Annotated in this window: 113 protein-coding genes (2 of these 113 only partly in view); 71 read left to right on the top strand and 42 right to left on the bottom strand. The window is 57.3% G+C overall.

The features are described 5' to 3' along the window. The 6 genes from J1W56_RS16750 to J1W56_RS16725 all read right to left on the bottom strand — a co-directional run. Positions 1-2,894, bottom strand: partial view of an adenylate/guanylate cyclase domain-containing protein gene (locus tag J1W56_RS16750; RefSeq protein ID WP_223614418.1) — the 5' portion only. Its footprint begins 376 nt before the window's first position; the window shows 2,894 of its 3,270 coding nt (coding positions 1-2,894); its start codon is at positions 2,892-2,894; the stop codon falls past the left edge of the window. A 315-nt stretch (positions 2,895-3,209) separates the two neighbouring features. Next, positions 3,210-3,971 carry an SDR family NAD(P)-dependent oxidoreductase gene (locus J1W56_RS16745; RefSeq protein WP_223614417.1) on the bottom strand — a complete coding sequence of 254 codons (762 nt, stop codon included), beginning with the start codon at positions 3,969-3,971 and terminating at the stop codon, positions 3,210-3,212. 15 nt (positions 3,972-3,986) lie between these two features. Continuing rightward, positions 3,987-4,799 carry an ABC transporter permease gene (locus J1W56_RS16740; RefSeq protein WP_223614416.1) on the bottom strand — a complete coding sequence of 271 codons (813 nt, stop codon included), beginning with the start codon at positions 4,797-4,799 and terminating at the stop codon, positions 3,987-3,989. Then, positions 4,799-5,665, bottom strand: coding sequence for an ABC transporter permease (locus tag J1W56_RS16735; RefSeq protein WP_223614415.1), 867 nt, complete (start codon positions 5,663-5,665; stop codon positions 4,799-4,801). The genes J1W56_RS16740 and J1W56_RS16735 overlap by 1 nt, the downstream gene beginning before the upstream one ends. A gap of 76 nt (positions 5,666-5,741) precedes the next feature. Beyond that, positions 5,742-6,902: a polyamine ABC transporter substrate-binding protein gene (locus tag J1W56_RS16730; RefSeq protein WP_223614414.1), complete on the bottom strand. Its 1,161-nt coding sequence runs from the start codon at positions 6,900-6,902 to the stop codon at positions 5,742-5,744. Between the two features lie 26 nt (positions 6,903-6,928). After that, positions 6,929-8,017 carry an ABC transporter ATP-binding protein gene (locus J1W56_RS16725; protein ID WP_223614413.1) on the bottom strand — a complete coding sequence of 363 codons (1,089 nt, stop codon included), beginning with the start codon at positions 8,015-8,017 and terminating at the stop codon, positions 6,929-6,931. Between the two features lie 183 nt (positions 8,018-8,200). Between J1W56_RS16725 and J1W56_RS16720 the strand changes: the two genes are divergently transcribed. The 5 genes from J1W56_RS16720 to J1W56_RS16700 all read left to right on the top strand — a co-directional run bounded on the left by J1W56_RS16720 (position 8,201) and on the right by J1W56_RS16700 (position 14,066). Further along, on the top strand, positions 8,201-9,007 hold the full coding sequence (locus J1W56_RS16720) for a helix-turn-helix transcriptional regulator (RefSeq protein ID WP_223614412.1): 807 nt from the start codon (positions 8,201-8,203) through the stop codon (positions 9,005-9,007). A gap of 176 nt (positions 9,008-9,183) precedes the next feature. Continuing rightward, a complete protein-coding gene (locus J1W56_RS16715; RefSeq protein WP_223614410.1) occupies positions 9,184-10,101 on the top strand; it encodes a cation diffusion facilitator family transporter in 918 nt (305 codons plus the stop codon). Between the two features lie 87 nt (positions 10,102-10,188). After that, on the top strand, positions 10,189-10,542 hold the full coding sequence (locus tag J1W56_RS16710; protein ID WP_223614409.1) for an ArsR/SmtB family transcription factor: 354 nt from the start codon (positions 10,189-10,191) through the stop codon (positions 10,540-10,542). Next, entirely contained in the window at positions 10,539-11,003 is a 465-nt protein-coding gene (locus tag J1W56_RS16705; RefSeq protein WP_223614408.1) for an SRPBCC domain-containing protein, read from the top strand. Before J1W56_RS16710 ends, J1W56_RS16705 begins: the two co-directional genes overlap by 4 nt. 201 nt (positions 11,004-11,204) lie before the next feature. Continuing rightward, positions 11,205-14,066 (top strand): S10 family serine carboxypeptidase-like protein, encoded by a 2,862-nt coding sequence (locus J1W56_RS16700; RefSeq protein ID WP_223614407.1) that lies wholly within the window; start codon positions 11,205-11,207, stop codon positions 14,064-14,066. Positions 14,067-14,099: 33 nt separating this feature from the next. On the opposite strand, the gene J1W56_RS16695 is transcribed toward J1W56_RS16700, so the two are convergent. From J1W56_RS16695 to J1W56_RS16685, 3 genes are all read right to left on the bottom strand, one after another. Then, entirely contained in the window at positions 14,100-15,998 is a 1,899-nt protein-coding gene (locus J1W56_RS16695; protein WP_223614406.1) for an ABC transporter ATP-binding protein, read from the bottom strand. Continuing rightward, a complete protein-coding gene (locus J1W56_RS16690; protein ID WP_223614405.1) occupies positions 15,995-17,869 on the bottom strand; it encodes an ABC transporter ATP-binding protein in 1,875 nt (624 codons plus the stop codon). Before J1W56_RS16690 ends, J1W56_RS16695 begins: the two co-directional genes overlap by 4 nt. Before the next feature lie 232 nt (positions 17,870-18,101). Next, the gene (locus J1W56_RS16685; RefSeq protein ID WP_223614404.1) at positions 18,102-19,184 is read right to left on the bottom strand and encodes an ABC transporter ATP-binding protein; all 1,083 of its coding nucleotides are present in this window, start codon (positions 19,182-19,184) and stop codon (positions 18,102-18,104) included. A 101-nt stretch (positions 19,185-19,285) separates the two neighbouring features. Here J1W56_RS16685 and J1W56_RS16680 point away from each other — a divergent pair, with 101 nt between their 5' ends. From J1W56_RS16680 to J1W56_RS16650, 7 genes are read left to right on the top strand one after another with little or no spacing between them, the layout of a single operon-like run. Then, entirely contained in the window at positions 19,286-19,978 is a 693-nt protein-coding gene (locus J1W56_RS16680) for a GntR family transcriptional regulator (RefSeq protein WP_223614403.1), read from the top strand. Then, the gene (locus J1W56_RS16675; protein ID WP_223614402.1) at positions 19,975-20,961 is read left to right on the top strand and encodes an alpha/beta hydrolase; all 987 of its coding nucleotides are present in this window, start codon (positions 19,975-19,977) and stop codon (positions 20,959-20,961) included. The genes J1W56_RS16680 and J1W56_RS16675 overlap by 4 nt, the downstream gene beginning before the upstream one ends. Before the next feature lie 25 nt (positions 20,962-20,986). After that, on the top strand, positions 20,987-22,189 hold the full coding sequence (locus J1W56_RS16670) for an ABC transporter substrate-binding protein (RefSeq protein WP_223614401.1): 1,203 nt from the start codon (positions 20,987-20,989) through the stop codon (positions 22,187-22,189). A gap of 43 nt (positions 22,190-22,232) precedes the next feature. Beyond that, positions 22,233-23,156: a carbohydrate ABC transporter permease gene (locus J1W56_RS16665; protein ID WP_223614399.1), complete on the top strand. Its 924-nt coding sequence runs from the start codon at positions 22,233-22,235 to the stop codon at positions 23,154-23,156. Continuing rightward, a complete protein-coding gene (locus J1W56_RS16660) occupies positions 23,153-23,986 on the top strand; it encodes a carbohydrate ABC transporter permease (RefSeq protein WP_223614397.1) in 834 nt (277 codons plus the stop codon). Before J1W56_RS16665 ends, J1W56_RS16660 begins: the two co-directional genes overlap by 4 nt. Positions 23,987-24,012: 26 nt before the next feature. Beyond that, positions 24,013-24,894 (top strand): sugar phosphate isomerase/epimerase family protein, encoded by an 882-nt coding sequence (locus J1W56_RS16655; protein ID WP_319025566.1) that lies wholly within the window; start codon positions 24,013-24,015, stop codon positions 24,892-24,894. Next, positions 24,891-25,886 carry a Gfo/Idh/MocA family protein gene (locus J1W56_RS16650; RefSeq protein ID WP_223614395.1) on the top strand — a complete coding sequence of 332 codons (996 nt, stop codon included), beginning with the start codon at positions 24,891-24,893 and terminating at the stop codon, positions 25,884-25,886. Before J1W56_RS16655 ends, J1W56_RS16650 begins: the two co-directional genes overlap by 4 nt. Before the next feature lie 107 nt (positions 25,887-25,993). On the opposite strand, the gene J1W56_RS16645 is transcribed toward J1W56_RS16650, so the two are convergent. Next, a complete protein-coding gene (locus J1W56_RS16645) occupies positions 25,994-26,437 on the bottom strand; it encodes a MarR family winged helix-turn-helix transcriptional regulator (RefSeq protein ID WP_223614393.1) in 444 nt (147 codons plus the stop codon). A 149-nt stretch (positions 26,438-26,586) separates the two neighbouring features. On the opposite strand from J1W56_RS16645, the gene J1W56_RS16640 reads away from it, so the two are divergent. Next, a complete protein-coding gene (locus J1W56_RS16640) occupies positions 26,587-27,345 on the top strand; it encodes an alpha/beta fold hydrolase (RefSeq protein ID WP_374042632.1) in 759 nt (252 codons plus the stop codon). A 215-nt stretch (positions 27,346-27,560) separates the two neighbouring features. After that, positions 27,561-28,397 carry a DUF2189 domain-containing protein gene (locus J1W56_RS16635; protein WP_223614392.1) on the top strand — a complete coding sequence of 279 codons (837 nt, stop codon included), beginning with the start codon at positions 27,561-27,563 and terminating at the stop codon, positions 28,395-28,397. A 48-nt stretch (positions 28,398-28,445) separates the two neighbouring features. On the opposite strand, the gene J1W56_RS16630 is transcribed toward J1W56_RS16635, so the two are convergent. The 9 genes from J1W56_RS16630 to J1W56_RS16590 all read right to left on the bottom strand — a co-directional run bounded on the left by J1W56_RS16630 (position 28,446) and on the right by J1W56_RS16590 (position 35,954). Then, positions 28,446-28,805 carry a cytochrome C oxidase subunit IV family protein gene (locus tag J1W56_RS16630; protein WP_223614391.1) on the bottom strand — a complete coding sequence of 120 codons (360 nt, stop codon included), beginning with the start codon at positions 28,803-28,805 and terminating at the stop codon, positions 28,446-28,448. 5 nt (positions 28,806-28,810) lie between these two features. After that, complete coding sequence (locus tag J1W56_RS16625) at positions 28,811-29,536, bottom strand: heme-copper oxidase subunit III family protein (protein ID WP_223614390.1); 726 nt, start codon at positions 29,534-29,536, stop codon at positions 28,811-28,813. 12 nt (positions 29,537-29,548) lie between these two features. Next, positions 29,549-30,253 carry a cytochrome c oxidase subunit 3 gene (locus J1W56_RS16620; protein WP_223614388.1) on the bottom strand — a complete coding sequence of 235 codons (705 nt, stop codon included), beginning with the start codon at positions 30,251-30,253 and terminating at the stop codon, positions 29,549-29,551. After that, on the bottom strand, positions 30,250-32,028 hold the full coding sequence (gene ctaD, locus J1W56_RS16615) for a cytochrome c oxidase subunit I (protein WP_223614387.1): 1,779 nt from the start codon (positions 32,026-32,028) through the stop codon (positions 30,250-30,252). Before ctaD ends, J1W56_RS16620 begins: the two co-directional genes overlap by 4 nt. Before the next feature lie 50 nt (positions 32,029-32,078). Continuing rightward, positions 32,079-32,897: a cytochrome c oxidase subunit II gene (locus J1W56_RS16610; RefSeq protein WP_223614386.1), complete on the bottom strand. Its 819-nt coding sequence runs from the start codon at positions 32,895-32,897 to the stop codon at positions 32,079-32,081. A gap of 191 nt (positions 32,898-33,088) precedes the next feature. Beyond that, the gene (locus J1W56_RS16605; protein WP_223614385.1) at positions 33,089-33,475 is read right to left on the bottom strand and encodes a c-type cytochrome; all 387 of its coding nucleotides are present in this window, start codon (positions 33,473-33,475) and stop codon (positions 33,089-33,091) included. A gap of 152 nt (positions 33,476-33,627) precedes the next feature. After that, entirely contained in the window at positions 33,628-34,506 is an 879-nt protein-coding gene (locus J1W56_RS16600) for a hypothetical protein (protein ID WP_223614384.1), read from the bottom strand. 106 nt (positions 34,507-34,612) lie between these two features. Then, positions 34,613-34,981, bottom strand: a complete 369-nt coding sequence (locus J1W56_RS16595; protein ID WP_223614383.1) for a hypothetical protein — start codon at positions 34,979-34,981, stop codon at positions 34,613-34,615. 25 nt (positions 34,982-35,006) lie between these two features. Further along, complete coding sequence (locus J1W56_RS16590; RefSeq protein WP_223614382.1) at positions 35,007-35,954, bottom strand: LysR family transcriptional regulator; 948 nt, start codon at positions 35,952-35,954, stop codon at positions 35,007-35,009. A gap of 122 nt (positions 35,955-36,076) precedes the next feature. Here J1W56_RS16590 and J1W56_RS16585 point away from each other — a divergent pair, with 122 nt between their 5' ends. The 9 genes from J1W56_RS16585 to J1W56_RS16545 are packed head-to-tail and all read left to right on the top strand — an operon-like array spanning position 36,077 to position 45,243. Beyond that, on the top strand, positions 36,077-37,126 hold the full coding sequence (locus tag J1W56_RS16585) for a class 1 fructose-bisphosphatase (protein WP_223614381.1): 1,050 nt from the start codon (positions 36,077-36,079) through the stop codon (positions 37,124-37,126). 17 nt (positions 37,127-37,143) lie between these two features. After that, entirely contained in the window at positions 37,144-38,016 is an 873-nt protein-coding gene (locus J1W56_RS16580) for a phosphoribulokinase (protein ID WP_223614380.1), read from the top strand. A 10-nt stretch (positions 38,017-38,026) separates the two neighbouring features. After that, positions 38,027-40,051, top strand: a complete 2,025-nt coding sequence (gene tkt / locus J1W56_RS16575) for a transketolase (protein ID WP_223614379.1) — start codon at positions 38,027-38,029, stop codon at positions 40,049-40,051. A 2-nt stretch (positions 40,052-40,053) separates the two neighbouring features. Then, complete coding sequence (gene fba / locus J1W56_RS16570; protein ID WP_223614377.1) at positions 40,054-41,133, top strand: class II fructose-bisphosphate aldolase; 1,080 nt, start codon at positions 40,054-40,056, stop codon at positions 41,131-41,133. 29 nt (positions 41,134-41,162) lie between these two features. Further along, the gene (locus J1W56_RS16565) at positions 41,163-42,623 is read left to right on the top strand and encodes a form I ribulose bisphosphate carboxylase large subunit (RefSeq protein ID WP_223614375.1); all 1,461 of its coding nucleotides are present in this window, start codon (positions 41,163-41,165) and stop codon (positions 42,621-42,623) included. 10 nt (positions 42,624-42,633) lie between these two features. Further along, positions 42,634-43,053: a ribulose bisphosphate carboxylase small subunit gene (locus tag J1W56_RS16560; RefSeq protein WP_223614374.1), complete on the top strand. Its 420-nt coding sequence runs from the start codon at positions 42,634-42,636 to the stop codon at positions 43,051-43,053. After that, positions 43,046-43,984: a CbbX protein gene (gene cbbX, locus J1W56_RS16555; RefSeq protein WP_223614373.1), complete on the top strand. Its 939-nt coding sequence runs from the start codon at positions 43,046-43,048 to the stop codon at positions 43,982-43,984. Before J1W56_RS16560 ends, cbbX begins: the two co-directional genes overlap by 8 nt. Continuing rightward, positions 43,981-44,670: a ribulose-phosphate 3-epimerase gene (gene rpe, locus J1W56_RS16550; protein WP_223614372.1), complete on the top strand. Its 690-nt coding sequence runs from the start codon at positions 43,981-43,983 to the stop codon at positions 44,668-44,670. Before cbbX ends, rpe begins: the two co-directional genes overlap by 4 nt. A gap of 15 nt (positions 44,671-44,685) precedes the next feature. Beyond that, entirely contained in the window at positions 44,686-45,243 is a 558-nt protein-coding gene (locus J1W56_RS16545; protein ID WP_223614371.1) for a thioredoxin family protein, read from the top strand. A gap of 39 nt (positions 45,244-45,282) precedes the next feature. On the opposite strand, the gene J1W56_RS16540 is transcribed toward J1W56_RS16545, so the two are convergent. Next, positions 45,283-45,672, bottom strand: a complete 390-nt coding sequence (locus J1W56_RS16540) for a c-type cytochrome (protein ID WP_105734829.1) — start codon at positions 45,670-45,672, stop codon at positions 45,283-45,285. A gap of 635 nt (positions 45,673-46,307) precedes the next feature. Here J1W56_RS16540 and J1W56_RS16535 point away from each other — a divergent pair. The 5 genes from J1W56_RS16535 to J1W56_RS16515 all read left to right on the top strand — a co-directional run bounded on the left by J1W56_RS16535 (position 46,308) and on the right by J1W56_RS16515 (position 50,699). Continuing rightward, on the top strand, positions 46,308-47,261 hold the full coding sequence (locus J1W56_RS16535) for an ABC transporter substrate-binding protein (protein WP_223614370.1): 954 nt from the start codon (positions 46,308-46,310) through the stop codon (positions 47,259-47,261). Positions 47,262-47,342: 81 nt separating this feature from the next. Beyond that, positions 47,343-48,077 (top strand): ABC transporter permease, encoded by a 735-nt coding sequence (locus J1W56_RS16530; RefSeq protein ID WP_223614369.1) that lies wholly within the window; start codon positions 47,343-47,345, stop codon positions 48,075-48,077. Further along, complete coding sequence (locus J1W56_RS16525; RefSeq protein ID WP_223614368.1) at positions 48,037-48,795, top strand: ABC transporter ATP-binding protein; 759 nt, start codon at positions 48,037-48,039, stop codon at positions 48,793-48,795. The genes J1W56_RS16530 and J1W56_RS16525 overlap by 41 nt, the downstream gene beginning before the upstream one ends. After that, positions 48,792-49,751 carry a quinoprotein relay system zinc metallohydrolase 2 gene (locus J1W56_RS16520; RefSeq protein WP_223614367.1) on the top strand — a complete coding sequence of 320 codons (960 nt, stop codon included), beginning with the start codon at positions 48,792-48,794 and terminating at the stop codon, positions 49,749-49,751. Before J1W56_RS16525 ends, J1W56_RS16520 begins: the two co-directional genes overlap by 4 nt. Positions 49,752-49,784: 33 nt before the next feature. Then, entirely contained in the window at positions 49,785-50,699 is a 915-nt protein-coding gene (locus J1W56_RS16515; RefSeq protein ID WP_223614366.1) for a quinoprotein dehydrogenase-associated SoxYZ-like carrier, read from the top strand. A 17-nt stretch (positions 50,700-50,716) separates the two neighbouring features. Here the strand turns inward: J1W56_RS16515 and J1W56_RS16510 are convergent, their stop codons facing one another. After that, entirely contained in the window at positions 50,717-51,067 is a 351-nt protein-coding gene (locus tag J1W56_RS16510; protein WP_223614365.1) for a hypothetical protein, read from the bottom strand. Between the two features lie 473 nt (positions 51,068-51,540). Here J1W56_RS16510 and xoxF5 point away from each other — a divergent pair, with 473 nt between their 5' ends. From xoxF5 to pqqE, 9 genes are all read left to right on the top strand, one after another. Continuing rightward, positions 51,541-53,346: a lanthanide-dependent methanol dehydrogenase XoxF5 gene (xoxF5, locus tag J1W56_RS16505; protein WP_223614586.1), complete on the top strand. Its 1,806-nt coding sequence runs from the start codon at positions 51,541-51,543 to the stop codon at positions 53,344-53,346. 146 nt (positions 53,347-53,492) lie between these two features. Then, entirely contained in the window at positions 53,493-54,017 is a 525-nt protein-coding gene (locus J1W56_RS16500; protein WP_223614364.1) for a c-type cytochrome, methanol metabolism-related, read from the top strand. Position 54,018: 1 nt separating this feature from the next. Next, entirely contained in the window at positions 54,019-54,879 is an 861-nt protein-coding gene (locus tag J1W56_RS16495) for a substrate-binding domain-containing protein (protein WP_404928235.1), read from the top strand. 49 nt (positions 54,880-54,928) lie between these two features. Continuing rightward, on the top strand, positions 54,929-55,438 hold the full coding sequence (locus J1W56_RS16490) for a PQQ-dependent catabolism-associated CXXCW motif protein (RefSeq protein WP_223614362.1): 510 nt from the start codon (positions 54,929-54,931) through the stop codon (positions 55,436-55,438). A gap of 77 nt (positions 55,439-55,515) precedes the next feature. After that, entirely contained in the window at positions 55,516-55,611 is a 96-nt protein-coding gene (locus tag J1W56_RS16485; RefSeq protein ID WP_223614361.1) for a pyrroloquinoline quinone precursor peptide PqqA, read from the top strand. A 69-nt stretch (positions 55,612-55,680) separates the two neighbouring features. Continuing rightward, the gene (gene pqqB / locus J1W56_RS16480; RefSeq protein ID WP_223614359.1) at positions 55,681-56,619 is read left to right on the top strand and encodes a pyrroloquinoline quinone biosynthesis protein PqqB; all 939 of its coding nucleotides are present in this window, start codon (positions 55,681-55,683) and stop codon (positions 56,617-56,619) included. Then, complete coding sequence (pqqC, locus tag J1W56_RS16475) at positions 56,616-57,371, top strand: pyrroloquinoline-quinone synthase PqqC (protein WP_223614358.1); 756 nt, start codon at positions 56,616-56,618, stop codon at positions 57,369-57,371. Before pqqB ends, pqqC begins: the two co-directional genes overlap by 4 nt. After that, positions 57,368-57,670, top strand: a complete 303-nt coding sequence (gene pqqD, locus J1W56_RS16470) for a pyrroloquinoline quinone biosynthesis peptide chaperone PqqD (protein WP_223614356.1) — start codon at positions 57,368-57,370, stop codon at positions 57,668-57,670. Before pqqC ends, pqqD begins: the two co-directional genes overlap by 4 nt. Further along, a complete protein-coding gene (gene pqqE, locus J1W56_RS16465; protein WP_223614355.1) occupies positions 57,664-58,788 on the top strand; it encodes a pyrroloquinoline quinone biosynthesis protein PqqE in 1,125 nt (374 codons plus the stop codon). The genes pqqD and pqqE overlap by 7 nt, the downstream gene beginning before the upstream one ends. Before the next feature lie 3 nt (positions 58,789-58,791). Here pqqE and J1W56_RS16460 read toward each other — a convergent pair whose 3' ends face one another. Genes J1W56_RS16460 through J1W56_RS16435 form a run of 6 tightly spaced genes read right to left on the bottom strand, consistent with a single transcriptional unit; the run spans position 58,792 to position 63,893 of the window. Further along, entirely contained in the window at positions 58,792-59,418 is a 627-nt protein-coding gene (locus J1W56_RS16460) for a hypothetical protein (protein WP_223614354.1), read from the bottom strand. Next, positions 59,415-60,218 (bottom strand): ABC transporter permease, encoded by an 804-nt coding sequence (locus tag J1W56_RS16455; protein WP_223614585.1) that lies wholly within the window; start codon positions 60,216-60,218, stop codon positions 59,415-59,417. The genes J1W56_RS16460 and J1W56_RS16455 overlap by 4 nt, the downstream gene beginning before the upstream one ends. 56 nt (positions 60,219-60,274) lie before the next feature. Next, entirely contained in the window at positions 60,275-61,081 is an 807-nt protein-coding gene (locus J1W56_RS16450; RefSeq protein ID WP_223614353.1) for an ATP-binding cassette domain-containing protein, read from the bottom strand. Positions 61,082-61,136: 55 nt separating this feature from the next. Next, positions 61,137-61,631 (bottom strand): cupredoxin domain-containing protein, encoded by a 495-nt coding sequence (locus J1W56_RS16445; protein WP_223614352.1) that lies wholly within the window; start codon positions 61,629-61,631, stop codon positions 61,137-61,139. A gap of 30 nt (positions 61,632-61,661) precedes the next feature. After that, on the bottom strand, positions 61,662-62,624 hold the full coding sequence (locus J1W56_RS16440) for a YVTN family beta-propeller repeat protein (protein WP_223614350.1): 963 nt from the start codon (positions 62,622-62,624) through the stop codon (positions 61,662-61,664). A 36-nt stretch (positions 62,625-62,660) separates the two neighbouring features. Then, the gene (locus tag J1W56_RS16435) at positions 62,661-63,893 is read right to left on the bottom strand and encodes an ABC transporter substrate-binding protein (protein ID WP_404928309.1); all 1,233 of its coding nucleotides are present in this window, start codon (positions 63,891-63,893) and stop codon (positions 62,661-62,663) included. Between the two features lie 169 nt (positions 63,894-64,062). Here J1W56_RS16435 and J1W56_RS16430 point away from each other — a divergent pair, with 169 nt between their 5' ends. The 5 genes from J1W56_RS16430 to J1W56_RS16410 are packed head-to-tail and all read left to right on the top strand — an operon-like array spanning position 64,063 to position 68,398. Continuing rightward, a complete protein-coding gene (locus tag J1W56_RS16430; protein ID WP_264319157.1) occupies positions 64,063-65,223 on the top strand; it encodes a (5-formylfuran-3-yl)methyl phosphate synthase in 1,161 nt (386 codons plus the stop codon). Then, complete coding sequence (locus J1W56_RS16425) at positions 65,220-65,855, top strand: amino acid kinase family protein (protein WP_223614347.1); 636 nt, start codon at positions 65,220-65,222, stop codon at positions 65,853-65,855. Before J1W56_RS16430 ends, J1W56_RS16425 begins: the two co-directional genes overlap by 4 nt. After that, entirely contained in the window at positions 65,852-66,394 is a 543-nt protein-coding gene (locus tag J1W56_RS16420; RefSeq protein ID WP_223614345.1) for a flavoprotein, read from the top strand. Before J1W56_RS16425 ends, J1W56_RS16420 begins: the two co-directional genes overlap by 4 nt. Position 66,395: 1 nt before the next feature. Further along, the gene (locus J1W56_RS16415) at positions 66,396-67,796 is read left to right on the top strand and encodes a DUF6513 domain-containing protein (protein WP_223614344.1); all 1,401 of its coding nucleotides are present in this window, start codon (positions 66,396-66,398) and stop codon (positions 67,794-67,796) included. After that, on the top strand, positions 67,793-68,398 hold the full coding sequence (locus J1W56_RS16410) for a DUF447 domain-containing protein (protein ID WP_223614343.1): 606 nt from the start codon (positions 67,793-67,795) through the stop codon (positions 68,396-68,398). The genes J1W56_RS16415 and J1W56_RS16410 overlap by 4 nt, the downstream gene beginning before the upstream one ends. Before the next feature lies 1 nt (position 68,399). On the opposite strand, the gene J1W56_RS16405 is transcribed toward J1W56_RS16410, so the two are convergent. Further along, positions 68,400-69,464 (bottom strand): hydantoinase/oxoprolinase family protein, encoded by a 1,065-nt coding sequence (locus J1W56_RS16405; RefSeq protein ID WP_223614342.1) that lies wholly within the window; start codon positions 69,462-69,464, stop codon positions 68,400-68,402. Between the two features lie 27 nt (positions 69,465-69,491). Between J1W56_RS16405 and J1W56_RS16400 the strand changes: the two genes are divergently transcribed. Further along, positions 69,492-70,208 (top strand): HisA/HisF-related TIM barrel protein, encoded by a 717-nt coding sequence (locus tag J1W56_RS16400; protein ID WP_223614341.1) that lies wholly within the window; start codon positions 69,492-69,494, stop codon positions 70,206-70,208. A 118-nt stretch (positions 70,209-70,326) separates the two neighbouring features. Here J1W56_RS16400 and fae read toward each other — a convergent pair whose 3' ends face one another. The 7 genes from fae to J1W56_RS16365 form a co-directional block, all read right to left on the bottom strand. Beyond that, positions 70,327-70,833, bottom strand: coding sequence for a formaldehyde-activating enzyme (gene fae / locus J1W56_RS16395; protein ID WP_105734854.1), 507 nt, complete (start codon positions 70,831-70,833; stop codon positions 70,327-70,329). A 153-nt stretch (positions 70,834-70,986) separates the two neighbouring features. Continuing rightward, positions 70,987-71,850 (bottom strand): triphosphoribosyl-dephospho-CoA synthase, encoded by an 864-nt coding sequence (locus J1W56_RS16390; RefSeq protein ID WP_223614340.1) that lies wholly within the window; start codon positions 71,848-71,850, stop codon positions 70,987-70,989. Beyond that, positions 71,847-72,761: an ATP-grasp domain-containing protein gene (locus J1W56_RS16385; protein WP_223614339.1), complete on the bottom strand. Its 915-nt coding sequence runs from the start codon at positions 72,759-72,761 to the stop codon at positions 71,847-71,849. Before J1W56_RS16385 ends, J1W56_RS16390 begins: the two co-directional genes overlap by 4 nt. A gap of 8 nt (positions 72,762-72,769) precedes the next feature. Further along, on the bottom strand, positions 72,770-73,723 hold the full coding sequence (gene mch, locus J1W56_RS16380) for a methenyltetrahydromethanopterin cyclohydrolase (RefSeq protein WP_223614338.1): 954 nt from the start codon (positions 73,721-73,723) through the stop codon (positions 72,770-72,772). After that, positions 73,720-74,844: an ATP-grasp domain-containing protein gene (locus J1W56_RS16375; RefSeq protein WP_223614337.1), complete on the bottom strand. Its 1,125-nt coding sequence runs from the start codon at positions 74,842-74,844 to the stop codon at positions 73,720-73,722. Before J1W56_RS16375 ends, mch begins: the two co-directional genes overlap by 4 nt. Beyond that, positions 74,822-75,718: an NAD(P)-dependent methylenetetrahydromethanopterin dehydrogenase gene (locus tag J1W56_RS16370; RefSeq protein WP_319025557.1), complete on the bottom strand. Its 897-nt coding sequence runs from the start codon at positions 75,716-75,718 to the stop codon at positions 74,822-74,824. Before J1W56_RS16370 ends, J1W56_RS16375 begins: the two co-directional genes overlap by 23 nt. Then, on the bottom strand, positions 75,715-76,731 hold the full coding sequence (locus J1W56_RS16365) for a beta-ribofuranosylaminobenzene 5'-phosphate synthase family protein (RefSeq protein ID WP_223614336.1): 1,017 nt from the start codon (positions 76,729-76,731) through the stop codon (positions 75,715-75,717). The genes J1W56_RS16370 and J1W56_RS16365 overlap by 4 nt, the downstream gene beginning before the upstream one ends. 101 nt (positions 76,732-76,832) lie before the next feature. Between J1W56_RS16365 and J1W56_RS16360 the strand changes: the two genes are divergently transcribed. The 13 genes from J1W56_RS16360 to J1W56_RS16300 all read left to right on the top strand — a co-directional run bounded on the left by J1W56_RS16360 (position 76,833) and on the right by J1W56_RS16300 (position 91,813). Continuing rightward, positions 76,833-77,231, top strand: a complete 399-nt coding sequence (locus J1W56_RS16360) for a 4a-hydroxytetrahydrobiopterin dehydratase (protein ID WP_223614335.1) — start codon at positions 76,833-76,835, stop codon at positions 77,229-77,231. Positions 77,232-77,314: 83 nt separating this feature from the next. Then, positions 77,315-78,412 (top strand): molybdopterin-binding domain-containing protein, encoded by a 1,098-nt coding sequence (locus tag J1W56_RS16355; RefSeq protein ID WP_223614334.1) that lies wholly within the window; start codon positions 77,315-77,317, stop codon positions 78,410-78,412. Further along, a complete protein-coding gene (locus J1W56_RS16350) occupies positions 78,406-80,040 on the top strand; it encodes a formylmethanofuran dehydrogenase subunit A (protein WP_223614333.1) in 1,635 nt (544 codons plus the stop codon). The genes J1W56_RS16355 and J1W56_RS16350 overlap by 7 nt, the downstream gene beginning before the upstream one ends. Then, the gene (gene fhcD / locus J1W56_RS16345; RefSeq protein WP_223614332.1) at positions 80,028-80,936 is read left to right on the top strand and encodes a formylmethanofuran--tetrahydromethanopterin N-formyltransferase; all 909 of its coding nucleotides are present in this window, start codon (positions 80,028-80,030) and stop codon (positions 80,934-80,936) included. Before J1W56_RS16350 ends, fhcD begins: the two co-directional genes overlap by 13 nt. Then, positions 80,933-81,751, top strand: coding sequence for a formylmethanofuran dehydrogenase subunit C (locus J1W56_RS16340; RefSeq protein ID WP_223614331.1), 819 nt, complete (start codon positions 80,933-80,935; stop codon positions 81,749-81,751). The genes fhcD and J1W56_RS16340 overlap by 4 nt, the downstream gene beginning before the upstream one ends. 174 nt (positions 81,752-81,925) lie before the next feature. Then, positions 81,926-83,494, top strand: coding sequence for an ABC transporter substrate-binding protein (locus J1W56_RS16335; RefSeq protein ID WP_223614330.1), 1,569 nt, complete (start codon positions 81,926-81,928; stop codon positions 83,492-83,494). Between the two features lie 87 nt (positions 83,495-83,581). Continuing rightward, entirely contained in the window at positions 83,582-85,141 is a 1,560-nt protein-coding gene (locus J1W56_RS16330) for an ABC transporter substrate-binding protein (protein WP_223614329.1), read from the top strand. Positions 85,142-85,196: 55 nt separating this feature from the next. Beyond that, positions 85,197-86,165, top strand: coding sequence for an ABC transporter permease (locus J1W56_RS16325; RefSeq protein WP_223614328.1), 969 nt, complete (start codon positions 85,197-85,199; stop codon positions 86,163-86,165). A gap of 23 nt (positions 86,166-86,188) precedes the next feature. Next, positions 86,189-87,148 carry an ABC transporter permease gene (locus tag J1W56_RS16320; protein WP_223614327.1) on the top strand — a complete coding sequence of 320 codons (960 nt, stop codon included), beginning with the start codon at positions 86,189-86,191 and terminating at the stop codon, positions 87,146-87,148. 7 nt (positions 87,149-87,155) lie between these two features. Continuing rightward, a complete protein-coding gene (locus J1W56_RS16315) occupies positions 87,156-88,349 on the top strand; it encodes an amidohydrolase family protein (protein WP_223614326.1) in 1,194 nt (397 codons plus the stop codon). Continuing rightward, the gene (locus J1W56_RS16310) at positions 88,346-89,842 is read left to right on the top strand and encodes an amidohydrolase family protein (protein WP_223614325.1); all 1,497 of its coding nucleotides are present in this window, start codon (positions 88,346-88,348) and stop codon (positions 89,840-89,842) included. Before J1W56_RS16315 ends, J1W56_RS16310 begins: the two co-directional genes overlap by 4 nt. Before the next feature lie 4 nt (positions 89,843-89,846). Then, complete coding sequence (locus tag J1W56_RS16305) at positions 89,847-90,821, top strand: ABC transporter ATP-binding protein (protein WP_404928222.1); 975 nt, start codon at positions 89,847-89,849, stop codon at positions 90,819-90,821. After that, a complete protein-coding gene (locus J1W56_RS16300) occupies positions 90,818-91,813 on the top strand; it encodes an ABC transporter ATP-binding protein (protein ID WP_223614322.1) in 996 nt (331 codons plus the stop codon). Before J1W56_RS16305 ends, J1W56_RS16300 begins: the two co-directional genes overlap by 4 nt. Before the next feature lie 11 nt (positions 91,814-91,824). Here J1W56_RS16300 and J1W56_RS16295 read toward each other — a convergent pair whose 3' ends face one another. Next, entirely contained in the window at positions 91,825-92,502 is a 678-nt protein-coding gene (locus J1W56_RS16295; protein ID WP_223614320.1) for a GntR family transcriptional regulator, read from the bottom strand. 126 nt (positions 92,503-92,628) lie between these two features. On the opposite strand from J1W56_RS16295, the gene J1W56_RS16290 reads away from it, so the two are divergent. Beyond that, the gene (locus J1W56_RS16290; protein WP_223614319.1) at positions 92,629-93,258 is read left to right on the top strand and encodes a flavin reductase family protein; all 630 of its coding nucleotides are present in this window, start codon (positions 92,629-92,631) and stop codon (positions 93,256-93,258) included. A gap of 22 nt (positions 93,259-93,280) precedes the next feature. Continuing rightward, positions 93,281-94,024 carry an aspartate/glutamate racemase family protein gene (locus J1W56_RS16285; RefSeq protein WP_223614318.1) on the top strand — a complete coding sequence of 248 codons (744 nt, stop codon included), beginning with the start codon at positions 93,281-93,283 and terminating at the stop codon, positions 94,022-94,024. Between the two features lie 7 nt (positions 94,025-94,031). Here the strand turns inward: J1W56_RS16285 and J1W56_RS16280 are convergent, their stop codons facing one another. Beyond that, positions 94,032-94,661, bottom strand: a complete 630-nt coding sequence (locus tag J1W56_RS16280; protein WP_223614317.1) for a glutathione S-transferase family protein — start codon at positions 94,659-94,661, stop codon at positions 94,032-94,034. 7 nt (positions 94,662-94,668) lie between these two features. Continuing rightward, entirely contained in the window at positions 94,669-95,043 is a 375-nt protein-coding gene (locus J1W56_RS16275) for an ArsR/SmtB family transcription factor (protein WP_223614316.1), read from the bottom strand. 224 nt (positions 95,044-95,267) lie between these two features. On the opposite strand from J1W56_RS16275, the gene J1W56_RS16270 reads away from it, so the two are divergent. From J1W56_RS16270 to J1W56_RS16255, 4 genes are read left to right on the top strand one after another with little or no spacing between them, the layout of a single operon-like run. After that, on the top strand, positions 95,268-96,110 hold the full coding sequence (locus J1W56_RS16270; RefSeq protein WP_223614315.1) for an ABC transporter substrate-binding protein: 843 nt from the start codon (positions 95,268-95,270) through the stop codon (positions 96,108-96,110). Between the two features lie 15 nt (positions 96,111-96,125). After that, positions 96,126-97,256 (top strand): LLM class flavin-dependent oxidoreductase, encoded by a 1,131-nt coding sequence (locus J1W56_RS16265; protein ID WP_223614314.1) that lies wholly within the window; start codon positions 96,126-96,128, stop codon positions 97,254-97,256. Positions 97,257-97,297: 41 nt separating this feature from the next. Continuing rightward, positions 97,298-99,118, top strand: coding sequence for a TRAP transporter large permease (locus J1W56_RS16260; protein ID WP_223614582.1), 1,821 nt, complete (start codon positions 97,298-97,300; stop codon positions 99,116-99,118). Positions 99,119-99,136: 18 nt separating this feature from the next. Further along, positions 99,137-100,138, top strand: a complete 1,002-nt coding sequence (locus J1W56_RS16255; protein WP_223614313.1) for a TRAP transporter substrate-binding protein — start codon at positions 99,137-99,139, stop codon at positions 100,136-100,138. Between the two features lie 38 nt (positions 100,139-100,176). Here J1W56_RS16255 and J1W56_RS16250 read toward each other — a convergent pair whose 3' ends face one another. Next, positions 100,177-101,034, bottom strand: a complete 858-nt coding sequence (locus J1W56_RS16250; RefSeq protein WP_223614312.1) for a MurR/RpiR family transcriptional regulator — start codon at positions 101,032-101,034, stop codon at positions 100,177-100,179. Positions 101,035-101,380: 346 nt separating this feature from the next. On the opposite strand from J1W56_RS16250, the gene murA reads away from it, so the two are divergent. From murA to J1W56_RS16205, 9 genes are all read left to right on the top strand, one after another. Beyond that, positions 101,381-102,637 (top strand): UDP-N-acetylglucosamine 1-carboxyvinyltransferase, encoded by a 1,257-nt coding sequence (murA, locus tag J1W56_RS16245; protein ID WP_223614311.1) that lies wholly within the window; start codon positions 101,381-101,383, stop codon positions 102,635-102,637. Next, positions 102,634-103,515, top strand: a complete 882-nt coding sequence (locus J1W56_RS16240) for an N-acetylglucosamine kinase (RefSeq protein ID WP_223614310.1) — start codon at positions 102,634-102,636, stop codon at positions 103,513-103,515. Before murA ends, J1W56_RS16240 begins: the two co-directional genes overlap by 4 nt. A 339-nt stretch (positions 103,516-103,854) precedes the next feature. Further along, entirely contained in the window at positions 103,855-104,778 is a 924-nt protein-coding gene (gene murQ / locus J1W56_RS16235; protein ID WP_223614309.1) for an N-acetylmuramic acid 6-phosphate etherase, read from the top strand. Between the two features lie 81 nt (positions 104,779-104,859). Continuing rightward, positions 104,860-106,383: an ABC transporter substrate-binding protein gene (locus tag J1W56_RS16230; protein WP_223614308.1), complete on the top strand. Its 1,524-nt coding sequence runs from the start codon at positions 104,860-104,862 to the stop codon at positions 106,381-106,383. 45 nt (positions 106,384-106,428) lie between these two features. Then, a complete protein-coding gene (locus J1W56_RS16225) occupies positions 106,429-107,388 on the top strand; it encodes an ABC transporter permease (RefSeq protein ID WP_223614306.1) in 960 nt (319 codons plus the stop codon). Then, positions 107,388-108,227, top strand: a complete 840-nt coding sequence (locus J1W56_RS16220; protein WP_223614305.1) for an ABC transporter permease — start codon at positions 107,388-107,390, stop codon at positions 108,225-108,227. The genes J1W56_RS16225 and J1W56_RS16220 overlap by 1 nt, the downstream gene beginning before the upstream one ends. Beyond that, a complete protein-coding gene (locus tag J1W56_RS16215; RefSeq protein WP_223614304.1) occupies positions 108,224-109,996 on the top strand; it encodes an ABC transporter ATP-binding protein in 1,773 nt (590 codons plus the stop codon). Before J1W56_RS16220 ends, J1W56_RS16215 begins: the two co-directional genes overlap by 4 nt. A gap of 3 nt (positions 109,997-109,999) precedes the next feature. Then, complete coding sequence (locus tag J1W56_RS16210) at positions 110,000-111,037, top strand: serine hydrolase domain-containing protein (RefSeq protein ID WP_223614303.1); 1,038 nt, start codon at positions 110,000-110,002, stop codon at positions 111,035-111,037. Positions 111,038-111,047: 10 nt separating this feature from the next. Then, on the top strand, positions 111,048-112,163 hold the full coding sequence (locus J1W56_RS16205; protein WP_223614302.1) for an anhydro-N-acetylmuramic acid kinase: 1,116 nt from the start codon (positions 111,048-111,050) through the stop codon (positions 112,161-112,163). 165 nt (positions 112,164-112,328) lie between these two features. Here the strand turns inward: J1W56_RS16205 and J1W56_RS16200 are convergent, their stop codons facing one another. The 3 genes from J1W56_RS16200 to J1W56_RS16190 form a co-directional block, all read right to left on the bottom strand. After that, positions 112,329-112,748 carry a GNAT family N-acetyltransferase gene (locus J1W56_RS16200; protein ID WP_223614301.1) on the bottom strand — a complete coding sequence of 140 codons (420 nt, stop codon included), beginning with the start codon at positions 112,746-112,748 and terminating at the stop codon, positions 112,329-112,331. Positions 112,749-112,864: 116 nt separating this feature from the next. Further along, positions 112,865-114,292 carry a gamma-aminobutyraldehyde dehydrogenase gene (locus tag J1W56_RS16195; protein ID WP_223614300.1) on the bottom strand — a complete coding sequence of 476 codons (1,428 nt, stop codon included), beginning with the start codon at positions 114,290-114,292 and terminating at the stop codon, positions 112,865-112,867. Between the two features lie 25 nt (positions 114,293-114,317). Beyond that, on the bottom strand, positions 114,318-114,788 hold the 3' portion of the coding sequence (locus J1W56_RS16190) for an ABC transporter permease (protein WP_223614299.1). The gene runs 345 nt beyond the window's last position; only the last 471 of its 816 coding nucleotides appear in the window; the start codon falls outside the window, past its right edge; the stop codon is at positions 114,318-114,320.

The raw sequence follows: 114,788 nt of genomic DNA, 5'->3' as shown, positions 1-114,788 counted from the left end.
TTGGCAAGGAGACGCGCCTGAAAGCCCAGATCGCCGATGCGGCGCGCCACCTCGAGCCCGCGCCGGCACACCCGGATCGCGCGTTCCGGATTGACCATGGTATAGAGCACCGACAGATTGGTGTAGCCGCGACAGGCGGCACTTAGAAGGCCTGCATCTTCAGCGACCTTGACACTGCGCTCCACCTCGCTCACCGCTTCCTGGCTCCGGCCAAGTCGTGCAAGCGCCACCCCTTTGGTGTTCAGCGCTTCGGCCGTGACCCGAGCAGTTTCGATGTCACTTTCGGCGCCGGTTTCGGGTGCCATGGTTTGAACAAAACGCAGTGCTTCGTCCGCCCACCGCACGGCGGCCGTGTGGTCGCCGGTGCGAAATGCAAGGCGGCCGCGTTCCTGCGAGAGATGCGCATGCTCGATCAGAGGATCTATCCCTTCAAGCAGCGCTGCTGCCTCGGCATAGCGTGTCTCTGCTTGATCGCGTTTGCCGGAGTCCCAAAGCAATCGCCCAAGCTTGCGCAATATTCTTGCGGTAGCGGCGAGGTCACCCTTGGCGCGATGAATGATAAGGACGGTCTGGTATTGTTCATCGGCGACATCGCGCTGACCTGAGGGTCCGCAGAGATCGGCAATGCGTTCGCGCAAGAGCAGCGATTCCGGCCCATGGTCGCCAGCATTCGACAGGGCATCCAGCGCCTGCCGATAGAGACGGACCGCGTCATCGTTGGCGTATGTCTTGCGCGCCCGATCGCCCGCTGCCATCAGGTAGTGCGCACCTTTCGTCGTGGCTGCGGTTTGGCTGAAATGGTGACCCAACATTGCCAGATCTTCGAGACGTTCTGGATCGTCTCCATACAATCGTTCCAATGTATCACCGATGAGCTCATGCATCTCAATGCGCCGTTGCAACAGGAGATTGTGGTAAATCACATCGTGAAGCAGCGTCTGGATGAAGCGGTAGCCTGGCGCCGATACCGGGTTTGCACCCGGGGTTTCCTCAATGATTTCAGCATCACAAAGGAGATCGAGCCCCGCTTCGACGTTTGCCGGGGCCGCCGAAATGGTCTTCAATAATTCTGCATCGAAACGCGGCCCGATAACTGCGGCCTCCTGGGCCAATCTGCGCACTTCAGGCGGCAGCCTGTCCATTCGGGCGAGCAACATTGCCTGTATGCCGACGGGAATGTCGGCAGTTGCCTCCCTGTTTGCCACCCGCCAATGCCGGTTGTCCCTTTGCACCGCCCCAACCTCAATGAAATGACGCACAATTTCCTCGATGAACAGAGGATTGCCGTTGGCGCGATCGACAATGCTGTTACACAGATCCGTTGGCAATCCGCCGGGGCCATGACCGAAGAATGCACTGAGCATTTTTCGACCGTCATTGGCGTGCAAAGAGGGGAGGCGCAGCGCCGTCAAGCTGATACGGCTTGAATCCAGCATATCCGTGTCAAATGCAGGCCGATGGGTTGTCAGCAGCATGAAGCGGCTGCGCTCCAGACGATCCATCAAAAAGCGCAATGCCTCGAGCGATGCGGTATCAGCCCAATGGAGATCTTCGACGACAAGCAGCAGGGGTGAACGCGCCAGGCGCTGCTCGAAAATAGTGCGGATTGCATAGAATATTTGCCGGCGCAATTGCTCGGGTTCAACCTGATGCAGCACATCATCGGATTCTCCAAGACCGATAACGTAAAGCAGGAGCGGCATCAATTGCTTCACTTCGCCGGCGGCAAGGCCAAGTTCGCTCAGCCCGGCGGCGAGCAAATCCTTTGTTTTCTCCGGTGAATCATTGGCATTGATTTCATAGGCACTGCGCAACACAGCAGCGAGCGTGCCATATGACGGCTCACCGAGCGGTGAACAGATGGCTCGCCGGACGACGACATTGGTGAAACGAGGATCATCACGCGTGTTTGCCAGGAATTCCTCGGTCAGGCGTGATTTCCCAATGCCTGCCTCGCCGATCAGCCGTACCAGTTGGGCTCGACCAGCGGCTGCCAGATCGAGACAGCCAAGCATACGGGCAAGTTCCTTTTCACGCCCGACCAGTGGCGCACTCAGGCCAAGTGTTTCAAGGCCCCTTGCGGTGCGGGGCTCCTCGAGTGCTCCCACCAGCCGATGTACGAGAACGCTGCCAACCTTGCCACGCAGGGCCTGGTCACCAAGCGAATCATAAGAGAATGCATGTCGCGTGAGGCGGTAAGTCAGCGGCCCAACGAGGATCTCGCCCGGTTTCGCCATCGACTGCAGCCGTTGTGCGCTGTTCACCGTATCGCCCGTCACTGAATAGGATTTGGCGTTGCCCGCACCAAAGCCGCCGGCAACGACCGGGCCTGTATTGATGCCAACATGCAGAATCAGAGGCGAATGCGAGCGTGTTTGCCAGCGTTTTCCTACCATTGCGGCCCGGCTGACCATGTCCAGCGCCGCGTGGAGCGCTCGCTCAGGGTCGTCTTCATGTGCGACCGGTGCCCCGAACAATGCGAGCAGCGCATCGCCGATGAATTTGTCGACAAAGCCCCCGAAGCCCTGTACCGCCGCCGTCAGCTCTTCAAAAAGTTCGTTTTGGAGCGTTTGCATGACTTCCGGATCGAGTTGTTCGCTCAATGTGGTGAAACCGCAGAGATCGGCAAACAACACGGTAACGGTACGGCGATCCGCACCGGTTTCGGATTTTACCAGCGCGGGCCGGAGGGCTTGTCGGGACGATTCTCGTGGCCTTTGCAGGCCGCTGATTGTCGGCGGATCGGCGATCTGGGCTCCGCATTTTGGGCAGAACACGAAGTCTGGTGGGCACAGATATTCGCAGTTGGGGCACGCGCTGGCTTGTTTCGCGCCACATTTTGGGCAAAACGCAAAACCGCTTTGAACGTCAAAACCGCAACCCGTGCAGTTCATCGATATGACCTCACAGGAACCCGGATGTACGATCCTGCCGCGCTTTATCCCACGGGCTGGATTCCCCATTAAATAATGAACCTGCTGCGAGGGACTGGCAAGCGGCCCATAATGTGGGAATGCTGGAGACAATCGGGTTGCAAGTGCTTCAGCAGGGCATTACTGAAGACATGTCGGCACCACTCCTCTTGGGTGCTGACATCCCCCACCCCAGGGAGAAGGTCTTGGGCCTTCACAACTTGGCCGGACCCAATGGTCCGGCCCTTTTCAAGAGACGTCCGAGCTGGGCCGCACGCCCGCGCTATCCGCCAGCGCTCAGGAGATCGTTTCTCCACCATCCACCACGAGCGCTTGCCCGGTAATGTAGGACGAACGATCTGAAACCAGAAACAGGATCGATTCGGCTATCTCCTCGACATCTGCCCAGCGCCCCAATGGAACCTGCTGTTGGACATAGGCTTCTATTGCACTGCGTCCGCCCATTTGGCCGATGAAAGGTTCGTTGAAGGGGGTGTCAACCCAACCGGGGCAAAGCGCGTTTACACGGATTCCAAATCGCGCGTAATCGCCGGCCATTTGGCGGGTCATCGCGATGACAGCGTGTTTGGTGGTCGTGTATGCAATCATCTCGCGATCATAGAGGACGCCGGACGATGATGATGTGTTGAGTATGACGCCTCTGCCCGCGGCTTTCATCACCGGCATGACAAGACGGGAGGCCATGAAATGCGCCCGAACATTGAGGCTCCAGGACCTGTCGAACCCTTCAACCGGCACCTGCTCGAGGTTGCCGGCAATCTGTGCTCCGGCATGGTTGTGCAAAATATCGATGCGCCCGTGCCTGGCGGCCACTGAAGATATACTTGCCGCAAGCGCCTCGTCATCGGTCACGTCGACAACAGCAATTTCCGCGTGTCCGCCCGCCTTGCAAATGCGGTCCACGACGTTTTCCGCATTCTCTGCATTGATATCAATGACGACCACATGGGCACCTTCGCGCGCCAGAATGGCGGCGCCGGCCTCACCGATTCCGGAGCCGGCTCCGGTGACTATAGCAACGCGATCTCTGAGGATCATGGGGTTTCCTGTGTGTCAGTTTGTTGTTTTTTTCTCACGCATCAGAATGCGGGCTATCAGGATCATCATCAGCGAGGCGACCAGAACCAGCGTGGCAATGGCATTTATCTCCGGGGTAACACCCCGCCGAATGGACGCGAAGACATAGATGGGCAAAGTCGTTTTGGAACCGGCGACGAAAAAGGCGATGATGAAATCGTCGAAGGAAAATGTGAACGAGAGCAGAAAGCCCGCCAGCACCGACGGCAGGATTTGCGGCAGCACCACCAATCGAAAAGTGGTCAGCGGCGTTGCGTAGAGATCGCTTGAGGCCTCAACGATGTCGCGGCCAAGACTGGCGATACGCGCCTTCACGATCATGGTCACCAATGCCATCGAAAAGAGCCCGTGCGCCGCGACAATCGATCCGTAGCCAAGGCCAAGCTGCGGCGGATTGGCACCTGGCCAAATGGCGTTGAGCAGCGGATTGAGAAAGGAGAAAACTTCCACCAATGCAACGAGAGTCGCAATGCCGATCACCACGCCCGGCACGACGATGGCTGCTGCAAACAGACCATCAAGCACGGCACGCGTGCGGGTGCCCAACCGCTCCATCCCGATGGCTGCCATTGTGCCGAATATGGCGGCCAGTGTCGCGCTTGTCAGGGCAATGATGAGGCTGTTCTGCAGTGCGGCAACGAGAAACGTGTTGCCCAGAGCCTTGCCATACCACATCGTTGAGAAGCCGGTGAATTCACTGGCATTGCGACCGGCATTGAAGGAAAACAGCACCACGAGCGCGATCGGTGCGTAGAGGAACACATAGACTGCCGAAATAAAAGCACGCATCAAACGAGGTCCACTTGTCTGGTTCCCGCGATCTTCCAGGCAATACGCATGGCAATGAGCAGCACGAAAACCACTGAGATCACCAGTGTGACGGCGATTGCCGATCCGAATGGCCAGTTGCGCGACTGCAGGAAGAGATCGACGAGGGCATTGCCGATGAAAAACACCTTGCCGCCGCCAAGAAGCTGCGGGATCAAATACTCGCCAAGCAGCAGGATCGTGACGAGCGACAATCCTGTCATCACCCCGGGCAGGGAGAGTGGCAGTGTGATGCTGAAAAAAGTGGAGACCGGTTTGGCACCCAGATCAGCGGACGCTTCGAGAAGGCGACGATCAAGCTTTTCCAGACTGACATAGATGGGCATGATCATCAGCGGGAGATAGCCGTAAACGATACCAAGAAGGACGGCGCCATGGGTGTTGAGGATGCGCACGTCGTCGAAACCGACCATGCTCAGAAGATTGGGAATGCCGCGGGAGCCGAGGAGATACATCCAGGCGTAGGTGCGCACCAAAAGGCTGGTCCAGAATGGGACAATGACCAGTGAAACAAGCAGGAGCCGATACCGGGGATTGGCCTTGACTGCGAGATAGTAGGCAACCGGATAAGCGACAATCAGGCAGATGAAGGCGCCGACAGGCGCGAGAAAGAGCGTATTCCAGAAAGCGGCGGCGCGCGATGGCAGATTGGCAAATTGTGCGAATGTGAAGGCCGGTTGATATCCGCCTTCAGGTGCGCGCTCTCCCACGGAAAAAACCAGCATGGCAATGAAGGGCAGCACGAGGAAAATGAAAAGCCAAGCCACAGCTGGTGCGACAAGCGATGCGGTCACCATCCTTCGTTTCGTGTTTGTAGCCAGTGCCATCGGATATCTCTTGAATGGATGATGTGCCTGTCCTTCTCTCGACTACGGAGTGCCGAGAGAAGGGCAAGATGTGTTGTCAGGCTGACTTGAAGCGCGCCATGACCTCGGCACGGGCGGGATCGGTGAGCGTGACCGCCGCGCCGAACTCCAGTGGGGTCAGTTGTCCATCCGGGGGATAGACAATGGTGTTGGAGGTAATTTCCTTCGGAAGAAGCGAAAGCACGCGGCTGTCAGTTGTCGGAGCGCCATTGGCGATATGCTCCTTGACGGCGTTGGCTGGATCCATGAGGTAGTTCAACAGAGCGTAACCCGCCGGTTTGTTCGCGGCGCTTTTGGGGATGGCATAGAAGTCCGACCAGATCTCGCCGCCATCTTTGCCAAGAACAAACTTGATTTCCGGTACATCGCGGTTGAGCTGCGCCCCATCATTGGTCCAGCACATGGTCATCCATGCATCTCCTGCGCGCATGGCCGGCTGATAATCGCTGTTGATGGCATAGAGGTGCGGTTTGACCTTCACCAGAAGTGCTTCTGCCTTGGCGAGTTCGTCAGGTTTGACGGAGTTGAAGGAGTAACCGAGCGAAACCAGAGCACTGCCGATTGTCGTGAGCTGATAGTCATGCACGATGGTGCGCGTGTCGGCCTCATTTTGTGCAACCTCGAAGAAATCCTTCCAGCTCGCTACGGGTGTTTTGATTTTCTTTGAGTTGAGGGCAATTCCGGTCGTGCCCCAGTTCTTTGGCACCGCATAGGTCGTGCCGCTGATGGTCCCCTCGGCGGTGAAGCGCGCAGTTTCTGTGGCAGGGCTGTAATTGGTCAGCTTCGACATATCGAGAGGATCGATCAGGCCAAGCTTTACATAGGTGGAGATGGTGTAGTTGGTTGGCACAAACAGGTCCCAGCCGGTGCCTCCGGCCTGCAATTTCGCCAGCATTTCCTCATTCGAACCAAAAACATTGACTTCGACCGCAACGCCGGTTTTCGCCGTGAAAGCTTCAAAGGTTGCAGGATCATGATAGTTCGGCCAGGTGGCGATCGACATCTGCTTGCCAAGGTCCTCGGCGAAGGCCGGAGACGAGAGCAAGCCGGTCTGGCCTGCCAGCACTGCGGAGGCCAGACCAAGTCCGGTAACGCCCAGGAAGTGCCGGCGGGAGACGGACCCGCGTTTGAGTCGCATCAACTCATCCATGAACTGTGCAGCTGTTATTGGGGCATTCTCTCTATAGTGTTTAGGCATGAAGATGTTCCCTTTTTTGATATTGTTCAGGCCGGAAAGATATGCGCAGCGTCGGGGTTGAAGCTCAGCACAACCCTTTCATTGGGCTCCACCAGGCTGCTCTCCGAGAGAACATGCCGATCGGCAGTGATCAGGAAATTGCCAAGCCCGTTGACGGAAACCGAGTATTCAACCGATGATCCAAGGAAGATGCGATGGGTTACAACGCCCGAAAGCCTGCCCGAGATCGATTGGTTTTGTCGATGCAAGGTGATGGCCTCAGGGCGCAGCGCCAGGGTCACGGCGCCAGGGGGCAGTGCGCTCCTTTCCCCTATCGATAGGGCACTCCCATCTGCAAGGCGCAGCGTGGCACCATCTGCTTCGACTGTTGCAGCCATTCGATTGGTCTTGCCGACAAAGTCGGCAACAAAGAGATCCCGCGGTTTGTCATAGACTTCCTGCGGGGCTGCAAGCTGTACGATGCGTCCCGCATTCATCACACAGACAAGGTCGCTCATGGAGAGGGCCTCTTCCTGGTCATGGGTTACCAGAACGAAGGTGATGCCCAGTTCGCGCTGCAATGTTTGCAGTTCGATCTGCATGGCCGTGCGCAATTTCTTGTCGAGCGCCGCAAGGGGTTCGTCCAGAAGCAGCACGGACGGCTTATTGACCAATGCGCGCGCCAAGGCCACGCGCTGTTGCTGCCCACCGGACATTTCATGGATACGGCGCTTGCCGAACCCGCCAAGCCGCACCATTTCCAGCGCCTCGGCAACACGGCGGGATATCTCGGGCGCACTGATCTTCGGGCGGGCCTGCCTTAGCCCGTAGGAGACATTCTGTTCGACATTGAAATGCGGAAAGAGTGCGTATTGCTGAAACACCATGTTCACGGGCCGCTGGTGGGCCTGGACACCGTTCATGGGTTTGCCGTTGATCAGGACGTCGCCCGTCGTGGGCTGTTCGAAACCGCCAATCATACGCAGGCACGTCGTCTTGCCGCAACCGGAAGGGCCGAGCAAAGCAACGAATGCGCCCTTTGGGACCTGGAGATTAATATCGGAGACAGCGGTCACGGCGCCATAGGATTTGCTGACCGACCGAAACTCGATGTCGTTCACTGAATGAGATGTCACATTAGTCCCCTGCGGCTTTAAGTTACATTGGTCAGTCTGCGCTGCCTTTGCCACCGTCATGACCAGCAAGGTAGCCAATCCGTGACTGTGCGGTATATACCCCAAAAGAGGTATTTCATCAGGCGAATACCAATGTAAGGTGTATATGCAATTGCAGTTATGAAAAGATGAGGAGCCGGCACGATGAGCGTCGATATTGAAACGCTATTCGATGTGTTTCGCCGGTTGATAGGCAGATCGACAATGCCATCGCATGAGTTTGGCGATCTTTTTCGCCAGATGATGCGTTCGCTGGTCAAGTTCGATCACGTGGTGATGTTTGCTTATCGCGGGAATGAACGCCCCATTGATCTCTACAGCACTTTTGATCCGGCGGAGCAGGTCATTTTCGTCAATCTGTATCAAATGGGGCCCTATCTCCTCGATCCCTTCTATCACAACGCCCGCGAGGCGAGGTCCGGAGTCTGGCGCATGCGCGAGCTTGCGCCAGACCGCTTTTTTTCCAGCGAGTACTATCGCACCTATTATGTTCAGACAGGACTTGCCGAGGAAATTGGCTTCTTCGTTCCCATCGCGCAGGACCTTACAATTGTGCTCTCGCTGATGCGGCGCGAAGAAACAGGTCCCTTTGCAACGCAAGATCTTTCGCTATTGCGCAAGGCTGAGCCACTGATCGCAAGACTGGTGAAACACTATTATCAGGATATCGGCCTTCTCTTTGACGCCGCCGTTGCAAAGCAAAGGAAAGGGCGTCGCAAGGACAAGTTAAATGCCGCCGACACAGTGTGGCGCGATCTCAACCTGACGGATCGCGAGGCGGCGATCATCGAACTTGTGCTGCAAGGGCACTCGTCAGAATCTATCGGATTGCGGCTTTCGATCACCATGGGCACTGTAAAGGTTCACCGGCGTAATGTTTACCGCAAGCTCGGCATATCGTCCCAGACCCAACTTCTTTCCATCTACTTAAAGAAGTTGGGCGAGCATTAGATTTGGGGGCGTCGGGGCATTTGCCGATGCTCGGTGTTTCGCGAGGCGCGGACGGGTTTTATGCCAGAATGTTTATCCGCAAGTGTGTTGCCTGCCCGGAATCCCTGTCGGCCATCTTGTGATGGTGATACGGTTCGCCGGGATATCATTCCGACACTCATGACCGGAGGCCACCGTTGAACAGCGAACAGGGCATTCTTCGCATATCCATAGCTGTTACAATCTGTGTCGCGGGCTTTGGCGTGATATTCGGCTTGCTGGCAGGGTCTTTCTCCATCGTATTTGACGGTGTCTACATGCTGGCCGATGCCGCGATGAGCGGGCTGGCTCTGGGGGTTGCGCGGCTGATCGCATTATCCGCTGTTCCGACCGGAAAACTCCGGGAACGGTTCACAATGGGTTTTTGGCATCTTGAACCCATGGTGCTTGGCCTCAACGGCATTATGCTATCGGGCGTTGCGATTTACGCATTGATCAATGCGATCGGCAGCCTGATGAGCGGCGGCCGCGATCTCGAGTTCAGCTTCGCGATTTTCTATGCTGCCGTTGCTCTCATTGCCTGCACGGTCATGGCAGTCGTTGAAATGAAAATGAATAAACGTCTGCATTCCGACTTTGTTGCTTTGGACGCCAAGGCCTGGATTATGTCCGGGGGCATTACCGCTGCACTATTGGTGGCATTTTCCGTTGGCTATGCAATAGAGGGAACGCGGCTCGACTGGATCACCCCCTATATTGATCCTGCAGTCCTTGCCCTTGTCTGCGTCGTTATCATTCCACTTCCCATCGGCACGATCAGGCAGGCACTGGCCGATATCTTTCTGATCACGCCCCCGGCGCTGAAATTGCATGTCGACACCGTCGCGCAACATTTTGTTGAGCGATATGGCTTCGTTTCCTACCGCGCTTATGTGGCAAAGGTCGGACGCGGAAAGCAGATTGAGCTGTACTTCATTGTCCCTATGGGGTGGCCGTCAAGGCGCCTTGAGGAATGGGATGCTATCCGGGATGAGATCGGCGAAGCCATAGGCGACGAAAGTACAGACCGGTGGCTGACAATTGCATTCACCACTGATCTGGAATGGGCGGTCTGACCGCAGGCTGGGACATCATGCCCAATCCGGTGTCAAGACGTGTGTTCCCTATTGACTATAACGAGTATGTTATATAACAAAAATGTTATGAGTATTTCAACTGACGCGACAAATCTCGATGCTGCATTTTTAGCGCTGGCCGACCCCACACGCCGGGCAATTCTTGCGCGCCTGGCGCATGGCGAGGAGACGGTGATGCAGTTGGCGGAACCCTTCGCGATGACCCAGCCAGCAATTTCTCGGCACTTGAAGGTGCTTGAAAATGCCGGGCTGATTGTCCGGCGTATCCAGGGCGCGAAGCGGCCCTGCCGGTTATCGAGCGCCGGGATCGAAACCGTCGATCGATGGCTTGCAATGCTGAGGGATGCGCTGGCTCAGAACTACGACAGGCTCGATGGAGTCCTGGCGGACATGGTTGAGAATGGAGAGGAATTGAAATGAGTAAACTAACGATCAAGACCGAGGGCGATCTGCATGTTGTGGTGACGAGGCATTTCAATGCGCCGCCTCAAGCCGTTTACCGTGCACACATAGAGCCAACGCTGATTCAAAGATGGATGCTTGGGCCGGACGGATGGACGATGCCCGTCTGTACCAACGAGGCGCGCCCTGGCGGGAAGATCCGATTTGAATGGAGAGGCCCTGACGGCAGTGGCTTTTATCTGACAGGCGAATATCTTGAATTGGAGCCCTACAGCCGCATTGTTCATATCGAGCGGATGCATCTTCCAGACACGACGCCGGACAACCATGTGGAAACGCGGTTCGATCCGGACGGATCCGGTACGCTGATGACCATGCGTATGACGTTGCCTGACGCTGAAACGCGATCGATGATGCTGGCAAGCGGCATGGAGCACGGCATGGAAGCGAGTTATGTCCGGCTGGAGGGATTGATCTAGGCTGTTTCTACAGGGCGGTGGCAGAAGCGCCGCTCACCCTCCCGCAAATCCAGGGCACGCGGTGCCATCCGCTCTGCGGTGGTTGGTGCCGGATCAAGATGGCGTCGCCTTCAAGCGGCGCCTATCTGATTTACAGGGCAAAGCTTGAGGTCTAGGATCAAAGCAGCAGAGAAAATGTTACCTAGTATCGGAGTGTGATCCATGACCGAGGTTTCATCTGTCAAAGAATCTCCCTCAGACCAACCCGTTCTCGATACCACGCCTTACGGCGCAGGGCCTGATGATTCCATTGCAAGTGCGGCGGAGAATGCAGCCATTACCCGCCATGTGGCAGTGATTGGCGGCAAGACAATTCCCTATACAGCGCGTGCCGGCCATCTGGTTACCGTTAATCCATCCAGTGCGCAGCCGGCAGCGGCGTTCTTCTACGTCAGTTTTGCCGCTGATGGCGTCGATCCGTCGACGCGCCCGGTCACTTTTTTCTACAATGGCGGGCCGGGGTCCTCGTCGGTGTTCCTGCTGCTCGGGTCGTTTGCGCCGCGCCGTATCAAGACCAATATGCCCGATTTTACGCCGCCCGCTCCCTACACCATCGAAGACAATCCGGACAGTCTGCTGGATCGCAGCGATCTGGTGTTCATCAATCCGGTTGGCACCGGCTACTCAAGCGCAATTGCGCCGAACCGGAACCGGGATTTTTGGGGCGTCGATCAGGATGCGCGCTCGATTGCCCAATTCATCAAGCGTTATTTGACCGCCTTTGATCGATGGAATTCACCCAAATTCCTCTTTGGTGAATCCTATGGCACGCCCCGCACCTGTGTATTGGCATGGATGCTGCATGAAGACGGTGTCGATATCAACGGCCTGACGCTGCAGTCGTCGATCCTCGATTATACGCAAACCGGCAATCCGATTGGACTGTTGCCGACATTGGCGGCAGACGCCTGGTATCATAATAAAGCCAATGTGGGGGTGCGGCCGCCGCTGCCTGCCTTCATGGATACGGTGAAGACTTTCGCGCAGGGTCCTTATGCAAAGGCTTTGACGGATTTTCCCAAGTTTGACGCGGCGACATTGCAGACTCTGAGTGATTATCTCGGCATTTCGCCCGTCGTCCTCACGTCCTGGAGCTTGAATGTCGAGGCGAACAATGGTGCCAATCTCCTCTTCCTGACGACCCTCCTGCAGGATCGGGGGCTGGCGCTTGGGGCCTATGATGGAAGGGTGACCGCCATCGATACGGGAATTGCCGGTCAGATTGACCCTAATTCCGGTGGCAATGATCCGACGATGACCGCCGTGAGCGGCGTCTATACCGCCATGTGGAATACCTATCTGAACGATGAGTTGAAATTCACGGCTCTGTCACCCTTCGCCGATCTCAACGATCAGGCATTTCAAAATTGGGATTTCGGCCACATCGATCCAACGGGCGCGCAGAGAGGTGGCAAGGATGCCAATGGCAACCCGGTTCTCTATACGGCCGGCGATCTGGCGGCGGTGATGGCGCTCAATCCCAGCCTCAAGGTGTTTTCAGCCAATGGCTATTATGATTCCGTTACGCCATTCTTCCAGACCGCGCTGACGTTGGCGGATATGCCGCTCACCAATCCGTCGGTGCGCGCTAATCTGACTATTCGCAACTATCCGTCGGGGCACATGATTTATCTTGATGGCGAGTCCCGGACCGCGTTGAAAGCTGATCTCAGTGTTTTCTACGACAGCACAAGGGCCCGGTTCATTGCGCAGGCGCTGCGCAGCGAACAGTCAGCCATTTGCAGGCCTTATTTCAAACTTCGAAATCCTGTCGAGGCGCAGAAGACCGGCCGTGGCCAGGCGGTACCGGCAAGCTGGGGCGTTCCTGATCTTTGCAAGGCCTATGACTGGCCGCAAAACCTTCTCGGTGGCGGTGTGATTGCCATTGTTGAGCTCGGTGGCGGCTGGGTTGCGAGCGACATGGACGCGTATTTTGCAGCGCTGGGGCAGCCTGTGCCTCAGATCGTTGATGTGCCGGTTGCCGGTGCCGGGAACAATCCCAATAGGAACAATGGCCGGTCTGGTGATGCCGATGTCGAGGTTGCACTCGACATTCAAATCGCGGCCGCATCCTATTATGCGGCAACGGGCCGGCCCGCTTCGATCCGGGTTTACTGGGCGTCGCCTCAGCCCAGTGGAATCGCAGCGGCGGTGCGGGCGGCGGCAGCGGATGGCTGCGATGTCTGCTCGCTTTCCTGGGGTGCCGATGAGGCACTTTGGGTCAAGGCCGGACAGGGCACCGGCCAGGACATGGTTGCCCAGATGCAAAGCGCAGCTCAGGCGGCGACAACAGCGGGCATGGTGGTTTTCGCCGCGGCTGGCGACAATAATTCAAGTGATGGTGGCAGCAGTCCCGCCAATGTCGACATGCCTGCGTCCTGCCCGAATGTGATTGGCTGCGGTGGAACCTCCAAATCGGCTGCAGGTGAAGTGGTCTGGAATGAAGATCCGGGCAATCCGGACGGCAATGGGACGGGCGGCGGCTTCTCGACATTGTTTGCGCCGCAACCGTGGGAGGCCGGTGCGCCGCACGGGCCGGGCCGGATGGTGCCTGATGTTGCGGCGCATGCCGATCCGCGCGCCGGTTATGAGATTTGCGTGCACGGGCAGACGATGGTCGTCGGCGGCACCAGCGCGGTGGCACCTCTCTATGCAGGCCTGTTTGCCGCTTTTGGCCGCAAACTTGGTTTTATCACACCCAAACTCTGGCTGAACCATATGTGCTTCAACGATATCACTGTGGGTGACAATGGCTATTACCGGGCACGCATTGGTCCCGACCCATGTACGGGCATCGGTTCGCCTATCGGCTCGAAACTCGCCGCCTTGTTTGATGCCCCGGCTGCCGGGATGCTCCATCTGGAACCGTCGGCACTGCCGAGGATCGTTCCTGACGGTTGGAGCGGCTCCGTTTATCTCACCTTTGTCGAGGGGAAGCTCACCGGCAAGCCGCGCATGGAACCGTCACCGGACAAACGTGTTCCGCAGGCTCGAACTGTCCGCAAACGGGCGCCCGCGAAATAGGTATTGCCGGCACTGCCATCTGCGGTGAATTCGCTATGTACCGGAATCCTTGGCTTGGCCCCATTCGGGTTCGACGGCCGGAATATCGTCGAAGGATGAATAGTTGAGATTGTAGAGCTGCGCATAGAGTTTGCCATTCTCCATAAGGGCATCATGGTCTCCCATCTCGATCATCTGTCCATTTTGCAGGACGATGATGCGATCAGCTTCGCGAATGGTGGCGAGGCGGTGGGCGATCACAAGCCCGGTGCGATTCTCCAGCAGTTTGACGAGGGCTTTCTGAATGAGCATCTCGGTGTAGCTGTCGATATTTGCCGTGGCCTCGTCAAGAACGAGGATCTTGGCATCGGCCACCAGTGCGCGGGCAAAGCTGATCAACTGGCGCTGGCCAAGCGAAAGATTTCCACCACGCTCGCCCAGTTCAGTCTGGTATCCCTCGGCAAGATTCATGATGAACTCGTGCGCGCCAACGGCCTTGGCTGCCTCGATGACATCGTCGAGTAATGCGCTGTCCTTGTGGTAGCGGATGTTTTCGAAAACTGTTCCGGTGAACAGAAACGGCTCCTGCAGCACCATTGCGATCTGCTGACCGAGGGAATCTTGGGTCAGATTCCGTACGTCATGGCCACCCACGAGGACCTGTCCCTGCTGGACATCATAGAAGCGGTGAATGAGCGCCATCGCGCTCGACTTGCCGGAACCGGTGGGGCCAACGAGCGCCACGGTCTCGCCCGGGTTGACCTTGAAGCTCACATTTTTCAGAACCGGATGTTTCGGATTATAGCCGAAAACGACGTTGCGGAACTCGACCGATCCATCGGTGTCCGGCGTCAGAACATGCGCATCCGGAGCATCGGTGATGCTGATCGGCACATCCAGAACTTCGGTCAGCCGCTGACCTGACGCCATGGCCCGCTGCATCACCGAATATTGCAGGGTCAGTGAACGGATCGGATCGAAGAAGCGCTGGATGTAAAACAGGAACGCGACCATGACACCCACGTCAAGCGCCTGATTGAGCACGCGCGCGCCACCAACGACGATGACGAGTGCCATGGCAACGCCGGTGAGTGAATCCACGATAGGCACCATGACCTGAGCGTACTTTGCTGCTCTGAGATGCGTCATCAGATTGGCATGGGCTTTGTCATTGTAGAGCATGAAATTGACCCTCTGGCGTCCCATGCTTTTAACGGCGCGCACGCCGTGGATGGTTTCAGCCAGAGCACCGTTGGTGACTGAATTGGTTTCATGTGCCGCCATGAAGGCGATCCGGGCGCGGGGCAGCCAGAAAATGCGCACGACGAACAAAATGGGAAGCACGGCAAGGGTCAAAAGCCCAAGGCGAAAATCCAGATACAGCATGACGAAGACAATGCCGAAGAGCAGGGTGATATCGCCAACCGACAGGACAGAGGTTTCGAGAAACTCCTGCATCGAGTTCACGTCGCCCTGCAGCCGCGACATCAGCCGTCCAACCTCCGTCTTGTCCATGAAGGAAAGGGAAACGCGCTGGAGATGTGAGAACATCGCCCGGCGAATGTCAAACAGGACGTCTTCCGCGACACGTCCGACTACGGTTTCCTGGATATAGCTGGCAACGAAATTGACAAGTATCGCCAGAGCAAATGCAACGATCGCATAGGCAAGTGCGGCGTGATTGCCGCCTGGCGCAATACCATGGTCGATTGCGTAGCGAATGATGAGCGGGATCATCAATTGCGTGGCTGTAAAGGTCAGCACTGCACCAACGGCAATGAGCATCTGCATCTTGTAAGGTGCCACGAATGCCCAGATCCGCCTGACTATGTTGCCATCGAAAACCTTGCCGAACATTTCCTCTTCGATCCGGTGCGATCCCACAACGGCGCGGGGCGGTCGGCGTCCATCGTCGCGAACGTCGTTGCGCTCCGTCTCATTCTCGTCGCTCACGATCCCATCTCCGTTTTTTCCATCGCGGCGAGACCGTCACCGGGGCGAACCTGCAAATCGTAAAGTGCCTTGTAGCGGCCGCCTGCCGCGAGCAGGCTTTCATGGGTCCCGCGTTCGACGATCTGGCCATCCTCGATGAACAGAATCTGATCGGCATGCATCAATGAACTCAGGCGGTGCGCCACAACGATTGTCACCCGGTCCTTGGCGTAGCGGCGCATGGCGATGCGGATGCGCTGTTCCGTACCGGCATCGATCGCGGCCGTTGAATCGTCGAACACCATGACCGCCGGCTTGAGCATGAGGGTGCGCGCGATCGAAAGGCGCTGCCGCTGTCCGCCTGACAATGAAACGCCGCGTTCACCGACGATTGTGCCATAGCCCATGGGCAGGCCGAGGACGTAATTGTGCAACTGCGCGGACTCGCTCGCCCGTTCGATTCTCGGCTCTTCCGCCCATGGATCGCCATAGGCGATGTTGTTTTCGATTGTCGTCGTGAACAGAAATGCATCCTGCTGAATGACCGCGACCGCGCGGCGCAGCGATTCCAGCGTCACGCTCCTAATATCCTGCCCGTCGATGGTGATCCTGCCGCTGGTCGCATCATAAAAGCGTGGAATGAGGTGCGCCAACGTGCTCTTTCCGCTGCCTGGCTTGCCGACAATGCCAACGGTTTCACCGCGCCGAGCTTCGAAACTCAGATGCTGCAACACCGGCCGGTTGCTGAGCTGCGGATAGGAGAAGCCAACATCTTCAAAACGCAACAGCCCATCCGATATGGCAAGCTCCCTGGCATTTACGGGGTCCTTGATCGCGACATCAAGGTCGAGAAGGGCAAAGATGCGTGTTCCGCATGTTGAGGCACGGGCATAGGAGTTGACCATCAGGCCAAGCTGGCGCACGGGCATTTGCAGGATCGTCATGAATGTCAGGAACGATGTCAGTGTTCCCACGGTGATTTCACCTACAACGACCTTGTTGCCACCAACCCACAGCACGAGGCCCATGGCCGCAAAGAAGGAAAGCGTCATGGCGCTGGTGTTTCTGACGCGGATACCGACACGTTCGTGGGCAAGATCGAGTGCTGTTTGCGAAGCCTTGTCAAACTTTGCCAGCTCATGATCCTTTGCCGCAAATGCGCGCACCACGCGAATGCCGCCGAGATTTTCCTCCATGACCCTTGTGAGCACCGACAAACGCTCTTGCAGATCGAGCCATGTCGCCCGCAAGCGCAACTGTGTAACCGACGAGCGCCATGCGACGAAGGGTACAAAGCTCAACGCAACAAGCCCCAAAGTGAAATCCGTCGACAAGAGCATATAGGCGCCGATGCCGATCAGAATGGACAGGAGAACTGTGCGTATCAGCGCCGTGGAGAAATACATGCGCACCCCCTCGAGATCGAGCATGCCGACCGTGATGAGATCGCCTGAGTGAACGCTGTCATGAAAACTGAAACTGAGCCGCTGGATTTTCTCATAGCAGGCCAGGCGCAACTCGTAACCCATATGGTGGCCCACGGCCTCTCCATAGTAATTCTGGATCATGGTGAAGACGCCGCGCAGAATGCTGACTGCCAAAAGCACGAAAGCGGTCACGAGCAGGGCATCCTGCGCAATCGTGCCAGCGGTTCCTCCAGCCATGGCCGTTTGGGTCTCGTCGATGGCACGCCCCAGGAGCTTGGGGATCATCAGCTGGAGACTGGCCGCAATCACGGTGGCTCCGATGGCAAATGTCGTCTGCCAGGGATGGCGAAGCGTCATATGGGTAATTCGGACAAGGGTGGAGAAGCCTTGACCCCACCCCGCTGCATTTGCGTGCGCCAACGAATCCGAATGACTCGCCGCCCGCTTGAATGCGTTGCTGCTCACAGTGTTTTCCAAACCATTTGATTATATGAATACAGGCCGCAGAAACGGGGCTGTTCAATACAGTGCGGCTATGATTCTTTGCTGATTCCCAGGCAGGGTTCAAGGGCCATGTTGTTGGCCCGAACCTCATCCCCCGTTAAGCGCACTTAAGCGTGGATCGGATCGTGCTCCGAATGTTGAAGAAATTGCCGCGCTGAAGCGGAACATGAACGGCGCGGGGGGCGCCCGCCTGTCAATTGATCCGCTTTCCTCTGTCGATGTCGAACAGATGGATGTGGGAACCATCACCCTTGATAAAGATCCGCTCGCCGACGCGAATGTCCGCGGTTCTCGGAAATTCGACGGTGATCAATTTCTCCGTTCCGGCATCGAGGTAACCGAAGGTCTGACTCCCAAGCCGTTCGACCACCACCAGTTCGCCGCTGAACCATGCTTCCGCGGCGTCGCAGATCGCAAGATCTTCCGGACGGATGCCGAAGGTAACCATTTTTGCGGTTTCATCTGAACTGTTCAAGATTTCGACCGAGGCCTTGCCTGCCGGCAACTGCACGATCAGGCGGTTACCACCGGATTCGATGACCTGGGCAGGGAAGGTATTCATCGTCGGGCTGCCGATGAAGCGTGCAACGAACAGGCTTGCCGGTTTGCGATAAAGGTCAAGCGGCTGGCCGATCTGCTCGATATGACCGGCGTTCATCACCACGATCCGATCCGCCAATGTCATCGCTTCGACCTGATCGTGCGTGACATAGACGGTCGTCGCCTGCATCCGGCGATGCAGCTTGGCGATCTCCAGCCGCATCTCGACGCGCAGCGCCGCGTCAAGGTTCGATAGCGGCTCGTCAAACAGGAAGGCCTTTGGCCGGCGGACGATGGCGCGCCCCATGGCGACACGCTGACGCTGTCCGCCCGAAAGTTGTGCTGGACGCCGTTCGAGATAGTCCTGAAGTTTGAGGATGTCTGCGGCGCCTGCGACGCGCTTGTCAATTTCGGTGGCGGGTTCACTGCGCATCTTCAGTCCAAATGCCATGTTCTCTTCAACGCTCATATGCGGATAGAGCGCGTAATCCTGAAAGACCATGGCTATGTCACGATCCGATGGCGGCAGGGTGTTGACCGTCGTGTCACCAATCTTCAATTCGCCTGAACTGATTTCCTCCAATCCGGCAATCATCCGCAGCAGGGTGGATTTTCCGCAACCGGATGGACCAACCAGAACCAGAAATTCGCCGCTCGCAATGTCAATGTCGACACCGTGGATCACGGGAACCGTGCCATAGAGCTTTTTGATCTGCTTCAGACTGATCGCTGTCATGTGTTGTTCCTCCTCCGCCAATACGTTATTGACTTCCATTATCGATATCAATATCAATAATGATAATTTGTGCAGTCCGCAACTTGACAGGAGAGCCAGCAGTGTCCGACCCCATCGCTTCGCGGCCAATCCGTCCGTCGCGCAATCCGGCCGTCTCCAAGGCATCCGCCGTGTTCGACTCGCTTAAGCGCGATATCATGCTTGGTGAATTGCGTGCCGGAGAGCCACTAACGGAACTCGACCTTGCCGCCCGCTTCCAGTGCAGCCAGGGCAAGGTTCGGGAAGCGCTGTTGCAATTGCAGGAAGAGGGGCTCGTGCGGCGTCAGGGGCACCGCGGTACGCTGGTGTCAGCCTGCACCGTCGATGAAGCGGTCGAGATGTTCCGGGTGAGGCAGCAGATCGAGTGCAACGGCATCATCCGGGTTCTGCGCCACAAGAGCCGCACGCTGATCGCCGACCTGAACGAAATCGCAAACGATATGGTTGACGCGGCGAAGGTCGATGACGAGCTGCAACTGGCGGCATTTGATCGGGATTTTCATCGAAGAATCTTTCGTGATGCCGATCTTCCAGCGCTCGATCCGATCCTTCATCGCTGCCTCGTTCACAATCACCGGTTCAAGATATCGAGAAGTATCGGTTCGCGCGATCTTATGGCCACAGCGTTGCGCCATCGCGTCATAATAGAGGCCATCGAGCAGGGCGATGTTTCTGCTGCAACGCAGACGTTGCGTCACCATATCGTGACAATCGTCGACTTCGGGCCGACCGTACTCCCGGACGCGGATCAATGAGCGTCGCGCCCGGTTTCAGCGATGAGCTTTCGGCGGATATGCGTGAAGCTCTGCTTCGCGCGGAACGCGCGTTGGGACCGCAATCCGATCCTACATTGCTGACGCCCACCGAGGGCAGGGCGCAATCCGAACGCGCGAATGAGCGGAACAACGTCGATCTGCCGCCGCTTGCCGGGGCAACGGAAGTCGTCATTGCCGCTGACGCAGAGCTTGGTTCCTCGGCCTGCCGCCTGCGTGTTCTGGTGCCGCACGGGGCGGGTGCTGGAGCTGTCATGTTCGTTCATGGTGGCGGCTTTACCTTTTGCAGCCCCGAGACGCATGAACGATGTGCCCGCGTTCTTGCCAATGAGACCAGGATGCCCGTGCTGGTTCCCGATTACCGTCTTGCTCCGGAACATCCGTTTCCAGCGGGTTTGCACGATGTTATCGCCTGCCTGCGTGCTGCATTCACTGCAACATCTCCGGCAGGCGTATCGGCGGGGCCGCTGATCATCTCAGGGGATTCAGCCGGTGCAAATCTCGCGCTCGCAGCGATCATGCACGAACAGAAGGCGGGACGGTCTCTGCCATCGGGCGCGCTGCTGTTTTACGGCACGTTTGATGCCGATTTCAATACGGAGTCCTATCGGCATTTTGCCGATGGTCCGGGGCTGACGCTTGGTAAAATGCAGCGTTACTGGGACTGGTACTGTGTGGATCATCAGGCGCGGCGCAATCCTTTGGCTGCTCCGCTTCAGGCTGATGATGACGCGCTGCGCGCCTTGCCGCCGCTCTACCTCATGGCTGCCGGGGTCGATCCGTTGCTGTCCGATACGCTTCGTCTAGCCGACCGGCTGAAGGCGGTCGGCCGCGATGATCCCCTGTCGGTGATGCCGGGGGTCACGCATGGATTTCTGCAAAACACCAACGAACTGGCGGCAGCGCGGGAGGCGCTTAAGTCGGCTGGTGAAGCTGCCCGGGGAATGATCAGCGGCAATCGATAAATGCATAATAAACGTGGAGGAAACAATGAGCATTCTCAAGAAGCTGGGTATCAGCTGCGCATTCCTGACCGGCTTGGCGATCAGCACGGCCAACGCGGCGGAAACGGTGCGATTCTGGTACCATTTCGACAATCCGGAAAATCCGATGTCGGATCTCGTGGCGAAGTTCCAGGCCAAAAACCCGGATATCAAGATCGAAGCTGAGAACGTTCCATGGAACAGTTATTACGATAATCTCTACACTTCGCTGGTTGGCGGCAACGCGCCGGACGCCGGAATGGTCAAGCTTTTCGCGCAGCCAAGACTGGCGGAAATGGGTGCACTTGAGCCGCTCGGCGACCGTATCAATGCATGGCCGGGCAAAGCCGACCTGCTGGACAATCTGCTGGAGTTGAACAAGGGGCCGGACGGACAGCAATATTATCTGCCGATCCAGTATGTCGTGCTTTATCTCTATTATCGTGCCGATCTGTTCAAGGACGCGAATCTCAATCCGCCCGCCACCTGCGAGGAGTTTCGCACGGCAGCGCAAAAGCTGACCAAGGCACCTGACACCTATGGCTTTGGCCTGCGTGGCGGCAAGGGCGGCTGGGATCAGTGGGGAGCATTTGTCTTTTCGCAAGGGGCGGAACTCAAGCCGGGCGGTTTGACCACGCCAGCGGCTATTGCCGCCAACCAGTGGTTGATAGATCTGTTCCAAAAGGACAAGGTCATCCCGCCATCGGCCCCCAATGACGGCTTCCAGGAAATTGTCGCGGCGTTCAAGGCAGGCAAGACGGCCATGACCATACACCATATCGGCTCGTCGAATGACCTGGTCAAAGCGCTCGGTGACAAGGTCTCCGCAGTTCCCGTCCCCAAATGCGGCGGCAAGCAGTGGACCTCCTATGGCGACGAATCCCTGGCGATCTTTTCGTCGTCACAGGTAAAGGACGCTGCGTGGAAGTGGATTTCCTTCCTGGCGGAAGCTGAAAACAACGTGGCCTTCAACAAGGCAACCGGGCAGATGACCGTGACCAAGAGCGGAGCGGAACATTGGACCCTGCACGAACGCCGGTTTGTTGACGCCACGGTCCAGTCCTTGCCCTTTGCACACGTCTTGCCGCAAAGCACCGCCACGGCAGAGTTCGTCAACACCGCATGGCAGACGTCAATGCAGCAGGCGCTGACCGGCCAGATCACGTCGCAGCAGATGATGGAGCAACTCGAGAATCTGTTCGCGCAATAGCGCGTGCAGGTTCCCGTCATTGGCACCGCCAGAAAGTCAGCCCATGTCCACGCTCGCACCATCCGCACCGGACGATTTCACGCAGGCGCGCCCGCTCCGCAGCAGGCTGATGCCCTATGCTTTGCTGGCGCCTGCTGTGCTGGTGACATTGTTCATCGTGTTTTTTCCGATGTTCCAGGCGGTTGTCACCAGCTTCTATGACGTCATCCTGTGGAAGCCGAACGCCAATCGCTTCGTTGGCTTTGGCAACTATGTCAAACTTCTGCGTGATCCGGTGTTCTGGACGTCGCTTGGCCACACGGCAATCTGGATCGGTCTGACGGTTCCGTTGCAAATGGGGCTTGGTCTTGTCACGGCACTTCTGCTCAACCGGGAATTTCCCTGGCGTGGCCTGGCGCGGGCTCTGGTCATCATTCCCTGGGCATTGCCAAGTGTGGTCATCGCTTTGATGTGGCGCTGGATTTATGACCCGACCACAGGAGTGCTCAACGATATCCTGCTCTATCTCTCCATCATTCATTCGACGGTGCCCTGGCTCGCCGATCCCCACCTCGCGCTCTATGCCGTAATCGCGACGCTGACCTGGCAGGGTTTTCCGTTTTTCGCAGTGATGATCCTGGCTGGCCTGCAAGGCATTCCGCAAAGTCAGTATGAAGCCGCCTCTATCGACGGTGCCAGCCCTTGGCGGCAGTTCGTCCATATAACGCTGCCAGGAATTGCGCCCGTGCTGGCAACCGCAGGATTGCTGCGCATCATCTGGGTTGCCAATTCCATGGACGTGATTTTTGTAATGACCGGCGGCGGCCCGGGCTATGCAACGCACACACTGCCGCTCTACGCCTTCATCAAGGCGCGTCAAAATCTCGACTTCGGTTACGGGACAGCGATCGCCGTGACCTTCACACTTCTGCTCGGGGCGATCGTTGCAGTCTACATCGTCCGCACGCTGCGCGAGGTGGAAAGATGAACAAGCCCTCGACACTCCGGCGCATTCTCACAACCGACATTCCTGTTGTCCTGATCATCCTTCTCGCCATAGGGCCATTTGTCTGGATGATCCTCACCTCGCTCACGCCGACCGCGCAGCTGTCCGCGTCCGGTGTATCCTTGTCACCATCAGGATGGAGCATCGACAATTATGCCCGGCTTCTCCGGCAAACCTCGTTCCTTCACAACATGCTGGACAGCCTGATCATCGCCGGCGGCACCGTTGTCCTCGGACTCGTCGTTTCGGTTACCGCAGCCTATGCACTGTCGCGCTTCCGGTTTGCCGGTCGCAAGCTGATCATGCTGCAGTTCCTGCTCGTCAACATGTTCCCGATCGTGCTCCTGATCCTGCCGCTCTTCGTCCTCATGCGGAAGATCGGTATTCTCGATACCCATATCGGGCTGATCCTTGCCAATTCGACGGTTGCCATTCCCTTTGCCGTCTGGATGCTGACCAGCTATGTCGGCGCCATTCCGCGCAGCCTCGACGAGGCGGCCATGATCGATGGCTGTTCGCGGCTGCAGGCCCTGCGGCGCATCGTTCTGCCCCTGGCGATGCCCGGCATCATTTCCACCGGTATCTACATCTTCATCACCGCCTGGAACGAGTACCTCTATGCCTTGACGCTGGGAGGCCGCAATGTCCGACCGGTTACCGTAGCGATCCAGACCCTGATCGGTGAGTACCAGATCGAGTGGGGTTTGCTTGCCGCGGGCGGCGTTGTCGGTGCGCTGCCTGCCACCCTCCTTTTCCTTCTCGTCCAACGCCGTCTCATCGGTGGCCTTACCCAAGGTGCGGTGAAGGGATGACCCATGCTTATCAAAGAGGACCTATGATGAATCCCATCGGATTGATCTCCATGCAATATGCAAGGCCGTTTACAGCCGCACATTTTCCCCTGTTCAAGAAGATGCGCGACCTCGGCTTCGACTTCGTCGAACTGCTCGTACCTGAACCAGGCGAAATCGATCTTGCCGAGGCCAGGCGGGCGCTGGACGATGCAGGACTCGATGTCGTGCTCGCGGCACGCGTCAATCTTCAGCGCAACCTCTCGTCAGACGATCAGAAGGCGCATCGCGCCGGGATCGACTATCTGCGCTACACCGCAGACTGCGCGGCAGCGCTCGGTGCACGCGTGGTCGGCGGGCCGTTGACAGGCAATCCGCTGGTCTTTGCCGGACGCGCTCCGCTGCCCGTGCCGGAAGATGAGCGGCTGGCGCGCAAGGAGCGCTGTGTCAAAGGTCTGGTGGAAGCAGGCAACCATGCTGCAAGCGCAGGTGTCCTGCTTGCGATTGAACCGCTCAACCGGTTTGAAAGCGATGTGCTGTGCACGACACAGCAGGCCATCGAACTTCTTGAAGCGGTCGATCATCCAGCCATCAAGCTGATGCTCGATACCTTCCATATGCACATGGAAGAAGCCTCGATTGCCGAAGCCATCCGGCTGGGCGGAGCACACCTCGTGCATTTCCAGGCGAACGAAAACCATCGCGGGTTTCCGGGGACCGGATCGACAGACTGGGTTTCCGTCGGTCGGGCGCTGCACGAGATCGGTTACAACGGGCCGGTATCGTTGGAACCGTTCCGGCGCAATGACGACCGTTTCGGCGTTCCTTTCGCGCAGTGGCGCCCGCCCCATGAGGATGAAAGCGAGCGACTGGCGGCGAGTGCAGCCTTTATCAAATCCCACCTCACACTGACGGAATATCGGCGATGACATTGAAAATCGGCTGGATCGGTTGCGGTATTCACGCAACCCAGATGCTTCTTCCGCAACTTGTTCGCCACGATGTCGAGATCGTGGCACTGTGCGATATTGACGGCAAACGCCTGGCGGATGCAGGGCGGCAATTCGGCGTGTCCCGCCTGACCAGCGATGCCGAGGAGTTGATCCGGATGTCCGGCATCGATGCCGTCGGCATGGCTGTGGGCCCTGAGCAGCACCTGCACTTCGGCAAAATGGCTCTCGATCGAGGATTGCCTGTGTTCATGGAAAAGCCGCCCTCAGGCACGGCGCAGGGCGCGCGTGAATTGCGTGCAGCGTCCGAAAGCTCCGGAAAGCCGCTGCTGGTCGGCTTCATGAAGCGCTATTCTGTCGGCAACAAGATTGCCCACAACATCATCCAATCCGGACGTTTCGGGCCTGTACTCGGCCTTACCGGCTATTACATGACAGCCCCGGGCTATTTCACCGGGAATGTCGACTACACCGGCTTCTTCTTGCACCACTGCGTGCACTACATGGATCTGGTATCGTTCTTCGTGTCGCCGATACGGACGATTTCCGCGCGGAAGGTGGAAAAGACGCCGGGCAGGGTACTCTTTCACGTGGGTTTCGAGTTTGAATGCGGAGCCATCGGCAATATTGCGATGGGGACGATCCAGTCGCGTGGCACACCGGTCGAACGCATCGAACTGATGGGTGATCATCAGCGGCTGGAGGTGGATGACGTGATCGAGGTGCGCTGGAACCGCAATCCTCCGTTCAAGGTCGACGATCCCCATGCGACGCTCGCTGACGATCTGGATACGCTGACATGGAAGCCAAATTTCACCGCAGCAGCGAACGAGGATCCGAAAGGCTATCACTCACTCCTCGCCGACGTCGTATCGGCGCTTGGCGGCGCTTCGACACCCGCTCCGACGATTCATGACGGAGTGATTGCGATGGAATGGCTCGAAGCGTTGCGGCGTGAACTTTCCTTGTAGGATTGGCGGATTCCCGGTGATGCCGCAGTGTCTGTGGCATTACCGGCGTCAACCGAGTCGATCAACTCGCGGACAATCCAGTCACTCCCGTTCAACGGATGCGGCCATTAGACCGATGCCTTTGTCATTCCGTCGCGCAACAACTGGACCTTGCGGTTGAGATCGATCATCTCCGGTATGGTGAAGCCGGAGCGGCGCAACAGCGTCTCCGTGAGACAACCTGTCCTGGCGTGAAGGTCGGTGCCTTTGGGGCTGAGATGCACCTCAACCTGACGCTCATCGGTAACACTGCGGCGGCGTGCGAGAAAGCCTGCGCTTTCCAGCCGCTTGACGGCGGGCGTAATGGTGCTTGGCTCCAGCGCCAGCCGATCGCCAATGGCGCTGATGGTCAGGCCGTCGTGTTCCCATAGGGTGCTCAGGACGAGATACTGCGTATAGGTAACCCCAAGCTCATCGAGCATCGGCTTGTAGACCCGGTGGATGGCGATCGACGCCGAATAGATTGAAAAGCAGAGCTGGCTGTCAAGCGGCAGGGTGGGTGCGTTGTCCATTGTCGTCTCCTTGATTTGAAGGTGTTTATAACCTTTATCACAATAATGATATCGCGATAAAGAAAATGCTTTACAAGGTTTGGATCATCGGTTATCTATTAATTATCGCGATAATGATTATTGCGAAACAAACAAAAGGAGATACGCACATGAGCAAGATCCTGACCGCAGCCGCCACCCTCGCCATGGCCGCAACCGCTTTGAACCCCGTTCACGCCGCACCCGCCGGTGCCAAGAACATCGTCCTTGTCCACGGTGGCTTCGTCGATGGCTCCGGTTGGCAGGGCGTTTACAACATCCTGAAAAAGGATGGTTACACCGTCAGCATCGTGCAGAATCCGACCACCTCGCTGGCCGATGACGTGGCCGTGACCAAGCGGGTCATCGCGCAGCAGGACGGTCCCGTGATCCTGGTCGGCCATTCCTATGGCGGCGTCGTTGTCAGCGAAGCCGGCACGGATGAAAAGGTGAAGGCCGTCGTTTATATCGCAGCGTTTGCACCCGACAAAGGCGAGTCCGTCTCGTCCCTGATCGCCAATCCGCCTGCTGGCGCTCCCGTGCCTCCGATCCTGCCGCCTGTTGATGGCTACCTGTTCCTTGACAAGGCCAAGTTCGCCGCCGCCTTCGCTGCCGATGTTGATGCGGGAACGGCTGCATTCATGGCTGACTCGCAGGTTCCCTGGGGTGTCGAAGCCCTGGCCGGTGCCGTGACCGAACCGGCGTGGAAGAGCAAGCCGAGCTTCTACCTGGTTGCCTCGGACGATCACATGATCCCGCCGCCCGCCCAGCGCATGATGGCCAAGCGCGCGAATGCCACCGTCGTCGAAACGGCCGGCAGCCATGCCGTCTATGTTTCCAAGCCTGAAGCCGTCGCAGCTCTCATCGAACAGGCAGCCGCCGCCAAGTAAGCATCCACTTTCGCCGGATAACCGGGGCGTCCTAGGCGCTCCGGTTATCCGCGTCTTTCATCTGTCGTGGCCAGACCGGGTAAAGATCGGACTCTGGCAAAACGAGGTTGGAGGGCGTATATTGGACAAGGGTTCAGGTTCGATCCGGTAGCCCCGCCAATGCAAGGCATATCGGTATATCGTTGCCGCCCATAACTGAATTGGGAGAACTGGTCATGGCGCAATTTCATGTGATTGCTGGTGCAAACGAGGTCCCTGTCTACCCCCACGTTCGCCGAATTGGCGTATCCGATATCGTTGCGGCTCTCCGCGAGGGGTTGGATGATTTTTGGGACAAACCATCCCATTATGTTTTTCTCTGCCTGATCTATCCGATTGTCGGTGTGGTCCTCATGCGGTGGTCCTCGGGCGCCAACACGTTGCCGCTTGTCTTTCCGCTGATGTCCGGCTTTGCGCTGATCGGTCCCCTTGCCGCTTTGGGTCTCTACGAGATCAGCCGTAGGCGCGAACTCAATCTCGATACGTCCTGGCGTCACGCATTTGAGGTCCGGCGTTCGCCTGCCATTCCGTCCATCATTGCCGTCGGCGTCATGCTGTTTGCAATTTTCATCGCCTGGCTGCTGACGGCTCAATCTCTCTACACCAGCCTTTTCGGTTCCGAAGCACCGGTCTCCATGCGCGCATTCCTCGATCAGGTTTTCAACACGCCGGAAGGCCAGAGAATGATCCTTCTTGGCAATGCGATCGGCTTTGTCTTTGCCGTGGTTGTGCTGTGCACAAGCGTCGTGACGTTCCCGCTCCTGCTTGACCGGGATGTCGGCGCATTCGCCGCTGTTGTGACCTCGATAAAGGCAGTCGCTGCCAATCCGGTGACGATGGCATTGTGGGGATTGATCGTTGCGGCATTGCTGGTGGTTGGCTTTTTGACGCTCTTTGTTGGTCTGGCGATCATTATACCGGTGCTCGGCCATGCCACCTGGCACCTCTACCGCAAGGTGGTGGAACCCCAGCCCATCCTTGCAGAGGCGAAGAAACGTCCGGTCCGCCGGTAAGTTTTCTCGTAGCATCGTGAAGCGCGATGCACCCACGCAAACCGTGTTCTATTGCGCAATGCCAAAGAACGTCATGCGTGTGAACAAGGTGTAATGCGCTTCCGATGTCATCAGGGCGACAAAAACAAGCACCAGTATCGGTGGAAGTATCACGGCATAGACGAGGGCCAGTCTTTCCCATGCCATATGCATGAAGATGGCGACGATCAATCCGGCTTTCAAAATCATGAAAAGCAGGATCAGCCCCCAGCGCAGATAGTGCTGGAACCCGAGATAGTCGACCATGTAGGAGCAGACACTCAGAAAAAACAGCAATCCCCAGACGACGAGATAAAGCTTGATGGGATGCTGTTGATGGTCAGTGTGCGTCAGCACCTGTGTTTGCGAATGTGTCACCGGTTGTTCCATGATCCTCACCACAAATAGAAAAATGCGAAGATAAAAACCCAGACGAGATCCACGAAGTGCCAGTACAGGCCCATGATTTCGACGATCTCGTAGTTGCCTTTGCGGCTGGTGAAAAAGCCGCGTCTTTCCGTATCAAAATCGCCCCGCCAGACCTTGCGCGCGATGACGATAAGGAAAATGACGCCGATGCTGACGTGTGTGCCGTGAAAGCCGGTGATCATGAAAAACGTTGACCCGAACTGCGCCGCGCCCCACGGATTTCCCCATGGGCGGACGCCCTCGGTGATCAGTTTGGTCCATTCGAAAGCCTGCATGCCGACAAAGATTGCACCGAACAATGCTGTGATCAGCATAAGGATGGCAGCTTTACGGCGATCACGCCGATAACCATAATTGACGGCCATGGCCATTGTCCCTGAACTGCTGATGAGGACAAAGGTCATAATGGCGATCAGGATCAGCGGGATTTCCTTGCCGCCGATATTGAGCGCGAAGACCGTGCTGGGGTTTGGCCAGGCAATAGCCGTGGACACCCGTGCCGTCATGTAGGCGACCAGAAAACACCCGAAGATGAACGTGTCGCTGAGCAGAAAGATCCACATCATGGCCTTGCCCCAGGAAACGTTTTTAAACGCGCGCTGATCGGAGGCCCAGTCAGATGCGAAGCCGCGCAGGCCGGTAGGCCGGGGAAGGGCGATCTCGGGTTTTGCTTGTGCGGAGGATTGAGACATGGGTCAAACGTCCTAGTTGAGCACTTGGCGGCAGATGGCGATGAAATCATTGGCCCAACCGGCAAACAGGGCAAACAGAACCAGCCACACCACCAGCATGAAATGCCAGTACATGGTGCACAGCTCGATGCTCAGCCGCACCTTTGGGAGCGGAGCGCCCTGCCATACCCGGGACGTGGTACGGCTGAGCACGAAGAGTCCGCCAAGAATATGCAGGCCATGCATTCCGGTAATCAGGTAGAAAAAACTGTTCGCGGGATTGTCTGCTATGACGTAGCCGGCGGTGACGAGCTCCTTCCATGCGAACAACTGTCCGATCAGAAATCCGGTGGTAGCGGCAAGAGCTGTCATGAGGGCAAGCCTCAAGGCACTGTTGTTGCTGCGTGCGGCTTCAGTCTTGGCCCGTTGCAGTGCGACGCTGCTTGTCACCAGTATGCCCGTGTTGAGCCAAAGTATCCGCGGAAGCGGAATGGCCCACCAATCCTGCAGTCCCATCCGCATGAAGTAAGCGCTGATGAACAGAGTGAACAAGGCACCGACAACAGCCAGGAATACGCCCAGACCGATTTTCTCGGTGGCGATGGCAGACCTGGTCCACGCGGGAATATCACTGGTTGCATTGACTTCAAGCCAAGGTTTGGACGTCAGGCGCTGCTGCGCCATCCACCACGTGATGATGACGGCGAGCCCGGCCAGGAAAACCAGAATGGTGCTCACGATGCGGGCTCCCTGGAAATTCGGTCGCCATTGGGCTGGTTCTGCGGAATGAAATCCTGGGCTGCGCCTGGAACGCTGTAATCATAGGCCCAGCGGTAGACCACGGGCAGTTCCTTCCCCCAATTACCATGGGCCGGCGGTGTCTGCGGCGTCTGCCATTCGAGCGTCGTTGCCCGCCAGGGATTGCCGCCAGCCTCCTTGCCCCTTCGCACGCTCCAGGCCAGATTGAACAGGAAGAGGATTTGCGCTGCCCCGACGATCAGCGCCATGATCGTGATGAATTCATTCAGGGCTTGCACGGATGGCGGAATGAATGCTGTATCGCCCAATTCGGAATAGCGGCGTGGCACGCCCAGCAGTCCGAGATAATGCATGGGAAAGAAGATGGCGTAGGCCCCAAGGAAGGTGACAAAAAAGTGCACTCTGCCCAGTGTTTCGTCGAGCATTCGCCCGGTGACTTTGGGATACCAATGATAGATCGCCCCGAAGACCACCATAATGGGAGCAACGCCCATGACCATGTGAAAATGCGCAACGACAAACAGCGTCTTGGCCAGTGGAACATCGACGACGACATTGCCGAGAAATAGTCCTGTCAGCCCGCCATTGACGAATGTGACCATGAACCCGAGAGCGAACAGCATTGGCAAGGTCAGATGGATATCACCCCGCCATAAAGTAAGCACCCAGTTATAGACCTTGATAGCTGTGGGCACGGCAATAATCAGCGTGGTCGTGGCAAAGAAGAACCCGAATTTGGGGTTCATCCCGCTGACATACATGTGGTGTGCCCAAACCACGAAGCTGAGCGCACCGATCCCCACGATCGCCCACACCATCATACGGTAGCCGAATATATTCTTGCGCGCATGGGTGCTGATGAGGTCCGACACGATGCCGAAGGCCGGCAGAGCGACGATGTAGACTTCCGGGTGACCGAAAAACCAGAACAGGTGCTGGAAGAGGATGGGGCTGCCGCCGCCATTTTTCAGATGCTCACCCATTTCGACGATGGCCGGCATGAAGAAGCTGGTTCCAAGAACCCGGTCGAACAACATCATGACCGAGGCAACAAAGAGGGCCGGAAACGCCAGCAAGGCCATCACGGTTGCGGTGAATATGCCCCAGATTGTCAGAGGCATGCGCATCAGGGTCATGCCTCTTGCGCGCCCCTGCAAGACTGTGACCACATAATTCAGCCCGCCCATCGTGAAGCCAATGATGAAGAGGATGAGCGAAGTCAGCATCAGGATGATGCCCCAGTCTTTTCCCCCGGGGGTGCCGGAAAGAATGGATTGGGGCGGATAAAGCGTCCACCCCGCGCCCGTCGGGCCGCCGGGCACAAAGAAGCCAGCTACAAGCACGAGCACAGCGAGCAGGTAAAGCCAATAGCTCAACATGTTTGCATAGGGGAACACCATATCCCGGGCACCCAGCATCAGCGGGATGAGGTAATTGCCGAAGCCGCCGAGAAACAATGCGGTCAAGAGATAGATCACCATGATCATGCCGTGCATGGTGATGAACTGGTAGTAGTGTTCCGCATCGATGAAGGAAAGTGCGCCGGGAAAGGCGAGCTGTATCCGCATGAGCCATGACAAGACCAAGGCCACGAAGCCGATCGATATGGCGGTCACGGAGTACTGGATGGCGATGACCTTGGCGTCCTGACTGAAGACATAGGTCGTCCACCAGCTCCTCGGGTGGTAAAGTTCGACATCGGCGACTTCCGCTAACGGAACCGTGTCATCGATACCAGCTGGAATATTGACCATTCCCTATACTCCCGACCTCTAATGCCCCTTCTCCCGGAGGGCGACCATTCTCATTTTGCCGTCTGCACGTCTCCTGCCGATGCCATCATCTGGGAAAAAGTCTGCTGCTGTTGCAGCCACGTCTGATAATCTGCCTCGGTGTCAACGACGACCGTCCCGCGCATCTGCGGGTGACCGACGCCGCAGAGTTCTGCGCAAAGAACCTCAAAAGTTCCCGTTCGTGTCGGGATAAACCAGTAATAGCTCACCGATCCCGGGATCATATCCATCTTGGCCCGGAACTCGGGGACGTAAAAATCGTGCACCACATCAAGGGAGCGCAGCAACATCTTGACGGGTTTGCCCACGGGCAAATGCAATTCACCGCCTTGTATGATGATGTCATCAAGGCTCGCGGGGTCCCTTTTATTGATCCCCAAAGGGTTATCCGAACTGACATCGCTGGTCTCGGAAGTTCCCAGCCGCCCATCTTTTCCTGGAAGTCGAAAGCTCCACAACCACTGCTGCCCAACCACTTCAACTTCCGTGGCATCGTTCGGGACCGTAATGAATTGGTTCCAGACAAACAGACCCGGCGCCAGCATCGCAGCGACACCAACGGCAGTCACGGTAGCCAGCCAGAACTCCAGTATCCTGTTTTCCGGCTCGTATGCGGCGCGTTTGCCGGGACTGTGCCGGAAACGGTAGACGCAAAACGCAATGAACAGAACCACGGCGACGAAAACGACCCCGGTGATCCAGAACGTTATGATAATGGTGTTGTCGATATAGTCCCAGTTCGACGCTATAGGCGTCCACCACCATGGGCTCAGCAGGTGAAACAATACCGAGCCGACGGCTATGACGATCAGAATTACCACGACTGCCATTTTCCGCCCTCCCGGCCTTTACTGGGTGTGGACATGGGTCGCATCTTGGGAAAGACAAATCTATTATCTCATGAACGGATAAGACAGGCAATCAGGCCGGAAGAAACAGATATATAAGCCATGTTTCCTCAAGTGTTCACCAGATGAACATGGTGTCATTCATACCCATTCATTCTCAAAGGAATGAAGAATTACTTGGAAAACTGTTTCAGATAGGCAATCAGATTGGTGATGTCGCCATCGTCCTTCAATCCGGGGAAGGCCATTTTCGTGCCTTTTACCTTGGCCTTGGGGTCATGCAGATAGTCTCGTAGCGAGGTCTCATTCCACACAAGACCAGCTTTGCCTGCATCCGTCATCGACGGTGAATAACCGAAGCCTGCATGTGTTCCGGCTGTTCTGCCGAACAGACCATTCAACGAAGGCCCCACTTTGTTCGTATCTGTTTCCGCCACATGGCAGATGCCGCATTTTTTGAAAACGGCTGCGCCCGCCGTGGCATCTCCCTCCTGGGAGTGCGCTCCGCCTGCGGAAAGGACAGCGACTGAAAAGCCGATAAGAAGGACACAATATTTCATGAAACCCCCTCCTGGCTGAAATTGTCATCCTGCACACGTGATAAGTCAATCAGTCCGGCAAAGAATTTCCCGTTAAAGATGTAGGCTCATGTCCCGTCAACCGGGCGCAGGTAATCACGTCGTGCTGATGGCGGCTCTCAAATATCGCTTTGCTAAAGCTTGCTGACTTGCATATGCACAACCCCGAACGGATTGAATTTGTACTCGTCTTCCTCATAGCGGGTGTCGCTAGATAGAGCGGCACGACGATCCGTTACGGCGGTTTCAACGCCGTCCCGGGTCATTTCGGCGGCGATATCGTCGATCAGAGCCGCAATCTTGAGCTGCTCGGCGTTGTTTGACGGCCGTTGATCTGACGGACGAACGGCGGTTACCAGAACATCAGGCAACCCAACCAAATGGAACCCGACGCTGGCCATGCCATCGACGTCGTCACCGATGGGCCGGCGCGCAAAGGCCAGACGGCAGGTTGTTGCGAGTGCCATGACATCACCGGAGGCCGATGCGTTGCGGGCCTGTTCAGCCAGTTCCTTCCATCGCCGCACGCCATGGGCGACCCCTGCGCTTTCACCCTTCACGGCAATGGCCCCGTGATCAAGCATGTATTGCACAAGCTGCAAGGCTTTTGCGGATGTCGTTACGGTTGTTTCCGCCGTCATCGACGGGCCGAGCACGTAGAGGACAGACCCGTGCCCGGCGACGGCTTTTTCGTCAGTGTCCTGATAGGCCTCGGGATCGACGCGATCCCAGCAGACGTTGAACGATCGCTCCATCCGGTCATCAGGTTCATTCCGGGAGCCATCTTCATCGGCGATAAAACCATCTGCCAGTTTCTCTATGGCGGCGCGGGCATTTTCGACCAGGGCTGGAAGGCCATGCTCACCGCCAAGAAAACAAAGCACATGGCGCGGCGTGTAGCTGGAACGCGATGCAGCGTATGCCGGAAGCTTGCTGGACGCCGTACTGAGAGAAGGCTTGCCCATCATGAGGCCGCCCAAAAACGCAAGCACACCGCGACGCATTGAATTCATTCCAGTGTCCCCACGGTTGTCAATCAATGAGCGTGAGCGTTTTAGCAGCGCCACGTCCGAAGCGCGAGCCATAACGCGGACGGTCCGTCCGTTTGCAACCTGATTTTTAACCCCAGTCAATGAACACGATGAGAACGACGGATATAGCGATCAAAAGACAGAAGGCAGTTGTGACAATTCGAATAAGTCCATGGTGCCGGTGAAGCGGAAGATAGGCGAGCCAGCATGCCGCAATGAGCAGCGTGCATACAAACAACATCCCGACCATAAAGCCACCAACATCAATCCTGCTCACCGCAGGGTTGGAGAGTGCTGCAAGATATACAACCGATAACCCAATGGTCATCAAGATGGCGAACATGAGGCTGGAGGCAAAATAGGCGATCCGCGACGCCAGGCTCAACGGCTTTTGTTCAATCATGGTTCCCCCGGACATCCCGCACTCATTAAACGTCATATGGGCCCGCAACGCCATTCCTGCTTGTCCAAGTTCGTCGACTTTACGAAATTTGCGCGCCGGCCATGGGATAGAGCCGATCGATGGAGGGAAGACATTGCGCGCCTTTGCGGTTGAGAAAATCCTGGAAGGCCCGCATTGCCGGCGACAATGTCCGGTCAGTCCGCATGACCGAAAACCACTGACGGCGGATGGGCATACCAGTGACATCCAGCATCACGAGCTTGCCGACTTCCAGTTCGAGCGCGATCGTGTGAGCTGAAATGAAGGCTACGCCAAGCCCCGCCATGACAGCCTGTTTGATTGTTTCGTTCGAGGACATTTCGGTGCCGAGATCATCGATACGCCCCGGCAGTTCACTCAGGAAAATCTCCAGCGAAATGCGGGTGCCGGACCCAGGCTCGCGGATCAGAAAATGCTCCTGCGCGATACGCTCTTTCGTTATGTCCCGGCATTTGGCCAGGGGGTGATCCGGTGCGGCGATCATCACCAGCGGATGATCGCCAAAAACCGCCGAACGCAGCGGGATATCCTTTGGCGGCCGGCCCATCAGAGCAAGGTCCACTGCATGGTTTTTCAAACTGTCGATGATTTCCGCGCGGTTCCCTATTGCCAGTTTGACGACGATGTCGGGATGTTCCTTTGCGAAAATCGCCATGAGTTGCGGCGCAAAGTACTTGGCTGTCGACACCACCCCCAAGGACAGGGTGCCCACCCGTAAACCTTTGATTGCATCGATTTCGTCGTGAAGAACCCGTAGCCGTTCCTCGATCATCTGCGCGGCATCGAGAAATGCAAGGCCGGCGGCGGTGGGGCGAAGTCCCTCATTGGTGCGATCGAACAGGATAATATTCGCGTCTTCCTCCACCAGCTTGAGCTGAATGGTCACGGCAGGGGGCGTCAGTCCCAACGCATTGGCAGCAGCGACGATTGTCCCATGCCGCTTGATTGCCTGTATCGCCCGTAACTGCTTGAGATTCAGATTGCGCATTGCGTGAGATTAATAAATTTTATCTAAGACGTAAATATATTAAATTTTACTTAGGTATCCATCAATGGTCCCTTAGCACCGAAGTCTGACGCGAAACGATGATCAGGCACGGGAGGACGACCATGACCACGGCGACATTAGACGCCTTTCTTGGATCCTATGCGGAACATCACGATCCCTTGCGTGCATCGGTATCCGCGCTTCTGCGCCAACTGGCTTTGACGGCGGTCAAGATTCGCAGCATCATCAATCAGGGAGCCCTTGGAAAGGCCTTTTCCGGGGGAACTGGCAACAGGAATGCCGACGGCGATCCGCAGAAGGCGCTCGACGTATTTGCTGACGACATGTTTCTCGAAGCGGCACGGCAGGCTCCTGTTGCCCTCTACGGCTCGGAGGAACTGACGCATCCGGCAGTGCTGGATCCGCGTGCGCCACTGGCACTTGCAATCGATCCGCTCGACGGCTCGTCCAATATCGACACCAATGTTTCGATCGGAACTATCTTCTCCGTCCTCCCGGTGGCCGGTGATCCGAGCAGCGAGCCTGGCGCATCGTTCTTTCAAAAGGGCGACCGCCAGCTCGCTGCCGGCTTTTTCATTTACGGCCCGCAGCTCGCTCTTGTCGTGACACTTGGCAGCGGTACACACGTTTTTGTCTTTTCAAGCCGGCTTGGAACCTTCGTGCAGGCGTATGAAAGCATCGTCATAGCAAGCCAGTCACATGAGTTTGCCATCAACACAGCCAATTATCGGCATTGGGACGAGGCAGTACAGCTCTATGTCGATGATTGCCTGAAGGGTAGCGAGGGGCCGCGCGAGCGTGATTTCAACATGCGATGGATCGCGTCGCTCGTCGCCGAGACGTACCGCATTCTTATGCGCAGTGGCGTGTTTCTCTATCCCGGTGATAAGCGCAAAGGCTACGGCGAGGGCCGGATACGGCTGATCTACGAGGCGAATCCCATTGCTTTTCTCATCGAGCAAGCGGGCGGAGGTGCAACGGATACGGCGAACCGTATCCTCGATCTGGTACCCCACACCATGCATCAACGGGTTCCGTTCGTTTTTGGTTCAGCACGGGAAGTGGCCCGGATCGGCCGCTACCATGCCGAACCCAGCAATATTGGCGAGCGTGCGCCGCTCTTCAGCAACCGTGGCCTGTTCAGGGCTTGAGGGGAGGGAGATCAATCATGTCAGCAAAGCATCCGATCATCTCCATCACCGGTTCGTCTGGTGCCGGCACCACGTCGGTCAAGCGCATCTTCGAACAGATTTTTCGCCGCGAGCACATCGAAGCCGCCTTCATCGAAGGCGATGCCTTTCACAAATATGACCGCAACACCATGAAGGTGAAGGTCGCGGAAGAAGAAAAGAAGGGTAATCCCAACTTTACGCATTTCCACGTCGATGCCAATGAACTCGCCAAGCTCGACGCGGTGTTTGAAGAATATGGTCGCAAGGGAACTGGCCAGACGCGGACCTACATCCATGATGATGCCGAAGCCGAGCAGTACAAGATGCCAGCCGGTACATTTACCGAATGGCGTGATTTTTCGCCCAGCACCCTTCTCTTCTATGAGGGACTGCACGGCTGCGCCGTCACGGAAGGCATCAATCTTGCTCGCCATGCGGATCTCAAGATCGGCGTGGTGCCCGTCATCAATCTCGAGTGGATACAGAAAATCCATCGCGACCGCTCGACCCGCGGATACTCCACCGAAGCGGTGATGGATGTCATCCTGCGCCGTATGCCGGACTATGTCCGCTATATCACGCCGCAGTTTACGCTGACGGATATCAACTTCCAGCGCGTACCCATTGTCGACACGTCCAATCCGTTCATCGCCAGGTGGATACCGACGCCCGACGAGTCAATGCTGGTGATCCGGTTTGCCCGGCCGCGCGGGATTGATTTTCCGTACCTGCTTTCGATGATTCACGACTCGTTCATGTCGCGCGCCAATTCGATCGTCGTGCCTGGCAACAAACTCGACCTGGCCATGCAACTCATCCTGACGCCGCTGATCATGCAGTTGATCGAGCGCAAAAACCGAGCCTCGTGAGGAGAAGATGATGAACACGCAAGCTCTGCTTCAAGACAAGCCGGATACCGAAATCCTTCCGGAACGGGACATGGCGAATGCGATCCGCGCTCTGGTCATGGATAGCGTCCAGAAGGCGAATTCCGGGCATCCCGGCATGCCGATGGGGATGGCGGATGTCGCGACCGTGCTGTTCAGGCGTTTCATCAAACTTGATCCGCTGCACCCGCAATGGCCCGACCGTGACCGGTTTGTTCTGTCAGCGGGACATGGTTCCATGCTGCAATATGCCCTGCATTATCTCGTCGGCTACCCCGACATGCCCATCGAGGAACTGCAGCGCTTTCGCCAGATCGGTGCAAAAACCGCAGGTCATCCGGAATACGGTCATGCACAGGGCATCGAGATGACCGCCGGGCCGCTTGGGCAGGGTATCGCGACCGCGGTCGGCATGGCGCTGGCCGAGCGCATGCAGGCCACGCGATTTGGGGCGGATATCGTTGATCATTATACCTATGTCATGGCCGGAGATGGTTGCCTGCAGGAAGGTATCAGCCAGGAGGCGATCGACCTTGCGGGTCATTTGAACCTGTCGAAGCTTATCGTGTTCTGGGACAACAATGCCATCTCCATCGACGGGCCGACATCGCTCTCGACGTCGACGGATCAGCTGGCGCGTTTCAAGGCCGCTGGCTTCGACGTTCAGGACATCGACGGGCATGACTTCGATGAAATTGCCGGGGCGATTTCCCATGCCAAGGCCTCCGGACAGCCTTCGCTGATCTCGTGCCGCACCATCATCGGAAAAGGGGCGCCTAACCTGCAAGGCACCGAAAAGACCCATGGCGCTCCACTGGGCGCTGCGGAAATTGCCGCAGCGCGTCTGGCATTGGACTGGCCATATGAGCCATTCACCGTTCCGGAGGATATCCTTGAAATATGGCGCGATGTTGCACGTCGGGGTGCCGATGAACGGCGCGACTGGTCGGTAAGGCTATCAAAATCGCCGCTTGGGGAGGATTTCAAGCTGGCGGCGCAGAAGCAGGTGCCGGCAAGGGTGTTTGAAGAACTTGCCGCGTTTCGCCGCGACCATATCGAGAAGGCCACCAAGGTTGCGACGCGCAAGGCTTCGGAAATGGTGCTTGGGATCGTCAACGCCGCTACCGATCTCACGATCGGCGGATCGGCCGATCTTACGCACTCGAACCTCACCGTAACGCCCGGCATGCGCAGTGTTGCATCCGGTGATTTTTCCGGCCGGTACATTCACTATGGGATCCGTGAGCACGGCATGGCCGCCGCGATGAACGGTCTCGCGCTGCATGGTGGTTTCATCCCGTATGGCGGTACGTTCCTGGCTTTCGCCGATTATGCGCGGGGAGCGATACGCCTTTCCGCCTTGATGGGCCAGCAGGTCGTCTATGTCATGACCCATGACTCGATTGGCCTTGGTGAGGATGGCCCGACGCATCAGCCGGTTGAACACCTCGCCATGCTGCGCGCCACACCGGGCATCAATGTATTCCGGCCGGCGGATATTATCGAGACGGCGGAATGCTGGGAACTGGCGTTGAAATACAGTGACCGTCCGAGCGTCATCGTATTGTCCCGCCAGAACCTCGCGATGCTGCGTCCCGGTTATATCGAGGAAAATCGGTCCGCTCGTGGCGCTTACGTGCTGCGTGAAACAGCCGAGCCGCGCGCGGTCACTCTGCTGGCCACGGGCTCGGAGGTCGAGATTGCATGTACCGCTGCCGATATGCTGCGGGCGCAACACAAGATCGCGGCGGCTGTTGTTTCCATGCCCTCCTGGGAACTGTTTGAGGCGCAGACCCCGGCCTATCGCCGGTCGGTTCTTGCTGCGGCACCGCGCATCGGTATCGAGGCGGCGGCACGCCTCGGCTGGGACCGCTGGATCGGTGACAAGGGTGCATTCATCGGCATGCACGGTTTTGGCGCCAGCGCGCCGGCACCGGACCTCTATCGTCATTTCGGGATTACGCCCGAAAAGATTGTTGCCACTGCACGCAAGCTCATCAGCGAGAAGGAGTATTGATGATGGCCCGTATTACACTGCGACAACTGCTCGATCATGCGGCTGAGCATGGCTACGGCGTTCCTGCCTTCAACATCAACAATATGGAGCAGGGGCTTGCCGTGATGGAAGCCGCGGCAGCCTGCGAGGCGCCGGTTATTCTGCAAGCATCCCGTGGCGCGCGCTCTTACGCCAAGGACATCATGCTGGCGCGGATGATCGACGCGCTGGTGGAATTGTACCCAGCCATTCCTGTCTGCCTGCATCAGGATCACGGCAATGACGAAGCCACCTGCATGACGGCGATCCGGCATGGATTCACGTCCGTGATGATGGACGGTTCGCTCGAAGCGGATGCAGCGACACCCGCATCCTACGAATACAATGTCGGGATCACCAAGCGGGTCGCATCCATTGCCCATTGGCTTGGCGTCTCGGTGGAAGGTGAACTCGGCGTGTTGGGATCGCTTGAGAGCGGCGAGGCTGAGGCCGAGGACGGGCACGGCGCGAGCGGCGTGCTGAGCCATGATCAACTGCTGACTGATCCGGACCAGGCAGTCGATTTTGTGCTTCGTACGAAAGTAGACGCGCTCGCAATAGCCTGTGGCACATCGCATGGCGCCTACAAATTCACCCGTGCGCCCGATGGTGACATTCTGGCGATGGGCGTGATCGAGGAGATCCACCGCAAACTGCCGAACACGCATCTGGTCATGCATGGGTCTTCATCCGTCCCGCAACCCTTGCAGGACATCATCAACCGGTTTGGCGGCGAGATGCCGCAAACCTATGGCGTGCCAGTGGAGGAAATCGAGCGGGGCATTCGCCACGGCGTGCGCAAGGTGAACATCGATACGGATTGCCGGATGGCGATGAGCGGACAGTTCCGCAAGATAGCCGCCGAAAATCCGGCTGAGTTTGACCCGCGCAAGTTCCTGAAACCCGCCATGGATGCGATGCGCGATCTCTGCCGGGACCGCTTCGAGCGGTTCGGCACGGCAGGCCATGCTCTGAAAATCAAGGTCATCGGTCTCGATGACATGGCCAAACGCTATGCGGCTGGCAAGCTCGATCCACAAATCGCCGCAGCGCAGGCTGCTTGAGTCCCGAATGAAACGGAAAGGACCTTATCATGTCAAACAAGTCGGAAACGGTCACAGGGAAGGACCGCTACAGGTCCGGTGTCATGGAATACAAGAAGATGGGCTATTGGGAGCCCGATTATGAACCGAAAGACACCGATATCATCGCGCTCTTCCGCATTACACCGCAGGATGGCGTTGACCCGATCGAGGCGGCTGCCGCCGTTGCCGGTGAATCGTCAACCGCAACCTGGACGGTGGTGTGGACAGATCGGCTGACAGCAACCGAAAAATATCGGGCCAAGGCCTATCGCGTTGATCCCGTTCCCAATGGCGAAGGTCAATATTTCGCTTACATCGCCTATGATCTGGATCTGTTCGAACCGGGCTCCATCTCCAATCTGACGGCGTCGATCATCGGCAATGTCTTCGGATTCAAGCCGCTCAAGGCTTTGCGGCTGGAGGACATGCGCCTGCCGGTCGCCTATGTCAAAACCTTCCAGGGGCCGCCGACAGGCATTGTCGTTGAACGCGAACGCCTCGACAAATTCGGCCGGCCGCTGCTTGGCGCGACCGTGAAGCCGAAGCTTGGACTGTCCGGGCGCAATTACGGGCGTGTTGTGTATGAAGCGCTGAAAGGCGGTCTGGATTTCACCAAGGATGACGAGAACATCAACTCGCAACCCTTCATGCATTGGCGCGAACGGTTCCTTTACTGCATGGAGGCCGTCAACAAGGCCCAGGCTGCCACCGGCGAAATCAAGGGCAGTTACCTCAACGTCACGGCGGCGACGATGGAGGACATGTACGAACGTGCTGATTTTGCCAAAGAACTGGGCTCCAACATCGTCATGATCGATCTGGTGATCGGCTATACGGCAATCCAATCAATGGCCAAATGGGCGCGTCGCAATGACATGATCCTGCATCTGCATCGCGCCGGCCATTCCACCTATACACGGCAGAAGTCACACGGTGTCTCGTTCCGGGTGATCGCCAAGTGGATGCGTCTCGCCGGTGTGGATCATATTCATGCCGGAACGGTGGTCGGTAAACTTGAAGGTGATCCGGCAACCACGCGTGGCTACTACGATATTTGCCGCGAGGATTTCAACCCGATGCGGCTCGAAAACGGTGTGTTCTTCGATCAGCACTGGGCTTCTCTCAACAAGATGATGCCGGTTGCGTCTGGCGGTATCCATGCCGGTCAAATGCATCAGCTGCTGGATCTTCTCGGCGAGGATGTCGTTCTGCAATTCGGCGGCGGTACTATCGGTCACCCCCTTGGCATTGCGGCCGGAGCCACTGCCAACCGTGTCGCACTCGAATGCATGGTGCTCGCACGTAATGAAGGCCGGGATATCCTGCGCGAGGGACCGGACATCCTGCGGATGGCGGCCCGCAACTGTCAGCCTCTGCAGCAGGCGCTCGAAGTCTGGAAGGATGTTTCCTTCAACTACACCTCAACCGACTCGCCGGACTTCGTTCCGACGGCAACAGCAGCCGAATAGGAGAAACGACATGCGTATTACCCAAGGAGCATTCTCGTTCCTGCCCGACCTGACGGACGAGCAGATTGCCAGGCAAGCACAGTATTGCATCGACAAAGGCTGGGCTGTCAGTCTCGAATTCACCGACGATCCGCACCCGCGCAATACCTATTGGGAGATGTGGGGGCATCCGATGTTCGACAATCCGGATGCCGCCGCATTGATCATGGAACTGAAGGAATGCCGCAAGGTCTATGGCGATGGCTATATTCGCTTCGTTGCGTTCGATAATTCGCATGGCTGGGAGTCGGTGAAGTTGTCCTTCCTCGTCAATCGTCCGCAGGAAGAGCCCGGCTTCCATCTCGCACGTCAGGAAGGCGAAGGCCGTGTCGTCCGTTATACGACGAGATCCTACGCAACGGACAAGCCGGCAGGGCAACGTTATGGCTGACATCGGGATCGAGGAGCTCGCGCGTGCCAGCGAGGACATTCCAGCCGCGATTGATCTGCGCGCCGAATATGTTGAATCCGGCGTGAAAGACGTGCTCGACGAACTCGACCGCGATTTGATCGGCCTGAAGCCGGTAAAACTGCGGATCAAGGAGACTGCTGCCCTGCTGCTGGTGGAACGGGCGCGTCGGCGGATGGGTCTTGCCCACGAGACGCCGACGCTGCACATGAGTTTCAGTGGTAATCCGGGCACCGGCAAGACCACGGTGGCGCTCCGTATGGCCGATCTCCTGCACCGGCTTGGCTATATCCGCAAAGGTCATCTCGTTTCGGTGACGCGCGATGATCTGGTGGGGCAGTATATCGGCCATACCGCGCCGAAGACCAAGGAGATATTGAAGAAGGCGTTGGGCGGCGTGCTGTTCATCGACGAAGCCTATTATCTGCACCGGCAGGAGAACGAGCGCGATTATGGTCAGGAAGCCATCGAGATTCTGCTTCAGGTGATGGAAAATCAGCGCGAAGATCTTGTGGTTATACTGGCCGGCTATACGGATCGCATGGACACGTTCTTCGAGAGCAATCCAGGTTTTCGCTCGCGTATCGCTCATCATATCGATTTTCCGGATTACAGCTCCGACGAATTGCTTCGCATTGCGGAAACGATGTTGTCGAAGCAGAATTATGGCTTCGACGCGGAAGGCCGTGCGATCATGGCTGACTATATTGAGCGCCGCCGGCAACAGCCGCATTTTGCCAATGCCCGTTCCATCCGCAACGCACTCGATCGGGCCCGTCTGCGGCAGGCCAACCGCCTGTTCGAGACATCCAAGGGGCCGCTGGATGCTGACGTCTTGTCGACAATCACTGCAGCCGATATCGGCAATAGCCGTGTCTTTTCAATGCCGCCTGTGGAGGGGCAAACGCCATGAACCGCAAGACGCTCATCGCGCCGTCCGTTCTGTCCGCGGATTTTTCCAGGCTGGGTGAAGAGGTGGAGGATATCATCGAGGCCGGAGCGGACTGGGTGCACCTTGATGTGATGGATGGGCATTTCGTTCCCAACATCACCTTCGGTCCTCAAGTCATAAAATCGATCCGCGGCCGGACCGCAGCGGTGTTCGATTGCCATCTCATGATCGCACCGGCAGACGCCTATCTCGCGGCCTTTGCCGATGCCGGGTGCGACTTCATCACCGTTCATGCGGAAGCGGGACCGCATCTGGACCGCTCGCTGCAGACCATTCGCAATCTCGGCAGGAAAGCAGGCGTGTCCCTCAATCCGTCTACGCCGGAAACGGCAATAGAATATGTGCTTGACCGCCTCGACCTTGTATTGTTGATGACGGTCAATCCAGGGTTCGGTGGACAGGCATTCATCCCTTCGGTTGTTGAAAAGACACGGCGTTTGAAAGCACTGATCGGCGATCGTCCGATTCATATAGAAATCGATGGCGGTGTCACGCCGGAGACGGCGCCTCTGGTGGCCGCTGCTGGCGCTGATGTTCTTGTTGCCGGATCGGCGATTTTCAAGGGAGGCAGCAAGGCTGCTTACGCCGCCAATATTGCTGCCATCCGCCGTGCTGCCGATGGCGCCAGGCGCCAGAAGGCTGCCTGAGAGAAGGGAACCACGATGGCGGCAGTCCCACCCCTTTGTGATTTCGGCTGGCAAGCTGTCGATGCAAGCTTGATCGGGACCGACGGAGAACGGTACTCCCTCCTGGCTCAGGCCGGACGGCAAGGACTTGTCATCGCGTTCATTTGCAACCACTGTCCCTATGTGAAGGCCGTCATCGGGCGCATCGTGCGTGACGCGCATGATCTCGCAGCGCTCGATATTGGCTTCGTTGCCATCAATGCCAATGATGCAGCAGCTTACCCCGCCGATTCCTATGAAAACATGCAGCGGTTCTCCCGAGAGAATGCGTTTCCCTTTCCCTATTTGCACGATGCAGACCAAGCGGTTGCACATGCCTATGGTGCCGTCTGCACGCCGGATTTCTTCGGGTTCAATGCAAGGGGTGAATTGCAATACCGCGGGCGGCTGGACGGCTCGCGCAAACGGGAAGCTATCGCGGACCTGCGCCGGGATTTGTTCGAGGCAATGCGCCAGATTGCGCGATCGGGCGCTGGACCACGCGAACAGATTGCCTCGGTGGGCTGCTCCATCAAATGGCGCGATTCGCCCTGACAGAGTGATGCCGCCGGCGATCCGACCGGCGGCAATCTGTTACTTCGAGTATTGTTTGAGATAGGCCTCGAGGTTGGTAATTTCCGTCTCATCCTTCAGGCCGGGAAAGGCCATCTTGGTGCCTGGAACCTTGGCCTTTGGATCATGCAAATAGTCGCGCAAGCTGGCAATGTCCCACACAAGACCGCCCGCACCGGCTGCCTTCATCGCAGGAGAATAGCCGAATCCCGGATGTGTACCGGCTGTTCTCCCAAACAGTCCGAACAGAGACGGCCCGACCTTGTTCTTGTCGGTGTCTGCCACGTGGCAGGCCATACATTTCTTGAAAACCGTTGCGCCTGCTGTTGCATCACCCGCATCTTGAGCGCGGGCACCGGCAACTGACAGAACGACAACTGACATACCAATCAGTAGTACAGGGTATCGCATGGCATTTCCTCATTTTCGCCAAGGGTGCCCTAGACGAAGACTGGCACCAATTTCCATGCATTGGCACCACCATTTTAGCTTGATCTTTTTGTTGAAGAACGACTGATCATAGCGTTCCAAAACGTTACCCGCGACATTGCATAAGTCAATCGCCGGGCTGCGGAAATAACGCCGCAGCATCACGATTGCGTTTTCCGCTGAACGCATGATTGACGGCAGCGGGCGGGAACCGTAATTTGGATGCAACGATATTTCTCATCGGGCACCTTGAGAAATCCGTCGAATGGCTTCTGATCCAGTCAATCCACCTTGTGTATTCGAGGTATTGGGGGGAAGGGGTAGCGGATTGAAGGTGCTGAATGGACGTTATCGATCTTATCCTGACAGTCTGTCTCATATCCAACCCGTCAAGTTGCCGGGAGGAACGTCTGCATTTTGAGAACAAGGGTAACCTCCTCAATTGCATGTTCCTTGCTCCGGCCGAAATTGCAAAGTGGGCTGGAGAACATCCGAAACTGCGTGTTGCGCGCTGGAAGTGCGCCTATCCAACCAACGAGTTGACTTTATGACCGGATAATCCGGCAGCGATCTGTCTGGGAGGTGTTGTGACTGGCAAATATCAATATCGATTTTTCATGGCGTTGCTTTTCACATTGTCGATTGTGTGCAGCGGCACGGCGAGTGGTCTGGCATCGGAAACGGTTCGCGTCGGTGTTCTCAAATTCGGCACGGTGAATTGGGAACTCGACACGATCAAGCACAACAAGCTTGATGAGAAATATGGCGTGCATGTCGATGTCCGGTTCTTCGCCGGTGAGGAGGCGACCAATGTCGCGATGTTGGCCGGGGATGTTGATATAATCGTCAGCGATTGGCTTTGGGTATCGCGTCAACGCGCCTCGGGCGAAGACCTGGCTTTTGTGCCCTATTCCAGTTCTGTCGGCGCACTCATGGTGCGCGATGGCTCGCCGATCAAAAGTCTCACGGATCTCAAAGGCAAGAAAATCGGCATTGCAGGCGGGCCTCTCGACAAGAGCTGGCTGCTCATTCAGGGGCTTGCCAAACGCCAGTCGCTCGATCTGGCGGCGCAAAACGACATTGTCTTTGGCGCACCGCCGTTGCTCGCTGAGAAAGCGCAACAGAATGAGCTCGATGCCGTTCTGAACTTCTGGAATTTATGTGCGCGGCTGGAGGCGAACGGCTTTCGCAGGGTGATCAGTACGAGCGAAGCCGCCAAGGCGCTCGGCGCCACCGGCACCGCATCGGCTCTTGGCTATATATTCCACGACAAATGGGCAAACGCCCATCCCGCGGCCATTGCGGGATTCATCAAGGCCAGCCGAGACGCCAAGGCGCTTCTTGGCAGCTCCGATGCGGAGTGGCAGCGACTCGCGCCGGTGGTGAAGGCAGAAGGGCGCGAACTCGATGTCTTGCGGGATCGTTATCGCGAAGGCATTCCTTCCCGATCCGTCGACGCCGAACAGGCCGACGCAGAAAAGCTCTATGCGCTTCTCGCGGAACTCGGTGGCTCGCGGCTGGTCGGTCCGGCGGTCACGCTGGCTCCCGGCACGTTCTGGAGGGCCCAATAGATGCCTGTGGTCTCCACCGAACGGCGAGGAGCACGTGAGGTAGCGCCGTTGCCGCGGTCACGGCGCTGGACCTCATCCGTCATGGTTTTGCTGTCCTTTGCGGCACTCTTGATCCTCTGGCATATCGGGGCCACATTTTGGCCAAGCCGATCGTTTCCGGCACCGCTGCTCGTCCTGCAAAAGTTCACAAGCGAGACCGCGAGCGGCGATTTACCCTATCATTTGGCAATCACGCTATGGCGCGTGGCGGCCTCGTTCCTCCTTGCCATGATCATCGGATCCGTGATCGGCGTTTTCTTGGGCACCCATCGGCGAGCCGACCAGTTCTTCAATCCCTGGCTCATTCTCTTCCTGAACATCCCGGCGCTCGTCATCATCGTCCTGGCTTATATCTGGTTTGGCCTGAACGAGGCCGCAGCGATTGGTGCGGTTGCCCTGAACAAAATCCCCAATGTGGTCGTGACAATGCGCGAAGGGACCCGGGCGCTCGATGGGCGTTATGCGGAGATGGCGCGGGTGTACCAGTTCGGCGCACTCGACCGTTTGCGACATATCCTGTTACCGCAGCTGCAACCCTACATCGCTGCAACGTCGCGTTCCGGCGTTTCGCTGATCTGGAAGATTGTGCTTGTTGTCGAACTCATGGGCCGGTCGAACGGTATCGGCTTCCAGATCAACCTGTTTTTTCAACTCTTCGATGTTGCTGCAATTCTCGCCTACACTCTGGCGTTCGTTGCCGTGATGCTTTTCATCGAACTTGTATTGGTACAGCCCCTTGAACACACATCAACGCGTTGGCGTCGCCGCCCGGCTTAAGGTCGATATCCAGGAAAAATCGTTTCGTTCATCCAATGGCGAAGTGATCGATGTCCTGCGCGATCTGCACTTCGAAGTCGAGCAGAACGAATTTGCCTGCATCCTTGGTCCTTCCGGATGCGGCAAGACGACAACACTGCGCATATTGCTCGGGCTCGAAGGGAGCTATGGCGGCTCCGTTCAGTTGCCGGGGCTGGCCGAACCACGCGTCGGGGCAGTGTTTCAAGAACCGATATTGTTGCCGTGGTGTTCAGTGGAGCAAAACGTGCGCCTTGCATTGCCGAAACGGGCAAGGGGCGCGAATCTCGATGCGCTGTTCCGTATCTTGGGTCTGGCCGCAATGCGGACGTTCTATCCCGGTGAGTTGTCTCTCGGCCTTGCGCGGCGCGTGGCAATCGCGCGGGCATTGGCAATCGAACCAGACATTCTGCTGCTGGATGAACCCTTTGTTTCACTGGATGAAGCAACGGCAGATCAGCTGCGTCACCTGCTTCTGTCGGTCTGGTCCGAACGTCCGACGACGGCGCTCATGGTGACCCACAATGTGCAGGAGGCAATCATGCTATCGGACCGGATCATCGTTTTCTCGGATCGTCCTGCCCATGTCGTCGGAACCTTCGACATCAGGGTGCCGCGACATAGCCGCAATGCACAGGTCAGGGCGGATCTCTTGCGTTCGTTCCACGCAAAATTCTCGGATAGAGGTGTCGGTCCATGAGCGGCACGACCCGGCGCGGTGTCCTCAAAACGGGCCTGGTCCTTGCCTGTTGCGGCATGTCGCATGTGCGTCTGGCGCTGGCTCAATCACGGCCAGGTGATCCATTGCCGGTGAAACAGATTGCCGACGGGGTGTTTGCCTTTGCCGGCATCCCTGCAATGATGAACAATCAGAATGATGGCGAGATCTGCAATGTCGGTTTCATCATCGGTGACGAGGCGGTCGCTGTTATCGACAGTGGCGGCAGCGTAGTTGAAGGCAAGGCTTTGATCGGGGCGATTCGCGCCAGAACCGACAGGCCGATCCGCTATCTGATCAACACCCATATGCATCCGGATCACCTCTTCGGCAACGCAGCGTTCGAGTCTACCAGCGCAATCATCGTCGGTCACCGCAATTTGCCGCGCGCTTTGGAAAGCCGCGGGGCTTATTATCTACAGAGTTACAGGGATGCGATGGGCGATGATCTGATGGCGGACATCAGGATCGTTCCACCAACCAAGCTCATAACCGATGAGGACGAGCTCGATCTTGGCAATCGCAAACTCACCTTGAAGGCATGGAAACCAGCGCATACGGACAATGATCTTTCCGTTTTTGACCACAAAACCGATACTTTTTTTACCGGCGATCTCTGCTTTATCGGCCATCTGCCAACGATGGATGGATCGCTGCTTGGATGGATCGCGCAACTGGACATCCTGAACGGGATCAAGGCGAAATCTGCAGTCCCCGGGCATGGACCCATACCATCACCATGGCCGCAGGCACTGGATGCGGAGCGCCGTTACTTCGATGTGCTTGCGAGCGATATGCGCAAAGCCATTGCCGATGGTGTGCCGATGTCGGATGCCGTCAAGTCAGCGGCGCAACGCGAACGTGCAAACTGGAAGCTCTTTGACGAATACAATCAGCGCAATGCCACCGCGGCTTTCGCTGAACTCGAGTGGGAATGATTGGGCGGTGTTGGCATTTGCCAGACCGCTTGGATGGGTGGTATAGGTGGTAACAGCCGGGCACCGCCAAATTATCCTTGGTGGAGGCAGAATACGATGTTTACGATAGTACAGCCGCGTAGCCGGATGGTTGCCACTGCGCTTTTTGTGTTGGTTGGTGCGGTTATTTCATTTCCCGTATGGGCTCAAAATGCAGGGCCTCCCGAAAGCACGACCTGGAACGGTTTGAAGGGCGATGTCTTTGGACAGAAGCCCATCGAACCGGCAAACGGCATTGTGAGCATCGATGCGCCGAAGCGCGCCGAAGATGCTGCGATTGTGCCGGTTGACCTGCATTTCAAAACCGATGCCGGGACTGGCCGCATCAAGACTGTGACCTTGATCGTGGATGAAAATCCATCGCCGGTTGCTGCTGTGTTCAAGTTCGGTCCCGACGCCGGAGTGACCCATCTGGCAACGCGATTGCGTGTGAATGCCTATTCCTATGTAAGAGCCATCGCGGAAACCGAGGACGGCAAACTTCATATGACGGAGACGTTTGTCAAGGCATCGGGAGGATGCTCGGCGCCGGCCATGAAGAACACCGACGAAGCTCTCGCCAATCTGGGCAAAATGAAACTGCGCGTGTTTTCGTCGAAAGCTTCCGGTATGGAGCCAATGACCCGTGCAACGGAAATGCAGCTCATGATCCGCCATCCCAACAATTCCGGGCTGCAGATGGACCAGGTAACCCGGTATTATATTCCCGCGCACTTCATTCAGGGATTGACGGTGTCACAAGGCAATCGGCTGATCATGTCGATGGAAGGCGGAATTTCGATTTCGGAAGATCCGAACTTCCGCTTCGAATTTGATGCAAAGCCGGGAGAGGATATCAAAGTTGAAGCGGCCGACACCGAAGGCAAGCAATTCAAGGATGAATGGCCGCTTGAATCATCAAGTTTGTGATGAAGTGAACTGAGGATTCAGAAGCAGCGTATGTCCGCTTCGGCCTGCGCGCGTTTCAGTTCAGTGATGGAAGCTTTCGCCGGAGCGCTTTCGCGAAAGAGTGCGCCGTTTTCGCCGGGAACCATTCCCATTGATTTGTATGTTTCAGCGGCAACATAGTGATCGTAGGAGATGACAGAGGCAATGACATCGATCGAACAGGAACAGCGTTGCAGCGAATCTCGGTTCTCTCCGTTAGCCTTCATGCAGCCGTAAACGTACTCGGCAAGGGCTGGCGTGGGATAATCCGCGGCTGATTTTGCCGGCGAAGAATATGCAATTGCTGCGGTTGCTAACAGGCATAATTGCAGGGCTTTTGATACTGACATCGGGCCGTTGCCTTCGCGCTGGTGAGGTGCCGCATTTTTCAAATGGATAGAAAATAATAATATTGATTGGCAAGAATTGTCCAGTATTAAAGTATCAAATCATGATGATCATATAGATTGTAGAATAAAATAGGAAAATGCGATATATGTTGCGGTGCAAGATATATATATTGCAGCGCAGAAAATATAAATTGATAAACATGCTTGCCTAATGCAAATCTTTCTCCTATCGTCACCTTGTTTCCGGCTTCAAGGACGTTACCGTCAAGGGAGTGGTGACAGTCTTCGTAGGCCAAGCGGGGTGGGCAGTAACGGTGCCCTCTGCGCGCCTGGCTTAGGTCGTGACACGCTGCCGGAAATACTTCCCCATTTGCGTGAGCTAATGGAGCGGACCGCTGTGATAAACGGCTCCGCCCGATGGTTCATAAATGTGAACTTAGGGAGGACTCATAATGCGTGTACACAAGAATTTAATGCGAGCGTTGGCCACCTTTACTCTGTCGTTTTCATTGGCGGGAGGAGCTTTAGCCAATGACGATCTGCAAGCCCTGATTTCCAATTCGAAGGACTGGGCGATCCAGACCGGCGATTATGCCAACACCCGATATTCAAAACTCAATAAGATCAACAAGGACAACGTCAAGAACCTTCAGGTCGCCTGGACGTTTTCGACAGGCGTGCTGCGTGGTCACGAAGGTGGCCCGCTCATCATAGGGGATGTCATGTATGTCCATGCGCCCTATCCGAATACAGTCTATGCGCTTGACCTGAACAATGACGGCAAGATCCTGTGGAAATATGAACCCAAACAGGACCCCAATGTTATTCCAATCATGTGCTGCGATACCGTTAATCGCGGCGTAGCTTATGGCGATGGCAAGATTTTCCTGTACCAAGCCGATACAACCCTCGTAGCTCTCGATGCAAAAACCGGCAAGCCCGAATGGTCTGTGAAGAATGGTGAAGCTGCCGATGGCAGTAAAGGCGAATCCGGTACATCTGCTCCGATGGTCGTCAAGGACAAAGTCATCGTCGGTATTTCCGGTGGTGAGTTCGGGGTTCGCGGTGCTTTGACTGCCTATAATATCAAAGATGGCAAGCAGGCCTGGCGGGCGTGGTCAATTGGTCCGGACAAGGACACATTGATCGATCCGGAAAAGACGACCCAACTCGGTAAGCCGGTTGGCGCAGATTCCAGCACCAAGACGTGGGAAGGCGATCAGTGGAAGATCGGTGGTGGAACAACGTGGGGTTGGTATTCTTATGATCCCAAATTGAACCTCATCTATTATGGCACGGGTAACCCATCCACATGGAATCCCAGCCAGCGTCCCGGCGACAACAAGTGGTCCATGACAATCATGGCCCGTGATGCCGACACCGGTATGGCGAAGTGGCTGTACCAGATGACCCCGCATGACGAGTGGGATTATGACGGCGTCAATGAGATGATCCTTGCAGATGATATCAAAATAGACGGCAAGGATCGCAATGTGCTGGTGCATTTTGATCGCAACGGCTTTGCCTACACTCTGGACCGTGCAACCGGCGAACTTCTGGTAGCCAAGAAATACGATCCGGCTGTGAACTGGGCAACAGAAGTCGTGATGGACAAGAACAGCAAGGACTATGGACGTCCTGTCGTCGTTGACAAATATTCGACGGCAAAACAGGGTGAAGACGTCAACACGACGGGTATTTGCCCTGCTGCACTTGGTACCAAGGATCAGCAGCCTGCCAGCTATTCACCAAAGACGAAACTCTTCTATGTACCGACAAACCATGTCTGCATGGATTACGAGCCCTACAAGGTCAGCTATACCGCCGGTCAACCTTACATCGGCGCAACGCTTTCCATGTATCCCGCTCCGAACAGCCATGGCGGCATGGGCAACTTCATTGCCTGGGATGCGGCAAAGGGTGAAATCGTCTGGTCCAAACCCGAGCAGTTCTCGGTCTGGTCCGGTGCGCTGGCAACCGATGGCGATGTGGTGTTCTACGGTACGCTTGAAGGTTATCTGAAGGCAGTCGATAAGAACGGCAAGGAACTGTACAAGTTCAAGACTCCTTCCGGCATTATCGGCAACGTCACCACCTACGAACACAAGGGCAAACAATATGTTGCCGTTCTGTCCGGTGTTGGTGGCTGGGCAGGCATTGGTCTTGCTGCCGGTCTGACAAAAGGTACGGATGGTCTGGGCGCAGTCGGCGGTTATGCCGGTCTCTCCGACTATACGGCTTTGGGCGGTCAGCTGACCGTTTTCGCCGTCCCCGAATAAACCGGGGCGAGCAGTCACTTGAACAGGGCGCCCGGTTTCAATCAGGCCGGGCCCCTCGTGTCACCTGACCGATACCTGATGATCAATCATAACCGTTGAGCTGGCGCCAACAGGTGTTGCCCGACGCGCGAATGCGAGGTTACCGAATGCCGATTCGAACAATCCTTCTGGCCGTCACTGCCACTCTTGCTCTCCTGATAGGGCAAGGCAGCAGCCGTGCCGATGACAAGGCCGCAGCTGCGGTTGTTTCCGACGACAATGGCAAATACGCCGACAAGGACGGAAATCCGACATTCAAGATACAACCGGATGGAACTGTTGATTGGCATACATACAGTGGTTACCGGCGGTTCAATTCGGAATGCAATGTCTGTCATGGAGCAGACGGTGCGGGGTCGTCGTTTGCGCCGGTTCTCGCCGATTCGCTCAAGACAATGTCCTACGCCGATTTCCTGTCGACAGTGGCGGGAGGCCGTAAGAATCTGTCGAACGGCAACGACAAGGTGATGCCGGCCTTCGGCGACAACAAGAACGTTTATTGCTACATGGACGATCTCTACGTCTATCTGCGCGCCCGTGCTGTCGGGGACCTTCCGCGAGGGCGTCCTGCAAGGCATGAAGACAAGTCGGCGACCGCCAAACAGGCGGAAGATTCATGCATGGGTGGATGAGATGATGCAGCGCGCGAAATCCCGCCAATACCGGATCGCAGCCTTGATTGCAGCGATGCTCGCTGTGCCGTCGGCTGCCTTGGCGCAGAGCGCCGGCCTGGGAGCTGCCGGTGAGCTTGTCGATCCGGATATACTGCGTGTATGCGCAGACCCGTCGAATATGCCGTTTTCCGATCAAAGCGGCAAAGGGTTTGAAAACAAGCTGGCGGAACTGGTCGCGGCCAAAACCGGACGGAAATCGGTGGCCTACACCTGGTATCCTATGGCGACCGGCTTCGTTCGCAATACACTGCGGTCCAACCATTGCGATATCATCATGGGATATGCCCAAGGCGATGATCTCGTGCAGAACACCAACGCCTATTATCGCTCTACCTATGTCATGGTCTACAGGAAGGGAGCCGGGCTCGACGACGTGGTGTCGATCGAGGACAAGACGTTGGAAGGCAAGAAGATCGGTGTTGTTGCGGGAACGCCGCCGGCTGCCAATCTTGCCAAGGCCGGTTACATGCGCAGCGTTGTTCCCTATCCCTTGATGGTGGACACACGCCTCGCACCGTCCATGGCTGACGTGATGATCAAGGACCTAATGAAGGGCACCATAGATGTGGCAGTCCTTTGGGGTCCAATGGCGGGCTATTATGCGCATGAGATCAATCCGGATCTGGCGGTTGTCTCGCTGGCAAAGGAAAAGTCCGGGCACATGGCTTACCGGATCACCATGGGTGTGCGTCCGTCCGATCAGGAATGGAAGCGGACATTGAACAAGGTCATCAAGGAGAACCAGCCTGAGATCAATCGGATTCTGGGCGAATACCATGTGCCGCTGATAGACGAAAATGACAAGCCGATCACGCAATAGCCCGTTGGGCGACGCGGCGCCGATCTGCTTTGTCGTTGCAGTCCTTTTGATGAACACGGGTGTCAATCAGGCTGGTGCGGAAGGAAATGCGCCTGAACCGGAGGGATACCGGACAGAGCTGTACCGGGCTCCCGTTCCTACGACGCTGAAGGGAGCGAAAGTGGTAACGACGGATGAGGCCATCGCTCTGTGGAAAGACAAGGAAACCGTTTTTATTGACGTGCTCCCGCATGATCCTAAACCGGCAAATCTTCCGGCCGGAACCATATGGCGAGACAAGGTGCGGGAGGACATCCCCGGGAGCGTCTGGCTCGCAAACACAGGGTACGGAATTTTGAACAAGGAGACGGAAGCCTATTTCCGCAAGGGACTGGAATCGCGTCTCGGGCATGGGAAGAATCGAAGGGTGTTGTTCTATTGTATGGAGAATTGCTGGATGTCGTGGAATGCCGCCAAAAGAGCAGTCGAATGGGGATATCGTTCGGTCTTCTGGTATCCGCTCGGCACGGACGGCTGGATCGCGGCGGGGCAAGCCACACAAAAAAATGAACCCTATTAATTTAGATCCTGCGCCATGATGGCGTATGGTGGCGGAGAAAGATCACTGCGGTGATCTTTGGATAGAAGGAGGCTAGCATGAAGAAAATTTGGACAAAGCCGACCATGTGTCAGGTTGCTGCTGGTATGGAACTGACGCGTTACATGCCTGCTGAACTGAAGACGAAGAAGTAATCTCCAGTCTTCGCCCTGCGTGAGCCAATCACGCGGGGCGGATTCCGGCCTGTTGGGGTATTGCGCGCAATGCGATTGAAAATAATCGGCTCGGCGGCTGGCGGCGGGTTTCCCCAATGGAATTGCAATTATCAATTGAGCCGCCGCGCATGGAACGGCGATGAAAGCGTGCGTTCCCGCACGCAATCCAGTCTTGCCGTCAGCTCGAATGGAACGGACTGGGTTCTCTTCAATGCGTCGCCTGATATTCGCCAGCAGATCGCGGCGACACCGGAACTTCAGCCACAGGAGAACGGACGCTTGCGTTCGACGCCGATACGCGCGGTGGTCCTGACCAATGCCGATGTCGATCACATTGCCGGACTGCTCAGCTTGCGTGAGCGCGAGCCGTTCGTGATTTATGCGACGCGCCGTGTGCTCGATGTGCTTGAGGCCAATTCCATCTTCAACGTGCTTGATCGAGCGCTTGTTGACCGGCGTGAGCTGAAGATCGGCGGAAAAACCGATATTCTTGATGTCGCGAAAACTCCGACGGGAATTACCGTTGAAGTTTTTCCCGTCCCCGGCAAGGTGGCGCTGTTTCTTGAGGATAACAGCAAGGCAGGTGAAGGTTTTGGTACGCAGGAGGGCGATACGATCGGCCTTCGCATTTCCTCGAGCGATGGCGAACGGGCAGCATTCTATGTCCCGGGTTGTGCGCGCATCGATGCGGCACTCAAGTCGAGACTGCAGCGGGCCGATTGTCTGCTCTTTGACGGCACTCTGTACACCGACGACGAAATGGTTGCGGCGGGCGTCGGTTCAAAGACCGGCGCACGGATGGGGCATGTCTCCATTTCAGGTGAAAACGGGTCATTGGCTGCGCTGGCAGAACTTGGCATCAGCAACCGGATTTACGTTCACATCAACAACACCAATCCCGTCCTTGACACCGCATCGGCCGCGCACGCCGCGACCGTCGATGCAGGCTGGAAAATAGCATTCGATGGCATGGAGGTCAGGCTTTGAGCGAATTTGGCGATGCGGCACGTGGTGGATTATCTCCGGCCCAGCTTGAAAACGTTCTGCGTGACGTGGGTGCAGCGCGCTATCACAACCGACACCCATTCCATCACCAGATGACCAGCGGCGCTCTGAGCAAGGGTCAGATGCAGGCCTGGGCTCTCAACCGTTATTCCTACCAATCGGTCATTCCGCGCAAGGATGCTGCCATCATCATGCGGTCGGACGATCCCGCGTTCCGCGCCGAATGGCGCAAACGGATAGAAGACCATGATGGCGGTGACGGCTGGAGCGGCGGTATTGCCCGCTGGTTGAAGCTCGCAACGGGTCTCGGACTTGATGCCGATATGGTCAAAAGCGAGAAATTCGTGTTGCCGGGCACACGCTTTGCCGTCGGTGCCTATCTGTCCTACTGCACGAACCGGACAATGCTCGAATCCGTCGCGTCGTCGCTGACGGAACTGTTCTCGCCCATCATCATCGGCGAGCGCGTTCCGGCGATGCTGGCGAAATATGACTATATCACCGCGGATATTCTCGCCTATTTCGAAAAGCGTCCGGCGCTTGCCTCGCGCGATTCCGATTTTGCACTCGCCTATGTAATGAAACATGCCGACAATGCCGAGAAGCAGCAGTCGGTGATCAATGCGCTTGTCTTCAAATGTGATGTCCTCTGGGCGATGCTGGACGCGTTGGCGCATGCTTATGGTGAGAAGGGCAATATACCGCCCGGTGCCTTTGTTCCGGAGGCAGCATGACTGCAGCAGTCCGCTCCCGTGCTATCGTGTCGATGCAGTCACGGCCTGCTTTGAGGCGTCATGTGCGGCTGCAATATGATGGTGTGCGCGAAGCTTGGGCGCTGTTGTCGCCGGAGAAAATATTTTGGCCGAATGAAGTCAGCCTCGACATTTTGCAGCTGTGCGATGGCCGCCACAATGTGGCACAGATGATTGCGCTTCTTGCCGATCAGTACACCGCGGAGCAGGAAGAAATCGCGCCTGATATCAGCGCCTTCCTGCAGGAATGGTCCGACAAGTTCCTGGTGTCGTTATGCTGAGCCCTGTGCTGCCGCCGATTGGCATGCTGGCGGAGCTGACCCACCGTTGTCCCTTGCAGTGTGCCTACTGCTCCAACCCGGTTGAATTGCTCAAAGCAAACCGCGAGATGGATACGGCCGGCTGGCTTGCCCTGTTCGAACAGGCAGCGGATCTCGGGGTTCTCCAGGTGCATCTATCCGGCGGCGAACCGACGCTGCGCACTGATCTTGCCGAACTCGTCGCCGGTCTGGCCAAACGCGGTGTTTACACCAATCTGATCACGGCCGGGGTCGGGATTGCCGAGGGGCGTATCGAAGCCCTCGCTGATGCCGGGCTCGATCATATCCAGCTGAGTTTTCAGGGTGCTTTTGCTGCAACGACCGAGAAGATAGGCAACGCTCGCGGCGCGCACGAAAAGAAGCTCGAAACGGCCCGTCGCGTTCGTGCGGCCGGTCTTCCACTGACCATCAATGCCCCAATACACCGCCATAATATGGAAGAGGTGCCGGATTTCATCGATCTGGCGCTTGAGCTTGGCGCGGAACGGCTGGAGATTGCCAATGTGCAATATGCGGGCTGGGCACTCGTCAATCGCAAGGTGCTGATGCCCGAGCGGGAAGCTGTCGAGCGGCAGGTGCAGATCGTCGAGGAAGCACAGGAACGGCTTCGCGGTATCATGACGATTGACTTCGTCACACCCGATTATTTCGCCGTGTATCCCAAGCCATGCATGGGGGGATGGGCGCGGGATGCCTTCATGGTTGCACCGGATGGAACCGTATTGCCGTGCCACGCGGCCGCATCGATCAAATCACTGCATTTCGAACGCTTCGGCGCGTGGAGCCTCAGTCGCATCTGGCATGAATCCCCGACGTTCAATGCGTTTCGCGGGACAGACTGGATGCAGGAGCCGTGCCGCAGCTGCGAACGGCAGGAAATAGATTGGGGCGGCTGCCGCTGTCAGGCCATGGCGATCGCGGGGGATGCCGCCGCGACTGACCCGGCCTGCATCAAATCACCGTTGCACGCGCGGATGGCCGCGCTGATCGATGAAGCCGTGACAGCAAAATCCCCGGACGCGACGCCGGATGGCTTCATCTATCGCCGTATTGGCAAGACGGCTGGGCCCATTGCCTGAAGGCTATTGCTTGAGCATGGATTGGCCGATGGTCTTGGACAGGCTATAAAGCCTCTGTTCGATGATGGTCGGCACCTCACAAACATAGGTTAAGGACTGCACGCGTTCTTGGAATATCCGTGTTTCCCAGGTCAATCGCTCATTGGCCCGGTCCAGATCATCCGGGTCTGTATCAGGTTTGCCGCGCATGGCATCGACCCTGGCCGCTTCCTTGCGCAGATCATCCGCTATTTCGCGCTGTTTGCCGGCATAGCGTGAAATGCCGGAGATGACCTGAATTCGCTCGCGGTTCAGTGTGTCGAACAGACCCTGGAACAGCAGCAACATCTTGTCATTCACCTGGTCCCTCGGCAGGCCGTTGGCAAATTCGACGATTCTTGTCCGGGCTGTATCGAGCGGATTGCGGCGCGCCGCCAAATCATCGACCAGAGCATGGATTGCAGCATCGTTGTCCCAGCCCTTTGCGGAGTCGGGAATATCCGGACCATTCCAAACCTGACCAACAGACAATTCGGGCACCTTGCGTTGCACGCAGGGCCAGGTCGGATCATTCTGCGCCGCGCCAAAAGACCCTCCGGCCGAAGCGGTGCAGATGAGAAGACTGGTTGCGATAATGCGACACTGTCTCAATTGTTTCCTCCCTCTTGTTTCTTGATGACGAGGCCCCTCGAGGGATCATAGGCGATGATGGCGCCGGCAATGAACACGAGAGTGAATCCGCAGACGACGGCAAGAGATATCCATTCGATCTTCCCGTAGAAGGCGAACCGCACCAGCTCGACGGCATAGGTAAAGGGATTGAGCAGGCATATCTTGTAAAGCAAGGGACTGGCCTCCTGCACGCGCCAGAGTGGATAAAGTGCGGAGGAGGCGAAATACATTGGAAAGATCACGAAGTTCATGATCCCCGCAAAGTTTTCCAACTGTTTGATCATGGATGAGAGCAGCATGCCGAGTGCACCCAGCATCATACCTGCGATGAAGAGTGCCGGCAGCGTCAAGATGTAGCCGGACGCCGGCGCCTTGACGCCCCAGAACCAGGCAATGAACAGGAACGCATAGACTTGCACAATCGAGACGGCGACACCGGCGAGCAGCTTGGACATGAGCAGAAACCAGCGGGGAAACGGGCTGACCAGCAGGGTGCGCATATTGCCCATCTCCCTGTCATAGACCATGGACAGCGAGGACTGCATCCCGCTGAACAGCAGGATCATCCCGCATAGGCCTGGCGTGATATAGACCTCATAAAGTACGTAGGTTTGATATGGCGGGATGATTGAGACGCCGAGAACCTGACGGAAGCCGGCTGCAAAAATGAACAGCCAGAGCAGGGGCCGGACAAGTGATGAAATGAAGCGCTCGCGCTGATGCAGATAGCGAAGTCCTTCCCGCACGAGAATACCTTTGAGGCACACCAGATATTGCATGGGGCCAAAGCGGTTGTGTCCAATGCTCCTGATGGAAAGGTTGCCGGGAATATCGGTCATAGACGACCTCCGGCGTTCAAAGAGATGATACCGGTGAGGCGTGAGAACGCCTCGTTCATGGTGTCCGCGCCAGTATCCTTGATGACATCGTGCATTGTGCCATTGGCGACCAGCTTACCCTGATTGAGAACAATGATCTGATCGGCGTGGCTGACCTCATCGATCAGATGGGTTGCCCACAAAACGCTGATACCCTTTTCCGCTACCAGCCTGCGAATATCGGCAAGGATCGTCGCCCGCGATTTGATATCAAGTCCAACGGTTGCCTCATCCAGCAGCAACAGGGACGGCTGATGCAACAAGGCGCGAATGATTTCGACTCGTCTGATCTGGCCGCCGGAAAGATTGCGGGCTTTTTCATGCAACCGGTCGCTCATGTCGATTGATTGCATCAGCTCATGAATGCGCCGATCGGTTTCGCGTGACCCGATCCCGTGCAGAGAAGCGTGATAGGCCAGATTCTGGTGGATCGTCAGGTCGAGATCGAGTGTGCGGGCCTGAAAGACGATTCCAAGACGCCGCAACGCTTCGCCGGATCTGCGATCGATGTCGTTGCCGAAGACGTGGATGCGGCCATTGCGGGTGGCAAACAGATGGCTGATCAGGGAAAACAACGTTGTCTTGCCCGCGCCGTTCAAGCCGAGGAGCACGGCAAAACGACCGGGCGCAATTGAGAATGAGATATTGTCCAGCGCCTGTCGCCTGCCATAGGAATAACTTACCGAGGCAAGTTCCAGCGCCGGTACGCTCGCATCCGTAGCCGGCTTGTCATGAATAGTCTTCAACTCAACGTCCGGACCCATCAAGCTCCACCCCTTGGTTACCCACTGCAGTTGCCGCGCTTGCCGATGTTAGCGCTTATTTGATGGTTATTGTCCCCTTCATTCCTTTGTCAGCAAGATCAGGCACCGACCAGGTGTATTTGCCTGGACGCACTGTCGTGAATTGAACACTCATTGTACCCGGGGAGTCGAATTCAAGCCAGGCGGGCGCGCCGTTCATATGCACTTCGAGGTTATTGATGACGATTTGATTCATCCAGACATTGCGGAAGAGGTCGGTGACGAATTTATACTCGAGGCCTGCGGCCGACGTAATCTTCCAGCGATAGCCCTGTCCGGCAACCAGCTCAAAATCCTTTTGGTTCACCGTGAATTCGCTGTCTTTGGAGCCAAGGATGAGTTCCGGCAGGTTCTTGCTGGAGCGGGTGACCGCAGGTGTCTTGGCTTCGGTTGCAGCCTTTGGTTCGGGTGCTGCTTTGTCGTCGTCGTCATCTGCCTGAGCCAAGGCAAAGGACGGGGCAAGCGCTATCCCAAGAAATCCGGCCAGTGCAAATCTTCTGAAAGTCGACATATGGTTCCTCCCTTTGGTCGATGATTTTGTCTAGTTCGGCGCAACCGCAACACCCCACGGCAATTGGCCTACGGTGACCGATTTGATCGGCTCATCCGTTGCGGTGTCGATGAATGTGATATCGTTGGACAGGCCGTTGGTGCTGATGATGGTTTTGCCGTCCGGCATGAAAGCAAGCTGCCAGACCCGCTGCCCCACCAGGACATATTTTTCCACCTCGTAAGTCTCGGCATTGATGACGGCAACCCGGTTGGCGGGGCCAAGCGCCACGTAGGCTTTCTTGCCGTCTGCGCTGATACGTATACCGACCGGCTGGATTTGTTCTGAGCGCAATCCCTGAATGTCGAAGGTAATCTTGTGCTTTACCGCACGTGTCTTGTTATCAATGACAGAGACCGTGCCGCCAATCTCTGCCGATACCCACACTTCCGAACCGTCTGGCTTGAATTGCGCGTAACGCGGGCGTGAATCGACAAGCACGTTATCGGTGATCTGGTGCGTGGAAGTATCGATGAAATGCGCCATGTTGGTCGTTTCCGACGTATTGACGATGGTCTTGCCATCGGGGCTCACACCCATGCCTTCCGGCTCCACGCCAACGGGAATTTCCGCAACAACCGCCCGTGTTTCTACATTGATGACCGTGACGAGATTATCGTTCTCATTGGCCACATAAAGCGTCTTGCCATCGGGGGACAGGATGAAGAGTTCGGGATCCGGACCGGAAGGCAAAGTGCCTACAATCTTGCCTGTGCTCGTATCAATCATTTGCACGGTGTCGTCGTCACTGGCACAGACATAGACTATTTTCCCGTCCGGCGAGATCGTGATGCCGCGCGGGCGCTGCCCGACGTCGATGGTCTTCACCACTTCCATTGATGTGGAATCGACGACGGTAATCGAATTGCCCTTCTCATTGGAAACATAAACCATATTCGCCCAGCCGGGTTGCGCAAGAAACGGCAGCGCTGCGGCCGCAGCAAGTAGGCACATGTGATGTCGCATCCAGTCCTCCCATAGGTTTATCGTTTATTTGAGCCTGCACTTGGTTTCCGGCCTGTCGACACCCAGCGTATCCAGCTCCGAGAACTGGTGCAGGAAGCCCGCTTGCGGTGACGTCGAAACGACGCCGTGTCCGTCACCGATCAGGATCGGCTGCCGCAATTGCCAGTTCCAATTGCGGAATGTGAGCTTCTGGCCTTTGAAAGCCGCAATGGAGAATTCATCGGATTTGATGTAATCCTCGACCTGTTTGGTCTCGGCGCTTTTCGTCCGTGTTATCGCTTCCCCCAGAATGCGCGCAGCCGTCCATGCCTGCATGTCTTTCGACAACATGCGCCGTCCGGTCATCTTGGCGAAACGGCTCTGGATCTGAACGCCGCCCCATTGTTCGCTTGCCGGATGCCAGCTCGAGGCCACGAGACCAGCGGTTCCCACCACCGGCCGCGGCGTCCATGTCCTGTAAGGAACATAGCTGCCGAAGACTTCGCTTTCATCGGCAACAATGACGACGTCATGCTCGGGCAGGTTTTGTGTGAAAACCGGCATCTGTTGCTGGACAAGGACGACGCCACTGTCGGTTCTTCGTGCCGTACCCCGGTCTTCGTACAGGCGTTCCTCAACGATTGTTGCACCGAAGCGGCTCGCGGCACGCCGGACGGCGTCAGCATAGAGCTTGTCATTCTCGTGCGAGCCATAAAGCAGCACCCATTTGCGCCATTGCTTCCAGACAAGATATTGCGCCAGCCCGTCTGCAAGCATGCTGCGTGTCGGTGCAGTGTGGAAGACATTTGGGCGGCACTCCTCCTCGCGTAAAATGTCATCGGTCGCGCCAATGTTGAAAAGCAGCACGCCGGCGTCCTTTGCGATATCCGCTATGGACAACAATTGCTTGGCGGAAACATCCGCAAGGATGAAGCGATCGCCGCGCGCAACCATCTCCTTGAAAGCCGGAACCACATCGGCGTTGAATTTTGTTTCCGTGACATCGAGCGTGAATTGCTGGCCGAGAAATTTGCCTGTCGTGTTGTTGTCGCTAATCGCGACATTCGCACCGGCAACACCTTCGTCGCGCGGCGGTATATCCAGAACCGAAAGGGCCAATTGCGGTTCGTAGGCGCGAAGATAGCCAATGCGTGCGTCCACACTCGGCTTTGCTGATTGATTTGCTGCCGGCTGCTGCGCCGATAACTCAGACACGTTGACGAACAGCAAAAAAAAGCCGAATAAAAACGTGAGAGTAATTGGCACCGTACTCTTCATGACCAAACCATTCATACTGCCGCCATTCAAGTAATGGCGGTGGGTTAAGAACAGAGGTGCCCATAGTGTTTTTAAACAACCCCACCACAATCTCAACCCTTCGAGTCAGCTTTTCTTGCATGCGAGGCAAAGTTTCTCGGTTTCATGCGGGGGCAAGCCAATGACGAAGATGTTGGCCAGTGTGCAGAACCGTCAGGAAGCTGAAATTGTCTTTCAAAGCGGTGCGGATATCATCGATATGAAAGATCCGGCCAACGGCGCACTTGGCGCGGTTGACCTGAGCAAGGTCTTGGAAGTGAAGGACTTTATATCAGGCAGGCGGCCCACCAGTGCAGCGTGCGGCGATCTTCCCATGCATCCGGAAACGATCTGGCGGACGGTGAAAGAGTTCGCAGCAGCAGGTCTGGACTATATCAAGATAGGTTTGTTTCCGTCCGGGCAGTTTGAGGCTTGCGTAACGGCGCTGCAGCCTCTCGCCTTACACAATAAATTGATTGCCGTCGTCTTTGCCGACAATTGGAGCGATTACAGTCAAAACTTGTTTGAAATCTTGGCAGTTGGCGGATTTCATGGCGTGATGATCGACACCGCCGACAAATCCAAGGGCCGCTTGCTCAATCATCTGTCTCCAGACCAGATCGGCAAATTCATCAGGAATGGCCAGTCGAACGGATTGATGGTCGGCGTCGCGGGATCGCTCGAAGCACCGGATATCTCGCGGCTGTTAACCTACGATCCGGATTTTATGGGGTTTCGTGGGGCGCTCTGCGCTGATCTTGACCGAAGGGCATCCATTGATGCGCTGGCAACGGTGAAGATACGTGGTCTGATTCCCGAAGTGCTCGAGCAGGGAATGCCTGCCAGCGTCGATTACAAACTGCTTGCTGCGCGGGGGTATTTTCCTGAACCGGAAGAGGCGGGACTAGGCACGGACAAGATTTTCGTTCGTGATTTTGTTTTGCCTGTGCATATCGGTGCCTATCGTTTCGAGCATGGGAAATCACAGAAGGTACGGTTCGACGTGACGGCCGAGGTTTTGCGGGTCACGCGCAATCCCGAGGATATGCGGCACGTGGTTTCCTACGATCTCATCATGGACGGAATTCGTGCCATCGTTGCCGAGGGCCACGTCGAGCTTGCCGAGACATTGGCGGAACAGGTGGCCGCACTGGTGCTTAGAAATCCACGGGTGATGCGGGTCTTTGTCCGCGCGGAAAAACTCGAAATTGGACCCGGCGGTGTCGGTGTCGAGATCGAGCGTACGCGCGATGTGAAAAATTCGGCCAAGCTGCGGTTTGCGCAGGTGCATGGGGGACGGAAGTCCTCATGAGGCTGCTTGTCGTGAAGCTTGGAGGAAGCACGGCGGGCCATGTGGAAATGCGGCGCTGGATCGAGGTGCTGGCAAGCGCAACGTTTCCACTGGTGATTGTTCCCGGAGGCGGCCCTTTTGCCGATCAGGTGCGGGTCTCGCAAAAGCGTCTTGGCTATTCGGACGCAGCAGCGCATGCGATGGCAATCCTGGCGATGGATCAGTTTGGCATTGCTGTCGCTGAGCATCATGAACGTCTCCAGACGGCACGGTCCATCGTGGAGATCGCTGACGCACTTGAAGCGGGGCTCATACCCGTCTGGCTGCCATCTGTGATGACAGCCGGAGCACCGGACATTCCCATGTCATGGGATATCACTTCGGATAGTTTGAGCGCGTGGCTCGCCGGACAATTGCAAGCTGACGCAGTGCTGCTCATCAAGCAGACCGATGAACACCACTACTATTCATCGGTAGAAGATGTTGCCGCTGCGGGCATCGTCGACAGTATGCTTCGGGATATGCTTGGAGACGGCATGACCCTTCATATTGCCGGGCCGGCGATGTTGGATGCATTGGATTTACCCTTGGCAGGCTTTCCCGGACGCGTGATGATGCGCAATAGTTATTTCGAAGCAACGGGTGAGCAATGACACGACTGCATACGCCGCGATGGGCTTGGGCGCTGACCGGCTCCGGCCATTTCTTCGTGGAGAGTTTCGAGCTCATAAGAACACTCGAACATTGTGACGTGTTCGTCTCCAAGGCCGCCAATGAAGTCCTGCGCATGTATAAGGTGAAGCTCGATTTTCCCGAGACGACACGGGTTTTGCATGACAAGACCGCAAGTTCCGTGCCGGTTGGCGGCTTCTACAACGGGGTTTATCATACTGCGGTTGTTGCCCCGGCGACGTCGAATACCGTTGCCAAATGCGTCGCCGGCATTTCGGATTCCCTTCCGACCAATGTTTATGCGCAAGCCGGCAAATGCCGGGTGCCGTCCATTGTCTTTGCCTGTGATACGGCACCTGAGCTTGAGACGATGGCACCCGGCGGCATGGTCAAAGTCTATCCCAGGCCGATCGATCTTGAAAACACAGCACGTCTCAAGACCTACGAGCGGACCGAGGTCGTCGAGTCTCTGGCAGAGTTGAAGGCAGCCATCGCGCGCCGTGCCAAAGAGGTCGCTTGATATGGCGGAGCATCTCCTGTTCCTGACCGGGCATTTGGCCCGTTCACGGCTGGAGCGCATCCTTGCCGGCCTCAATGACGTGGCATTCACCTATGAAATCGTCAACATCGGCGTGAAGGTTGCGGCGCTTATGAGTGAGGAGATTATCGCGCGTCGGTTGAAATTGCCGGTGACCGCCGACCGTGTCATTCTGCCCGGGCGATATCGCGGCGATCTTGATCGTCTGGGCCAGCGCTTTGGCGTTCCTTTCGTCCGGGGCCCCGATGAAGTTGCCGATCTGCCTGTCTTTCTCGGCCGGGTGGGCAACCCCGTTGATCTATCCAGGCACAATATGCGTATCTTTGCAGAAATCGTCGATGCGTCGGCATTGTCGCTGGAGGCATTGACGCAGCGCGCTTTGAAACTTGCCGCTGCAGGTGCCGATGTCATCGATCTCGGCTGCCTGCCTGAAACGCCGTTTCCGCATCTTGCCGACGCCATTCGCCGTTTAAAGGCGCAAGGCCTCTCCGTCAGCGTGGATTCCGCCAACCCCGGGGAACTTGAAACCGGTGCCGCGGCTGGTGCGGATTATCTACTAAGTCTGACTGAGGAGACCGTTGATCTGGCGGTAAGATACAACGTTACCCCAATCCTCATTCCTGCGATTGCCGGCGATCTCGATTCGCTTGGCCGTGCGATTCACAAGGCACAGACAGCCGAAATTTCTTTCATCGCCGATCCGGTTCTCGATCCCATCCATTTCGGTTTTACCGCGTCGCTTGGCCGATTCATGGAGGCACGCCGCCGCTGGCCGGATATCCCGATGATGATGGGTACGGGCAATCTGACCGAGCTCACCGATGCGGATTCCTCCGGTGTAACGGCGCTGCTCTCGGGTATCTGCTCGGAACTGTCGATAGACAATGTTCTGGTCGTCAATGTCAGCCCCCACACCGTTCGCACGGTCGAGGAGCATGACCACGCCCGCCGCATGATGTTTGCAGCCAAACAGGATCATGCCCTGCCGCGTGGCTATGACGCGGGCCTGTTGCAGGTTCATGATCGCAAACCCTATCCGAACAGCGTTGAGGATATCGCCGCGCTGGCCGGTGATGTGCGGGATGCCAATTTCCGCATTATGACCGCGCCGGATGGCATCCATGTTTTCAACGCCAGCGGTCACGCGACTGCGCAGGGTGCATTTGAACTTTTTCCGCGCCTCGACGTTGAATCGGATGGCGCTCACGCATTTTATCTGGGTGCGGAACTGACCAAGGCTGAAATAGCCTGGAAACTGGGCAAGCGTTACGCGCAGGACGAACCACTCTCCTGGGGAGCGGGTGCGCCGGAAGAGCAGGCGGACCGCCTCAGGTTAAAGGAAGCGGGCCACACGTTGCGATCAAAGAAGGATAGGGCGACTTGACCTATATCAGGGAAACCATCGTCACCACGGTCGATGCCGCCGGTATTGTTCACATTGCACCGCTTGGTATCATCGAGCAGGATCATGGTTGGATCATCGCTCCGTTTCGTCCTTCAAAGACACTGGAGAACCTGGCGGCCGTCCCCTTCGCCATTGCCAACTATACCGACGATATGCTGGTGTTTGCCGGTTGCCTGACGGGACGCAAGGACTGGCCGACTGTTGCCGTCGCGGATTGTCCGGTCCCGCGTCTCCAATCCGCGCTCAGCCATTCCGTGCTCGAGGTGGTGTCTGTCGATGATGACGGGCTGCGGCCGCGTCATTTCTGCAAAGTGGTTTCCGAGGCGACGCACGCCCCTTTTACCGGGCTCAACCGTGCCAAGGCTGCAGTGCTCGAACTGGCTATTCTGGTCAGCCGGCTGCACATGCTGCCGCAGGACAAGATCGAGGCGGAAATCGCCTATCTTACGATTGCAATTGACAAGACTGCTGGACCGGATGAACTGCTGGCTTGGTCATGGCTGCTGCAGCGGGTAAAAGAGCATCAGGAGACGGCCGATTCCAAAGGCAAGAGCGCGGCCCATCCTTCCGGCACAGCCTAGGTTATCCCTGCAAGTACATTGAAGCGAGCAGCGCGACCGCTGCCGCCGGCGCAGCTTTGCTGGCATCGTCGCGTGCACCTGGCGCTGCCGGTATCAACGTTCCGAAATCGACATAGGGCCGGTCCATGCGCTTGGCGAGCTGCCTGATCTGCGGTCTGCCAATACCGGCACCGACAATCGGCGCATCGGCAGCCGGCGCAAGATCGCTTGCGATGCGAAATGCGCCATCATGGATCATTCGCAACTGGTGCTCGCTGAACCACCGGGCAATATCGATCCATTCCACCTCTTTAAGGTCACTGCTATCGCGCCCGACCATGCGCGCCAGTCTCTGGATCGATCCGGCGAGCGTTTTCGGCTGGCGGTCGGCGGATGGATATTTATCATCTGCTTCATCCAGCGTGCCGAGAATGCGGCCGAGATCGGCGGTGTTGGCGAAATATTCGTTCATGAGCGGCGTCATATGCCCCCCTACCGGGACGAGCGCCGCGATGCCGATCAGCGCCGAGCGGGCAAATCCCGTATAGACCAGTTCACCCGTCAACAGTCGCTCCGCATCGGAATAGCCGCGATGGATGAGGTTGCCGTTCATGAAGGCAAGAATATCCGTCGTTGTTGACCCCATATCGACAAAAAGACCGGTATCGGCCAGCTTTGCACTCAGTGATGCCGTTGCGTGCCAATTGGCCGAGGCGATATCGCTCCCCAGGCCACGGGCGGTAGCAATGTCGCAGAAACCTCCACGACCCGCATAGATAAGCGTGTTCTCGTCGCCGAATTTCTCTCCGATGAAATCGAGGAGGCCGGCAACTCCCGCATCGCGGGACGTGAATGTATCCGAGAGTTCTCCAGTCATGGTGAATACATTGAAAGTGCCGTCTGCCTGCAAAGGCCCCAGCTCGCGTAGAGCCTCGCGCACCTGATCGACACCAAGCCAAAGCGGTGTCTTGAAGATTTTCGCCGAGACAATCTCGCCATTTCGGCATTGTGCCATCTTGAGATGGGCACCGCCCACATCCCAACCTGTGATCAGGGGCTTTCCTTTGCTGGCAAATCGGGATTTCATGGCTGTATCATTCCTTGGATTCTGCTCGTGCATATCATTCCGGTACTCGACATAAAAGATGGTCTCGTTGTCCGTGCTCACATGGGCAATCGCGCGGCCTATCGGCCCATCGAAACACCACTCAGCCCAACGGCCGATATCCTCGATGTCGCGCAAGGCCTACGCCAGCTCTACCCCTTTCCTGCATTTTATGTCGCTGAACTGGATGCCATACAGCAAGGACTTGCCGCCGGTGCGCTGGAGCGTCTGAAGCCATTGGTCGCCGTGGCTGATGTCTGGCTGGATGCCGGCTTCGCGAGCCTGCACCAATTGGAAGGCGTCTTGACGATGGACGGTGTCTGGCCGGTATTGGGTTCGGAGTCCCAGGCCGATACCTCCGTGCTTGGGCATTTGAGCGGAAATCCGCGGCTGGTTCTCTCCTTGGATTTTCGTGGGGATGAGTTTGTTGGACCTCCCGCGCTTTTCGAGAATGCGGATCTTTGGCCTGCCCGGGTTATCGTGATGACGCTTCGCCGCGTTGGCAGCAATGCGGGGCCGGATTTCGAACGATTGACCGAGATCAAGCGCCGCGCCGGTGATCGCGCCGTCATTGCGGCTGGGGGCATTCGACATGCCGCCGATCTTGAACAACTGGAAGCGCTTGGCATTTCAGCAGCACTTGTGGCGACCTCTCTGCACAACGGCTCCCTTTCCCCGGAGGCGATCTCATCGCTGATGAACGGGAACGATTCCAGGACGGGGTGAACAAGGGGATTGATCGCTCTTCCCCTCGTCCGGGTCAGAAGCCCAAACTTTTTGCCAACCGGCGCAACAGGCCATCCGGTGCGACAGAGGGCATACTCTGTGCGAGGTTGTCTCTTGTCTAAGCGCTGAAGGGATGTTTCACGGAATCGCGCTGCGCGGTTGCTTCGGCGGCAGTCGGCTTGCCCGTTACTGCGCGCTCAAGAGCTTCCTTGGTTGCACGATAATTGAAGTCCTGAATCTTGGCGTCGTCTTCAGCCTCCCAATGGATGAAAACACCGACGCAGATAAACAGATCGTCTGCTTCATCTGCCGGAATCGTGCCGTCTGCAACGCTGTCCTGGACCGCTTTAGCCACCGCATGCTGTGCCGGGCCAAACATCTGGACCGCCTGCTTGGCTCCTTTGATGGTAACCTTGTTGAACAGAATGGTGTTTGGCTTGCACGCCAAATTCGGCGCGATGACTGCAAGCAGGGATGTGAAGCCATCCTTGTTGTTCGTCAATGCATTGCAGAATGCTGTTTCAACGGCGCTACCGCGCGGTCCGATCAGAAGATCGATATGCGCAACTTCGTTCCCATCGCCTACAAGCGACTCGCCAACCATAACCTTATTGATTTTAGCCACAGCCAAATTCCTCCCTAAACTGTTTCCAAGTGGTTTGTCCAAAGACGCCGTACCTCGAGACACGACTCTCGATGGACAGCTATCCTTGTTCACAGCACCCTCAGAACGGGGTCGGTTGGCCAGATAGCAGCGGACAAAATCCGCTGGAGAAATTCAAGCATTTACCTCGCCATTATGCAAGAGCCAGATAAGTCTGGATGCAAAAAGGGTTGCAACTGTAAGATCAGCCGAGGTGCCTGGATTGATATCTCGAGCTTTAAGTTGAGTATCGAAAGCAAGGAGCAGTTTTTCTCGCTCGCGGCCGTCGTGCATCTCCATCATCCGCGCAAGGATTTTCTCTGCGGCCAGTCGCGTTTCTTCGGCAATTGGCGTGCCGTGTTTGCGGATGATATGGCTATCGGGAAAATTCGAGAGAAAATACAGATAAACCAACACGCTCGGCCACATCGCTGGTTCATTGCGCTCGATGGCTGCGCCATGCGCTGACAAACCGCCGGTGAAGATGTCGGAAAAGTTCGTCGCATATTGCCGGGCAATCATGTCCCGCTCGGATGCAGCACGCATGGCTTCCAGAAGCGGCACATCCGGTTCATTGGCAACATCATGTTCCGGCGCCGATCCGAGGCCGCCTGGCTGCGCCAATGTGATTGCCGCGAATACGTCGCGCGCGTCCTTCATGTCGAGTTGGGCGAGTGTCGCGGCGAGGCTGAGCGGCAGGTCTGATGTCTCACTGGCAGCTGCCCGCGCAAGCGGAGCGCACAGGAGAAGAATGCCCAAATTCGTGTTGGTCTGAACCTTCAGTCGCGTCGCGGCAACGGCCGCAAGAATACGCTCGCCGACAGAATCGGCGGGATCGCTCAGCGGGCCGGATGAGACCTGCGCGCTGTCGAAAAACTGCTGCGCATTCATGCGATGACCATCCGCGAAAACATGCACGTTGCCTGGTTTCAGTGCCTCGATCTCCTGATAGCAGGCGTCGATATAGGCGCGGCGGATGTGTTCCCGTGTCAGGCTCACGCTGCAGGCCTCTCACCGATGTCAGGTTCAATCCGGGTGACAAGTGCGGCGGCAATACAGTCTGCAATACGAACCGGCACAACCGATTGAAGCCCGGACCAGGCCGGCATGCTGTTGACTTCGAGAACAAGAAGTTTGCCATCAGCCGCAGGGATGATGTCGATCCCGGCAAAATCCGTGCCGATGGCGGCCGACGCGGCGAGCGCAAGTTCTTCCAGCTTGCTCATCAACGGGCCAATGACCGGCTCCGCTTTCGCGCCCTTGGCAATGTTGGTGATCCATCCTTCGGCCCGGCGTGCCATCATACCCAGCACTTCTCCCGCGCAGGTGAAGACCCGGTAATCGCAGTAAGGTGGTCCTGGCCGTGCCACGAAACGCTGTAAATAATAAACATCATCCATTTCCTCCGGCTGCGGCAGGTCCTCAATGCTACGGATCAGCCGGATCCCCCGGCCTTGCGAACCGAAAAGCGGTTTGAGCACCAGTGGTCCATGCGTAAGTTCCCGCTCTGCAATGATTTTGGCATTGGCCAGACTTTCAACCGCAAAAGTTTCCGGTGTCGGTAACCCTGCCTGTGCCAGGAAGAATGTCGTCGTGGACTTGTCGACGCACCGCTCGATCGCCTTGGCAGAATTCCAAACGGGAATGCCAAGATGAGCAAGGGCGTGCAGGATCCCGAGACGGCGCGTGATCGCCTCGAATGTTCCTGATGAAATCGACCGTACGATCACGGCTGCGGGTAAGGCGCCGTTCATGCGTGGGACGGCAATGCCGGAGGGGTACCGGGTATCAAAACCGATATCTGCCAGCGGCAATGTCTGAACATTGAAGCCATGCGATCGCAGTGCGGTGCGCAGTTGTTTCACCTGACCGTCGGGCCGGTCGGAAAGGATCAGTATTGTTTCTGTCATTGTGTCCGTCAGTCCAGGGATTGTTTGAGCATTGCTTCATGGATTCCGCCGCTGCGGAAAGTATCGCCGGTTTCGATCGCGGTAACAATGACCTCGGCGGGGCTGAACAGATGTGGGTCGATCGCGTAGAAATCACCTTTGAACTTCTTGAATATGTCGGCAAAAGGCTGGCCGTGGTCGCGTGATGTATGGCTGGGAAGCTGTTCAGCGAGTGTGCGTGCGGCTTCTGAGGTGCCGCGCACGAAAAGCTGGACGGTGCCGCCATAGATGATCGCGTCGTTGGTTCTGCCCATCGCCTTCAGAAAGTCCGGATGCGGAGCAGGGATGGGCGCGCGGCCCGCGCCGTCAACGATGTCACCCAGCGGAAATTTCAGATCGTGCGCCTTGTGCATTGCGACTTCAAGGACACGCCCGACAATCTGCACCGCACCTGTCAGACTTTGCGTCGGTGCATAGATGAATGTCAGGTTCTCGGGCGCAAATCCTGTCGCCTTGGACACTTTCTCAACGATGGCCACAGGCGGCGGCGTCGTGGTTTCAAGCACGATGACCGACGATTTTGCCTCAGGTTCACGATAGGCAATTTCATCAAAGAGTGGCTCGACCCGCGCCAGCGTCCGGGCTGGCCCCGATCCCATGGCGAAGTATTTCTCGTGCGAGAGGTTCCAGCCGGCATACTGGCTGGCAAGGCAGGCCAAAACCGGTTGTGAAGATCTGACATTCACGCTGTAGGGCCATTTGCCTGTATTGAGTGTTGCCGAAACCACGCCAAGACCGCCCATGCAGATTTCGACAATCCGCAGTCCGGCTTCGACGCCGCCCGGACAACTTGCCCCTGCGTCAATCACATGCTCGCCAAGGTTGCCACGACTGTGATTGATGCCAAGCCGTTCCGCTTGCTCGATCATCTTATCTGCCAGATGTTGAGCGCTTCTGTTGAGATAGGCGTGACCGTCTCTCATGAAAACTCCTCCCTCCAATTAACCGCGAGTTGTTTGACGCGGCCCTTCACGGCTTTCATCGCTGCGGAGGCAGAGGGAGCCGTGGCGAAAACGGTACAAACAGGATCACCGGCTTGAAGGGAGGTGCCTGCTGTTTGGTGGTCTGCGGTGAGCGTCGGCCAAACAACATCCGGAAATGCGCTGATGGCTTTTGCGGTATAGGCGATTGCCGAGGCCGCCGAGATTTTGTAGCTGGGTATCGAGAAATCCGATCCGGTGACCGCATGTAAATGCTGGCGCAAAAGAGGCGTTTCTTCCGTATCGAAAATATCAAGCGTGGCACCTGGTCGTGGATTGATTTCGATGAGATGCAGACCCTCTGCGCCAACGATGAAATCGGCGCTGCATAAACCGGTCAAACCGGTCCGTCGGGTCAAAGCCGTCAGCCAATCGCCTATCTGCTGTGTTCTGCGCGGGTTGTAGCGGAGTAGCCGGACCGCGCCTCCATAGCGAAAGGGGCTGTTTTCCGACGGAGAAAACCATTGCCGGCTCAGGCCAATCACGTGCGCCTTGTCCCCATTGGCCAGAAACAGGGCAGAGAGATTCCTGCCTCGAACGAACCGCTGAAAATAGTATTCTTGTCCCGATGTTCCGCGATGCGCAGGCCTGACATGTGAACCGCCCGCACCACCGGTCAACTTACTCAGCCAATCCCGAGGATTGTCGGGAGTGTCGAAACATATATCGGGATGCGGTATGGCAAACTCGGTGCATAGCTGCGACAGAGAGACGGGGTCCTTGACGAGACGAACCGTCCTGGCGCTGTTTCCTGCAACGGCAAAGTGTTGTGAAATCGCCTCTATCATCTGCGGATCGCGCTCGAAACCAGAGCCGTAGATCACGGCCACCGGGTCATCATCCCCGGCCAGTTTTTGCAGCGTTTCTACAAGATGTTTTCGGTCGATACCGTTCTGCAGGCTCCCCGAAAGTTTCACGGCGCGTTCCGCCAATGCCAGCGTGTCAGCATCGTTGAAGAGGTCGGCAACCAACGGCCGCAAGCCAGCCCGCCGCGCTGCCGCGGCAAGCGAGCGTCCAGAGACAGCGGCTATCAGAACCGCATTATTTGGCGAGTTCGCGAGCAAGGGCAAATGCGTCCCGAAAATCAAAGATAACCGGCTTCTTCGCCTTGATCATCTGTTCGAACAAACCGGCTTGAGTCTTGTATTTGACATTACCGATAGAAAGCGGGCCAATGCCGACAGCTTCTGTCGCATCGAGCGGATCGGCATTGGCGTTGACCTTCAGTCCTTCGATACCAGCTGGCGGAACGGCGTTGACGTCGGCAGCGATCAGAAGCTTGCCGGCCTTGCCGAGTTGTGCGGCCGATATGAGCTGCACACCCGCTTTTGCGGCGGCCAGCACGACCTCTGCGGTTCGCAGGACCTCCATCTTTTTCGCTTCGGTTGACCCGTCGGCTGGCTCAACAGTCAGATTGAACCTTTGCTTGATCGACGCGGCGATCGCCTTCACCCGCTCAATGCCGTCATGGCCGATGACCGTCACGTTTGCCCCCTGCTGGGCTGTAATCACCGCGGTGCAATAGCCGACCACGCCTGTCGCGCCGAAGACTGCCACGCTGGTTCCTTCCAGCTTGCGGCCGTGAATTTTGGCGAGGGCCTTTTCGACTTTGGCCACCATGGCGGCGGCGGTTGTGAATGATCCCGCCGGGTCGGCAAACACCGAGATTTCGAAGGGCGGAACCATGGCATTCCTTGCTGCATCCAGCATGTCGAGCGCTACGGGCGCGTCCTTGCCAGCAAGGAAAATGCCCGTGGCCACACCCGCATCCGGTGGCCGCGAGAATATGGCGTCTTGAACAAGATTTCCGACATCCGAAAGAGTGACGTCGGTGTAGGGAACAACGGCGTCATAACCTGCGTCGAGCGCCATGTTGACGTCGAAAGGGCTCATTTGCCGAAGCGGGGTTAGCATATGCAGGATCGTTTTGCGGCTCACGGTATCCGCTCCTTCTTGATGACGGCGCCCATGGTACAAGCTCTGGCAAGATTCAGAGCGGTATGCGTGATATCAGCCCCGGCATTTCTTCCTGCGACGATTTGAATGGCCGTGCCATGGGGGTTGCTGTGGATGGTATTGACGATCCGCTCGGCTTCCGCCTGTGACGCTGCGAAGGCGAAGCCCGTCGGTCCCCATGAACTCTGGCCAATACCGACTGCGCCAGCCTCTGCAAGCCGCCTTATGGTGGTTTCAACCCGTTTGCTGGTGAAAATTCCACCCTGTGCGGGTGCAAAGTAATTGCCGATCTCGGTCTGGATGGCGGCGATCGATCGGCCAAACGAGGCGAGGTTCCGTTCGATCAGGCCGGGCATGGCGCTCATCAGCACAAGACGGCTGATCGCTGCCGATGTCGCCACCGGGAACGGTGGTAACGCCTTGAAAGCTTCGACCTCGGCATTGCCGTGAATGCCTTGGGTTGACGTGTCAAAGACAAGAATGATTCGCCATTCCTCGGGAAATGCAATCCGCGAGATAATGGTGGGTGCAGCGCCGTGGGTGGCTTTGCCCGCATCGATAATGACACCCCCCGCGTCGAACGCAGCTATGCCGATGCCGGATCGCGCCCCGCGTCCCAGCAGATGGGCATCGTTCACGATATCAAGCGGTATCGCATGCAGAGTGCGCAGCGCCGCTGCAACGGCAAGGGCAATCTGGGTGCCGGAGCCGAGGCCGATATGTCGGGGAATGGTTCGATGCACGACAACCCTGTGGTGCGCCGTGATCCCAAGATGACGGGAAAGGGTTGCAATATGCTGCGCAACGCGTTCCCGCTCGTCTCCTTCGATATGGGCTTTTGCCGCGCGGGAGATCGTCAGAACGGTCGAAATGTCCTGAATGGGTAAGCCAATACTGCCGAACCGGTCCTGACCAGGTTCGGGTATGTTGCGTGGTATATCAAGGAAGCCAAGGTGAAGACGGGCCGGGACTTCGATCGTGACGGATTCCGACATTTGCTTAATTTACACAATCTCAGAAATCGGGCCCTGCAGTATGATATCGTCTTTCGGGCGAGGCGCAAGCACCATGAGCAAAGAAGTGGAGGATTGGTCAAATGGTTGAAGAAGCGAAAGGGGCGAGGCCCGCTGAAAAGGTGTATTCAGAACCTGAAATTATTGCGAGACTCGAGAAAGATCTGCCGCACTGGCGCTATGAGAACGGCTGGATTCGCCGGAAATACAAGACGCATGGCTGGAAATCGACCCTGATGGTCATCAATACCATCGGTCATCTGGCGGAGGCGGCCTGGCATCATCCGGATCTTAAGGCATCGTATGCCTGGGTGGAGGTACTGTTGATGAATCATGCTGCCAAAGGCGTTACAGACAAGGACTTCGATCTTGCAGCGAAGATTGAAAGCGTTGTCCAATGGCAGCCGGGCCAGGGGGCGGGATCGCTTGAAGGGACGCCGCAAACTGACCAGCGCTTTGCCTATATCAAGTACGACAATTGATCCCGTAAACTTTTGCGTCTTCACAGGGTTCACATTCGAGAAAAAATAGCTAAGCTCAGGTTGGCACCAGAAAGTTGCGGAATATGTCGGTTGCATGGATTGGCAGCCAGCCGGTACCTTTGACGGATGCAATTCGGAATGCTGCGAAGCTTCTGGCATCATGCCGCTGCCCAGTTTTCACTCTCGATACGGATGTGCATGGTACGCGCAGCACCATCGCGCTGGCGACCATGTTGGGCGGCGCTTGCGATCATGCCAAAGGTCAGGTGCTTGCAAATGAAGTTGCATTGTTCACAAATCATGGCGGCATGTTCACGACACCGGGAGAAGCGCGCCGTCGCTCCAGCCTGATCATTCTGGTCGGTGAAATCCCGCCCCTGCACCACGACCTTTTGCAGGCCTGGGCGGCCTCGCAACCCGATCTTGGTGACAAACACAGCCGTCGCTGGTTTCACATCGCGAGCGATGAAACAAGTTCATCGCATGGCAAACTTCTGCGGCAGTTGAAGGCCAAACCGCTGCGCGGAGAGGGCCTTTCGCTGGAAGCGACGCTGGCGCTTCTGCGGGCTCGATTGCAGGGCCGTCCTGCATTGTCCTCGCTGAGCAATATCGATTCTTTTGAAAAGGCCCTGGCGACCGCGCAATTCCCGGTTTTCGTGTTTTCCGGCAGTTCAGTTGAAACTGCGGGTCTCGTCATGTTGCAGGGGTTGATCGCCGACCTGAACAGAAAGGGGCGTACCAGCAGTGTATTCCTGCCGGCTGATGACGATGCATGGGGTTCTGCTCTTGCCTCGCTGTGGATGACCGGATTTCCACTCCGGACAGGTTTTATCAATAGCCTCCCAAGCTATGACCCGGTGCAATGGGACGTCCAGCGCATGATTGATGCAAAGGAAGCGGATCTTCATGTCTGGGTGTCGGGTCGCAGCGGTCAAATTCCCCCCAAGGGGGAAAAGATCGCCTTGATTTCGTTGAGCCGGACCGAAGTACCAACAGCTGGCGCGGCGGTAACGATTGCCGTTGGTCAGGCTGGGGTCGATCATGATGGTGTTGCCTATTCGAGCCGGATCGGCACGTTCAGAGCGGTACAGGCCGTCACGCCGTCGCATCTGCCCAGTGTTTCAAAGGTCATAGGCCAATTGGCTGGTGCATTGCCTGGAAGAAGGGAATTCGCATGCTGATCCGCTTGTCAGGTGGTGACGTCGTCGACCCAGTCAACGGCAAAACCAGCCAGCGTGACGTTTGGATCAGGGATGAGGTGCTCATCGATGCGCCAAAGGGTGAAGCGGCAGATCAAACCCATGATGTTTCGGGTTGTATCGTCATGGCTGGCGCTATCGATATTCATTCCCATATCGGTGGTGGCAATGTGAATACCGCGCGCCTGCTCCTGCCGGAGCATCACGCGGCACACATGCCAAGGCCTGCCAATACGCCACTGTCGAATGCAGGCTGGTCGACTTTCCAGACCGGCTGCCTCTATGCGCAAATGGGTTTCACGACGGTGGTGGAGCCGGCCATGGCGCCCTACACCGCGTTGCATACGCATCTGGAGCTGGCCGATATTCCGATTATCGACAGGGCGACATTGGCGATACTCGGCAATGACGATTTTACCCTGTCTTTGCTGCGTGACGGCAAATCGTCGGCAATGATCGACGATTATGTGGCGTGGGTGGTTGGTTCAACACGCGCTCTTGGTGTCAAAGTCATCAATGCCGGCGCAGCTGCGGCATTCAAGGACAATGTCCGCTCCTTCTCGCTGGATGACGTCGTTCCGGAATATGGTGTCAGCTCACGCAAAATCGTCAAGTCGCTCCAGTCTTCGGTGACCCGGCTTGGCATCCCGCATCCGCTGCATGTCCACGCCAACAATCTCGGCATTGCCGGCAGCGCCGATACGGCGGCTGCAACCATCGCGGCAACGGAGGGCGTGCCCCTGCATCTGGCCCATCTGCAATTCTATGGCTATGGCACCGGAGGCAAGCGGAAGTTCTCGTCGGAGGCAGCGCGGCTGGCGGAAGCCGTCAATGCCAATCCCGATGTCACAATCGATGTCGGTCAGGTCATGTTCGGCCAGACCGTGACAATTTCCTCAGACGTGATGCGGCAGTTTTCCGCCATCGGCAACGCCAGTCCGAAAAAGACCGTCATCTTTGATGGCGACGGCAATGGCGGTGGCGGAATCGTGCCCTACCGCTACAAACAGGATTATTACGGTTCGCTGCAATGGGCTATCGGGCTTGAGCTCTTCCTGCTGATCACCGATCCATGGCGGGTGTTCTTCACGACCGATCATCCCAATGGCGCACCATTCACGGCCTATCCGGAATTGTTCGAGCTGCTGATGAGCAGTGCGTCCCGCGACACGAAATCGGCGGAACTCAATGCTGCCGCGCTTGAACTGACGACGCTCGCGTCGGTTCGTCGCGAATATACCCTGGAAGAGATCGCGATCATGACCCGGGCGGCGCCCGCCAAATTGCTTGGCCTCAAGGATCGCGGTCATCTGGGAGCAGGGGCGATTGCCGATATCGCCATATACCGGAAGGGCAGGGATATCGCCAAAATGTTCCGCGAGGCCGCATTGGTTTTCAAGAATGGCGATCTGGTCGTTAAAAATGGCAAGGTCAGTCGATATCGTTGGGGCAAAACGCTTCGGCTCAATCCGCCGCCCGACAAGGCGATAATCAAGCGCATGAAGACCTATCACGAAGAGCGTTATGGACTGTCACTGGACTGGTTCACATTTCCGGATTCTGCCATCCAGCGCGACGAACCGTTTGCCGAGGTGCCATGCAACAGCTGAGCCGCAATGGCGTTCTTATTGACGATACCTTCGCCGAAGCTTTCGGCATGCGTGCGACGGCGATCATCATCACCGCGCCGACCCTGAAATGGGCGCGGCAGGCCGCCATCACCATGACAGGCTATGCGACCTCGGTTATTGGCTGCGGTTGCGAGGCCGCGATTGATGTCGATTTGCCCGCATCCAAGACGCCGGACAGGCGGCCGGGATGCCGCGTGATGATTTTTGCCATGGGAACCGACGATCTGCAGAAGCAATTGAAAAGCAGGCTTGGCCAATGTGTGCTGACTTCGCCGGGAAGTGCCTGCTTTGCCGGTCTCGAAGGTACGGCCCCGCTCGACCTCGGCAATTCGCTGCGCTACTTCGGCGACGGCTGGCAGATATCGAAGAAATTTGGCGGAAAGCACTATTGGCGCGTTCCCGTCATGGATGGCGAGTTCCTGTGTGAAGCAACAACGGGGCTGACCAAGCTTGCGGTTGGCGGTGGCAATCTGCTGTTTCTCGCGGCCGATAACGCCAAAGCCTTGAATGCAGCGGAATACGCGGTTGCCGCCATCGAGAAAGTAGCGGGAGCGATCATGCCATTTCCCGGCGGTATCGTCCGTTCCGGTTCGAAAGTGGGCGGAAAATACAAGGGGATGATGGCTTCTACCAATGACGCCTTTGCACCGACATTGCGCGGCGTTGTTGACAGTGCTTTGACGCCCGGGGTCAACGCGGTGCTTGAAATCGTCATTGATGGAGAAACCAGTGATGCTGTTGCGGCTGCCATGCGCGCGGGGTTGAAGGCGGTCATTGATCTTGGCTCGGAGAAGGGCGCGTTGCGGATAAGCGCTGGCAACTACGGCGGCAAGCTTGGCAAATTCCATTATCATCTGAAGGATTTGCTGCCATGAAAGCGTTGACCTTCTCGCTGTTGGCCCTACCGGACGAACGTCTGGATCTATCATGCCTCACGCCTGCTGCTTTGGCCGGACTGACGGATGTCCAGATTGCCAAATTGCGCATCGGGACGAGTCGCAATCCGGCTCTGGTCGGCGATGTGTTCAGGATCACCGGCAAAGACGTGAATAATATCGTGTTCGAGGGCGGCAGTTCGCGGTTTGACAAGGTGGGGGCAGGGTTGAGTGCCGGATCAGTCCGAGTGATGGGCGATGTCGGCAACCAGGCGGGCAGAAGGCTGTCCGGCGGCACGCTGTATGTGGACGGGAGTGCCGGAACCCATGCCGGTTCGGGCATGATCAATGGACGGCTTGAGATCAAAGGCAATGCCGGAGACTATCTCGGTGGGCCGCTTGCCGGTGAAATCACCGGCATGGAGGGCGGCCTGTTGATCGTCCGCGGGAAGGCCGCAGATTATGCGGGGGACCGCCTTCGCCGCGGAACAATCGCGATATTCAAAGGTTGTGGCGATTATGCCGGCTATCGCATGATCGCCGGAACAATTGTCATTACCGGCCGTACCGGCGCCATGGCTGGCTATCTCATGAAGCGCGGTTCATTGCTGCTTGATCGCCCGCCGGAGAATTTGTCGCCAACTTTCATGCCGTGCGGCGAGCCTGATATTGCTTTTTCCCGGCTGTTCGATCGCTTTCTGATGGATGAGAAAATCATGGACAAGCCGCTTCTCGGTCCAAAACCGGGAAGATATGGTGGCGATACTGCGGTGTCTGGTAAAGGGGAAGTGCTATTTCGACAACAGCATCGTTGAAGGCCTGAGCCGAATTCAGCGATGGCTGCGCATGAACTGTATACTTTATTGGTGCCAATAACAGAGAAAATTGTCGACAATATCGTTGACAAAGCCAAATCCTTGTGGCCTATGGAGGGAAATAAAAGTCGCGGGCAAGCCTAGCGACGGGGCACACACGAGGAGGAAATGCCGATGACGCGACTGCGAAAATCCGTCTTGGTGGCAATGACATCGTTGCTATTGTTTGGAACAGCGGCAGAGGCTGCGACACTGCGGTGGGCCGGGCAACGGGACATATTCTCCCTCGATCCCTATTCCTACGGTTCGACATCCAACCTGGCATTTCTCAATCATATCTATGAAGGCCTGGTCCGTTACACGCCTGAATTCAAGGTTGTTCCGGCGCTAGCCACGGAATGGCAGCTGATCGACAACAAATACTGGCGTTTCAAACTCCGCCAGGGCGTGAAGTTCCATAATGGCGCGGATTTCAATGCCGATGATGTCATTGCATCGCTCAAGCGTGTGAGTGATCCGAGCTCACCGCTTAGGGGCAACATTCCTCTCTACGTCGGGTCGAAAAAGGTCGACAATTATACGGTCGATATTGAAGTCTCGGCACCGTCGCCGCTCTTTCTCAACGATCTGACGAACATCTTCATGTTCAATGCGCAATGGCTGATCGACAACAAGAGCGAAAAGCCCACCGACGTGGGCGCGCAAGTCGAGGGCTACACAACCTACCACACCAACGGGACCGGGCCTTTCAAGCTTGAAAGCCGCGTTCCAGACAGCAAGACAATCCTTGTCGTGAACGACGGCTGGTGGGACGAGAAGAAGCACAATATCGATCGCATCGAGTTTACACCGATTACATCTGCGGCAACGCGGGTCGCCGCTCTGTTGTCCGGGGAAGTCGATCTGGTTGATGCGGCGCCTATCCAGGATATCGGCCGGCTTGAATCAACGCCGGGCATCAAGGTCGATAAGCGCTCGGATCTGCGAACCATTTCCATCGCATTCAATCGCCGGGAAAAACTGACGGACGGGCGTGACAATCCTTTCAACGATCTACGGGTGCGGCAGGCGTTCGATCATGCGATTGACCGGGACCTGATCAACAAGAAGGTGATGCGCGGACTGGCGCATCCCGCCGGTGCTCTGGTTGCGCCGGAGATACCGGGCTACAGCGCAGAGCTGGACAAGCCTGCAACCTATGATCCGCAATTGTCGCGCAAGCTTCTGGCCGAGGCTGGGAAGAGCGATCTTGCCTTTACCTATCTTTGCATGAACGATGAAAGTGTGAACGAGGAGGACGTTTGCTCTGGTGTCGTCAACATGCTGACGCGCGCCGGCTTCAAGCCGACGCTCGATATCGGCCCGCGTGCCGTGCAGACACCAAAACGCTCGAGCGGTAAATCCGACGTGTACATGGTGGGCTGGGCCAACGAGCCCACGCTCGATGCCTATTCGATTCTGGTTCAGGTGCTTTCCACCCGTCACGGTGCCGATGGTGTCGCAAACTATGGCGGCTGGTCGTATCCCGAACTCGACAAGATGGTCAAAGAGGCCGCCACGGAGCAGGATCGCGACAAGCGTCTGGCGATTGAAACCGCCGCGCTGAAATTTGCGAAGGATCAGGCAATCATGATCCCGCTGCACCAGCAGCCGATGGCATGGGCCATGACCAGTAAAATCGAGAATGTCGTGATCCGAGCCGACAACAAGCCGCGGCATTGGCTGACACGCATGACAGACTGATCTGCAGCGCCTTTGGCGCTGTCTGATAACCAAGGCAAGACCTCCGTTTAAGGAGGCGGCAAACGTCCAGAAGCGGAGCAAACCACAATGTTGAAGCAACTAGGCCTCGCGGCCACGGTGGCAATGAGCCTGATTTTTCCAGGCCAAGCCGCAACACTCAAATGGGGCGCGCCCCATGATATATACTCACTCGATCCCTATTCCTACGGTGACAGCTATACGCTTGCTTTCCTGAACCACGTCTATGAAGGCCTGGTCCGGTACGACGCCAAGCTGAAGATTGAGCCAGCCCTTGCCACATCGTGGGAGACAGTGTCGGACACGGTCTGGCGGTTTCATCTGCGCAAGGGTGTGAAATTCCACAACGGCGCGGGTTTTACTGCCGATGACGTCTTGGCGTCGCTCACACGCGTGAGTGACAAGACCTCGCCCTTGCGTGGAAATCTGCCCGCCTACAAATCTGCAAAAAAGGTCGATGACTATACGATCGACATCGAGCTGACGGGTCCGTACCCGCTTCTGCTCAACGATCTGACCAACATTCACATCTTCAACGCCGCTTGGCTTGCGGAGAACAATTCGTTGAAGCCGACCGACGTCGGCGCAAAGCTCGAGGGCTATGCGACCTATCATGCCAATGGAACCGGCCCCTTCACCATTGAAAGCCGGGTGCCGGACAGCAAGACGGTTCTCGTCAAGAATCCGAATTGGTGGGACAAGTCCGAAACCAATATAGACCGTATCGAGTTCACCCCGATAACATCGGCAGCCACCCGCGTTGCGGCTCTCCTGTCGGGGGAGATCAATTTTACCGATAACGCGCCCTCCCAGGACCTGCCCCGCCTCTCGGCCCAACCCGAACTCAAGGTCATGGAACGGACCGATCTGCGGACGGTCATGATGGGGTTCAATCGCAAGCCGAAGCTCACCAACGGCGATGACAATAAGTTCAATGATCTGCGTGTCCGGCAGGCATTCGCCCATGCACTGGACCCGCAACTGATCCAGAAGCGGATCATGCGCGGTAAATCACGTACGGCGGGTGCGATTATTGCACCGGAAATTCCGGGCTATACCGAGGCGCTCGACAAGCCGGTTTCCTATGATCCGGAACTGTCCAAGAAGCTGTTGGCAGAGGCTGGGGCAAAGGATTTCGCTTTCACGCTCGTGTGCACGACAGACGCCTATGTCAACGAGGAAGAGCTCTGCCAGGGCATGGTCAACATGCTGAGCCGTGCAGGCTTCAAGCCGCAGCTTGACATTGCACCGGTGGCGGCACAAACGCCCAAACGGACCAACGGCAAGGCTGATGTCTATCTGATCGGTTGGGCGAACGAGCCGATGCTCGACAGCTACTCCATTCTGTTGCAGATGATTGAGACGAAGTCGGACAATGCCGGTGTCTTCAATTGGGGCGGCTGGAGCTATCCCGAAATCGACAAGCTGGTCATACAGGCCTCGACGGAGATGGACAGGAACAAGCGGCTGGCGCTGCAGACCAAGGCCCTGCAGATGGTCAAGGATGAGATCATCATGCTTCCCTTGCACCAGCAGCCCATGGCTTGGGTGATGACGGACAAGATCGATCATATCGTTCAACTGCCCGACAACAAGCCTCGTCACTGGTTGACGCATTTTGCCAAGTAGATGTGGCGGTCTGCGTTGACGGCTTCAAGGCAGACAGAATTGAGGGAGGCGACAGATGCTGGTTTTTATTGTGAGGCGCTTGGCAAACGCAATCCTGGTGATGCTCGCAGTGGCTATGCTCGCCTTCCTGATTTTCCGGCTCGCCGGCGATCCGGTTGAGCTTATGGCGAATGAACAGATGACGCAGGCCGATCGCGACAATCTGCGTGAACGGCTGGGCCTCAACGATAACCTGCCTACCCAGTACGTCCGCTTTGTCATCCATGCGGCTGAGGGCAATTTCGGTATCTCCTATCGCAACGGCCAGGATGTTCTGACGCTGATCGCAGACCGGTTTCCCGCAACCCTGGAACTGGTGCTGGTGGCAACACTGATTTCTCTGGTGTTCGGCATTCCTCTTGGCGTTCTTACAGCGATCAAGCGCGGTAAGTGGTACACGGAAGGGCTTCAATTTCTCTCCATTGTCGGCGTGTCGTTGCCGAGTTTCGTCGTCGGTATCCTGCTGATCCTGGTGTTCTCGGTCAGCATGGGGTGGCTGCCGGCATTCGGACGCGGTGACGTCGTCAAACTTGGCTGGTGGTCGACCGGGTTGCTGACATCGTCGGGACGGGCCGCCCTCATCCTGCCGTCAATCGCGCTGTCGCTCTACCAGATCACGCTGATCATGCGGCTGGTGCGGGCAGAGATGCTGGAGGTGCTCCGGTCCGACTACATTAAATTCGCCCGGGCGAGAGGCATTCCCCGCTGGCGCATCTATTTCCGCCACGCGCTGAGAAACTGCCTCATGCCGGTTGTCACGATGACGGCAATGAATGTGGGCTCATTGATCGCTTTCGCGCTCATCACGGAAACCGTGTTCCAATGGCCGGGTATGGGCATGCTGTTCATCCAGGCTGTAACATTCATCGATATCCCCGTGATGGCGGCCTATCTGTGCATCATCTCTTTCATTTTCGTTGTTCTGAATATGCTCGTGGATATCGCTTATGCGGTCATCGATCCGCGTTTGCGCAGCACACGCTAGCCCCAGAGTCAGGGACCTGTCCGATGACAACAGACGTATCGAAGACACCGAAAGCGCCAAGGCCTGCACGAGCGCCGCTTCTCAGGCGCATGCGCAACAGCGACCTCTGGTGGTCATTCACGCATAGCAAGGTAGCAATCGGGGGTGCCATCATTCTGGCAATCCTGATCTTGACGGCACTGTTTGCGCCGCTGATCGCGGCTCAAAACCCCTATGACGGGGCACAGCTGGACATGTGGAAAGCGGAGCTGCCGCCGATCTGGGAGCAAAATGGTGAATGGCCCTATCTGCTCGGAACCGATACGCAAGGCCGCGATATGCTCTCGGCCATCCTTTACGGGACACGCATCTCCATTTTCATCGGCATTGCGTCGGTCGCCCTGTCCCTGGTGATCGGCATGAGTGCCGGCCTCGTGGCGGGTTATTTCGGCGGCTTTGTCGACAACCTTCTGATGCGCATCGGCGATGTCACGCTTTCGATCCCTACCATTCTCGTCGCCATTCTGGTTTCGACGGTCGTCCGGCAAATGCTTCCCGCGGAACTTCGGGAAATGGGGGCTTCGGCCGTGCTGGTGTTTGCTATCGCGCTGTCGGCATGGGTTCAGTATGCGCGCACGGTTCGCGCCCAGACGATTGTGGAGAGCGGCAAGGACTATGTGCACGCAGCCAGGCTCATCAAGGTACCGGCTCGCCGGATCATGGCCAACCATATCCTGCCAAACACGCTCACACCGGTCCTTGTGGCAGCGACATTGAACTTCGGCATGGCGATTTTGACTGAGGCGACGCTGTCTTTCCTCGGCATAGGTATGCCACCCAGTCAGCCGTCGCTGGGAACCTTGATCCGCATCGGCAACCAGTTCCTGTTTTCCGGTTCGTGGTGGATCGTGCTGTTTCCCGTGCTCCAGCTTTGCCTTCTCGTCGTTGCGGTGAACCTGCTGGGCGACTGGTTGCGCGACGCTCTAAACCCGAAATTGAGGTAGATGACACATGACCAATCTATTGCTCCGTAATGTACGGCCCATGGCTGGCGACAGCTGTGATGTCCTGATCAAGGATGGGAAAATAGCCGGTTTCGGTCAATTCGCACCGGAGCCCGGCATGCCGGTCGAGGATGGAGGCAACTCCATTGTCATTCCGGGTCTCATCGATGCCCATACGCATCTCGACAAGACGACATGGGGCATGCCGTGGCACGAGAACAACCGGGCGGCTGTACTGCGCGAGCGCATTGATTTTGAGCGCGAGAACCGCAGTGCGATCGGCATTGATCCGCACCGGCAGTCCATGCGGCATGCGATCGGGCTGGCGGCGCATGGTGCAACCCATATCCGCAGCCATGTCGATATCGACCCGACCCACGGCCTGTCCATCGTGGAAGGCGTTTGGGAAACCCGCGAGAAATTGCGCGGCATCATCGATATCGAAATCGTTGCCTTCCCTCAGTCCGGTGTCATGGTCATGCCCGGCACCGCCGAACTGCTTGACGAGGCGCTGCGGCAAGGTTGTGAGGTGCTGGGAGGTATCGATCCCTGCGGTATAGATCGCGACCCGAAGGGCCAGCTCGACACGATATTTGCGCTTGCCGTCAAACATCAGCGACCGATCGATATTCATCTGCACGAGGTCGGGGATCTCGGCGCATTCACCATGGAGCTCATTTTTGAGCGTATCCGCGCAAGCGGCATGCAGGGTAAAGTTGCCATTAGCCACGCGTTTGCGCTCGGGATGAACGACTATCTGCGGGTCGGAAAGCTGATGGATGAACTCGCAGCACTCGATGTGGCGATCCTCACTACGGGCGCGCCGTCTGCTTCGGTTCCGTCGGTCATGCGACTGAAGGAAGCCGGCATACGCGTCGGCGGCGGCTGCGATGGTATTCGCGACACCTGGGGGCCATGGGGCCAGCCCGACATGCTCGACCGTGCCAAGATCATCGGCATGAAAAACGGGCTGCGGAAAGACCGCGAACTTGAACATGTTCTGCATATCGCCTCGCAGGGCGGCGCTGACGTGATGCAGATCGAAGGTTATGGTCTACAAGTGGGTTGCGCGGCCGACCTGACCCTTCTGACGGGTGAGACCCTGGCGCATGCGGTTGTCGACATTGCCCCGCGTCCGCTGGTCATCAAGGGCGGACGTGTCACGGCACGGCAAGGCCAAGCCATTGTGGACATGCCATGACAAAAGCCGGATTCGAGACGCTGACGCTTGGCCGCAGGCCCGAAGGGCGGACGCTGTTGACTGCCGATTGGGTGCTTGGCCATCGTGATGGGGCCCATAGGCTTGTCCATAAAGGAGAAGTTGTATTCGAGAACGGCGAAATTCTGTTCGTCGGGCATCACTTTCCAGGAGAGGTGGCACGCCGTGTCGATTTCGGGAGATCGCTGATCAGTCCAGGGTTCATCGACCTTGACGCACTCTCCGATCTCGACACGACGATCCTCGGCATCGACAACCATCCGGGTTGGGCCAAGGGGCGGGTCTGGCCCCGCTCTTATGTTGAGGCGGGCCCCTACGAGATGTATACGCCGGAAGAGCTGGCCTTCCAGAAGCGGTTTGCCTTCGGTCAGCTTCTGTTGAACGGCATAACCACCGCCGCGCCGATCGCGTCGCTGTTCTATCGCAAGTGGGGTGAGACTGTTGCCGAGTTCGATGCCGCTGCGGATGCGGCTGGAGACCTCGGCTTGCGGGTCTATCTCAGTCCCGCCTACCGATCGGGCGGCATGGTCCTTGAAAATCCAGGGCATATACGCCCGGTGTTCGATGAGCAGCGCGGCTTGCGCGGCCTGGAAGATGCCGTGCGCTTCATCGAACGGCAGACCGGCCGTCACGGAGATCTCGTGCGGGGTATGCTTGCGCCCGACCGTGTTGAGACATGCACGGCCGGATTGCTGCAACGTACCGATGCCGCAGCACGCGAACTCGGTTGCAAGATCCGCCTGCACATGGCGCAAGGCGTCATGGAGGTCGATACGGTCCGTGCGCTGCATGGCTCGACAGCGCCGGTCTGGCTCGCGAAATCGGGACTTTTGAGCGAGCGGTTGATTGCGCCGCACGCAACCAGCGCAACGGACGAAGATCTTCGCCTTTATGCGGCCAACGGTGTTTCAATTGTGCATTGTCCGCTGGTGTCTGCCCGCGGCGGCAACACGCTGAACTCGTTTTCCGCATGCCGGAACCGCGGGATCAATATTGCGATGGGTACCGACACGGCACCGGCCGACATGTTGATGAATCTGCTCATCGGCCTGATCACATCGCGTATCAATGACGGGGTGCCGGACCGGGTGCGCAGCGCTGATCTTTTCGACGCCGCAACGCTTGGCGGTGCGCGGGCGCTCGGCAGAACGGATCTTGGCCTTCTTTCACCGGGGGCGCGCGCGGATATTGCGGTGTTCGGCCTTGACGATGCGATCATGGCGCCATCGATCGATCCGATCACGACGCTTGTTACCGGCGGATCCGGCAAGGTGACACGGGCGGCCTTTGTCGACGGGCGTCCTTCCATGCTGTTCGGTGAGGTTGCAGGCATCGACATGATGTCTGCCCGGGAACGCATACAGAAACAGTTTGACGGACTGATTGCCAAATATCCCGAGCGAAGCTGGGCGCATCCATCGGTCGCCGAAATATTCCCTCCGAGTTATCCAATAGAGAGCAGCGCACATGGGTGAAACAATGGATCAGCCCATCCTTGAGGTTCGCAATCTCACGGTGGAATTCCCTGGACGCCACGGAACAGTGGCCGCGCTTTCGGATGTGAGTCTCGACATCCGGGCAGGCGAGATTCTTGGCGTGGTCGGCGAATCCGGAGCCGGCAAGTCGATGACCGGTCTGGCCATTCAAGGTCTGCTTGAGCGCCCCGGCCATATCAGCGGCGGCGAAATCTGGCTCGAAAATCGCCGGATTGATACCCTTGATGACTATGAGATGGAAAAAATCCGCGGGCGCAAAATCGGTGCGATCTTTCAGGATCCACTGACCTCGCTGAACCCGCTGTTCACGGTGGGTGCCCAACTGAGCGAGACAATCCGCCAGCATCTCAACATGAGCAAATCGCAGGCGAAAGCCCGGGCGATCGAATTACTCGGAGAGGTCGGCATTCCTTCTCCGGATGAGCGGGTGAACCATTATCCGCATCAGTTCTCGGGCGGGATGCGGCAGAGAGTGGTCATCGCCCTGGCACTCGCGGCTTCGCCCAAGCTGGTGATCGCCGACGAGCCAACCACGGCGCTGGACGTATCCATTCAGGCGCAGATCATTTCGCTGCTGCGTAAACTTTGCAAGGAGAAGCGCACGGCTGTCATGCTGGTCACCCATGATATGGGTGTCATCGCAGAAGCAGCCGACAGGGTGGCGGTCATGTATGCGGGCCGGTTGATCGAGGTTGGTTCGGTCAATCAGGTGTTGCGCGCGTCGGCGCATCCCTACACGCGCGGCCTCATGGCTTCCATTCCGGCACTTGCTGCCCGCGTGGAGCGCCTCAACCAGATCGACGGATCCATGCCCCGGCTAGATGCGATTCCGGATGGGTGTGCTTTCAATCCGCGCTGCAAATCGGTCGGACCGCGCTGTATTCGAGAGCAACCTGAACTCATGCCGGCGGGCGATGGCGCAAGCGCCTGCTGGCTCAACGCGGGAGGAACAGCATGACCGGGACCGGACAAAAAATGCCGGCTTTTACCGCCGAACGTCTCGTCAAGACATTCGACGTCTCGGCACCGTGGCTGAGCCGGGTTATCGAGCGCAAACCGCGTCAGCTTCTGCAAGCCGTCAATGACATCAGCTTCACCGTGCCCACAGGCGGATGCCTCAGCATCGTCGGAGAAAGCGGCTGCGGCAAATCAACGGTTGCGCGTCTTGTAACCGGGTTGCACAAACCCAGCAGTGGCGAACTTCGCTTTGCACCGGGACGCAATGGGGCGCCACTTTCGGTGCAGATGATCTTCCAGGATCCCTATGCCTCGCTCAATCCCCGGTGGCGTGTGAAGAACATCGTTGCCGAGCCGCTGCGCGAGATGAAGCTGCTCAAAACGTCGAATGAAATCGCCGATCGCGTTGAGGAACTGCTCGAGACCGTCGGGCTATCGGCTTCGGATGGCGAAAAATATCCGCATGAGTTTTCGGGTGGTCAACGCCAGCGTATTTCAATCGCACGGGCGCTCGCCAGCGAACCCGAATTCCTCGTATGCGACGAGCCGACATCTGCGCTCGATGTGTCGGTGCAGGCGCAGGTTCTCAACCTTATGCGCAAATTGCAGGACGAATTCGGTCTTACCTATCTGTTCATCAGCCATGACATGAGCGTTGTCAGGCATATGTCGGACCGCATTGCGGTGATGTATCTCGGGCGTATCGTCGAAGAGGGGGATACGGAAGAGCTGTTTGCCAACCCACGGCATCCATATACGCGGCTTCTCTTGCAGACGATTCCCAATGTTCAGAAGCCGAACAGGGACCGGGTCGTTGGCGGCGGCGAGGTGCCGAGCCCGCTCAAGCCGCCATCCGGTTGTACTTTTCACCCGCGGTGTCCGGTTGCCATTGGACGCTGCTCGGCCGAAGTGCCAGAGGTTCGTACTCTTCAGGGCGGCACGCGCGTGGCATGCCATCTGGTCGAGGAGAAGATTGCAACTGCAGCAGAATGACGGTCAGCGGTTCAGGCCAGCGCGGAACGCAAATCGTGCGGAAGATCACGGATTTCGCTCAGATCGAGCTCGGCCTCCACATGTTCAAGGTGGTGCTCCATGAGCCCTGTTGCCTTGGAAAGATCGCCATTTGCGATTGCGTCGACAATTTCGGCGTGTTCGTCCGGCCCGCAGTTGAAGCGATTGGTGTTGCGGTAGACCGCAGTGATGAGGGAACTTCTTGCGATCAGATCGCGCATCGTGGCGAAAAGAAAGTCCGAGTTCGCGACCTCTGCAAGCAAGAGATGGAAGCCGCCTGACAGCTTGATGATATCGGTCGTGCTATCCTGTGCATTGGCGGTTCGTTCTTTGGAAACATGGGTTCGCAGCCGCGTGACATTTACCTTGGAGATTGATTTGCAAAGCCGCTCGACAATACAGCGTTCGACCGCACGGCGGACAAAGAAGACATCCCGTGCTTCATCCACCGAAGGTTGGCAGACAAATGCGCCGCGGTTCGGGATGATCGTGACGAGCCCATCCCGTTCAAGTGCAACCAACGCCTGGCGGATGCGGGCACGACTGACGTCGAAGATCGCTGCCAGTTGCCCTTCCTTGAGTTGCACGCCGGGCCGAAGCCTGCGCTCGGCAATGGAAAGCCATACCCGTTCAACAATCTGCTGTGTTGAAGCCCCTGCTTGTTCAGTCATGTACCTGTCTCCCGATTGTGACAGACAATCGCGATCAAATGGAAAATGTCAACTCGTTTTGTCTGCATGATTGTAGACAATAATGCCCAATAATTGTACACTATATAGCGAAACGGGAGAGTCGGCATGCAGTTTGATTTTACAGAGCTTGAACCAGAGAGCCGATATCGTCTGCTGACGAATTTTATCGGCCCGCGGCCGATCGCCCTGGTAACGACCCGTTCAAGCGCCGGCCACAGCAATGCGGCGCCGATGAGCTTCTTCAATGTGTTCTCGCATGATCCGCCGATCCTGATCCTCGGTGTACAACCCCGGCCGTCGGGGGAAGAGAAAGACACGATTGCCAATATCCGCCGTACGGGTGAGTTTGCCGTCAACATGGTGGATATGAGCATGGCGCAGCAGATGCTCATTTGCGGGCTGGGTTTCGACAGCGAGGTCGATGAACTGGAGATGGCCGGTCTTGAGGCGGCCACATGCAATCAAATCGACGCGATGTATGCTGCCACGGCTCCCTGTGCCCTGGAATGCCGCGTCGAGCGCCTGATCGAATTTCCGAAGCGGGTGCTTGTCCTTGGCGAAGTCGTCCACATGCATGTGCGCCGCGATTGCCTTGACGCGGAGGGGCGCTACGTCAATCCGGACGTTTATCAGCCCATCGCCCGTCTCCACGCCGATAATTACATCACATCCGATCGACAGTTCGTTCTGGCGCCTCCGCCAATTGCCGATTTTACCAAATCCCGCCGCGATTAAGTGGCGCTGAAGGAACTCGACCGTGCATATTCTTCTCATCAATCCAAACTCCACTGCGTCCATGACTTCCCAGGTTCTGGAAAGTGCCGTCCGGGTGGCCTATCCGACAACGCGCGTCACCGCGGTTAATCCCGTGGATACGCCGGTGAGCATCGAGGGTGGGGCCGACGAGGCCATGGCTGTTCCGGCCATGCTTTCCGAAATACGCAAGGGGCAGGCGCAAGGCGTGGATGCCTATGTCATTGCCTGCTTCGATGATCCCGGCCTGCATGCGGCACGCGAGATTGCACGGGGCCCCGTGATCGGCATCTGCCAGGCCGCCATACAGGTCGCGATGACCATCAGCCGGCGCTTCACGGTGATCACGACATTGCCCCGCTCCATCCCGATTATTGAAGATCTGGTCAGCGCTTACGGCGCGAACCATCATTGCCGCAACGTGCGCTCCATCAATCTGCCGGTGCTGGGACTGGATGAGGACCCGGTCGAGGCAGAGCGTCTTCTCGTGCTTGAAATCGGCAAGGCGAAACTGGAAGACCGCGCGGAAGCGATCGTTCTTGGTTGTGCGGGCATGTCGTTGTTATGCGACCGGCTCAGTGCCGCGACCGGTATTCCCGTTATTGACGGCGTCACGGCAGCCGTCAAGGTTGCCGAAGCGCTGGTCGGGGCCGGATACATGACATCCAAGGTGAATGGCTATGATTTCCCCCGGATCAAATCGCCGTCCCCCGCATCCAACGTGGAGCAGGTGGGCAATTTGGCGTGATCATCCGTCAAGGTAGCGGCACCGCTCCCGTGAAATGGGGCACACGATAGCCGCGCTGGACTGCTTCCCGTTCGGCGATATGAAGGTACCATCGTTTCACGTGGGGGTAGTCGTGCAGATCGATCTCGTGACGTTTGAACCGTGAAACCCACGGCCATGCCGCCATATCGGCTATCGAATAGTCGCCGGCCAGATGAGGGCGGTCAGCCAGTCGTGCGTCCAGCGTTCCATAGAGACGGCGGGTATCATTGCGGAAAAGGTCCTCTGCAAACGGAGCCTTCCCCTGATGGTAGGTCAGGAAGTGATGCGCGTGCCCCAGCGTCGGCCCCAGCCCGCCGGTCTGCCACATCAGCCACTCCAGGGTTTGCACACGCGGAATGCCCTTGCGTGGCAGGTACTTTCCGGTTTTTTCCGCCAGATAGAGCAGAATCGCGCTCGATTCCGTGAGTTTGATACCGGTTTCATTGTCAATGATTGCGGGTATTTTCCCGCCGGGGTTTATATCGAGATAGCTGGCGGCAAACTGTTCTCCCCTGGTGATGTCGATGGCTTGGATGCGGTATGGCACGCCGAACTCTTCGAGCGCGATGGCAACCTTCAATCCGTTGGGGGTGATCCATGTGTAAAGGTCAATCACGGCGGCTTCAGTCGAACATCATTTCATCGACGGGGATGCCGCCAGAATTTTTCATCGAATGCTTGCCGGTAACATCGTCCAGTCCGGAAAACAGGTCGCGCAGTGTTTGCACCAGTCTTTCAATCCTGTGGTCGGCGACACGATAGAAAATGGTCTTGCCGTCACGCCGCCCTTCAATAATGCCGGCATCGCGCAATTCGCTCAACTGCTGGGAAAGCGTGGGCTGGCGAATGCCGAGCTCCTCCTCAAGATGTGACACGGAGCTTTCCTGCTCCATCAGATAGCATACGATCGAAAGGCGGTTGGGATTGGCAATGTGCTTGAGCAGCTCGCTTGCGTCTCCCACGCTGCGGCAGAGTTTGGGCGAAATCGTTTTTGCCATGACTGGTGTCCCTCATCATTCATAAAAAGATAGATTGAGGTGTCTTCGCTTTCAATGCGCAAAACCGGCCTCCGGCAAGAATGCAAAATTGTTCTCCCCTTTCCCCGGCCATTGGAAATCTTGTCTCGCCACAGTGCATGAATTGGGATGGCTGCCTTTCCTCAACAATATATAAAAATATAAATTGTTTTCTGCAGTCATTTCAATCCTATTGGAACATCAGCATGAAAATCGGCGTTCATCCGAGCAACTTGCACTTGCGCCTTGCACAAGCCTGGCCCGAAGCTTTTTCGGGGCTTGAGCCGGAATTTGTCCATTACAACGAAGGCCGCGACACCATCAGGCTTATCGGTAACGGTCAGATCGATTTTGGCGGTACCGGATCGACACCGCCGATTGCTGCTGAGGCCACGGGCTGGAATGTCACCTACATCGCGGCTTCCGCGCCACGGCCAGCCAATGGTGGTATTTTCGTCGCCAGGGACAGCCCCATCCGTTCCGTTGCCGATCTGAGGGGGAAGCGTATTTCTCTGATCGACGGTTCGTTTCATACATATCTTCTGGCGCGCGCCCTCGAAGGCGAACGGCTGCGACTGCCGGATGTCAGCCGCCTCGAAACCGGGGCAGCAGATTCACTGCCGGCCCTGCTTGAAGGACGTGTGGATGCCTGGATTGCGATGGCGCCACGTCTGGAAAAGGCGATGGAACGCAGCGACATTCGTCTGATTGCGCGTTGCGGTTCGACAATTCCCAACCGCTCGCTGTTCTGGACGACGGAAGATCGCCGGCTGTCCAAGGAAATTCGCCAGCAGATTGTCGCGGAATTGTCCCGCATCGGTTGCGAGGTGGCAGCGGATGCGCACATTGCCGCCGAACGGCTTGTTGCGAATGGTGCGGGCGATGCCGACCTCGACGCATGGGAGCGGGTGGTTCGATCCCGGGACTTCAGCGTCGTGGCAGCCGATCAACACATCATCGCCGAGCAGCAGGAAGAGGCAGACACCTTGTATCGACATGGATATTTTAAGAACCCCGTCCGCCTTGGACAGTTAGCCCGCGGTGTCTGAGCGGAGGAGAATGTCATGAACGTACTTTGGTACATGTGCGCACCGGATGGTGCCTATCCCTGGCAGCCTGAAGGCTCGCGCCAGGTCGACTACGGCTATTACCGGCAATTGGCGCAGGCCTATGATCATCTCGGCTATACCGGAGCACTCTTTGCAACCGGGGCTCACGATGTCTGGGTTCTGGCGGGCGCGCTTCTTCCCTACACCGAGCGCATGAAATTTCTGGTGGCGGTCCATCCCGGTCTGATTGCGCCAACGCTGCTTGCCAAAATGGCTGCAACGTTTCAGGAGTTTTCGCGCGGTCGCTTGCTCGTCAATGTCGTTTCGGGCGATGCCAAAATGCTGGGTGCCTACGGAATGACACTGCCGCACGACCAGCGTTACGACATGGCGGACGAATATCTCACCCTTTGGCATCGGCTCTTTGCCGGCGAAAGCGTGACCCATCAGGGCAGGTATTTTTCAACGGAGGGTGCCAAACTCGCCTTGCCCGTTGGAACCAGTATCGCACCGCCGCCACTCTGGTTCGGCGGTTCTTCCGACAAGGCGCTCGACGTTGCAGCCAAGCATGTCGACGTTTACCTCTCCTGGGGCGAAACCCCCGACCAGATCAGGCGGAAGATCGATGCAGTCAAGGAGCGGGCCACCAGGCTCGGCCGGACGCTTGAATATGGGATCAGGCTCTACGTCATCGTGAGGGAGACCGACGCCAAGGCGTGGGATGCCGCCAATGATCTTTATGCGCGCATGGATGCCGCCGCGATCGCCGCCAATCAGCGATTTGTCTCCAAGAGTGATTCCGTTGGTCAGCAACGCATGAGTGCGCTGCATGGAGGCCACAAGCCGGATGATCTGCGCGATCTCGAGATAGCGCCCAATCTGTGGGCCGGAATCGGTCTTGTCCGCCCCGGACCGGGGACCGCCATCGTTGGTTCTCCCGACACCGTTCTGCGGACGATGGACGCCTACAGGCAGGCGGGTGTCGACACGTTCATTCTCTCCGGGATGCCGCTTCTGGAGGAGGCATATCGCTTTGGCGAATTGGTGCTGCCGCGTCTCGACGTTACGCGAGAGGTTTCGCAAGCGAAACATTTCACCTGGTCGACATTGTTCGACAAAGATCTCGGCAGTGCCAAATCCGCATAGCTTCTTACCGCCTAAGCAAAAGAGAAAAATTCGTGACCCTCATTGAAACCACAGAACCTCTACCCGGCGCTGGACTTGCCCGGATTTCAGGCCAACTGCTCAGGCGATTGGAAACTGTGCTTGGCTGGCTCTGTGCTGCTTTGCTCGCACTCTTGCTCGCGGCTGTCCTGGCAACGGTCGTGCTGCGGTACGTGTTCAGTGCTGGCTTCATGGGGTCGGAGGACCTGTCGGTGTGGCTGCACGTTGCACTCATCGCTTTCGGCGCGCCCCTCAGTCTGAACAGTGCCCTGGCCATGCGGCTTGACGTCTTTGCCAACCTGTTGCCTCCATCTGGCAGAGTTGTTGCCAATGCCATCGCCGATATCTTTACGGTCTTGACCGGATTTATCCTGAGCTTCGGTGGCAGCGAGATCATGACATTGCTCGGTGGTGTTTCACCGACATTGGGGCTGCCGGAGTGGATACGGTTCGGTTTCCTCGGCGCGGGCGGTTCATTGTTGCTTGTCGCCGTGCTGTTGCAACGCTTGGCAGATGGCAAAGTAGTGCAGATTGTCACGGCCTATATAATCGGAGCTGCCCTTTACTTTGCTATTCCGCACCTTGATTTGGGGCGCGCCTGGCCTCCAAGCATTGTTCTCGGATTGATCGCGGCCATAGGTCTGGTGGTGGCAGCGCCGCTGCCGCACGCATTTCTTGCGGCGGCCTATGTCGTGATTGCCTTCGGCAGTACATTGCCCGAGCCTGCCGTTGTCGCCTCCACGGTCACCGGCATGTCAAAGTTTCTGCTTCTAGCCATTCCTTTCTTCCTGCTGGCCGGCGGATTGCTGACGGCCTCGGGTGTTGCCAACCAATTGGTGCGGTTCGCATCCGCGCTTGTCGGCCATCGCCGCGCCGGATTGGCGCAGACGACGCTTTTGACCAGCGTGCTGTTTTCCGGTGCGTCAGGTTCATCCGTTGCCAATGCGGCCTTTGGTGCATCGACATTCCAGCCCGAACTGGTCAAGCGCGGCTATCCGCCAGCGCAGGCCGCCGCCATCATTGCCTCCACCTCGGTTCTTGACAACATCATCCCGCCGTCCGTCGCATTCCTGATCCTGGCCGCGGCGACCAATCTCTCGGTGGGCTCGCTGCTTGTTGGCGGATTTTTTGCCGGCGGCGTGATGGCCATCTGCCTTGCAGTCGCCATCCACATCACCGTTCGCGAGCAACAGCCCCAACCGCGCGCGAGCGGAGCAGAACGCTGGAATGCCGCCATCGGAGCAATTCCGGCATTCGGCCTCGGCATCATCGTTGTCGTCGGTATCCGCATGGGCGTCGTCACAACGACGGAAGCGGCGGCACTTGCGGCGATCTATACGCTGCTGCTCGGGATCGGCGCGCGTCTGCGGTTCGGTTCGCTCGTCAGCGCGTTCAGGCAGGCAGCGACGGAAGCCTCGGCCATCGGACTGCTGATCGGAACCGCGGGGCCGTTTGCATTCCTGCTGGCGGTGGACGATGTCTCCGGGCTTATCTCGAATCTGACCTCCGCGCTCGGCGGAAGCGCAATCGCCGTGCTGCTGCTTTCGAATCTCATTTTGCTCGTCGTCGGGCTGGTGCTCGATATCGGAGCCGCAATACTTCTGTTTGGACCGATCCTGCTCCCCGCCGCGGTGGTCGCCGGTATCGATCCCGTCCATTTCGGGGTGATCATCGTCGTCAATCTGATGATCCATGGGCTGACACCACCCCTTGGCATGCTGATCTTCGTCGTCAGCGGTGTCACGCGTCTGCCGGCATCGGCGCTGTTTCGCGCTGTTGTTCCCTATCTCTTCGCTCTGCTCGTATCTCTGGCGATCATTTGCGCCTGGGCCATCATTTTCTAGAAATCAGGAAGCCATCCAATGACCATGCATCGCCGTACCTTCATCAAATCCGTCGCCGTCGTTGGAACGGCAGTGCTTGCCGCCCCTGTGCTTGTCGGCCGTGCCGCCGCTCAAACCAAAACGATCACGGTTGCCTCTCTTTTCGGCGATGACAAACCGGAAACCAAGATATGGTTCAAAATTCGCGACCTCGTCGAAGCGAAGCTGCCCGGCCAGTTCAGGTTCAATATCGTCAAGAATGGTGCGCTCGGGGGCGAGAAGGAAGTTGCGGAAGGCGTGCGGCTCGGCTCGATCCAGGCCAGTCAGTCAACAGTGTCATGGCTTTCCGGCTGGGTGCCCGAGTTGCAGATTCTTGATCTGCCGTTTCTCTTCCGCGATGCCGGGCATGTGCGTAAAGTCGTACAGGGAGAGGTGGGAACAGGACTCAAGGAGAAACTTCTCGCACAGAATTTTGTCGTCGGCGGCTATATCAACTACGGCGCGCGCCATCTTCTGACCAAGGAACCCGTCACGCGACCAGAACAGCTCAAGGGCAAGCGGATTCGGGTTGTCCAGAGCCCTCTGCATACCAAGCTCTGGGCCGCATTTGGCACCACGCCGATCGGCATCCCTATCACCGAAACCTATAACGCTCTGTCGACCGGCGTCGCAGACGCAATGGACCTGACGAAATCGGCCTATGCGGGTTTCAAGTTGTACGAAGTTGTGCCGTATCTGACCGAGACTGGCCATGTCTGGGCGTCTGGTGTTGTCTATTATTCGGCGGCGTTTTGGAGCAGCCTCAACGCCGAGCAAAAGCAGATATTCCTTGAAGCGTCAGCCGCCGGTGCCGGTTACTTCAGCCAATTGATCGTCGAGGACGAAACCGGATCGATGAAAGCCGCTGGGGATCACGGGGGTAAAATTCTCCAGCCGGAAAATCGCGCGGCGTGGGAAGGCGGCGCGCAGGGGGTATGGCAGCAATTCGCTCCCATTGTCGGAGGCCTCGACAGAATCAGGGCAATCCAGGCCGTTTCATAAGCGAAGCCGATGCCGGTATGGATAGCCTGCCGGGGCCGTTAGAGGTGCTCAGCCTTCAGAACGGAGACTGCAACTTCGCTGTTGTGAATATATTCATGGGCATCCGGTTGCCCCTGAATGAACAGGATGAACAACAGGTCGGTCAGCGTCAATTGCGCATCCCTTGCCGTGATGGATGAAGAGCGAACGCGTTCTTCATCGGCAAAGGTGTAAAGCCGAATGTCCGCGACGCGGCTCAGCGGGTTATCCTTCAGCCCTGTCACGGCAATGACGGTCGCGCCGCGCTGGCTGGCAAGCTCGGCAATGCGCAACGTCTCGATACTGTCGCCTGAATAGGAGAGGGCGAACAAGACGTCATCAGCTCCAAGCGTGGATGCGTTGGCCATCTGGACATGGCTGTCACTGTCGTGCAGCACATTGCGCCCGAGCTTCATCAGCTTATAGGCAAAATCCCGTGCCACCAGCGACGATGCGCCGACACCTGCCATATGAATGCGCCGGGCCTTGCGCAGGATTTCCAAAGCGATGCCGATGTCCTTTTCATTGTTGACGGCAACCGTCTGCTGCATCGACAATTGTTTGCTGCCGATCAGTTTCTGCAGGATGACGAGATAGCTGTCGCCTATTTCGATCGTACCGTGGATCATTCCCGCCGGAGCTGTCCATTCCTGTGCCTTGGCTTCGCTGACGGCGAGCTTCAGCTCCATATAGCCGGCGTAGCCGAGCTTCTGGCTGAACTTCACCACACTGGACTGGCTCCGGCCCGTCTCCACGGCCAGAGCAGCCGATGACAGCCGCAGCATCTGATCCGGATTGTCGATGATGAACTGCCCGATCTGGCGATCGGCAGGCGCCATGGAGTCCAACTGTGCATTGATTTTCTGCAGTATAGACATGCGTTCCTTTGCGCGTTGGCCGTTCAGGCTGCTCGCGCCAAAGCGCGGACCTATGGAATAATCGGAGCCTTCAGGCTCGCCGAAATGACATACCTACCGTCAATTCAAAGCACTGGCTACTCCTCGCAATGGCGTCAGAAGCGTTCCCGATAAAAGCATCGCGCCGCAAATAATCTGACGTAGAATAATATATTCCTAAATCAATTGACACCGTGGAATGATCAATTAGTTTTTGTGCATCGCCATGATGGTTGTGCCTTCTATGTCGAACGCAACCTGCAGGTGAAGAGGGTGTCGAACGAAGCCCACCCTATTTTCATGCTCCTCAGATCAGGCAGTGGTTATCATGGATAGATTACGGATCATCGGGGGAAACAGGCTGGAAGGCGCGGTGACGATTTCCGGCGCGAAAAATGCGGCACTCCCGCAAATCGCCGCTGCGCTGCTGAGTCCCTATCCGCTGGAACTGACCAATCTGCCAGCTGTCAATGACGTCGAGAACATGCTGGGCGTGGTGCAACTCCACGGCGCGCGCATTGACCGGTCGCCGCATGCGGCAACCATCGATACAAGCGCCGTTGTGTCGAAGGAAACATCCTATGACACAGTCAGGCGAATGCGTGCGACCATACTGGTTCTTGGGCCGCTGCTCGCCCGCTTCGGGCATGCCAGGGTTTCGCTGCCCGGCGGATGTGCAATTGGTGCCCGGCCCGTCAACATGCATGTCAGTGCACTTGCCGCGCTTGGGGCCGATATTGCCATCGAGAACGGCGTCATCGTTGCATCTGCGCAAAGTTCGCTGCGGGGAACGCGCATTGTTCTCAGCTCTCCATCCGTGGGGGCGACCGAAACGGCCATGATGGCGGCCACCGCAGCAAAAGGTGAAACGGAAATCCTCAATGCTGCACGCGAACCGGAAGTGGTTGACCTCGCCGCCTGCCTCAATGCGATGGGAGCCCGCATCGAAGGGGCCGGGACGCATCGCATTCTGGTGGAAGGCGATACGACGTGGCGCCCCGCCCGGCATGCTATCATCCCTGACCGGATAGAGGCGGGCACCTATGCAATCGCTGCGGCCATTACCGGCGGTCAGCTCGAGCTGACCCATGCCCGTCTGGAGCATCTGGCTTCCGTTGTGCAAGCGCTTGAAGCGGCAGGTGTCAGCGTCTGGCCCAGCGACCGGGGCCTGATTGTGTCTCGGGAGGGGCCGCTGAAGGCCGTTGACATCACCACGGAGCCCTATCCGGGGTTCCCCACGGATCTCCAGGCCCAGTTCATGGCATTGACGTGCCGGAGTCAGGGCGCATCACTGCTGCGCGAAACCATATTCGAAAACCGCTTCATGCATGTCCCGGAGCTCATGCGTCTGGGGGCGAACATAACGCTGCAGGGAACGACTGCGCTGGTGCGCGGCGGGGAACCGCTGCACGGTGCACAGGTCATGGCGACGGATTTGCGGGCTTCCGTCTCGCTCGTCCTGGCGGGGCTCGTTTGTGAAGGTGAGACGATCATCAACCGAGTATATCACCTTGATCGCGGCTATGAGCAGCTGGATCGCAAGCTTCGGCTCTGCGGCGCTGATATCGAGCGGATCAGCTCATGAGCGACGCCATGCATGAGAAATTGTTTTTTCTTGGCGTCGATGGCGGTGGCACGGGCTGCCGCGCCCGCATTGAAGACGGCTTTGGTGCGGTCCTCGGCCAAGGGCTCTCCGGACCCGCGACAACCCGTCTTGGCGTGGACGCGGCCTGGGCTTCCGTTGCCAGCGCCTTTACCTCGGCAATAGCGGAAGCCGGTTTCACGGAGCGGGAAACCGCACGCATGCATGCCGGTATCGGTCTTGCCGGCATCGGCCGCAAGGGCGCGGTTGAGGCGCTTCGGGCTATCCCTCATCCGTTTGCCAGCATCGCTTTCACGAGCGATGGTGTTGCCGCCTGTCTGGGGGCTCACTCCGGCGCGGATGGCGCAATTGTCATTGCCGGAACGGGTTCCATCGGTCTCGGTTTCGCCGGGGCGCGCGATCTGCGGGTTGGCGGGTATGGCTTTCCAATATCCGATGAAGGCAGTGGCGCGGATCTCGGATTGAAGGCTGTCCAACTCGCGTTGCGGGCTTTTGACGGCCGCCACGAACAGAGTGCGTTGCTGGGCGAAGTGATGCAGCGGTTCCAGAACGACCCCGTGGAGGTGGTTGCATGGATGGATCGGGCGACGGCGACCGATTATGCCGTGCTCGCACCCATGGTGATGCGCCATGCAGATCAGGGTGACATGGTGGGGCGGCGTCTGGTTCAGGGAGCGGCTGAACAGATTGACTCCATCGTCCGCGCGCTGATCGAAAAAGGTGCGCCCCGCGTCACGCTTCTCGGAGGGCTGTCGACGCCGCTGGAGCCATGGTTGGCTCCCGACATTCGCCGCCGCCTGAAACCCGCCGATGGTGATGCGGTTTCAGGTGCGATCATTCTGGCGAGAAAATCGTGCTGAGACTTCAGACTACGACTGCCCATCATCATTTTCGGTAAGCGGCGCTCAATCATGGCCGTCCGTTTGCGGAAGGCAAGTGAACTGCCAGTTTCAGCCGATGGATAAACGCGTCTGGTTAGGAATATATAATTCCAAATTTATATTGACGTAAGGAATAATAAATCATAAAAAGTTAACATAAAAAGAATGAGAGCTGTTGCACCAGGGAGCGAGCGGCCGCATTCCGGATGCGGAATAGACAATTCATGCAATGCGCGGACGACCCCGGTGAGATGCGATCTCATCGCTTTTCGCCGGTATCGCATTTTCATTAAATGCAGTTCTCCCGAAAGTTGGCCGATGACTGAGCAAGCGTTGATATCCGAGTTGGAAAAACTGGTCTCCGAGGGCCGAAATCCGCAGACGATGCAGATCGATCTTCTGCCGACTGCCGATATTTTGCAGAAGATCAATGATGAAGACAAAGGCGTGCCATCGGCTGTCGAGAAGGTTATTCCGCATATCTCTACGGCAGTTGACCGGGTCGTCACTGCCTTCCAAGCCGGTGGGAGGCTGATCTATATGGGAGCGGGAACCAGCGGCCGTTTGGGGGTTCTGGATGCGTCGGAATGTCCGCCAACCTTCGGTGTACCTGAAGGCGTGGTGGTGGGGCTGATCGCGGGCGGTCCCGAGGCGATGGTCAGGGCCATAGAAGGCGCTGAGGACGATCCGCACAAGGGGGAACAAGCGCTGCGGGACATTGGACTGACGGCACAGGATGTGGTTGTGGGTATCGCGGTTAGCGGACGCACGCCCTATGTGATCGGTGGGCTGAATTACGCCAAACAGGTAGGGGCTTCGACCGTTGCCTTGTCCTGCAACCCGGATTCAATCATTGCCGGAATTGCCGATATCGCGATTTCTCCCGTTGTCGGTCCGGAGGTTCTTACCGGGTCAACCCGGTTGAAATCCGGCACCGCGCAGAAGCTCATTCTCAACATGCTGACGACGGCCAGTATGATACGGATCGGAAAGAGCTATCAGAATCTCATGGTGGACGTGCACGCGAGCAATAAAAAACTCGTGGCCAGGGCGTCGCGTATTGTCATGCAGGCAACCGGTTGTACCACTGAGCAGGCGCGCCAAGCTCTCGATCAGACAAGCAATGATGTGAAGCTGGCGATATTGATGGTCAAAACGGGAATGGACGTGGAAAAAGCGCGGGTGGCGTTAAAAGATGCAGGAGGTTTTCTGCGAAAGGCGATAAATGCAAAGCCGTTGTAAGACCATGCCGGTTTAGCGGGAAGTAAAACGAATCAAGCGTCCATAAGGTCGCTCAAAATAGCTCCAGGGGGAAAAAGAAAAATGAAAAGGCGTTCAACAGCGAAACTGGTTTCTTGTCTTGCAATAGCTGCAGCCCTTGGCGTGGCGATGGTGGGTTCGCCAGCAAGTGCGGCAACGCTGCGCATGGCCTGGTCGCAGGACGCGACGGGTCTCGATCCGCACAAGCAGACCGCATTCTCTTCCATAAGGCTGCTTGAGCTCATTTATGAGCCGCTCGTGCGTCTGGATGCCAATCTGCAGATTGTTCCGGCTGTTGCCGATTCCTGGCAGTTTTCGTCCAACGGTACGGAATTGACCTTCAAACTCAACCCGAATGCAAAATTCCAGAACGGGGATCCGGTCACCTCAGCGGATGTGAAGGCGTCATTTGAGCGTATACTCAATGAGGCGACCGGTGCGGTGGCGCGGGCCAACTTCTTGTCGATTGCCAATATCGAAGCCGTTGACCCTCACACGGTGGTTTTTCATCTGTCCCAGCCGGATGTGCCGCTTCTGACGGCGATGACAAATCTGAACGCGGCGATCATTTCCGCGCGTGAAATTGAAAAAGGAGCGATCAGCACAACGCCTGTAGGTTCGGGGCCTTTCAAGCTTGAGAAGTGGGATCCGAATTCCCGCGAGATACTGGTTGCCAACAAGGCGTGGGCCGGAGGTGCAACAGGTGTCGAGGGCATCAATATCAGTGTTCTTCCCGACGAAACGGCGATCCTGGCGGCCATGCGCACCGGCCAGGTTGATTTTGCGCTGCTGAACGACCCTCTGATTGCAACACTCATTCCACGGGAAGAGCGACTGGTCCTGAACCGTGCGCCTGTGCTTGCCTATCACGTGCTGCAGCTTAATCCGTCGCGCAAGCCAATGACCGAGCTTGCGGTACGGCAGGCCATTTCCTGCGCCATCGACCGGAAGGAAGTTCTCGATACGGCTTCCCTGGGAGAAGGCAAGGTGACAGGCCCGATAACGACACCGTCCTTTGCAGCCGATCCCAACAGCCTGTTCTGTTACAAGCGGGACGTCGAGAAGGCCAAGAAACTCATGGCCGATGCGGGATATGCGAAGGGTTTCTCGGCCACGGTCATCGCGGCAACCGGCGAACCGCCAACAGCCGCCGCAGAGGCTCAGGTCATCCAATCCCAACTGGCCGAAATCGGCGTCAAACTCGATATCAAGGTCATGGAACTGAACGTCTATGTCGATACATGGCTGAAAGGCGATTTCGACATGGCTGTTGCCCTGAATGGCGGCAGTGCTGATCCCTATTCGATGTACAGCCGGTACTGGACCAAGACCGGAAACCTGCAAAAGGTTGCAAATTACATTGACGATACCCTGGATGGTCTCATGCAGAAGGGCCGCGCCGAGACCGATCCTGCAGCGCGCAAGGTCATTTTCAGTGATTTCGAAAAACATCTCGCAGAGATGTCTCCCTGGATCTGGCTCTATACCTCCTACAGCTATACGGCACAGCAAAAGAGTGTCCAGGGCTTCACTGCAACGCCCATCGGTTCGCTTTTCGGTCTCAGTAAGGTGACCGTCCAGCAATAGCTGGACTGGGATTGCCGATCACTTCTTACCCGGAGACGTTTCTGGATGGGTTATGTTACACGGCGTCTGGTGACGTTTCCGCTGGTTCTGATCGGCGTCTCAATACTTGTGTTCGTTGCAATCCGTCTCGTTCCCGGCGATTCCATCACGGCGATGCTGGGGACAGAGGCCGGGCTGTTGACGCCGCAACAACGCGTGGCGTTGACGGCCTATTTCGGCCTCGACCAGAATTGGCTCGTTCAATACTGGCACTGGCTGCTCGGGCTTTTCCGTGGCGATCTGGGTATCTCGGTCGCCTACGGAAAACCGGTGCTCGACGTAATATTTGATCGCTTTCCCCTGACTTTGGAGCTGGCCTTTCTTTCCATGATCATCGCGCTTGCCATCGGTCTTCCGGCAGGGGTGTTCGCCGCGACCCATAATGGCAGGCCATCCGACCTGATGGTGCGCATCTTTGCCATGGTCGGCCAGTCAACACCGAGCTTCGTTGTCGGCCTTCTGATTATCTACATGTTGTCCGTCGGTTTTGGCGCGCTGCCGACGATGGGAGAGTTTTCGCCCTTCTGGAAGGACCCGCTGCGCAACCTTAGCCAGTTGATCTTTCCGGCCATCACGCTCGGATTGGCATTTGCCGCTTCCGTCACCCGCATATCCCGGTCGGCCATGCTCGATGTCCTGAGCGATGATTATGTCAGGACCGCACGCAGCAAGGGGGCGTCGGCGCGCAGTGTCATCTGGCGGCATGCGCTGCCGAATGCACTTATCCCGGTCGTCACTCTCAGCGGTATGGAATTCGGTTATCTGCTGGGCGGCGCCGTTCTCGTCGAGAAGATCTATGCGCTGCCAGGATTGGGGCGCGTGGTTCTCGATGCGATATTGCAGCGGGATTATGCCCTGTTGCAGGGAAGCGTGCTGTTCATTGCCTTCAACTTCATGGTCGTCAATCTTCTGGTCGACCTCGCTTATTCGGCGCTCGATCCCCGTATTCGTTTGGGAGAACGGTAATGCGCATCCTCCGCGCGATTTTTGGACATACAAGCGGCAGAATAGGCGGGGCCATCGTCCTGCTCTACCTCGTGATCGCCTTGCTCGGCGTTATGGGTTTCACACCGCATGACCCGTTGATGCAGAACCGCCTGGACCGTCTGCACTCTCCCACCATCACCTATTGGATGGGCACCGACCTGTTTGGCCGCGATGTCGCCAGCCGTCTTATGCGCGGGGTAGGGCAGTCCTTTACGGTGGCCTTCTTGTCGGTTGCCTTTGCATCGCTTGCGGGAACTGTCCTTGGCCTGGCCGCGGCATGGTTCGGCCATCGGCTGGATGGCATCATCATGCGCCTGATGGATGTGTTGTTGGCATTTCCAGCCATTCTTCTCGCCCTTTTGGTTGTGGCCATTGTCGGACCGGGAACCTGGACCAGCGTTGTGGCGATCGGGATTGTCTACACGCCCATATTCACCCGTGTCGTGCGCGGGCCAGCCCTGTCGCTGAAGGCGCGTGATTTCGTTGACGCGGCGCGCACGTTCGGCAGCAGCCGCACATACATCCTGACGCGGCATCTCCTGCTCAATCTGGTGGCGCCGCTGACGGTTCAGATCACGCTGGCGCTGGCATGGGCTCTCCTGACGGAAGCGGGACTCAGTTTCCTTGGGCTCGGCACGCAGCCGCCCGCATCGTCGCTCGGTCTGATGTTGAGCGACAGCCGCAATCTGATGGAAACAGCCCCATGGCTGCTGGTCTTCCCCGGCCTTGCAATCATGGTGAGCATCCTTGGTTTCAACCTGCTCGGCGATGCGTTGCGCGATATCCTTGATCCGAGAATGCGGAGGTCAAACCCATGAGCCCGCTGCTCTCCGTCCGTGATCTGCGCGTCGGCTTCGGCCACGACCCCGAGGTCAATCAGGTTGTGCGCGGTGTAAGCTTTGATGTGGCCGCCGGAGAAACACTGGCGATCGTCGGTGAAAGCGGCTCCGGAAAATCCGTCACGGCGCTCTCGATCAATCGGCTCGTTGATTTTGGCGGGGGCCGCATCGTCTCCGGTTCCGTAAAGCTGAAACGGGCCGATAACAGCATTCTGGACCTGACAGCCGCGACGGAACCGCAACTGACAAAAGTGCGCGGCGCTGAAATCGGCATGATTTTTCAGGAGCCGATGACATCGCTCAATCCCGTGCTTTCCATAGGCACGCAGATTGAAGAATCCTTTCGGCTCCATCGGGGGCTGACTGGAAAGCAGGCGCGTGCGGCTGCCAAGGACGCGCTCGATCGCGTGCGGATTCCGGACGCTTTGCGACGCTTGAAATATTATCCGAACCAGCTATCGGGCGGTATGCTCCAGCGCGTCATGATAGCAACGGCTTTGGCGTGCAACTCCCGTCTGCTGATTGCCGATGAGCCCACGACGGCATTGGATGTCACCGTGCAGGCACAGATCATGGCGCTTCTCGCAGAATTGAAGCGGGAAACCGGGATGTCGATGATTTTCATCACGCATGATATCGGCCTGGTCGCGGGAATTGCCGACAGGGTCATGGTGATGCAGAACGGGCAGGCGGTGGAACAAGGGGAGTTGAACCAGATACTCGATCACCCGCAACATCCCTATACGCAACATCTCCTGCATGCCGTCCCGCATTTCGCCAGCGGGCAGGCAGCGCGTACCGACGGCAAACGCGACAGCGAGGCATCGGTCGATCCGGCTCTCAGGGTTGACGGGCTTACGGTGCGGTTTCCGGTTACGTCAGGTGTTTTTCGCCGTCCCGCCGGTGCGGTTCACGCGGTGGAAGGCGTGGATTTTGATCTGATGCCAGGGGAAACACTGGCGATTGTCGGCGAAAGCGGCTCGGGGAAATCGACAACGGCGCGCGCCATTCTGGGTCTGACAAAATCCACGCGCGGCACCTTTTCTGCCGTCAGGCAGGAAGCCTCCGCACGGCAAAGCCAGCGGCCGGTGCAGATGGTTTTCCAGAACCCCTATGCTTCGCTCAATCCGCGGCTCTCCATTGCGAGCATTCTTGCGGAGCCGGTGATTGCCGCAGGCGGGCGGCTCGATGTCCAGACGCGTGACAGAATGTCCATGCTGATCGAGCGTGTCGGCCTGCCGTCCAACAGCCTTGACCGCTATCCGCATGAATTCTCCGGCGGTCAACGCCAGCGCCTGTGCATTGCCCGGGCGCTGATGCTGAACCCTTCCGTTGTGGTTCTGGATGAAGCGGTTTCGGCATTGGATGTGTCCGTGCAGGCCAAGGTATTGGATCTGCTTGTCGACCTGCAACGGGAATTCAATCTGGCCTATCTGTTCATCTCGCATGACATGGCCGTTGTCGAGCGGATCGCCCACAGGATTGCCGTCATGTATGCCGGACAGATTGTTGAAATCGGTCGTGCTGCAGCGGTGCTGGCAAATCCGCAGCATTCCTATACGCAAAGGCTCATTGCCGCCGTTCCGACGGTCAGCCGCCGCAAGGAGCACTTTGAACTGGATACGCGGCAGGTTCCGTCCCTGGTGCGCCAGCCGGGTTTTGAACCCGCCCCGGCCGACTGGACGCATTTTGGTGCCGATCACAAGGCACGTACCGAAGCTCCACCATATTCGCAAACGGCGGGATAGATCATGAGTGCATCTGATCGTACGGAACAGTTCGCCAATGCCGCGCTTTCCCGGTTGTTCAATCGCGCTTTTGCACCACTTGCCAGTGCCGTAGCAACCAACCGCATTCCCGGGGGCGTGTTCGGCATTGTTGATCGGGATCAGCGCCGGATCATCCAGGCGATTGGCTCAGCTCAACTTATTCCGAATATCAGGCCGATGCGGGTCGACACGTGGTTCGACCTTGCATCGCTGACCAAGGTCATCTTTACGACGCCGCGCATCCTTGCTTTGGCGCAAGCGGGCATCATTGATCTCGACGCACCGCTCATCTCCGCGCTGCCGGATTTACGCCAATATGACGCAAACGCCTGGGAGCGGAAAATCACCTTTAGGCAATGTCTCGGCCATCAGACGCCCTTGCCGGCCGTTGCCCCGATATACACCTATGGCCGCGATCCGGATTTGCTGCGCAGCTTCATCCTGCAGCGTGAGTGGCAGGCCGGGGAACCGGTCTATTCCGATATCAATTTCATTCTTCTGGGCTTCGCGCTGGAGCGCCTATCCAAGTGCTCCATCCGTGACATGGACCCAGGGCCAGGTTTTGCGTTCTCTGCTGCATCTGATGCTGCGGCGGCCACCGAGGACTGCACCTGGCGGCACCGGGTGCTGTCGGGCGAGGTGCATGACGACAACTGCGCCGCCTTGCAGGGAGCCGGTCATGCCGGGCTGTTCGGAACGGCCGATTCCGTTCTGGATTTCGCGCAAGGTCTGCTGGATGGAACCGGAGCGTCCGAGCATGCGATCGCGCTCATGAAAGAACCTCTGTCCGCCAAACGCACCCATGGGTGGGAGCGGCCATATGAGGACTGGTCAGGCGGAGGATTGTGTTCTGCGAACACGATCGGTCATACGGGCTTTACAGGTACTGGCCTGTGGATTGATTTCGACAAGGGCAGGGCCTGGACACTGCTCACCAACCGCATTCATCCGACGCGCCATTTCGACAGTGGAATAACCTTGCTTCGGCAGGAAGTCGGCAATCTCGTCAACGGACAGTAGGAATTCAACCATGGAACCAATGTGGGCCGTTGGCCTGATGACCGGTACCGTACTTGACGGCAACATTGACGTTGCCCTGATCAAAACCGACGGCGAGCGCATAGAGGCGTTCGGCGCTTATGCGTTGACCCCCTACGACGCATCCGTTCGAAGCCTGCTGGAGGAGACGTTGAACCAGGCCCGAGTCTGGAATTTCAACGGTCCCGAACCGGTGATCTTCCGGCAAGCCGAAGAGGCACTGACGCGCGCGCAATCCGCGGCAGTCCAGGATCTGGTCAACGGTGCCGGCCTGACAATGGCCGACATCGGCATCGTCGGTTTTCACGGCCAGACCGTCCTGCACCGCGCACCCCAGGGCGGCCGTCTTGGCGCAACCCGCCAGCTCGGCGATGGCGAACTGATGAGCGCCATTCTTGGAACAAAGGTCGCCTATGATTTCCGCTCGGCTGATATGCGCATGGGCGGGCAGGGTGCTCCTTTGTCGGCGGCCTATCATGCTGCACTGCTGCAGGCTGCCGGGGTTGGAAACGACACCGCCATGCTGAACCTGGGCGGTGTTGCGAACATTACCTGGTGGGATGGCGATGGTGGCTTTGTCGCGTTCGATACCGGGCCTGCCAACGCGCCGCTCAATGATTTCGTCAAGTCGAAAGGGCTGGGTGAAATGGATCGGGACGGCGCTCTGGCTTTGGCTGGAACGGTTGACGAAGTACGCCTTTCCAAGCTCCTGCAGCATCCTTATCTGACAGCACCTTATCCAAAATCATTGGACCGCTTTGATTTTGGTGCGGAAATGGCCGATGGCCTCAATGCACGGGATGGGGCTGCGCTCCTGTCGGCATTTACCGCATCTGCCGTCGGGAAAGCGCTCGATCTTTTGCCGCAGCGGCCCGGCAGGCTGGTGGTTTGCGGAGGCGGCCGCCGCAATCCGGCGATCATGGCCATGCTTTCGGATCTTGCTGGCGTCGAGGTCTTGGCCGCCGAAGCCTTGGGTTTGCGCGGCGACGCGGTCGAAGCGGAATGCTTTGGTTTTCTTGCGGTGCGTGCTCTCAGGGACCTGCCGATCAGTTTCCCGACGACGACAGGCGTTCGCGAGCCCACGCGCGGCGGACGCATAGCAGGCTAGTGGAACGAATTTGACATTCGCATCCCATCTGACATGACGCGCAGCATGCGAATGTCAAATTCAAAGTTCCACTAGAAACATAGACTTGCTAGTGGTCCTTTGATTCTGACATTTGCCTCAATGGCCTGTATAAGAGGGATGCAAATGTCAGAATCGGACCACTAATCAGAGCTGTTTCTGCAGGAAGATGCGGTCACGCCCCATCGGAAAATCGGGCAGGGTGGCAAAGGTCTGGTATCCCTGCTTCTGGTAAGTCTTCGCGGCCCTTGGATTGAACGTATCAATATATGCGCCATGGCATCCGCGTGCCGCCGCTTCCTGTTCTGCGGCATCCAACATTCTGGCTGCCATGTGCTGTCCGCGAAAACTCTCATCCACCCACAGCCATTGAACGTAGAGCCATCCCCACGCGGTGTAGCCCGATATTCCACCGACAACCCTATCCGTTTCATCGCGCACAAAGACCGCAAGGGCCACTCTTTGGCTCGGCCCGACGTCGCCATCATTGAATGCCGTCAACTGATCTCCCAGGAATTTGAGATCGGTTGGCGAGGGGGCTTCTGTGACTTCGAGATGGATGTTCATTCTACCGCATGGATAAGTCAGGTCAGTAAAATCAGGCTAGAATAATAAATTCCTGATTTCAATGTTCTATGGATATTTTATTCCTTTGGTGCCGTCACGCTGCCGGAAACCGGCCTTCAGCCGTGGTTGATCATGATATGGCGAACGGCCGTATAATCCTCCAGCGCGTAGATCGACATATCCTTGCCATAGCCTGACTGCTTCACGCCGCCATGCGGCATTTCATTGGTCAGCATGAAGTGGGTGTTGATCCAGGTACAGCCATATTGCAGCCGCGATGCGGTTCTCATCGCCTTGGAAATATCTTTCGTCCAGACCGAAGAGGCGAGGCCGTAATCGCTGTCATTGGCCCATCTTACGGCCTCATCATCGGCACGGAAACGCGTGACCGAAACCACCGGACCGAACACCTCGCGGCGGACAATCTCGTCTTCCTGCGTCGCACCGGCAACGACGGTGGGCTGGAAGAAGAAACCATTGGTGCTGCCCGCATGGCCGCCCGTGGTAATCTCAATGTGCTTCTGTTCCGTTGCGCGCTCCACAAAACTCGCCACACGATCGCGCTGGCGGCTGGAGATAAGCGGCCCGATCTCATTGACCGTATCGTCGGCGTCATTGAAGCGGATGGTGGAGACGGCAGAGGTGAGGTCCGCCACCAGTTTCTCGTAGATGCCATCCTGCGCATAGATGCGGCAGGCAGCCGTACAATCCTGGCCGGCATTGTAATAACCGAAGGTACGGATACCGTTGACCACCGCTTCAAGGTCCGCATCGTCATAGACGATGACAGGCGCCTTGCCGCCCAGTTCCAGATGAGTCCGCTTGACCGTCTTGGCGGCGGCCTGCAGCACCTTCTTTCCCGTGGCGATATCGCCGGTGATGGACACCATGCCAATCTTGGGGTGGTTGATCAGCGCGTTGCCGACCGTGTCGCCGCGGCCAAGAATGACGTTGACTACCCCTTCGGGGAGAATATCCGCCAGAAGCCGCGCCATTTTCAGCGCTGTCAGCGGTGTTTGTTCGGATGGCTTGAACACCACCGTATTGCCACCTGCAATAGCTGGCGCAAGTTTCCACGCCATCATCATCAGCGGGTAATTCCACGGCGCAATCGATCCGACAATGCCGACGGCATCGCGGCGGACCATTGAGGTATGCCCGGGCAGATATTCGCCGGCGACGGGCGCATGCATGGAACGGATGGCTCCGGCAAAGAACCGCCAGCAATCGATGATGGCGGGAAGCTCGTCATTGCGCACGGCATTGATCGGCTTGCCGCAGTTGAGCGCTTCAAGCGCGGCGAAATCATCCGCATGTTTTTCAATGGCATCGGCAATCCGCAGGAGATAACCGGAGCGCTCGGCAGGTGTCGTCAGCGACCACGTCGCAAAGGCCCGTTCGGCCGCATCGACAGCTGCATCAATCTGACTGTGGGAGGCTTCGGCAAGATCAATGATTGTCGCGCCGGTCTTCGGGTTGAGGATATGCTCCTCGACCTCGGTTCCGGCGACGAATGTCGATCCGATCAGCAGTTGCGTATCCATGTGTCGTTCTCCCATAGTCTTTGCATTATTTGCCGGAACCAGCGATCTGGTCGCCGTCGCGTGTGAGGTAATAGGCAGCAAGGATCGGCAGGAATGTCACCAGCACCACGACCATCGCGACCACGTTGGTGACGGGTCGCTGGCGCGGGCGGATGAGTTCCTGCAGCATCCAGATCGGCAGGGTGGATTGCTGGCCGCCGGTGAATGTGGTGACGATGACTTCGTCGAAGGACAGGGCAAAGGCGAGCATGCCGCCTGCCAGCAAGGCCGTGCTGATATTCGGCAGGATGACATACCGAAATGTCTGGAAGCCGTTGGCTCCGAGATCCATCGACGCTTCGACCAGTGAACCCGAAACACGGCGGAAGCGGGCGACCGCATTGTTATAGACAACCACGACGCAGAACGTGGCGTGACCAAGCACGATGGTCCAGATCGAGAAGGGAATGTCCGCCATACTGAAGGCCGATCGCAGGGCAATACCGGTGATGATGCC

This window comes from Phyllobacterium calauticae, assembly GCF_019991125.1.
GTDB lineage: Bacteria > Pseudomonadota > Alphaproteobacteria > Rhizobiales > Rhizobiaceae > Phyllobacterium > Phyllobacterium calauticae.
The sequence above is the reverse complement of the archived record's forward strand: the minus strand, read 5'-3'. Positions and strand labels throughout refer to the sequence as shown.

Excerpts from the sequence above, each read along its gene's own strand:
- J1W56_RS16745 (WP_223614417.1), bottom strand. The coding sequence starts at position 3,971 with ATGATCCTCAGAGATCGCGTTGCTATAGTCACCGGAGCCGGCTCCGGA.
- J1W56_RS16740 (WP_223614416.1), bottom strand. The coding sequence starts at position 4,799 with ATGCGTGCTTTTATTTCGGCAGTCTATGTGTTCCTCTACGCACCGATC.
- J1W56_RS16735 (WP_223614415.1), bottom strand. The coding sequence starts at position 5,665 with ATGGCACTGGCTACAAACACGAAACGAAGGATGGTGACCGCATCGCTT.
- J1W56_RS16730 (WP_223614414.1), bottom strand. The coding sequence starts at position 6,902 with ATGCCTAAACACTATAGAGAGAATGCCCCAATAACAGCTGCACAGTTC.
- J1W56_RS16720 (WP_223614412.1), top strand. The coding sequence starts at position 8,201 with ATGAGCGTCGATATTGAAACGCTATTCGATGTGTTTCGCCGGTTGATA.
- J1W56_RS16710 (WP_223614409.1), top strand. The coding sequence starts at position 10,189 with ATGAGTATTTCAACTGACGCGACAAATCTCGATGCTGCATTTTTAGCG.
- J1W56_RS16705 (WP_223614408.1), top strand. The coding sequence starts at position 10,539 with ATGAGTAAACTAACGATCAAGACCGAGGGCGATCTGCATGTTGTGGTG.
- J1W56_RS16700 (WP_223614407.1), top strand. The coding sequence starts at position 11,205 with ATGACCGAGGTTTCATCTGTCAAAGAATCTCCCTCAGACCAACCCGTT.
- J1W56_RS16685 (WP_223614404.1), bottom strand. The coding sequence starts at position 19,184 with ATGACAGCGATCAGTCTGAAGCAGATCAAAAAGCTCTATGGCACGGTT.
- J1W56_RS16675 (WP_223614402.1), top strand. The coding sequence starts at position 19,975 with ATGAGCGTCGCGCCCGGTTTCAGCGATGAGCTTTCGGCGGATATGCGT.
- J1W56_RS16670 (WP_223614401.1), top strand. The coding sequence starts at position 20,987 with ATGAGCATTCTCAAGAAGCTGGGTATCAGCTGCGCATTCCTGACCGGC.
- J1W56_RS16665 (WP_223614399.1), top strand. The coding sequence starts at position 22,233 with ATGTCCACGCTCGCACCATCCGCACCGGACGATTTCACGCAGGCGCGC.
- J1W56_RS16660 (WP_223614397.1), top strand. The coding sequence starts at position 23,153 with ATGAACAAGCCCTCGACACTCCGGCGCATTCTCACAACCGACATTCCT.
- J1W56_RS16655 (WP_319025566.1), top strand. The coding sequence starts at position 24,013 with ATGAATCCCATCGGATTGATCTCCATGCAATATGCAAGGCCGTTTACA.
- J1W56_RS16650 (WP_223614395.1), top strand. The coding sequence starts at position 24,891 with ATGACATTGAAAATCGGCTGGATCGGTTGCGGTATTCACGCAACCCAG.
- J1W56_RS16645 (WP_223614393.1), bottom strand. The coding sequence starts at position 26,437 with ATGGACAACGCACCCACCCTGCCGCTTGACAGCCAGCTCTGCTTTTCA.
- J1W56_RS16640 (WP_374042632.1), top strand. The coding sequence starts at position 26,587 with ATGAGCAAGATCCTGACCGCAGCCGCCACCCTCGCCATGGCCGCAACC.
- J1W56_RS16635 (WP_223614392.1), top strand. The coding sequence starts at position 27,561 with ATGGCGCAATTTCATGTGATTGCTGGTGCAAACGAGGTCCCTGTCTAC.
- J1W56_RS16630 (WP_223614391.1), bottom strand. The coding sequence starts at position 28,805 with ATGGAACAACCGGTGACACATTCGCAAACACAGGTGCTGACGCACACT.
- J1W56_RS16625 (WP_223614390.1), bottom strand. The coding sequence starts at position 29,536 with ATGTCTCAATCCTCCGCACAAGCAAAACCCGAGATCGCCCTTCCCCGG.
- ctaD (WP_223614387.1), bottom strand. The coding sequence starts at position 32,028 with ATGGTCAATATTCCAGCTGGTATCGATGACACGGTTCCGTTAGCGGAA.
- J1W56_RS16610 (WP_223614386.1), bottom strand. The coding sequence starts at position 32,897 with ATGGCAGTCGTGGTAATTCTGATCGTCATAGCCGTCGGCTCGGTATTG.
- J1W56_RS16605 (WP_223614385.1), bottom strand. The coding sequence starts at position 33,475 with ATGAAATATTGTGTCCTTCTTATCGGCTTTTCAGTCGCTGTCCTTTCC.
- J1W56_RS16600 (WP_223614384.1), bottom strand. The coding sequence starts at position 34,506 with ATGAATTCAATGCGTCGCGGTGTGCTTGCGTTTTTGGGCGGCCTCATG.
- J1W56_RS16595 (WP_223614383.1), bottom strand. The coding sequence starts at position 34,981 with ATGGCGTTGCGGGCCCATATGACGTTTAATGAGTGCGGGATGTCCGGG.
- J1W56_RS16590 (WP_223614382.1), bottom strand. The coding sequence starts at position 35,954 with ATGCGCAATCTGAATCTCAAGCAGTTACGGGCGATACAGGCAATCAAG.
- J1W56_RS16585 (WP_223614381.1), top strand. The coding sequence starts at position 36,077 with ATGACCACGGCGACATTAGACGCCTTTCTTGGATCCTATGCGGAACAT.
- J1W56_RS16580 (WP_223614380.1), top strand. The coding sequence starts at position 37,144 with ATGTCAGCAAAGCATCCGATCATCTCCATCACCGGTTCGTCTGGTGCC.
- tkt (WP_223614379.1), top strand. The coding sequence starts at position 38,027 with ATGAACACGCAAGCTCTGCTTCAAGACAAGCCGGATACCGAAATCCTT.
- fba (WP_223614377.1), top strand. The coding sequence starts at position 40,054 with ATGGCCCGTATTACACTGCGACAACTGCTCGATCATGCGGCTGAGCAT.
- J1W56_RS16565 (WP_223614375.1), top strand. The coding sequence starts at position 41,163 with ATGTCAAACAAGTCGGAAACGGTCACAGGGAAGGACCGCTACAGGTCC.
- J1W56_RS16560 (WP_223614374.1), top strand. The coding sequence starts at position 42,634 with ATGCGTATTACCCAAGGAGCATTCTCGTTCCTGCCCGACCTGACGGAC.
- cbbX (WP_223614373.1), top strand. The coding sequence starts at position 43,046 with ATGGCTGACATCGGGATCGAGGAGCTCGCGCGTGCCAGCGAGGACATT.
- rpe (WP_223614372.1), top strand. The coding sequence starts at position 43,981 with ATGAACCGCAAGACGCTCATCGCGCCGTCCGTTCTGTCCGCGGATTTT.
- J1W56_RS16545 (WP_223614371.1), top strand. The coding sequence starts at position 44,686 with ATGGCGGCAGTCCCACCCCTTTGTGATTTCGGCTGGCAAGCTGTCGAT.
- J1W56_RS16540 (WP_105734829.1), bottom strand. The coding sequence starts at position 45,672 with ATGCGATACCCTGTACTACTGATTGGTATGTCAGTTGTCGTTCTGTCA.
- J1W56_RS16535 (WP_223614370.1), top strand. The coding sequence starts at position 46,308 with ATGGCGTTGCTTTTCACATTGTCGATTGTGTGCAGCGGCACGGCGAGT.
- J1W56_RS16530 (WP_223614369.1), top strand. The coding sequence starts at position 47,343 with ATGGTTTTGCTGTCCTTTGCGGCACTCTTGATCCTCTGGCATATCGGG.
- J1W56_RS16520 (WP_223614367.1), top strand. The coding sequence starts at position 48,792 with ATGAGCGGCACGACCCGGCGCGGTGTCCTCAAAACGGGCCTGGTCCTT.
- J1W56_RS16515 (WP_223614366.1), top strand. The coding sequence starts at position 49,785 with ATGGGTGGTATAGGTGGTAACAGCCGGGCACCGCCAAATTATCCTTGG.
- J1W56_RS16510 (WP_223614365.1), bottom strand. The coding sequence starts at position 51,067 with ATGTCAGTATCAAAAGCCCTGCAATTATGCCTGTTAGCAACCGCAGCA.
- xoxF5 (WP_223614586.1), top strand. The coding sequence starts at position 51,541 with ATGCGAGCGTTGGCCACCTTTACTCTGTCGTTTTCATTGGCGGGAGGA.
- J1W56_RS16500 (WP_223614364.1), top strand. The coding sequence starts at position 53,493 with ATGCCGATTCGAACAATCCTTCTGGCCGTCACTGCCACTCTTGCTCTC.
- J1W56_RS16495 (WP_404928235.1), top strand. The coding sequence starts at position 54,019 with ATGATGCAGCGCGCGAAATCCCGCCAATACCGGATCGCAGCCTTGATT.
- J1W56_RS16490 (WP_223614362.1), top strand. The coding sequence starts at position 54,929 with ATGAACACGGGTGTCAATCAGGCTGGTGCGGAAGGAAATGCGCCTGAA.
- J1W56_RS16485 (WP_223614361.1), top strand. The coding sequence starts at position 55,516 with ATGAAGAAAATTTGGACAAAGCCGACCATGTGTCAGGTTGCTGCTGGT.
- pqqB (WP_223614359.1), top strand. The coding sequence starts at position 55,681 with ATGCGATTGAAAATAATCGGCTCGGCGGCTGGCGGCGGGTTTCCCCAA.
- pqqD (WP_223614356.1), top strand. The coding sequence starts at position 57,368 with ATGACTGCAGCAGTCCGCTCCCGTGCTATCGTGTCGATGCAGTCACGG.
- pqqE (WP_223614355.1), top strand. The coding sequence starts at position 57,664 with ATGCTGAGCCCTGTGCTGCCGCCGATTGGCATGCTGGCGGAGCTGACC.
- J1W56_RS16455 (WP_223614585.1), bottom strand. The coding sequence starts at position 60,218 with ATGCAATATCTGGTGTGCCTCAAAGGTATTCTCGTGCGGGAAGGACTT.
- J1W56_RS16450 (WP_223614353.1), bottom strand. The coding sequence starts at position 61,081 with ATGGGTCCGGACGTTGAGTTGAAGACTATTCATGACAAGCCGGCTACG.
- J1W56_RS16445 (WP_223614352.1), bottom strand. The coding sequence starts at position 61,631 with ATGTCGACTTTCAGAAGATTTGCACTGGCCGGATTTCTTGGGATAGCG.
- J1W56_RS16440 (WP_223614350.1), bottom strand. The coding sequence starts at position 62,624 with ATGTGCCTACTTGCTGCGGCCGCAGCGCTGCCGTTTCTTGCGCAACCC.
- J1W56_RS16435 (WP_404928309.1), bottom strand. The coding sequence starts at position 63,893 with ATGAAGAGTACGGTGCCAATTACTCTCACGTTTTTATTCGGCTTTTTT.
- J1W56_RS16430 (WP_264319157.1), top strand. The coding sequence starts at position 64,063 with ATGTTGGCCAGTGTGCAGAACCGTCAGGAAGCTGAAATTGTCTTTCAA.
- J1W56_RS16425 (WP_223614347.1), top strand. The coding sequence starts at position 65,220 with ATGAGGCTGCTTGTCGTGAAGCTTGGAGGAAGCACGGCGGGCCATGTG.
- J1W56_RS16420 (WP_223614345.1), top strand. The coding sequence starts at position 65,852 with ATGACACGACTGCATACGCCGCGATGGGCTTGGGCGCTGACCGGCTCC.
- J1W56_RS16415 (WP_223614344.1), top strand. The coding sequence starts at position 66,396 with ATGGCGGAGCATCTCCTGTTCCTGACCGGGCATTTGGCCCGTTCACGG.
- J1W56_RS16405 (WP_223614342.1), bottom strand. The coding sequence starts at position 69,464 with ATGAAATCCCGATTTGCCAGCAAAGGAAAGCCCCTGATCACAGGTTGG.
- J1W56_RS16385 (WP_223614339.1), bottom strand. The coding sequence starts at position 72,761 with ATGACAGAAACAATACTGATCCTTTCCGACCGGCCCGACGGTCAGGTG.
- mch (WP_223614338.1), bottom strand. The coding sequence starts at position 73,723 with ATGAGAGACGGTCACGCCTATCTCAACAGAAGCGCTCAACATCTGGCA.
- J1W56_RS16365 (WP_223614336.1), bottom strand. The coding sequence starts at position 76,731 with ATGTCGGAATCCGTCACGATCGAAGTCCCGGCCCGTCTTCACCTTGGC.
- J1W56_RS16360 (WP_223614335.1), top strand. The coding sequence starts at position 76,833 with ATGGTTGAAGAAGCGAAAGGGGCGAGGCCCGCTGAAAAGGTGTATTCA.
- J1W56_RS16355 (WP_223614334.1), top strand. The coding sequence starts at position 77,315 with ATGTCGGTTGCATGGATTGGCAGCCAGCCGGTACCTTTGACGGATGCA.
- J1W56_RS16350 (WP_223614333.1), top strand. The coding sequence starts at position 78,406 with ATGCTGATCCGCTTGTCAGGTGGTGACGTCGTCGACCCAGTCAACGGC.
- fhcD (WP_223614332.1), top strand. The coding sequence starts at position 80,028 with ATGCAACAGCTGAGCCGCAATGGCGTTCTTATTGACGATACCTTCGCC.
- J1W56_RS16340 (WP_223614331.1), top strand. The coding sequence starts at position 80,933 with ATGAAAGCGTTGACCTTCTCGCTGTTGGCCCTACCGGACGAACGTCTG.
- J1W56_RS16335 (WP_223614330.1), top strand. The coding sequence starts at position 81,926 with ATGACGCGACTGCGAAAATCCGTCTTGGTGGCAATGACATCGTTGCTA.
- J1W56_RS16330 (WP_223614329.1), top strand. The coding sequence starts at position 83,582 with ATGTTGAAGCAACTAGGCCTCGCGGCCACGGTGGCAATGAGCCTGATT.
- J1W56_RS16325 (WP_223614328.1), top strand. The coding sequence starts at position 85,197 with ATGCTGGTTTTTATTGTGAGGCGCTTGGCAAACGCAATCCTGGTGATG.
- J1W56_RS16320 (WP_223614327.1), top strand. The coding sequence starts at position 86,189 with ATGACAACAGACGTATCGAAGACACCGAAAGCGCCAAGGCCTGCACGA.
- J1W56_RS16315 (WP_223614326.1), top strand. The coding sequence starts at position 87,156 with ATGACCAATCTATTGCTCCGTAATGTACGGCCCATGGCTGGCGACAGC.
- J1W56_RS16310 (WP_223614325.1), top strand. The coding sequence starts at position 88,346 with ATGACAAAAGCCGGATTCGAGACGCTGACGCTTGGCCGCAGGCCCGAA.
- J1W56_RS16305 (WP_404928222.1), top strand. The coding sequence starts at position 89,847 with ATGGATCAGCCCATCCTTGAGGTTCGCAATCTCACGGTGGAATTCCCT.
- J1W56_RS16300 (WP_223614322.1), top strand. The coding sequence starts at position 90,818 with ATGACCGGGACCGGACAAAAAATGCCGGCTTTTACCGCCGAACGTCTC.
- J1W56_RS16295 (WP_223614320.1), bottom strand. The coding sequence starts at position 92,502 with ATGACTGAACAAGCAGGGGCTTCAACACAGCAGATTGTTGAACGGGTA.
- J1W56_RS16290 (WP_223614319.1), top strand. The coding sequence starts at position 92,629 with ATGCAGTTTGATTTTACAGAGCTTGAACCAGAGAGCCGATATCGTCTG.
- J1W56_RS16275 (WP_223614316.1), bottom strand. The coding sequence starts at position 95,043 with ATGGCAAAAACGATTTCGCCCAAACTCTGCCGCAGCGTGGGAGACGCA.
- J1W56_RS16270 (WP_223614315.1), top strand. The coding sequence starts at position 95,268 with ATGAAAATCGGCGTTCATCCGAGCAACTTGCACTTGCGCCTTGCACAA.
- J1W56_RS16265 (WP_223614314.1), top strand. The coding sequence starts at position 96,126 with ATGAACGTACTTTGGTACATGTGCGCACCGGATGGTGCCTATCCCTGG.
- J1W56_RS16255 (WP_223614313.1), top strand. The coding sequence starts at position 99,137 with ATGACCATGCATCGCCGTACCTTCATCAAATCCGTCGCCGTCGTTGGA.
- J1W56_RS16250 (WP_223614312.1), bottom strand. The coding sequence starts at position 101,034 with ATGTCTATACTGCAGAAAATCAATGCACAGTTGGACTCCATGGCGCCT.
- murA (WP_223614311.1), top strand. The coding sequence starts at position 101,381 with ATGGATAGATTACGGATCATCGGGGGAAACAGGCTGGAAGGCGCGGTG.
- J1W56_RS16240 (WP_223614310.1), top strand. The coding sequence starts at position 102,634 with ATGAGCGACGCCATGCATGAGAAATTGTTTTTTCTTGGCGTCGATGGC.
- murQ (WP_223614309.1), top strand. The coding sequence starts at position 103,855 with ATGACTGAGCAAGCGTTGATATCCGAGTTGGAAAAACTGGTCTCCGAG.
- J1W56_RS16230 (WP_223614308.1), top strand. The coding sequence starts at position 104,860 with ATGAAAAGGCGTTCAACAGCGAAACTGGTTTCTTGTCTTGCAATAGCT.
- J1W56_RS16225 (WP_223614306.1), top strand. The coding sequence starts at position 106,429 with ATGGGTTATGTTACACGGCGTCTGGTGACGTTTCCGCTGGTTCTGATC.
- J1W56_RS16220 (WP_223614305.1), top strand. The coding sequence starts at position 107,388 with ATGCGCATCCTCCGCGCGATTTTTGGACATACAAGCGGCAGAATAGGC.
- J1W56_RS16215 (WP_223614304.1), top strand. The coding sequence starts at position 108,224 with ATGAGCCCGCTGCTCTCCGTCCGTGATCTGCGCGTCGGCTTCGGCCAC.
- J1W56_RS16210 (WP_223614303.1), top strand. The coding sequence starts at position 110,000 with ATGAGTGCATCTGATCGTACGGAACAGTTCGCCAATGCCGCGCTTTCC.
- J1W56_RS16205 (WP_223614302.1), top strand. The coding sequence starts at position 111,048 with ATGGAACCAATGTGGGCCGTTGGCCTGATGACCGGTACCGTACTTGAC.
- J1W56_RS16200 (WP_223614301.1), bottom strand. The coding sequence starts at position 112,748 with ATGAACATCCATCTCGAAGTCACAGAAGCCCCCTCGCCAACCGATCTC.
- J1W56_RS16195 (WP_223614300.1), bottom strand. The coding sequence starts at position 114,292 with ATGGATACGCAACTGCTGATCGGATCGACATTCGTCGCCGGAACCGAG.